Source organism: Priestia sp. ABM2_011 (assembly GCF_056158845.1).
In genome coordinates this window covers 1,796,547-1,911,889 of sequence record NZ_JBSWUB010000001.1, presented here as the reverse complement: position 1 = coordinate 1,911,889, position 115,343 = coordinate 1,796,547, and the positions used below count along the sequence as shown (strand labels likewise).

Sequence of the window (115,343 nt, the reverse complement as noted above, 5' to 3'; positions counted from 1 at the left end):
TGTATCTTAATTGGCTTTTCATGCTATTTTCTCTACCGATTTATCGGGAATCTGCGCATGTACTTTTAATGTTTCTACATATTTTATGATTTACTATATCCCCTCTTTATCTAGTATAGAGAGGGAATTTTTATAATCTATCAGGGACTATCAGACAAAAAGTTCACAATTTCGTCACATTTCTATTGATTTTTTTCTCTTTTTATACGAAAATATAAAAAAGGGAGGAAATATCATGAAAATCAAAAAAGCACTTCGCATCTTTATTGGATCAAACGTCCTTGTATTATTAACATTTGGCCTTCTTCCAGCACTGTTAGTTAACCCTGATATTGACCTAATTCAATCATTTATTAATTATATAGGCAAGGATTAATTCCACTCAAAATAGTCAAAATTTTCAATCTATTATTTTTATAAAAAAAGACAGCGCAGGCTGTCTTTTTTAGTAGGTTTTTTATTTAGTTGAAAACAGCTTTTTAACATCTACTTTTTGATCTTTAACAATCGTATACGTCGCCTGTTTTTTATCTTCAAAGTTAAACGCTTTTATGTAGTCATTATCGTAAATCGTTAATCCGTACGCATCTTTTCCGTTTTCAACGATTTTTACCCAGTAAGACTGGTCAAACTTTGGATCGAGTTCCTTGCTTTTTTTCACTTCTACTTTTGCCAAAGAATGTACGATTTGCTTTATCTCTTTTTTATCATCTACTACACGTTTTCCTTCGTCCGTATCTATTTCAATACGCGTAACGTTTGCTTCCTCTACTTTTATGACGTCTTTTAACTGATAGGCTTTCCCGGTATATGTAAAATAAAATACGATGATAAATAAAAGTGCAGCTATAATAATCGTTCTTTTTTTCAAAAGGAACCTCCTTTTCCGCATCACGCTGCATTCAGGTGATACACCTTTTTATTCCTCCTGTTCCGCATCCTTTTAGTACAATGCTGCTTCCTACAAGCAGACTGTAGATTAATCCCGGAACAGGAAGTATTAACGTTATCATCAACAGTAACATGCCCGTACTTGTAAGAGCTACTCGTGCAGCTCGATTTTTCATTCATTTCACCGCCATCTCTTGGTGAATTTTTTATATGAAGCAATAGAAATAGTATTAATCTTCTACCTACTTATGTATTGTTCGCTTATAGGTCAGAATCGTCAACACGCCTACTAGGAAGATCGTTGCTTCACATTACCTTTTTTTACTAACTTATGATTTATGAAATAAAAACAGCTCATCTACTGTTGCTCCCAGTTCTTGGGCCAGCTGGAAAGCCAGCGCTAAGCTTGGATCATACTTATTGTTTTCAATTGCATTAATCGTTTGTCTCGATACTCCGCATACTTTCGCCAATTCATCTTGAGACATCCGCTTGACTTTACGCAGTTCTTTAATTAGATTTTCCACCATTCATCACTCATCTCTAAAATGTAAAAAACTTTTTACACCCATATCTTATATTATCTTCCTTGTTACTGTCAAATATGTTTGACAAATTAATGTCTCTTACCTACCTAAAAAAGAGATTGAGATATAACAAAATTAATTCAATCTAAAGACGAGCAAACGGGATAGATTAAGCACATGTTCACCATCACAATAAAAAAACCCGAACAAATTTGATTCTTCATTAAGAATCTCAATTCATCGTTCGGAATCTCCTTCAACTAAAATACTTTTGTCCTGTCCATTTTCCCCTTATTGTTATACATTTATTAAAATTAGTTAAAAACCCCTCACTTCTTACTTTTCTATAATGCCTACAACGAACAAAAACACTGCTAATGAAAGCATCCAAAAGTTTAAAACAACTCCGCCAATAATTGAATACCATTTTTTCGACACAGACGCAAAAACAATGCCCACCAGCGAAAGAATCCCTAGCACTGCAATATCGACATACATATTCACACCGGGACCTCTTCTTACCATAAAAAATGAAAAGCTGATGATTACTAGTATAAAAGAAAGCACGCCGTACTTATTCATGTAAACACCCTCACTTTTACATATTTACAATAATTATACATAATAAAGAGTAAAAAAAGCACAAATTCATTAAAAGAGAACTTGTGCTTTTTTTATATCATTTTATTTTTCGTAAAAATTAAAGCTCCTTACTCATATTAAACCACTGCACGCCTGCATGCTGGGACTGCGCAACTCCTTGATTCACATATCCGTTTTTTTCATAAAACGGAATCAATTCTTCTTTACATGTTAAAGTCACCGTTACGCGCTGTTTGTTCCGCGCTTGTTTTTCAAACTCTTTTAGCAGCATACTGGCAATTCCTTTATGATGATGCTTGGGGTTTACAACGATACCTAAAATACTTTGATGACCACCTGTTTCAGGGTTCGAAATCGTTTTTTCAAACAAATCATCCGTAATAAACGGAGCTGAAATGACGGGTCCGTTCACATATCCAATTATTTCGTCATTTTCTTCAGCGATGATAAACGTATCAGTAATGGTTTTGATCCGCGTGATAAATGCATCTTTTGAGGCAGCTTCATCAGGTGTAAACCCTTTGTTTTCTAACGTAATTAATTGGTTTAAATCTTTTTCATCCACTTGTCTTATAATCATTGAAACGTTTCCTTTCATTAAAAGCTACTATTCTCTTTCTCTCTTTCTACTATATATAAAAACGCACAAACAAAAAAGGATTGACCTCTGCATCATACAGAATTCAACCCTACTTCGCTGTTTAATGAACGTCTTGATTATTTAATAAATGCACCAAATGGCTTGCCCACTGGAAGCACAACTCGACCATAGTGAGTATTTAATACAGCCGCTGCAGATCCATAGAATGAAAACAGAGCAATTAATAGCTCTGAGACTGCTGCTAGTAAGTGCGTGTATTCATATGCCACACCAAATGTACTTAGCGATAATCCAATAAATAAAAAATCAATTAACACAAAAATAATAAATAATACTTTATGAGTGCCCATTGCTCCAATCGTCATAAAAACGCTGAAAATTAAGTAGCCGACAAAAGCAAATGCTAGCTGCTTCGGATCCGCTTCTTTTGCGAGCGCTTCTCCAAATGCTCCAAGCTGAATAAGCCATGTCATAGCTACACCTAGCCAAAATAAACCGAAGGCACCAAAAGCCGTTGCGCCGAAGGTATTATTATGTTTGAAATCTTGCATAGACGCGATTAGCTGCCCTATTCCGCCTAAAAAAATCGCCCATGGCAATACCAATGAAACACCATCGGTTACCCCAAGCTTTTGAAACGATGCAACAAGTGTCACCATGGCAAGTCCGAATAGGCCTAGCGCTGATGGATCAGCTGTTACAATTTTAACGTGCTGCGTGCTGTTGTTACTCATGTTGTACCTCCCTGATTTTAAAAACACCTTTAAAAAGATACAAAAATCTAAGGGAAGTGTCAATGGATATTTTTGGCCTTTAAAAACCCATAAGACCAAGCAATGTAGCGTTTACACTGCTTGGCCTTTACTTTCTTGTTATTAAGCGTTTTGTAATAAATTTTTTCTTGTTTGTTTTGCAGACTCAACCATCACTTTTAAAGCTTCCACCGTCTCGCTGATTCCTCTTGTTTTAAGACCGCAGTCGGGATTAATCCAAAACAATGCAGGATCAAGCACTTTTAGAGCGCGGTCAATGTTTCGTGTCAGCTCTTCAAGCTTCGGTACGCGCGGGCTGTGGATATCATATACGCCAAGTCCAATTCCCTGGTTATACGTATGTTTTTCAAACGCATAAATTAATTCACCATGGCTTTTGGACGTTTCAATGGAAATCACGTCGGCATCAAGCGCTTTGATCGCATCAATAATCTCTTCGAATTCCGAATAGCACATATGCGTGTGAATTTGCGTCTCGTTTTGCACCGATACTGTGGCTAATTTGAACGCGTACACCGCGGCGTTCAAGTAGCTTTCCCAGTTTTCTCGTTTTAACGGCAGTCCTTCACGCAGCGCCGGTTCATCTACTTGAATCATTGAGATGCCCTGACTTTCAAGTGCTTCCACTTCTTTTCTAAGAGCAAGCGCAATTTGATTTGCCACGTCGTAGCGCGGGATATCATCACGCACAAATGACCAGTTTAAAATCGTAATCGGCCCCGTCAGCATTCCTTTAACAGGCTTATTGGTTAGAGACTGTGCGTAGACCGTTTCTTTGATCGTCATCGCCTGCTCGTACGAGACATCTCCGTAAATAAGCGGCGGCTTCACGCAGCGAGAACCGTATGATTGCACCCAGCCAAACTTCGTAAACTGAAAACCTCCTAATTTTTCACCGAAGTATTCAACCATGTCCGTGCGCTCAAACTCTCCGTGCACAAGGACATCTAAGCCGATGTCTTCTTGAATTTCAATCCATTTTTTGATTTCAGCGTTAATGTACGCTTCATATGCTTCATCGCTTAACTCTCCTTTACGCCACTTCAGACGCTCTTTTCGCACTTCGTTTGTTTGCGGAAAGCTTCCAATTGTTGTCGTTGGAAGAAGCGGCAGTTGAAACGCTTCTTGCTGAACGCGTTGACGTACGTCAAACGACGCTTGGCGCTGTGCTTTATAGCTGTGCAGCTGCTTCAGCTCTTTTTGCACGTCTTGATGGTTTCGAAAAGATGATCCATTTAATGCTTGAATCGCCTGTTTACTTTCACTTATTTCTTTTTCTATTGCTTCTTTTCCTTGCTGCACCGCTTTTGTTAAAAGCGTGATTTCCTTTAGCTTTTCATCTGCAAAAGACAGCGCGTTTTTTAGAATTGGCTCAATGGTTTTTTCGCTTTTCACCGTGACAGGAACATGTAATAAACTTGATGAAGGCTGCAGAATCAAACGGTCTTTTGATACGGCTTCTTCAATTTCACTGATTGTTAAAAGCTGTTCGTCCAAGTTTTCACGCCAAATGTTTCGTCCGTCAATCACTCCTGCTGCCAGCACTTTATCAGTTGGAAAACCATATTTATTAAGCGCCGTGAGATTTTCGCCTCGGTCATGTACAAAATCCAATCCAATTCCGTGAACAGGAAGAGCAACTACTTCTTTATAGTAATCTACGCTGTCAAAATACGTCTGCAAAATGACTTTTACATTCGGTGCCGCTTTTTTCAAAGCTTCATAGACTTCTTTATACAGTGCCAGGTCTTCTTTTGATAGCGTTGTAGCTAAAATCGGCTCATCTATTTGTACCCACTCGACCCCTTCTGCCTCCAGCTCCGCTAAGATTGTTGCATAAAGAGGAACAAACTGTTCAACTACTTTTTTAAACTCACTTTTTTTATATCCTTTTGACAGCTTCACAAATGTTACTGGACCTAAAATAACGGGTTTGCCTTTGATATTCAGCTTTTGTTTTGCTTCTTTGTAAAATTGAAGCGGACGATTTTCTACAAGGGCAGGCGTACATTCGTCAAGCTCTGGTACGATATAGTGATAATTTGTGTTAAACCATTTTGTCATCGTAGAGGCTACCGCACCTTTTGTTCCTCGGGCGATGTCAAAATACGTTTCAAGGGATACCGGGCCTCCGTTATATTCAAAGCGCTTTGGCACCAAACCAAACATAGCGGCTGTATCTAACACGTGATCGTATAAGCTAAAATCGCCGACTGGAATTAATTCAATTCCTGCGTCACGCTGTTTTTTCAGATGCCCAAGACGAAGAGCTTCAATTTCCTGAAGAAAGATATCTTTCTCTATCTTTCCTGCCCAAAACTGCTCAAGCGCTTTTTTCCATTCTCGTTTTTCACCAATTCTTGGATAACCTACATTTGAACTTTTTACACTGCTCATTTTTTCCACTCCCTATATATTTTTTTATCGCTAAACTAAAAAATCTCCCTTTTCGAAATGAAAAGAGAGATGATACGCATACTTAACTAAAGTTGAGATAGCCTGTTTTTCTCAACACGTATTCCTCACTCCTCTCTATATCCCGTAGAGCTTAAGTGCATACAACAGGCAGGTCTCCTGACTTAGGTTCATCGCTTCCTATCCCTTCCCATTTCAACATGAAACAGTGGTTAATAAGTTGCTCCCCATTACAGTGGCGGGACCGCGCCGGCTTTTCACCGGTCTTCCCTTTTAAGCTGCGTACATTCGTTACACAGCACCTGATGCATTTCTATGAAATTGTTCATTCAAAACATATTCACATAAAATAAAAAGCCTCTCTATCATGAATAGAGAGGCATAGTATCTATGAAATCCTCTCTTATTTTTCAAAGCTGTACGCTTTGCAGGATGTAGCACCTTTTTAACAAGATTGTTAAATGGTTGCCGGGCTTCACAGGGCCAGTCCCTCCGCCTCTCTCAATAAGAGTTTTAATTGTTTATAATATTTTGAATGTAGAGTCATCTTAACACCTTACATTTATGTTGTCAAAAGAAATTTCAAAAAAATTAGTTTTCAGGAGGCGTTGACGCTAATTTTTGCCTTAATAATTTGTAATCATCTTTTCGATGTGTTTCAATCAAGTCTTTTGCTCCTTGATGATACCCTGAAGAATAGATGTACTCTACCGCCGTTTCGATAAGCATTCTCTTTTCTTCCGCACATTCTCGGTCCATTAGGGGGAACAGTCTACCTAAAAGGTCATTTAAATCTTCCTTAATAAAACGATTGAGTCCTTCTTGCATCTTTTCGTTTGCCATGATAGCTCCTCCATTTGCTGTGTATGTTTTAAGCCTCTATAAACACGCATTTCACTGTGAATGTTAAGATAAAGTTAAGTCATTAAACAGTATATCAAGTGAATGTTTTTCTTCAATTACATATGTAATACAAATATATGACAAATATAGAGAATATATCATCATTCATTATCTATTATAACGTTTGACTGAGCCTTCTGCTACAAGGTTTCGTACGGTTTTCCAAAAGAGGTTGAGACATAACCAAGTGAATCCAATCTAAAGGCAAATGGGATACATGAGCTGAATCGCTTGTGACACCGCAGTTGATTTCCGTACAAGACTTCGCTTTCCGCGGGCGGTCGCTGAGCCTCCTCGTCGCATACGCTCCTGTGGGGTCTCACGTGTTCCGCTTTTCCCGCAGGAGTCTTCGTCTTGTCCTCCAATCACCTGCTAGAAAGACCTATACACATGAAATCTACGTTTACCCTAATAAAAAAATGAACCACTAATCAAGATGCTTGATTAGTGGTTCATTTTTCATTTCGCCTAAAACCCTTTTGTCCCAGCCTCTTTTTTTTGAACCTAGCTTTCTACTTTCTTGTTTTTACAAACAACTTCTTCGAGGTCGTCCAAAATCCTTCCAAAGAAGAGGTCCTAAAATGTCGTACCTGCTAACAAAAAACTCCGTAAAATTATAATTATTTAAAATTAAAGGCGGTTCAAAATCAAGGGGAGCACCCGCGCCTCCTGATAATACAAAATCAGTACCTCTTCCAAGCGTAAACGACCCGTTTCTGTTTTTTCTAATAAACTGCTCGTCATACGCATGCACGTGGCTGACTAACACTTTTTTCACGCGATGTTCTTGAATTAAATCAAAAAATTCTTGACTTTGAGGAGTCGTTACAGGAAAACCTCCCAGGTCTGACCACCGGCCAATATTTGGCTGCGCATGCATGGCTACAACGGTATTACGAGGAGCATCCTCTAGCTGCTGCTCTAAATAATTCAGCTCTCTATCTGTAAATCCATATATTTTATTCTTGGGGCTGATGATATTATTTAATGCGATGCACCGGAAGTTAAAGACAGGAATATCAATGACCCAGTGCACTTTTCCGATAGTGGCTCTGAAGTTTTCGAGGTTGCTTTCTTCAAGGTTTAATTCATCGTGATTCCCTACGCATACAAACACGGGAATGTTTGGTGCTATTTTTTCGACAACTTTAACAAAGTGCTCCAAATACCTCTTTTCTCCTGTATACACGGTGTCTCCCCCATGAATAATAAACAGCGGATTCAATTCCACCGCCTTTTTTAACACAAGCTCAAATTCACCGCTCATCGTGTAACAATTATCGTTTGGTCCGTCACCTCTGCTGTCGCCCATAAAAACAAAGTTGAATGGATCTCTCGGATTTAATTGTTTAATTCTTTGCTTTAATAACTTTTCAGAACGTTCATGAAGCGTCAAATTCATCAACTAGTTAATCCTCCTATTACTAAATAAAATTGGTTAAAAGTAAACAAGCTTACTTATTTATATGGAAATTTGCTGATGAAGGTCACTATCTTCTTGTAAGAAGAACGCACATTTAAATTAGTTTCCATAGCCTATCTATTCTTTCATTTTGTTAAGCACGGATAGGACAACATAAAAGCTAGAATCTCAGTATCTATTAATACGAGCTGGAGCATAATCCAAAAATGAACAAAGGAATACATGAGCTGAACCGCTTGTGACACCGCAGTTGATTTCCGTGCAAGGCTTCGCTTTCCGCGGGCGGCCGATGAGCCTCCTCGTCGCTTGTGCGCCTGCGGGGTCTCACCTGTTCCTCTTTTCCCGCAGGAGTCTGCGTCTTTCCCTCCAATCAACTGCTAAAAGAAACTCAACAGATGAAACCTGCAGTCACCATAAAAAAACGAACCACTAATCAAACACTTTGATTAGTGGTTCGTTTTTCACTTCAGCTAAAATATTTTTATCTCAGCACCTTACATTTAAAACATTTACGACAATTAAACATATTTATTACGCTCAACTGGACTTAACGAATTTCTTTCAGAACGAGCTGCCATGTCTGTTTCAATTTGCTCTAGGCTGCGCCCTTTAGTTTCGACAACTACAAAGCGTATGAAGAATAATCCGAGAATACAAATGATCCCAAACGTTGAAAAGATCACACCTAAGCTAAACTGATCGGCTAAAATAGGAAACACAAGCCCTACTGCAAGCGATCCTGTCCAGTTAAAGGCAGATGAAATACCAGCACCGATTCCGCGCACAGAAAGCGGGAAAATTTCTCCTACAATGATCCACGTAAGCGGCGCCCAAGAAAACGCATAGCACAGGATAAAGCAGCAAAGTGCAATTAACGTAACCCAGTTAACAACGGATTCATTAACGCCTACTGCTCCAAGAATAGCCGGTGTAAAAAAGGAAAGAGCCATTCCCGCTCCGCCAACCGTAAGAATGGTACGGCGGTTGAATTTATCAACAAACTGCAGAAAAATAAGTGTTGTCACAACGAAGATTACCCCAACAATAACCGTAAAACCAGCAGCTACCTGCGGCGCTAAACCAACTTGACGGGCAATGCTTGTTGCATAATAAACAATTGAGTTGGAGCCTTGAATCTGCTGAAAAGTTGCCATTCCGACACCGATAATTAAAGCTAAACGAAACTTTTTCTGAAACAGCTGTTTAATGCCTGATTGTTCATGCACAGCTACGCTTTGAATTTCAGATACTTCAGCTTCGACTTCCGCTGCTGAGGAACGAAGCGTGCGCAGTACTTCACGCGCTTTATCTGCCATTCCGTTTTTAATTAAGTAGCGAGGTGACTCTGGAAGCTTGATCATACCGATGCATAAGACGATTGCAAAAATACCGGCGCTGCCAAGCATTAATCGCCAGCTGTTTGGAACCGGCTCAAAAATAAAGGCTATTATATAGCTTAATAATAATCCAATTACAATCATTAGCTGATTTAAACCTGAAAGCTTCCCGCGAATATGAGCAGGTGCAATTTCTGACATATAGGCAGGAACTAGCGAAGAAGCCGTTCCCACTGCTGTACCTAAAAAGACGCGCGCAATCGTTAACGTAATTTCCTCTGGTGCAATCGCTGAACCTATGGAGCCTAACAGAAAAATGATAGAGGAAATTAAAATTAACTTTCTTCGTCCAAACTTATCACCTAATAATCCGCTTAAAATAGAACCGATAATGGCTCCACCCATTAGCGATGAAACTACAATCCCCAGCCACAGCGGACTTAAATGAAACGCTTCACGGATATGACCTTCTGCACCAGCAATAATCCCAATATCATAACCGAATAAAATACCGGCAAATGAGCCGAAGAAGAAGATAAACTTACTTGATACTTTACTCATGATTATATCCCCTTTGTATTGTCTTAGTTTTTCTTCCTGCCACACTTATTTAAAACGCTTTCATTTATTTCTAAACACGGCGTTCTTTTACTGACGCTATATTTTCACTTCCAAGGAAGCAGCGCTCCCTTGGAAGTAATGATGCTTACTTAATAATGACGTACTCTAAATTCACAAGCTTTGCATAGCTCACAATTTGATCCGTAGTTAAATTTAATGAAAGAACCGTATGATGGCCTCCTCCGTTTTCAATCCACGCTTTAACGCCGTCTTGAAAGTTCGGCTTAATGTTCCAAAGCACGCGTGCTACCGGAAGGTTTGGGGCTGGAACTTCCGGCTCAAATGCCGATACTTCGTTAATTAACAGCTTGTAATGCGTGCCGAAGTCAGCCATAGAAACGACTACGCCTTCTCCTTGTTTACCGTCAAACACTAAGCGGGCCGGATCTTCGCGGTTACCGATACCTAGCGGAGAAACGATTAGTTTTGGCTTGTTTACTGCTAGCGTCGGGTCTACTTCAAGCATGTGTGATTGAAGCACTGACTCACGTCCGGGAGCCAATTCATACGTGTAGTCTTCCATAAAGCCCGTTGACTGATTATGGCTCATCACTTTGAGCAAGCGGTCAAGCGCCGCTGTTTTCCAGTCTCCTTCACCAGCAAAGCCGTATCCCTGTGCCATCAAGCGCTGTACCGCTAGACCAGGAAGCTGCTTCATGCCGTATAGATCTTCAAAGTTAGTCGTAAAAGCGCTGTAGCCGCCTTCGTCTAGAAAACGTTTAATCGCAATTTCATAGCTTGCCTGTACTTTTACGCTAGATTCCCAGTCTTCTGCAGAATAATCGCCGTAAACAAATTCATACGCGTCGGCATATTCAGCAAATAAATCATTGATTTCTTCTTCCGTAACGGCATCTACATATTGAACAAGGTCACCGATTCCAAAGTAGTCAACCGTCCATCCAAATTGAATTTGCGCTTCGATTTTGTCTCCTTCCGTTACGCCGACGTTGCGCATATTGTCACCGAAACGCGCGACTTTAATGTTGAAGCTTTCGTTATAAGCAGCGGCTACGTCCATCCACTGTGCAATTTGCTGCTGTACGTCGGGGCGCTCCCAGTAGCCTACTACAATTTTATTTTGCTTGTTCAAACGCGCGTTGATAAAGCCGTATTCACGATCACCGTGAGCGGACTGATTCAAGTTCATAAAATCCATATCAATTGTTTCCCAAGGAATACTTTCGTTAAATTGTGTTGCCAAATGAAGCAGCGGTTTTTGCAGTAACTTGGTACCGCGAATCCACATTTTTGCAGGCGAGAACGTATGCATCCACGTGATTACACCGGCAACTTCATCTCGGTAATTCACTTCTTTCATCATGCTTGTAATCGTATCAGCACTCACAGCTAAATCTTGCAGCACAAGCGGATAAGGTAAGATACCGCTTTCATTTAAAGTATCAGTCATACTTTGCGCGTGTGCTTTTACTTCTGCTAGCGCTTCTTTTCCGTAAAGATGCTGTGAACCAACAATAAACCAAAATTCTTTTTGAGTCGTTTTTAACATGATAATCCCCTTTTCTGTATGTAAGTCTTTTAATTCCCTTGCCCGTAATACGCATTTTGTCCGTGTTTTCGTAAATAATGTTTGTCTAATATACGCTGCGGCAGCTCTTCAGCCAGCCCGTTTAATTTTTGGGTAAAGAAATTCATTTTGGATACTTCGTCTAATACGACGCTGTTCATTACCGCCGTTTTGGCGTCTTTTCCCCACGTAAACGGCCCGTGTCCTTGAAGTAAAATTCCAGGAACTGCTAGCACATCTAAACCGCGCTTTTCAAACGTTTCAATAATCACCTTGCCCGTTTCCACTTCATATCCGTCATTTACTTCTTTTTCTGTCAAAAAGCGCGCGCACGGTACGGAACCATAAAAGGTATCGGCATGAGTCGTTCCCATTGCCTGCACATCGAGCCCTGCTTGAGCCCAAATGGTCGCCCACGTTGAATGCGTATGAGCAATACCGCCAATTTCGGGATAGTGTTTATATAGTACGGCATGTGTCAGCGTATCAGAGGACGGATTAAGCTCACCTTCTACCACGCGGCCATCTAAATCGACGACGACCATGTCTTGTGCCGTCATTTTTTCATACGTCACGCCGCTTGGTTTAATCACAAACAAACCGCTGTCTCGATCAACTGCACTTACATTTCCCCACGTGTACTTGACCAGTCCGTGTTTTGGCAAATCGAGGTTTGCTTGAAATACTTCTTCTTTTAATTTATCTAGCACAGTAACTCCTCCCGTTCTTCGCTGTGATGCTCGGCAGCTGCTTTTTCAATTACTAGCCCTTTTTTATATCTTTTAATAAATGCTTCAAACCCTTTTACATCGAGTTCGTCAGGGTAGATTTCCTGTGCGGTCACTTCTTTAAAAACTTTATCATCCAAGAAATCTTCTAAACTTTCATTCTCACTTTTATTGAGCATATAAGAAGAAAGAATAGCCATGCCCCACGCGCCGCCTTCTCCTGCTGTGTCCATGACGGAAACCGGGGTATTAATTGCCGCTGCCATCATTTTTTGACCCACTACCGGCGTTTTAAATAATCCTCCGTGCGCTAAAATGCTGTGAATCTTTACGTTTTCTTCTTTTACTAAAAGATCCATTCCTATTTTTAAAGCGCCAAAAGCTGTAAAAAGATGCGTTCGCATAAAGTTTGCTAGATTAAAATTGCTTTTTGCTGACCGGACAAATAGCGGACGTCCACTTTCTACTCCGGTAATATTTTCACCTGAGAAATAGCCGTAGCTAAGCAAGCCCCCTGCATCTGGATCAGCTTCTAACGCTTTATTTAACATCACTTCAAACAATTTATCCGACTCTACTTTTTGCCCCATCGCCTCCGAAAATTCACGAAACAATCCGAGCCAAGCGTTCAAGTCGCTTGAACAGTTATTCGCATGAACCATGGCAACTGGACTGCCGTTGGGCGTGGTAACCAAATCAATTTCCGGATAGACTTTTGAAAGCTTTTTATCTAGTACAATCATCGCAAAAACGGACGTTCCTACTGAAACATTTCCCGTGCGTTTTCTTACGCTATTTGTCGCCACCATTCCCGTTCCTGCATCTCCTTCTGGAGGACAAAACGGAATGCCCGGCTGCAAATTTTTTGATTGATCTAAAATGCTAGCTCCTATCGCTGTTAACGTGCCTGCTTGCTCGCCTGAAGTATGAACTGCAGGCAGAATATCTGATAGTTGCCACGAATATCCTTTGTAAGAAATGAGCTCGTCAAACTGCTTCATCATCGCTTCGCTGTAATTTTGCGTGCGTTCATCAATTGGAAACACTCCTGAAGCATCTCCAATGCCAAGCGCCTTACTGCCTGTTAGCAGCCAGTGAATATAGCCGGCTAGTGTTGTCATGTAATGGATACGCGGCAGATGTTTTTCTTGATTGATGATTGCCTGATACAGATGCGCAATGCTCCATCGTTCAGGAATATTAAAGTTAAAATGTTCAGTTAATTCTTTTGCTGCTTCGCTTGTTGTTGCATTACGCCACGTTCGAAACGGAACAAGCAGCTCACCCGTTTTATCAAACGCCATATATCCGTGCATCATAGCTGAAACGCCGATAGAGCCAACTGTTCGAATGGTGATTCCGTAGCTTCGTTCCACTTCTTGCTTCATTTCACGGTAAGCACTTTGCAAACCTGTAATAATATCAAGTAAGTTGTACGTCCAAAAACCGTCTTCCAAGAGATTTTCCCATTCATAACTGCCTGATGCGATCGTTTCAAAATTTTCGTCAATCAGCACCGCTTTAATACGAGTAGATCCAAGTTCAATTCCAAGGGACGTTTTTCCTTTAGCAATTGCTTGTTTTATGGTTTCTTGAGTTGTTTTCACGTTTAATCTCCTTTCTGATAGCTATAAAGATACCTATAGCAGTAAGGAAGCGCTTTCCGTTTTATGTAACGCTGTTTGAATTTGTTAACAACTTAAGTATATTTATTTGTACGTACATTTGTCAATAATAAAATTATATATGCACACAAATATTCAAAACACCCTACTATTCTCTTCTTAAACTTTTAAAAAATCGGTATTCAACCCTTAAATTATTTTCCTTTTGATTAAAAATTACGGAAATCTTTTCATTTATTCACGTTCATGATAAAATATGTCCATACAAATTTTATACATAAAAAAAGTTGAATGTATACAACTACGAAAGAAGTGAAAACATGAAGCCAAAATATCAGGTGATTATTGAAGATATAAAAAGCAAAATTCTTTCAGGCGATTACAGCATTGGCGAGCAAATCCCGACTGAATCGGTCATGCAAGAAACGTATGGTGTCAGCAGACATACGGTTCGAAAAGCGATTTTAGAGCTGTCGAATGAAGGATTTTTAAGAAGCGAAAAAGGGTCTGGCACCTATGTAAGCAACCAGTATCAATCCAAAGCGAGCGGGGCTTCTGCCAACAAAACGATCGGCGTAATTACTACCTATATTTCCGACTATATTTTCCCTTCGATCATTCGCGGAATTGAAAGCAGGTTAAATAAAGATAATTATTCCCTGCTGCTGGCGAGCACGAATAATGATGTAGAACAAGAAAAAAAAGCCCTGGAAATGATGCTTTCCTACGGAGTAGACGGCTTAATTGTTGAACCTACAAAAAGTAATTTGTACAATCCAAACATCTCTTATTATTTATCATTCAAAGAACAAGACGTTCCGTTTACGATGATTAACGCCTACTACGAAGAATTAGAGGTTCCGTTTTTTTGTTTAGATGACGTTCAGTCAAGCTACCTTGCCACAAATGAATTAATTTCAAAAGGACATACACAAATTGGACTTATTGCCAAAATGGATGACCTGCAAGGAAAATACCGAATGAAAGGCTACATAAAAGCGCTCGGTGATGCAAAACTACGCTTTCAGCCTGCGCATATTTTGTCTTTTAACACCGAAACAAAGCTCGATTTGTACGCTAATTTAAAAGAGTTTCTCACTGAAAATCAAGACGAAATGACCGCTCTTGTCTGCTATAACGATGAAGTCGGATTAGAAGTTGTAAATGTATGCAGACAGCTTGGCATTTCCATTCCGGACAAGTTGTCAATTATTGGTCAAGATAATTCGTACATTGCTAAAAATGCAACGATTAATTTAACAACGTTAACCCATCCGCAGGAACAAATGGGACACGACGCGGCTGATTGGATCATTAAAAAGCTGCAGGGCAAAAAAGAGTTACCAAACGAAACTTACTATCAGCCGGTGTTAGTTGAAGGCGAAACGATTAAAGAACTAACTGCAAAGCGTGATGAAGTTCGTTAAGAGAAGGCTTCTTTAGAGGTCTATAAAACTTCTTATAAGATAAGGGGATGCACATTATTGCATCCCCTTTTTTATGTAACGATTCATTTTATAACGGAGCCTGAACGATGATATATACTCCTTTTTCTATCCTTTGTTTCGCTTGCTCTATTGCTCTTTTAGCGGTAAATGATAACTGAGATACAGGAGCCGCCCCCTCTGAACCAATAACAAGAGGATCAACCCAGCGCATTTTTGTCGTTTGGTAAACATCATAACAAGACGCCGTTCCTGTTTCTGCTTTGCTGTTAAAAAGAGCAGATAGCATCCCTTCAATGCTGCTATCTCCAGCGTTTTTCAGCAACCGAACCACATCGTCATCCTGCTTTAAAAAATCTTCCATAGACACTATATCTTTCTGCAAAGCAAGCTTGATAATTTCCGTCAGCTGATAGTTTCCAAACATATTAAGCGGATTCATAAAAAAGCCAATCACTTCTTTGTAGTAAGCATCCACAAACCACTCTGCCGCTGATAAATTGCTACATGCCATTTGTCCATTAAATACGACAAGGTGATCTAAAAACGCATGCACTTCTTCTAAAGTAATCTCCCCGAATACGTACAAATCCCGCAGCGTATAATCCACGCGGTCGGCGCATAAGTGCGGAGCGCTCTGTTCGAGCAGCGTCCACTGGCTTTCATCAAGTAAGATATCTCGCCAGTTTAAACCGGCGCTCGTTAAAATATGAGGAATAGATGACTGGGTCACAATTTGTTCGTAAATCATTTCATGATAATTTTCTTCTTTTTGTTCCAAAACATAGTCAATTACATGAGAAAATGCCGTATGTGAAACGTCATGTAATAAAGCCGTTATTTGCTCTTCCAAAGAGCCTCCTAGCCTATGTACAAGCATCATCGCACCAACGGAATGATCATATCGAGTAGTATTCCATTTTTCATTTACAAACCGGCTCGCTCCGCCTTGGTAAATTCCTTTTAAACGCTGTACGGGGTCACTTTGAATCAGTTCTAAAAGAACGCCTTCTGCTTCAAAATTTCCGTACAGCTCATCATAAAGTGTAAGCATATCCTTCTCTCCCTTTCCTAGCTTATTATGTTTAATCCTAAGGTCAAGACACAATGCTGTAAAGCCGCGTTGCGATAGTAACCTATTTTTTGTAACAAAATGTTCAATTTTCTTGCCGTCACACTCATAAAAAATCACTCATTGGGATGATTTTATTTTATAACTTAAGTGATAAAGTTTTATGGAGAAATTTATTTACTAGTAGAAAGTAAGATAAAAAGGAGATATTTATGAAAAAGCTTAGTATGCTGCTGCTCATTTTAGTCATTGCCGTAGTCGGCTGTTCAAAAGGAAACGAGCAAAAATCACAGGAAGTAAAAGGAACAATTGAAGTCCCTCAAACCATTAAAGCAAATGAACAAACATCTATTAACGTGCTCGTTACACAAGGAGACAAAAAGATAAAAAATGCAGACGCTGTACAAATTCAAGTTGAAAAAGAAGGCTATATTAATCAGGAGATGATTGACGCCAAACATCAGGGTAACGGCACATACAGCACCGACTATACGTTTAAAGACGACGGCGAATATACGATTACCGCTCACGTTACGATAAAAGGCGACATGAAAATGTTTACAAAAAAAGTGACGGTTGGCGAGAAAGAATAAATAGCCTATCAAAAAGCGACCTCTGCTTGTCAAAGGTCGCTTTTATTATTTCTTTGATTCTTTAATACGGTCAAGATACTGCTTCGCATGAAGCAAACCAAGATTTTTTTCTTTGCGTATGTATTTAATAGCCTGCACATCACTTCGTCCATTCATCATCATCAAATTGACTCTGTTTTCAAAAGCCTCGTCTTTCTCTATTTCTAGCTGCTTCCACTCTTCATCTAAATCACGTTTAGGTGTTTTGAGCAGGAATACCACTAGTATAACAAGGACGCTACTTGTGGTGATATAAAGCCACAGCCAATCGAGAAACCAGCTGTTAATCACATTGATTATGATGAGAACAGTGAAGCAAGAATACAGCCTTGTTTGATACTTACTCCTCTTGTTTGAATCTATTTTATTAAAAAATATCCCCACCGTCAGCCTCCTTTTAGCATTTCATTGGCGCTTTTTTCTATTAATCTCTTTTGCGCATTAAGCAAATCTATATCATACAAATTACCATTTAACCTAACAAATAGCAATCAAGTTCACCCTATCATACTCTTTATCTCATTGACTACTCATAAAAAATACAGGACTTTTCGCAAAGCCCTGCACGTTTATTTCATATTTAAATAAGGTTAAACGCTTTTACCACTTGAGCAACCGCAAACGTAACACCAATCGCAATCACTGTTGGAATCGCAAAAGCAAGAAACGTCCACTTAACATTCTTTGGTTTCTTTATAAATGTTCACAAGCGTTGTTCCGCATGGATAATGTAGAAGCGAAAACAGCATCATGTTAAGAGCCGTTAGCCACGTCCAGTGGTGATCCAGAAAAATTTGCTTGAGTCTTGTTGCATCTTCAATTTCAATTAATGATCCCGTTGATAAATACGCCATTAGTAAAACTGGTACAACAATTTCATTAGCGGGCAAACCAATAATAAAAGCAGCTAGTATGTACCCGTCTAGTCCCTAGCGTCTTGGCAAACGGATCAAGAAACTGAACGAAGTGCATTAAAATACTCGTGTCGCCGACATAGATGTTAGCCAGTACCCACGTTAGACACCGCTGCGGGTGCTGCAACAATAATCGCGCGTTTTAACACGAACAGCGATTTATCCAGCGTCGCACGCACAATGGTATCTACAAATTTTGGCTTACGGTAAGGCGGGAGCTCTAGCGTATAGTGGGTTGGAACTCCGCGCAGCGCCGTTTTAGACAGTGCCCACGATACAAACAGCGTCACCACAATTCCAAATAACACGGTTCCCACTACCACAAGCGCCGTTACGAATGTTTTAGCGCTTCCTGTAAAGCCTGTTGCCATAAATAAAGAAGCTAACAAAATCAGCGTAGGCCATCTGCCGTTACATGGAACAAAGTTATTTGTTAAAATCGCCATCATACGTTCACGCGGCGATTCAATAATACGCGTTGACATAATCGCTGCGGCGTTACATCCAAACCCCATCGCCATCGTCAGCGACTGCTTACCGTGTGCCCCTGCTCGTTTGAACAAACGATCCATATTAAACGCGACGCGAGGCAAGTAGCCGTAGTTTTCTAAAAGCGCAAAAACAGGGAAAAAGATGGCCATCGGAGGCAGCATGACGCTAATGACCCACCCTGTGCCTCGAAACAGTCCTAATACAAGAATTCCGTGCAGCCATTCTGGCGCATGCATCGCTTGAAAGAAAGCAGTTAAATATCCTTCCGCCCAGCCAAAACCTTGTGCGATTAATCCTGAAGGAACGTTTGCTCCGGCTATGGTGATATAAAAGATCACCGATAAAATACCAAGCATAATCGGAAAGCCCCAAATTGGCGAAGTGAAGACTTTATCCAATTTCTCCGTGCGCTGAAGCTTTGAGCGGTCTTGGTACACAACTGCTTTTTTACATATTTGCTGTGACGACTGATAAATGCTTGCGACCATATTTGAACGATGGTCTTTTTCTTTTGCCTGCTGGGCATAGCACGTTAGCTGTTCCATCGCTAATGAGTTTTCAGGAGTTAACGGATTTCCCATATGCGCTGTTCCTCCTTTCTGTGTGGCTGATATCTTGCTGCTGATGCTGCTGAATCGTTTCTAAAAACGACGTGTCTCCATCAAGAACTCGTAAAGCAATCCAGCGGAGAGGAAATTGATTTCCTACAATAGAAGCAACTTGAGGTTCTAGCTCCTTTAGTGACGCTTCAATTTCTTTTGTATACTGCACCTGGTAAGGAGTAAGCTTTACTTCCCCGCGCACGACTCCTTCAATCGCATCCAGCAAATTCGTAATTCCTTTTTTATTGCGAGCTGATATAGGCACAACCGGTACCCCTAACGATTCAGCCAGCTTTTTTTCGTTAATCACAATTCCTTTTTTCTTTGCTTCATCCATTAAGTTCACACAAATCACGACGTTTTCCGTCATTTCCATTACCTGCAGAGCTAGATTAAGATTTCGTTCCATCGCCGTTGCATCGACCACAACAACCGTAACGTCAGGTCTTTCAAATAAAATATAATCGCGCGCTACTTCTTCGTCCGCCGAGTTTGAATAAAGTGAATACGTTCCAGGCAGATCGACGATTGTGTAGAGCTGCTCGTGATGTTCAAACGTCCCTTCTGCTTTGGCTACGGTTTTTCCCGTCCAGTTTCCCGTGTGCTGCTTAAGACCGGTTAATCCGTTAAATAACGTACTTTTTCCCGTGTTCGGATTTCCTGCTAGTGCAATGCGATACTCACTCACCGTCGTCACCTACTTTTTTCACATAAATTTTTGAGCTTTCTTCTTTTCTGAGACCAATCGTTGTATGACTGACTTGATAAGCAACAGGATCTCCTAACGGGCTTTTTTGAAGCACTTTGATGATGGCTCCTGGAATAAACCCTAAATCTAACAAGCGGCGCTTTAAGGAACCTTCAACTTCAATTCGCTCTAGCTGCACCGTTTCACCTGTCGTAAATGTAGACAGCGGAGAATTTTTTACACTAGCCATCTATTTTTCACCCCTTCTTGTTTTTTATACAAGGTTATATTTTTTTCGTTAGACCAACTTTTAAGGTAAAAAAATATACTCGTTGATTTGTAATAGGCTATTCTGCTTAAGCAGAATAGTGAACCTGTCTGCATCAATTATTTAAAAATTTTAGTTTTCACTTATAATAATACCGAAAGTTTACCACAGGAAACTTTTTTAGTCCAGGGTAAATAATTGACTTTTTTCTTCTTTCTACTGAAGGCATAAAGTGGTAAGTGCTGGTCTATTTTTTCTAATAAAAGTAAGTCGAAAAATAATTACGTAAAAAGGAATTAACGAAAGTAAAAAAATGTAAATTTGTGCTATACTAGTGAATGAGCTTTTTGGAAAATAAAGTATGTATTAGTTTTAAAACCTACAAAAATCACTTTAGGGGGCTTTTATGAAAAGGTTCAAAAGGGTTAGCGCAGTTATTTTAGGTTTTGCTTTATTATTCTCACCGCTTGCTCCGCAAACAGTTGCAGAAGCAAAAGTCGCGTGGGGGAATCAGGAACTGGTTAAAGGGCAAATAGGACGCGTTACCGTTTTAAAGAACACGAATCTTTACAACATTAAAAACAACAAGTTAGTAGCGGCTAGAAAAGTGACAAAAGGGCAAGTATTCCGCGTGTATTCTGAATCTAGTAAATTTGGTGGTCTTTACGGGGTATCAAAGGGTACCTATGCTCAAAAGTCATCAAGTATTAAGTATGAAAAAGCCCCTAGTGACAAAATTCAAGCCTTAGGGGTAACAGTTACGAAGAAATCTTTAGCAAGCAACATTAGTTACCCTCAGGTATCTGGTCTTATCAATAAACCATTTGAGGCTAGCTATAATCGAAAGTTCTTAAATATTGCGAAAGAAGCACAAAAAGAACATAACGAGCTAAAAGAACAAGAGAAGGAAGACCGCAAAAACGGCTGGGCGCCAGGTCCTTATTCTCGTAATATGACATACTCTGTACCTTACAATCAAGATAATATTTTAAGTGTTGCTGTTACGAATGATGCGTACGCTGGCGGCGTTCACGGCAACGCTTGGATTGATACTTACAATTACGATTTGTTAAAAGCTCGACAAATTAGCTTAAAAGATATTATTAACACCAACACTAAGTTAAACAAGGTTAATAACTATATCCGGAATGAAATGATTGCGCGTAATAAAAAAGGTGCTCAGTTCTGGGTTAATGAATTTAAGTCTGTAAATTTAAAAGACGATCAGTTTTACTATACAAGTAGCGGCATTGCCATTATATTTGGTGAGTATGAGTACGGCCCGTATTCTAACGGCATTCATACGTTTAAAATTCCGTCCACCATTTATAAATAAGATAGTCGTACAAAAAAACATAAAAAAAGAAGCATGCGAACCATCAGTTCACATGCTTCTTTTTCTTTTTTTCTGCAGAATAAGCGGAGCAAAAAAGAAAGGTGAGCCCTATTCCGCCTCCAACCATCATTGAATAGGAAAACGTATCTCTTAACGCTAGACCGCCTATCATTGACAATACAAACAGAAAATAAAACAGTAATGTGTAGTTCCTCTTCACAATCTCTACTCTCCCCTTCCCCATCATTTTCCGAAAACCAAATCATACAATACAATCACGAAAGAACTCAGGGCCGCATGTATTACGCTTCTTGTAGCAGACGGAAAACCGCTTTTCAAGGTATTTTTATAGCGTTTGAAAAAGTGAAATGGTCAGAGCTAACGTCAGCAAGGAGCCTGCGGATGTTAACATCATTATTTTTCGGTTACTCTGATTCTTTTCGGGTTTCAAAAACTCTTGAATGGCTACAAACCAGATAACAAAAGTGATTAAAGAAAGAATCCCCATAGACATACGAGCATCTCCATTCTTATATGTATTTAAATTTTCAGTATATCTACTCAACAAACTTTCCCCACCGAGTTGCGAAAATAAATGTTACTCTCCACTTAATATTAACATAAAATTCCATATTTTTTTTAATGTGTGATGTAAAAACCGCAGCATTTTAGAAAATAAGCTATTTATAAAACGCTCATTTGAACTAAAAATGAACATAAAGCTGTCTCTGGCTATTCTCCACTTTACAAATGATATACTTATTTATAGAAAAACCTCTCAGATCTCACCCAGTACTTACCCTACCGTCAGAAGAAAAAAGTGTACCTTGTTAGGAGGAAACGAAATGATTAAAAAACTAGACCATTTTGTGTTAACAGTAAAAGACGTTGAAAAAACCATTCACTTTTATACGGTTATCTTAGGCATGCAAAAAGAAACTTTCGGAGAAGGAAGAGTAGCGCTTCGTTTTGGTGAACAAAAAATAAACTTACATCAAGCAGGGCATGAATTTGAGCCTAAAGCAAATCACCCTCTTCCGGGTTCCGCTGATTTATGTTTTATTACAGAGGAAAAAATTGAAAGCGTCATTAGTCACTTACAAAAACATAATGTAAACATTGAAGAAGAGCCGGTCAAACGTACAGGTGCTGTAGGGCCTATTGTTTCTGTTTACATAAGAGATCCTGATTACAATTTGATTGAGCTGTCGAACTACGTAGATTAAAGTGTCCTTATGAAAAAAGAGAATGCACAAGGCATTCTCTTTTTAAATGGCTATATAAGGTACTACTCTTTAGACTTACCTACTTCTACTTTTTTCGTAAACATTTTCATGTCACCATCTACCGTAACATGAGCGGTAATCATGTACTCGCCGTCTTCTTTAAACGTATAGTCCGTGCTGTATACACCTTTTCCTTCGTGCGGTGCTTTTGTCATTTCTTGATTGATGTAGCCTTCTTTTTCAACTTGGAACTGTACGTCATCTGCGTTTTCTACTTTTTTATCTCCTTGCGTCACAAGGACTTTAAGCTTGACTTGTTCATTTGCTTGAATTGATTCCGGTACTTCAATCGTTCCTTTTACTTCTTTTGAACGTGAATCATTTGCCTTTGAACAGCCTACTATAGCTATCATTAAAACGAATAATACGATGCTGAGTTTTTTCATTATGTTGTTCTCCTTTGTTATGTAAATGTGAAGTCTTCCTGCAATTTCATATTATACTCATTTATCCGGTAAAAAGAGAAAAATTGCTTATTGTCCACATAAAGTTCTTATTTCTACAGTAGCTTTTACATCTTTTCATTTCTCTAATCGTCATTTCCTTCACAAAAAAGCTGAAGAAGCGTATTGCCTTCTCCAGCTTTACCTTTATCTCTGCGGTTCTTCTAGCGTATAAGCAGACAGTGCGTTTTCGACCCATCGTACAAAATCTTTGCTTGCTCCCCAGTCAATATTTAATACCCCTTCTGCGCTTCCTGAAGGAATACACTTAACTTTGTTTGGACCCGACACATTTTCTAGAATAATGGTTAGTGATCCTCTGCCGCCGGTGCGGAAAAAATAGCGTTCAAACACAAGCGTGCACAGCTGCTTGCCGTCTCCAAGGTCATAATATTCTTTGTATAGTAAGTCACTTTCCGAATTATTTGCGTTCACAAGCTTTTTTGCTCCATCAAAAGGAAGCAGCGTCGTTTTAAATTCAATTACCTTTCCCATCACTCAAGCCCCTTTCTATCGCAACAGATACCTACTACTTCTCTTTTTCCCTCTAAAAAACCTGCCGCTTCTCTTTATGTACAATATGGTACAATAGAAAAGAAAAAGAATTGTTTGAACGGAAAAAGGAGCATACAACCTCTATGAATACACGAGATCAACTTATCCAAAATGTGGTTTCCACGATGCGAAACCAAACGAAAAAAATGCAGCTGTCGGTTATCCCCACTTTAAAATCATATATTCCTTTAAATGAATTTTTAGCGCTTCGCCTGCTGTATAAAGAAGGCAATCATATCGTTTCTGAGATTGCCGAGCACATGCACATCTCGAACAGCAGCATGACGTGCGTCAGCGACCGTCTCATGGAAAGAGAATTTGTCACGCGCGTACGCAGTCAAAAAGACCGCCGCGTTGTCTACTTATCGATTACGGATAAAGGAAAAGCGTTTGCAGAAGAAATGGAAAAAGTACTCACCCAAGAATATGGTGAAAAGCTTAGCCATTTTACGGATGAAGAATTACAGACGTTTCTTCGCTTGTTAAATAAAATGGATATTTAATAAAAAACCAGATGCCCGCTAAGCAGGTCTCTGGTTTTTATTTTGGTTAGTTGTTGTTTACCTTCAAATTAAAGGCGTCCGAGGTTAAATCTTTTGAACTGTCGTTTTCGTAATCACTTACATACGGAACAAATCGAAGCATAACCACTCCTTTGTCGTTTCTGTACTCATCGTCCCTCTCTAGCACTGTGTCTGTTCCTCCTCCACTGCCGCTTTCAGAAAGATCTCTTCCATTTTGGTCTTTTATTTTTACACCAATGTCCGTTCCGCCTCGGATGCTTCCGTTTGATGATGTAAACGTATAGTGCATTTTAATCGAAACAGGCGATACGCGAACTTCTTTAATAGACAATACGCCTTCTATTCCCTTTTCGTTAATCGGAATTTCCTTGTTTAACGGATACACTTTAGTATCAGCGATGATTTTCGAGCCATTTACGCTAGTGTGTACGGTCCAATTCCCTTTAATTTCTCCGTACGAATCCCGGTAGTTCCCGCTTTTCGTCTGACCAGGATTCTTTTCAAATTCAAGGCTTGTGAACTGCGCGCTGATTTGATAGTTTTTGCTTGGATCAATGTGATCTAGCACGCTGTAGCCTTCAACATCAATTTCCCCGTCTCCGTCCGTGTCCGCTTGCGTTAGTTTTAAAGCGTACAGATAGTCCCAGCTTCCGTCTTTGTTTTTGATTGGTTCCTCTCTAATGCTTGAAGCGGAATCAAAAAACGACATATTGCCAATTTTCACGCGCAGCTCTCCTGGTCGAATTGGCGCGTCTCGGTTAAGTCCTAGTGCGGTTCTTCTAAATTCATCTGCGCTAATCGTCAGCCCAAGCAGCACCTGTCCGTCATCAAGCATTAGTTCATTTACTTTTACTTCAATACCTTGGTCCGTTGCCGTTTCATTTACCGCTTTTTTATAGCTGCTCAAACTGCCTTCAGGCTTGTTCATAAGCAGCTCGATTTGCTGGCCAAGCTGCTGACTGATTCGCACAGCCGATGCCCATACCGTTTCGTTTTGCATCATCACAGGTGTTACAGCAAGCAGCAGCACCGCAGCGGCAATCAGCGGACGCGCTTTTTTCCGCACCAGCTTTATTTCACGTTTTAAACGTTTTTTCATTCGCTTTTTCTCGCTTTCCGTTAGCTCGATTTCTTCATATTCATCAACGTCTACAGAAGATCCGTTTAATAAGTCGTACTCATTTTTCATCTTTGTCCCTCCTTATTTCTTATTTAAAAATGGCTTTTAATTTTTTTCGTCCGCGCGACAGCCGGTTGTATAAATTGCTGATGGTGGTCTCTTGTTTTTTCGCAATTTGCTTCAGCTCGACTTCTTGTAAGTAATACGCTTTAAACAGCTCGCGGTCTCCTTCACTTAAGTGACCTAAAAGTTCTTCCAAGTCGTCCCTTTGAACGTTATGAACTCCTGGTGTTTCACCAAACTCCGCTTCGCTAAGCGATTCATGCTGCGTTTTTATGTATTTGCGCTGATAGTCGATGGCTTTGTACTTAGCAACAGCCGCAACCCAGTTTTTAAACGTATTTTTTTCCGAATCAAAGCGGTGAATATGATGCCACACGGCTAACAATACGTCGTTTACACACTCTTCTTCATAACCTTTCAGCGTGCCTAGATGCTTACGTACAATGGCCGTAATTAACCCTCCGTACTGATCGATTAACAGCTCTAATCCTTTTTCTTTTTTCCGTGTTATACACACAACAATCCAGTCATCTTCCATGACATTGCTCCTTTCTCCTTGCTTTTACATCTATTAATACGGATTCTTTTTACAAAACCTATCAATCTTCCTACATTAAATTAAAAATAAGCTTGTTCAGTATTTCTCTCGCTGGTAAAATAAGCTAAAACCTTTGAAGGAGGCCGCTATGATTACCTATCCTTTTCTGACATCCAACCCAACTATCGGCGTAACCGCACCTTCTTCTGGTGTACCTCAAGCTCTTCATTCCATGTTTTCTTTATCGTGTGAACGAATGAAAGAAAAAGGCTTTTCTGTTATACCGGGTGAAACCGTTTGGACGCAGCATAAAGCAAAATCTGCTTCTCCTAAAAAACGTGCAAATGAGCTTCAAGGCATGATTGCTGATGAAAACGTTGATATCCTTATCCCGCCTTGGGGAGGCGAGCTGCTCATTGAAATACTTGAACATCTTGACTTTACAAAATGGAAAACAAAATGGGTGCTTGGCTATTCTGACACCAGCGTTCTTTTGCTGGCTATTACACTTAATACCGGGATTGCAACGGCTCATGGAACCAACTTTGTGGATTTACGCGGAGAATACTGGGATCCAACGACTGCGATGTGGCAGCAGGTGCTGACGACCAAAGAAGGCGAAAGCGTAGCTCAAGTTTCTTCTGATTCCTATCAAACAGAATGGCAGCACGATAACCCGTCACCATGCGTGTTTCATTTAACGGAACAAACGGCTTGGAAACATACAGAGTCAAGCGACGTTCATATCGAAGGGCGCCTGCTCGGGGGATGTATAGACGTAATCAGACACTTAGCCGGCACTTCTTTTGGAGACGTCAAAGCTTTTCGAGAAAAACATATTCCTTCAGAACCGGTCATTTGGTATTTTGACAACTGTGAACTGACGACTGTAGACCTTCGCCGTTCGCTTCTTCAGCTTAAGCTAGCGGGCTGGTTTGATAACTGCTCGGGCATTTTATTCGGTAGAAGCAGCGCTAATGAGCCCGTTGATTTCTACACTGCTGAAGATGTGTATCATGATCTTGCCTCCGACTTACATATTCCCGTTGTCTATGACATCGACTGCGGCCACCTCCCTCCTCAGCTCACGCTTATTAACGGCGCGTATGCGAGTGTTAACGTAGAGAAGAATAAAGGCACAGTTGTTCAATACTTTGCGTAAAAAAAGAGGCTTGTATATAAGTAGTTTATTTAATTGAAGAAAAATTCGAACGAACTTGATTCCTGATGGAGAATCCAATTCGTTCGGATTTTTTTATGGATATGGTGCAAGTAGGTTTGTTTCATATATGTAGGTGCTTCTAATGGTTGATTGGAGGGCAGGACGAAGACTCCTGCGGGAAAAACGGAACAAGTGAGACCCCGCAGGAGCGTTCGCGACGAGGAGGCTCACCGGCCGCCCGCGGAAAGCGAAGTCTTGCACGGAAATCAACCGCGGTTCATTTCGTCGTTTCACAATTTTGTTTTACATATCTGTCATCAGTAATATAAACGTCCCAAACAGGAAAAAAGTTGCACCAAACCACGAATGGTAGTGCTCTTTTTGTTTTCTTTCAAACTTCCATTCTTCAAATCCTCGAATTACGTACAGGAAAAAAAAGAAAAGAAACATAAAAACGGAGGTATAGGCTGGAGGTATAACAAAGATCAGCACTAAAAACGCAGCAAGCATCACCATTTCAAGTGTGATAAACAGCGGACGCCTTCCCTTAAAGCTTCTCCAATAGCTTTTTTTCATCTTTGTATTCAGCTTCTTTCGCATGGCAAGATCCAGAAAGATATAAACGACTGCCAGAATCAGCAAATACACAAGCGTCATTTCCGTCCCTCCTTCCGACTTAAAATATCCTTATACTTCCATTTTAAAGGACTTTCCATAAATTTCAAGTCTCTAAAAAACTTTATCCAACTTATTAGTGCAAGCATTCATATATTTAAAAATCGCTAATATATTGACTAATGTACAGGTTGAATTCTCTGTATAAACTCACCTAGAGGGGGACATCAAGTTATGAGAATAAAAGAAGTGAAGCAAGGTGCACTCACAGCGCTGAAAAACCGCTGGGGATTCGCCGTACTGCTTACGTTCGTTACGTATCTAATTGCTGCCGGTATTCCAGGACTTATTGACTTTCTTGTTAACGGATTTCCAAGCGGGTCTGAAACCGAATACTCACAGTCTACCTTAGCTAATATTGTATCCCTGCTGCTCGTACCGCTCTTTTTTTCTTACTACTGGGTACTGCTGCGTTTAGTAAGAGGAGAAAACGTCTGCGTTAAAAGTGTGTTTGATTCGTTTTCATCTGCAGGCTTATACTTTAGAACACTCGGACTTTACTTGCTAACGATTATTTATACCGTGCTATGGAGCATTTTATTAATCATTCCTGGCATCATCAAAAGTCTTGCCTATTCACAGGCTTACTACGTATTCCGCGATAACCCAGATTATTCGGTGAACCAGTCTATTACTGAAAGCAGACGGTTAATGAACGGCTACAAGTGGACCTACTTTTTACTCCTTTTAAGCTTTATCGGCTGGGGAATTTTAAGTATGATCACGCTTGGCATCGGGTTATTATGGCTCGTTCCGTATGTAACGACTTCGCTTGGCGTATTTTATGAAAAGCTAAAAGCAAATGAAACAGAAGTTGCTGAATAGAAGAAAAACCGTATTCGAGTTGCGAATACGGTTTTTTTTATGGATAGCTTTACGCTGCCTGATCTCCTCCATCAGAGGGCTTTAACTTTTGATTCTTCGCTTTTTTATTCACTAAATAAATACTGATAATAATAAGCACTAGCCCTACAAGAAGTGACGATGTAAAAGGTTCGTCTAAAAAGAGCGTGCCAATGACAATTGAAATAATGGGAACAAGAAAATTAAAGGACGCCACTTTGCTGGCCTCTCCTTTACTGATCAAATAAAAATAAATGAGCCACGCAACGGCAACAGAAAACAGTGCTAAAAATAAAAGCAGCAGTATAGATGATGAATTCCACACTATATGAGACCATCCTTCCACTCCGCTGCCGGTCGCTGTCATAACGACTCCGCCGACAAGACTTTGAATGGTAATAAGCCAAATGCCATCTACACTGTCACTAATACGTTTGATATAGACAGTTCCAATCGCCCAGCTCAGTGCCGTAAGCACAGCAAGAATAATTCCAACGGCTGAAGCATTAGCAGATAATTCTCCCATGCTGATGGTAGCTACACCTACAAAACCAAGAAGCAAGCCACCTATCTTCACAGCGTTCATGCTTTCTCCAATCCACATCCATGCAATGATGCCGATGAGCACCGGCTGCAAATAGACAATCACGCTGAAGACCCCTGCTGGCATAAACATAAGTCCAATCGTTTGCAGACCGTAGAATAAGATTGAATTAAATAGACCTGACACCATATATTTACGCCAGTTCTGCTTCCAGTGAAGCTGTTTAGCTCTTGGCAGTGCGACTGCTAATAAGATGATTCCCGCACTTAATGACCGCAGTCCAGATAACAAAATAGGCGATGAATAGCCAAGCGCAAGCTTCGACATCGGCCATGTTAATCCCCAAATCAGTACAAGAGCAGCTAAAAGAATCCCATTAATAAAAGATGATGACTGTTTCATACAACAACCACTCCTACATATATGAATGTAAATGATTCACGCGTTCATTCCTCCTTGTATACTACGCTTCTTTTTCACTCGCTTCAACTGGATGCTTTTGATGTAATTTATGTATAGCAGTTATAGTAACTGAGTTTCTTTTATGACAGCGTATCTTTCTTCTCTATGTGCTCATTTAGAAAAAAATAAAGTGTATCGCTAGTGGCGATATCACTTTTTACCTATAGCTTTTATACATCCTAAAAGCCTTGAAGCCATTCAGCTGCTGGGTTTCTGCTCCCCTTTTTCATTTAGCTGACATATTTTCTAATAAATCTATGAATCTCCTAAACATTTCTACCTAGATGAATTGTCAGAATTATTACAGAGATGGTGACAATTCTACTTATATCGCCCTTTAATATTAAAACTATGTTACAAAATGTCGTAATTTGGAATTAGATGTTTACTTTTCCTGTCAGGATTGATAGACTCACAGTTGTGAATAAAACAAGTTATGGAAAGGGAGAAAGAACATGCTAAAGAAAGCAAATCGTACAGTTATGAATATGGGGTTAGCAGCATTACTTGTTCCCGCTGCCCTAACATTTAGCACAACTTCAGCAAGTGCAAATGACGGAGGCGCTGCACCAGCACCCGTACAAGAAAAGGTAACGCCAAGCGTACCTCAACAACAAGCAACTACTACTAATCAAAAAGTCATCGTAAACGTGAGTGCGTTAAATATTCGTCAAGGAGCTAGCTTTTCATCTCCAGTTGTTGGAACTGCAACACAAGGTCAAGAGTTTGCTATTTTAAAAGAAGCAAACGGCTTAGTTGAAATTGCACCAAACAAATGGATTTCAAAAAGCTCAAGCTACGTAACAATTGCATCAGGTAAACCAAGCGCAAGCCAAGTAAAAGGTGTAAGCACATCAACTCCTTCTACTTCTACAGCATCTGCATCTACATCTGCAGCAAAAGAAACTAGCACACCAGCACCTGCTCCAACAACAAGCACGGCTTCTGGAAGCACAGTAAATGTTGCACGTAGTTTAGTAGGATCACCTTACCAATGGGCAGGAAACACACCAAGTGGATTTGACTGCTCAGGCTTTATCGCATACGTGTTCAACCATAGCGGTCACAGCATTTCACGTACAAGCGTAGCCAACTACTGGAACATGGCTACAAAAATTTCGTCTCCACAACCAGGCGATCTAGTATTCTTCCAAAACACATACACAAGCGGCCCATCTCACATGGGAATCTACATCGGAAACGGCCAAATGATTCATGCTGGTTCACACGGTGTAGCAGTAGCTGACCTAGATGTTTCTTACTATCAAGATCATTTCTTAGGATACGGACGCTTCTAAGAAAAAAATGCCCTCCAATCGTTAGATACGTTCTAACGATTGGAGGGCATTTACTTTTTATCGCTGCGCGACAGAAAGCGCCTTTTCAATCCGCGTTTGAAATTTATTTTTCCAGTCTTCCGCAAGTTCAGAAACTTCTAACGCCCGCTTCATCCCTTCTACATCTTTTGAATGATGGAAATATAAATCAAGCGTGAACCAAACGGATACTTGATCTGGATGAGCTTGAATTAATTTCACTTCCGCGTCTTTCGTAATTGTGCCTTCTTTCAGCACGCGGCAAAGGTAGCCGGTATAGCTTGTCTCAATCATTCGTTTTAAAAGACCTTTAACGCCCGTTCTCTTTGTAATCGTGTCGCATGGATTTCGACCTTGCGTCACTTGAATAACAGCGTCCCCCACTTGATAAATGTCTCCAATGCATACGTCTTTTTCAACCATGCCCGCTAAGACAAGATTTTCTCCAAACGCAGACATCGGCAGCTCCGTATCAAATTCTTCGTTCCATTTTTTATAGTGCTCATACGGATACACGCACACCGCACGATCCGGTCCGCCGTGATACTTTAAGTTCGCTACGCCGTCGCCTTGAAACCCTTCTTTTGCTAAAAAGGTCTCGTCTACTTGCTTTTTGCATATACCTGTCCGCATTTCTTTGTCAGAGCCGTATGCCATTTGTTCAGGCATGCCGGTTGCTAAATGAATCAGCTTTCTCTCGGGTGTTGTCATTATGTTTACACCTCTTTTATCATTTTTACTAGTTTACCACACTTATAGAGCATTTTATTTACTTGTTAGCTCTCTCAGCGGCTTCCACTTAAGTCCTAATGCATAATTAATAGCGGTAGCTGCGACAAATCCAATCAGCACTCCTGGAACGGTCGGCATAAACAAAGATGGAAACATCGCTACGCACACCAGTGTTACCACAAAATTTCCGGTATACGACCATTTGGGATGCTTTGAAAAAAATGTTTGAATACTATTCATTGCTAACGCCTTTATACAACTACTTTGTCATTCCTCATGAATATTCTACCATTAAAAAGGAAACATTTCTCTCAAACGACGTATTATAGGTCATTTTGTCTCTTTTTTACTTCTCATATTAGAATTCCAAGAACCGGAAGTATCATAAATTTTTAAAAATATTTCACAATTATATTAAAAATATCTTCATTTCCCCTTTTTCTTTTGTTCAAAATGATTTAAGATAGTAGAGGCTGTCGAAATATAAGTTATTATGTCAGTTTTGCATGTTTTTTTACATATTAGCACATAGTAAATATTATTTTACAATTACGTCATTTTTTATAATGGCCTAAAAAATTTTGCCCATTTTTAACAAAATTGGCGTAGAAGTTCCGTTTTTGTATAAAATAGAGGCCGATTTACATAGTCATTTCTATGCACGTCCCTCTTTTATAAATATAGGATACATGTAAGGAGAAAAGTAAATGTCAATTTTAATGGGAATTATCGGGATTGTAATTATCTTAGCAGTTGCATTCCTCATGTCAAACGACAGGAAACTTATCAACTATAAAGGCATCGCAGTTATGCTTGTCATCCAGCTTGCTATCTCTGCTTTTATGATGAATACATCGATTGGTCGCAAGGTGCTTGACTTTATCACAAGTGTATTTACAAAGATCTTATCATTTGGTAACGACGGAATTTCGTTCGTGTTTGGAGATCTTGCAGGAAAAGGCATTTTCTTTATCCAAACGTTAGTTATGATTGTATTCGTTTCAGCATTATTAAGTATTTTAAACTACTCTCGTATTTTACCCTTTGGGATCAAATATATCGGAGGACTTGTTTCAAAAATTACCGGACTTCCCCAAATTGAAAGCTTCACAGCCGTGAACGCGATGATTTTTGGTGATACAACGGCGCTAATTGCGGTAAAAAACCACATCGGAGGTTTAACGCCAAACCGTTTATTTATCGTTACAACAACATCTTTAGTATCCGTTTCTTGTTCGATTCTAGGCGCATACATGCAGATGATCCCGGCTGAATACGTATTAATTGCCCTTCCGCTAAACGTATTCTCTGGTTTAATCGTTTCTTCTATCGTTGCACCAGTAAAAGTAGAAGATGAAAATGAAGTCGATATCAAAGCGCCTGCTAAGCAAGGCACGCTGTTTGAAGCAATCGGTGACGGAGCCCTAGACGGCGGACGCGTTGCGTTAATCGTAGCAGCTATGCTTGTTACATACGTTGGTCTTTTAGCATTAGTGAACTACGTATTAAACGGTGTCATCGGATTAACGGTTCAAGACATTTTAGGCTATATCTTCTACCCAATTGCCTTTATCATGGGTATCCCGGCAGATGAACTGATGAGAGCCGGCGGCGTAATGGGAACAAAAGTAGTAGCAAACGAATTCGTTGCCATGCTTGACTTCCAAAAAATGATGCCTCACCTTTCTGAAAAAACGATTGGTATCGTATCAGCTTACTTAATCTCATTTGCAAACTTCAGCTCAATCGGTATCGTTCTTGGTACGATCCAAGCAATCAACGGCGAACAAGCTTCACGCGTTGCAAAGTTTGGTTTGAAAATGCTGTTAGTCGCTACAATGGGATCGATTTTAACAGGTATTATGGTTGGATTGTTTATTTAATGAAAAAGCACTCACTTGTGGTGAGTGCTTTTTTAGCTTTTCTATCTGTTTTTAATTCATATCAACAATAGAAGTAACGCGATAGTTATCATTATAGCTGACGTTTACTACGTATTGCTTCGATTCGCCTTCTTTCACCTTTCCCGTTACCTCTATATACTCAAAACCACGGTCCGCAAAATCTGCTTTTTCCACCACTAAGTCTTTATGTCTTTTTTCTTTAAAATATGTAATAGCTGCCTGCTCCGCCTTATGGAACATTTGATCATTTTGTTTTTGCTCCATTTGTTTTTCTTTAGAATGGTTCATGTACATTCCTGCGCCTACGACTAGGAGTATAAGAGCTGCACAAAAAATGAGAGCTTTTTTCATTGCTTTTCTCCTTTTTAGCAATACTGCAAGCTTTCTGTTGGATTTATTCTGTAATCTGTCTCAACCTTTTAATTCTGCTTTACTTACTTTCATTAATAGTAGAGATATTAATAGAAAACTCCTCAAAACTTACTTGTCCCAAGGCAAGCTTCATACTTTCAACAAATATACGTTCATTTTTAGTTAGTTCACGCTTTGCGTCCTTTTCAATCCATTCATTCTCAACGTCCAAAACATCTAAAACATGCTTTTGTTTTGAAAAAGCCTCATAGTATCTTAATCCAAACTTTCTTTGAGAGACGGCATCAATATGAATGCCATCTGGATTTGCTGTTAAGCCTTTTGATGTTACAAAATAACAATTTTTTTCAGCATGGGCAACTTTAGATAATATCTGATTTATTTGTTTATATTCTACAGCGCTTTTTCCAAATCCGACTTCTCCAAGGTAATGTCCCAACTCACCGATAACAATCGGGATATCTGGTGCATTCAATTCTTCTCTCAAGTGTTTAAATAATGAGAGCAATTTATCTCCATACGTCTTATAACGTTCTCCGTAACTGTCGCTTTCTCCTTGATGCCATAGAATTCCCACTAACTCACTTGTTTCCATTGCGAATTTTGCTTCAGAAATCGCGTGTCTGGTTAATAGTCCGTCAATTGTCCACTCATCAATTGAGCTTCCTCCCTCGGCACATGGTATTAACCCAATGGACTCGCCCGGATGATCCTCTGTCCAAGCTTGAGCAAAAGAAGGTGCCGGCCCAACGCCAGATATGTGACGATCAAAATTAAGTGGTTCTGCCATCGTTTGCCATCTACCGTTTCGTAACATATGTATATGCTCATTATAAATCGGCGGTACATCCTCAATAAACCCTCTGCCTGCCATATTTGATTGTCCAATTAATAAGATAGATTTCATCGAAATACCTTCTTTCTCTTCCATGTTGATCACGTTTTTAAAATTTGCTCGTGGTTATACTTATAGAATTAGTTACACTCTGATATATAGCTTAATTAATGGCTTCAAGAGCTTGTTTCAAATAATCCATTTCAGAGGTGATATCATCTATCTGTTGGTTTAACTGACTTACTTTATTAAGAGTATTCTGTGCATCCAATAAATTAATTTCTAACATCAAACGGCTTGCTTCACTCTCAAGTTCCAATCTCTTTGCAAATAATACCTCGTGCTTTTTTATAATTTCAGATTTTAAATTCTTACTATTGGTTTCTTCCATACTTCTACCTCACTAACTTGTAATAACAGTATTTTATTGAAATGTAAATTCCCCTATATAATTTAATAATTACCTACAGGGAGGTTTATGACATAGTTAAAGTTGCCCTTTTCACTTACAGGAAAACCGCATTTACATAAGATAAATAATAAGAACCAATTAAAATAAAGTCTATTATTCACTTTCCTCGGATGGTGTTTATAAGTTCTTGGTGTTGACATTCAGATACATACTGAACGCTCAAAAGCTTCTCTAACTGTTAAAAACAAATACAACATTCCAAAATAAGGGAAAATTGAAATCATTTTGTTTTTTTTGCAGGAAAAAAAAGCAAAGTATATAAAGATAACAGTATGCATCAAAAAGTGTTGAGAATATTTTATGATCATTTTCTATCAGCACGAGAGCAATAATTTGAGAAAAGAGCTTATATCAGTCCGTGTCTTAAGTATGCCTATTATATAGAATAGGGTACTTAGTAAATAAGGGAAGGTGATTTATATGTTAGGGGAAGAAGATTTAAAAGTAAATTGTATATCAGCTGCTATAGGTTTACTCATCCAACATAATATCATCACTCACCAGGAACTGGACAAACTAACTAAAACAAATTATCACGTTTTTTATCATTTTCTCATGGATAAGCTAATTGAAGAAGAGTTTAGTAAGGATAGGGTTGTACAAACATAAGTGCTTCAACAAAAAAGAAGCGCAAGATCCAAAGCAGGAATCTCCTATTTCAAATGTAATTCGTATAGGGCTCCTTACATATTAGACATATATAATATGTAAGGGCTTTCTTATTCAGCAAATCCTCCTATAGTTTAAATGTATTTCTTCACAATCTATCATTTTAAAAGTCTTTTTATCAAAGGAAGCCTGCCAATATTGTTACAAAAAAGTCCTCTTCTCGTTTCAGGAAAAGAACGTATATTCAGTGAATTTTATAAGCTACTTCCAAGTCTGATCCAGTTTATCTGAATAGAAATGTAAGGCTTTTTTATAACTTAGTATTTCATTGTCATTTGTTGTATTTAGTAAGCATTTCAGTAGCAGTTCCATCGCTTTGCTATGCTCTTTTAAATTGTATAAGGTCATAGAATAAAACACTTTAATTACATGATTATCTGGGAATAATTCTATTCCTTTTAAAAATGTCTCTTTTGACTTTTCATACTCCCCCAAGGCTCTATACGTGCTGCCCAATCCCAATACTGCACCTTCCATATCCTTAGAAGGTAATCCTATCTTTATGGCATTTTCGTAAAAGGGCACTGCCTTTTCTTCTTCTCCTAATAGGTCGAAGCTCCAAGCACATTGATAGTTATATAAAGCATCGTCTGGACATTCCTTAACTAATTCACTTAGCAATTCGTTAGATTCTTTGTGATTTCCATTCTTTCGTAACGCTAATGCTTTATCTAGTTTGTTATTCATTACTTAAATCTCCCCTCCTTCTTTTTCCCACTACTTATTTATCTCTTAATATCCTTCCATATCCGGAAATTCAGCGTATTCGTACACTTTATCCAGATTTATTTCTTGCTTTAACTATCCTTAATGTTTAATTTTTAAAGGCTAACCCATTGGTCTGCAAAGCTGCTTTAAGTTTAGGTAAAGAAGCCGGCCCCATGCCATGAAATTGTAATATCTCTTTTTCACTAAATGTTGATAGCTGCTGCAAAGAAGTTATCCCGTTGTTTTCCAATGCTCGTCTTGCTGGTGCTGATAGCACGGAAAGAAATCCATTGTCAGGTTTTCGTTCTTGCTCACAGGCTGGGCAGGTCGGACAGTTACTGCTTTTATAATATTTGTGTCCTTTATGACAGATTCTTAGATTTCCCTTTTGGATTTTCATTTTTATTCTCTCCTTTTCACAAGAGTTTTTTAGCTTTTATCCCCTGCCACTTCTTCAATGGATGGTTTGTGAAGGAACAAAACATCCTACGTATAGTAAGCTAATTATTAGTCTCGTTTCAGATAGTGTAGCTCCATTACAAATCATGCTAACACCTTACATGTTTACGTTTGAAACCAATCCGGCCTCTATCTATATCCTTTTGAATGTTTTCGAAAGCAAGAAGAATACTACTTTTTTTCTTATCCTTCTTAACTTCGACTGGACCTACTGCCTTTGCAGTTTCAAGGGCCTTTTCATGAAGTGGCAAATATGAAACACCGACTGTATAGATAAAATTATTCATAGCCGATTTCGTTCGATCTGGAGAATCGTGAATCGTATTTTCCACTTGATTAAGCATATCGGCAATCTTGCTTGTGCTAAATTCATCGTCAGGACGATTACCTAAAAGCCAGCAGTAGCAACTCCAACCTGCCGACATTTTAAGTTCTTCACCGCTTGCCACCCATCTATCAGCAACAGCTTGCGCAAAATCGGTTTCTGACAAAGTGACTGCAACTACATAATCGGATAGCATGTAAAAATACGCTTTATCGATCCAACGCTCAAAATCCTCCGCAGTCATCTCTGTTGGGTCTGCAATGATACCGGCAAAATACATAGCATCATAATTGCCAGACGCATAAAGCTGCTCAGCCAAAGCCTGATTTTTCTTGATTTTCTTTGCAATCGGCTTCATTTTTCCTGTTGCCACTCCAAAAAGCGGATCGTGTGCACCATTATTTATGTAAGTCTTTTTAATTCGTTCCGTACCAAGCGCTTCAAGTTCTTTCATAACCATTTCAAAGTCCACCGTTCTGTACCCTCCTTCTTCTCCGTTCATAATCTGCTTTTTATTTACGCCAAAAAGTTGAACAGTCTTTTTTATCTAACATATTAAACTCGATTATTTTCTTAAGTAATTCATAGTTTACTGGCTCAGTCCATAGAATTCGAAACAGGCCTTTGGTAGCGCTGTATCCAGCCTGGGCGATGTCATGATTAAAGTGCGCAATCCCTATGTCTTCAGGTGAAACGCTCAAATGATGTTTTGCTGAGGCAAAGCCGATGATAAATGTTCCATGATTAGTAAACATTGGCGTATTCCATTTAATTTGTGGTTCCAAATTTGGGAAAGTATTAGCAACCCAAGCCAAAACCTCCTCTGTTCGGTCACGGTGGTCAGGGCTATCTATACGCGCTAAATATTCTGCAAAAACTTCCATAGCATCTTCTCCTCAAATGAATTTTTTTAATCTACTCTACTTTTACACAAATGGAACATCAGTCAGTTCACTTCACCTTATTTCATTTTCAACTCAAATACATTAACAACTTATATTCGCCATGTTTTAAATAAAATGTACTAATCATTTAATCCTTTTCCATTAAGAATGTTCGGAATGCATTTTTCAACCCTTGATTCTCGAGTCTTAGATTGTTTGGCCGCAGAAAAATAAAGAATATATGCTCTTTGCCGTCCTGGAGTCAATGTAGTAAAAGCCGTTTTTAAAGCAGGTATTTCATCAAATTTGTGCTGTAGCTCTTCAGCAATAATGAGTTCTTCAGGCTTTTTAACTTTGACTTTCAATCCCGCTTTTTCCACCTCGATGGCCTCATAAATATAAGCTTTTAAGCTGGCTTCCTTTTCAGCTATTTCTTGCACATTGGTAAACCGAATTTGTCGTGCCCCTTGTACATTCTCCGTTTGTTGAATTAGAATACCATGAGAATCTTGTAACAGAGAACCTTTAGGAAACAGCAACGCACAGTATTCTTTAAATCCATGTATTAAAACAATGTTTTTTTTCTCAAACGTATAACAAGGATTCATCCACTTAAAATCTTCGGTCAACTCACAATCAAGAACAATCTTTCTCAACGTCTCATATTCTTCTTTCCACTTTTTAGCTTTAGTTAAAAATTCATCAACCTTAGGATTCATTTTGCTATTTGTCATCAAGGAACACTCCTATTCAATTTTTTAATCTGTCGCTCTCGCAATGATATAGTCAACCTTCAATTCATTTAATGGTGTTACTATTCTTCAAATGCAAGAAATGCCCTTCTTCAATTGACTTGATAGTTATAAAAATTATAAACATTTTAAGTATGTTTGCTCATTATACAAAGCGAACATCGATTAGTTCACTTAACTGCATGTGATCCATGAAAATAAATAAATTACTAAGAGCATCAACAAACTGAATGAATCCTGTCTCTGTTATACATTGACTTCTCTTATAGTACGTAAAGTACACTTGTTTATTTGTATGTAAGGCTTTAATCATTGCGACTCTCGAAGTATAGCTTTAATAATTTTTGATGGAGCAAATTATTCGTATAGTTCGTCTCAACAAAATATTCTAATTGCCATTTCTGTGTTTCCATAGCTTGTTTGCTAGTTGGTGTATCCCATATCGGGTACACTCTAATTGCCATCTTGCCTTTTGTGGTAGCCGTTTTAAGAATTTTTTGTTTTAAAAGAACTTCTTTTGGAAAAATGAATTGTCCAAATCTATTTGTACTAGTGAAGGTATTAATAACTAATAGATCGGTAGCTTGTTCATACGAAAAGGCTTGGTTTTTATGAGTCGCATCTTTTTCCCAAAAGGATACAAACTGCCCTACCTTGTTAGGGATAGTTTTCGCCACCCTAAATCGTACATATTGACCTTGTTTGTTAAACACAATACCCTCTAATTAATCACAGTATGGTTATACCGGCTGATCCAGTCCATGTTGCTGGCTCTTCTCTAAAGGTGAAATTAGCCCTCTTCCCACCAATCATTTTCAATAGCATTGTTAATCTCTTCTAATAAATATTCATAAAAGTTGTCTGCAACTAGATAAACACCCTTTTCAAAGGCGCTCCAATTTACAACAGGACATTCATTGTTAATCATTTTTTCTGTATCTAAGCAATAAGAATATTCATCACAGTGTTGAATAATAATGTATGCTTTAGGGAGGTCAGAGGATTTAAAACGGTTATGATAATACAAAATATCTTTGCAACCATTAACTTCAAGTCCATCGCCTCCACTACCATACTCTTTTAGAAACCAGCGATAGCTCTCTGGAAATTTCACATTCAGCTTTTCTTCGGTATCTTGAATTATTTCCTCATTTTCTTTATAGAAATTATCTTCTTGACTATATTGTTCAATTAATTCTCTGATTTTTTTACGATACAATTCCATTTGCACTTCTCCCTTTTTATTACTGGACTTGAGTCAATAAATGTATGTTAGCCTTACACGATTCTTACATCAGCAAGTTCACTTAAACTCATTTTATTTTTCAATTCAAATACTCCATTGATAAAAATAAATCGACCCCCTAAGGAATCCATAAACTGCATGAATCCTGCCTCTGTTACGCATTGATCCTGCTTATAATATGTAAGGTACACTTGTTAATTCGTATGTAGGGCTTCGATCGTTACCCTTCTAGGAGTATAGCTTTAATAATTTTTGGCGGGGCAAATTGTTCGCATCATTTATCTCAACAAAATATTCTAATTGCCATTTCTGTGTTTCCATAGCTTGTTTGCTAGTTGGTGTATCCCATATCGGGTACACTCTAATTGCCATCTTACCTTTTGTGGTAGCCGTTTTAAGGATTTTTTGTTTTAAAAGAATTTCTTTTGGAAAAATGAACTGTCCAAATCTATTTGTACTAGTGAAGGTATTAATAACTAATAGATCGGTAGCTTTTCCATCCGAAAAGGCCTGGTTTTTATGAGTCGCATCTTTTTCCCAAAAGGATACAAACTGTCCTACCTTATTAGGTGTAGTTTTCGCCACCCTAAATCGTACAGATTTTGAATTTAACTGAAAGATACCAGCGCCATAATCTGAATTCTGAGCTTCTTCTCGAATAGCTTTTATAGCGAAGTGATTGGGTTTATAAAAATTCTCATTTACATAGGTTAACGCCTCATAAAATTTCATTGTTTTTACCTCTTATGTTTATAGGCTTCTTCAATTAATAGTAAGTGGTTTGTATGTCTTTCCTCGAAATTGCGTCTAAATATCTTAAATATTCCAAAATGTTATAGCGAAGCTATTCTCTTCTTATAACACCTCTTGATTCCTTAAGCATTGCTACCCTCTTAATATAGTTAATGTGCTACATATTAACCTCATTTTTTCACTTTGGTTCGTGATCTCTTTGTATTACTGAAATACTTGGAGGTTCAGTTGAAACCACATCAATTATATGGTTTAAAGCATGTATTCCATAGTGTTTAAACGGGCCAGGGTGTATATCGTCAGCTATGGTACCAATTTCGATAAAATCTAGATATCTGGACTTTGAATAAACTGCAAAAGCGCTTCCTGTATACATTTCATACTCATCTATTACAGTAAAACTTTCGTTTCTAACAGAGTATGCAATGTACCAATCAAATGTAAGTCGAATTATAGGGAGGAAGTTAGGATTTATTTTATCTTGAATATGATCTTTCTATGATCCTGCTTTATACGTTTCAAGCGCAGCTCTATTTTTCTATCTAACATTTTATGTGCAGTTTGGAAAGTTACACAGATGAACAGTAAGATAACAGTAATAATTATAGCGTCTGGCACTTGGAAGCAAAAACATAATACTGCTAAAAGAAAAGATATAGCACAAGTAAAGTTGATTATCCATTTTTTATTTCTATGAGCTTGAAGACTTTTTTCAAGCAGCTGCTTTTGTCCTTCTTCCCTTTTTATATCTTCTGAATTATTGAGTGTAGAGTTCAATGTTATTTCTCCTTAGAAACTAATTTTATATAATTTTTATCTTGGTTATCTTTTCCCTTTAAGATGATAGTATAATTGGATGTTCTTAAAGAGAAAGGCAAATTTAATTAATCGTCTTGGCAAGCGCGTAGGCTTCTTTCGCGCTGATTATAATATCCTCCAACAAGCTCATCTTCTCCTCTTCTTCAACGTTTGCGTTTAATAGAAAAAAATAAAGCACGGAATACCTTCATGTCGGTGCATATGACGACTCTATTTGGTAGCTATTCTTAATCGATCCAAAGAAACTATGAAAAAAGAACATTCGTTCTCTACATCATACAAGAACAAACGTTCCCTTTTCAATAAAAACTCTAAACTTTTCCCGAATTATTCCTATGAATAACGTCAAATTTATTATTTTATAAAAAAAGAAATATTTTATATACCTAGAGAAAGATATCGAGATAACGAAAAAAACATGAGAAAATGTTCTACAAAGTAAAATTTCGGAGTGAAATAATCAACAAAATTTGCCATAATAAGTGAAGTAAGGAGGTGTATTATGTTTCGATTGTATGGAGCCTTAATTGGGCTTAGTTTCATTTGGGGTTTATCTTTTGTATTTATGAAGTGGCTGCTTCCCTCAGCTGGTATATGGGGAATTGTATTTTTTCGTTGTCTAGCAGGTGCAATCATCTTGCTCCCTTTTCTATGGTGGAAGCGTAGAAAAGTTAAAGAGAAACTACCCTGGAAGGCATTAATTGTTGTTGGTATATTTAACTGTGGTTTGGCGTGGGGATTAATTTCCTTAAGCGAAACTGAGATAAACAGTACAACCGCCTCCATTCTAAATGCGACCACTCCAATCTGGACAGGTCTTATCGGATTTATTCTTTTTTCTTATCGACTTACCGGACGTCAGTGGATCGGTATTCTTATCGGTTTTTTCGGGATACTCGTCCTTATGGATTTTCAATTTGGTCAGATTTTCGGGAAAGGGTTTGTCGGAATTGGAACAATGCTTGTTGCTTGTATCTGCTATGGGCTTGCTGGGCAGTTAACAAAGCGGTTTTTGTCTGGGGTGAGCGTATTAACTATAACAACCTTCACCCTACTAACAGGTGCTATCATCGGTTTAATTGGAATGTTGTTTACTGAACCATTCAAATCAGATTTGTTGATTCATCCACTTCCGCTTCTGGCAATTGTGGGTCTCGGCTGTTTTGGCTCAGGATTGGGTCAGTTAATCTATTTTTATATCAATAAAAATGGTGGCCCTGAATTAGCAGCGACGGTTACTTACCTGATCCCTGCCTCGGCCATGGTCTGGGGTTATTTACTACTGGGAGAGACAATTACTCCAAATGTCATTGTTGGACTACTTATTATCTTTGCTGGCGTTTATCTTTCATCTAGGAAATCAAAAGGTAAAACTCCGCATGTCACTCTCGTTAGCAATAAACAAAATTAAGTAAGTAGATTTTATAATGTGAGTCTTTAAAGTTATCTATGAGAGAAGAATTAAGAAACTGAAGGACTACAGAATATGATATATTTCAAATGAAATTCATCATATGTAGTGATAAAACGTAATTCTAGTTGTTCAATCTTGTTTAAAAGGCAGCCAAACAGAGGGCTGCCTTTTTTTATTTCAACGCAGAAAATAATTTTAAAATTCAGTGCTAGTTATCCCATACAACATAACATCACACAAAAACGCTGAATTTATATATGAAGCAAATTCGAGAGATTTCCACCTAACACTCTGTCTGCAACTTCTCCGCTAGATGTATGACGCTTAACGGCCTGTAGATTTAAATATGGATCTCCATATGGAAAATCTGAACTAAATAACGTTCTTTCAGGTATCTCTTTTATAGCCAACGACAAGGCATATGTTGTATAAAATGCAGATATATCTAAGTAAGCGTTTTTAGTGTCTTTTATCATTTCTATCGTTTGTAGCCAATGAATTCCTCCCATATGCCCGTATATAACCGGCACATTTTCATATTTTTGAGTGAGAAGAAATAACTCTTGAATATCCTTTAAGTTCAAAGGATGAAAAGTATGTACCCAGATCGGCAAAGACATATAGTCACTTGCTGCTTTAAATATAGGTTCTAACAATGGAATTTGACCTGGGCCAAGAGTAAATTCTCCAAGACCTTTCATCTTTTGCTCTTTGACAAGTTTCTCTACCCAGTCTTTTAGGGTGACATCACTAGAAGAAAAAGAAAGTGGAACTGAACCAAACCCTACAAACCTATTTGGATATTGCTTAATCGCAACGCTTACTTCTTCTAGCGCATTTATGCGTGCTTGTAGAGGATTCACCTCGTTGTTTAGAATTTGATTTAACCTGTTCATTTCGGTTGTAAATTCTTTAACGTTGCTGCTTTTTTCTGGATGAACAAGAGTAGAAAACAATACGGTTTTATCTATTCCACTGTCATCCATCATTTTAATATGTTTCTCTATAGGCAAAACCACATGTGCGTGACTATCAATAATCATTTTGTTTCTCCTTTTCATTTCTTTCGTAAAAGACTTCATTGGCAACTGTTAAAATCGTATTTAAAGCTACAGGGAATCCAGCATAAATGACCATTTGTAACATTGCTTCTAAAATTTCTTCCTGTGTCCACCCAACATTCAAAGCCCCGTTTAGATAAAATTTTAGCTGTTCCGTATTGCCTAATGCAGTTAAGCCAGCCACTGCAGCAAGAAGGCGTGACTTTAAATCTAAGCCTGGTCTCGAGAAAATTTGTCCGTAATTAAACTCTACAGCTAGCATTCCTAAATCAGGGAGAGCTGACTGTTCAAAACCTGCCATTATATCCTCATAATTCTCTGGATCAATCTTAGCTAATATATCTAATCCTCGTTGAAAGTTATCTGTACGTGTTCTCATTACATATTACTTCCTTTCTTATTCATTAAGTTCCCTATCGTTTTTTTAGAGATGTTCATCGGAATTAAAGAACAAAAGCTAATGGCTATCATCATTATGGCTATGGCACACACTCCATGCCACTCCCATTTACTCCATGCAAGTAAACCCACATAAGATCCTAGGGACCCGCCTAAAAATGTGGAAACCATATATAACCCATTTAATCGACTTCTTTTTCCTTCTCCTAATTGGAAAATAGTAAACTGACAGGCAACTTGGTTCGCTTGCGTTCCTATCGTTATGAGAAGAGCTCCTAAAATTAACCCAGGCAACCAGTACCCTCCCCTTATAAGACCTATAAAAGCAAGTAAGGATATGGACATACACAAAAGACTTGCAAACTTTGCCCCTTTTATATCAATTAAACGTCCGATAACGGGCGTAGCAAACGCTCCCGCTATCCCGACTAACCCTATTACCCCTACCATGTCACTTCTATACGAATAGGGATGTGTATGTAATAAAAAGACAAGCGTGGTCCAAAATGCGCTAAAAGAACAAAACATCATTCCCTGACTTACACATGCTTTTTGCAGGGCTCTTTCTTTTATAAATAATGGACCTAACGACATGAGTAAGTGTTTATAACTGGTCGCATTCTCCCCTTTACTTCTTGGAAAATAGATATAAACTAACAAAATCATAAAAAGTGTAGCTACAGCGGACGTCCAATACACCATTCGCCATCCGAAATGAACATCAATAAAACCACTAATAAGCCGGGCGCCTAAAATACCACAAACTAATCCAATGGCGACATTTCCTAAAACTTTTCCTCTATTATGATTTGAAGCGATATTCGCAGCCAGCGGAACAATAATTTGAGGAACAACCGTTACAATTCCCAATGCTAAACTTGTAGCCATCATCCACGTTTTGTTGATAGATAAAGCGTTTAAAGCGAGAACAATACATATAGCGAATAATAAAATCAAAATCAGTTTTTTTCGTTCGAAGATGTCTCCTAACGGTACTAAAAGGAGATTTCCTAGTGCATATCCAATTTGAGCTAAAGTAGCTATAATGCCTATGCTGGCCGCTGAAACATGAAAACTGACGGACATGCTTACTAAAACAGTTTGATTCAAGTAGACGTTAGCCACTGTAAACCCGCAAACTGTAGCCATTAAAAGAACTAATCCTTTTGATAGATCAGACGTCTTTTTGCTATCTTTTACTATCATCTGTTTCACCTCCCTTACCTAGATCATAAAATAAGGATTATAATGGTAATAGGAGTCTAGTTATACTAGTAGTAAAAGTACTACCTATACGAAGGAGTAAAATCATGGTAAGCGATAAAGAAAGAAGAAAAGAACTAGGGGATTTTCTAAAAATAAGACGAGAGCGATTGTCTCCAAAAGATTTTAACTTGCCTATTGGACCGAGAAGAAGAGCTAAAGGATTACGTAGAGAAGAAGTGTCTCAACTAGCAGGACTCGGAATAACTTGGTATACGTGGCTGGAACAAGGACGAGATATACAAGTATCTTCCGAAGTATTAGAAGCCATATCCCGTATTTTTAAATTAAACAAAGAAGAAATGGAGCATTTATTCTTACTAGGCAATCAGCCCCTTCCATCTGCAACCATGCAGAATGAAAGAGAAAATATAGATCGTGTCGTAAAAAATCTATTAAGCCAATTAGCTCATTGCCCTGCCTACGTAACAGATGAAAAACTTAATATCGTAGACTGGAATAAAGCTGCTGTAAAGGTATTTGGGGACTTTAACGAGATGGACGAGCGAAACCGCAATGCAGTGTGGCGCTGCTTCACTTCCCAAGAATATCAAAACCTTTTTCAAAATTGGGAAGATCATGCTCAACGACTAATCGCCCAATTCCGCCTAGCTTACACACGTTTTGTCGGAGATGAGTGGTTTAAAACCATTATCAGTGAACTTAGTGAAGAAAGCCCTCAGTTTTACGAGTGGTGGTCTAATCATGAAGTTTTAGGTACACCGTGTGGAAAAAAGACCATTATTCACCCTGTGGCAGGAAAAATGATTATGGACCATATTACGCTTCAAGTGTATGATGCACCTGAATTAAAGGTAACTGTTTATCAGCCTCGTCGGGAGAATGAGACAGAAGAGAAGATGAAGCGGTTATTGGGGTAATAGTAGTGTACATATTAATAGCTTTGATTACTAGAAGCCTGTGTACTCCTGACAAGTATATAGGTTTTTTCTGTTTGAGTTGAGATAGGTTTGATTAGAGGAAGCAACTCAAAAAAGTAAAATTAAAGTAATAAGTATTTAAAAACCTAGATTTAAATAGAAAGTTTTTAATGATTTCAAAAGAAGTCTTGGGTATTTTTCTATTTTGCCTATAAAATTTTTTGGGACTTTAACAAAGACCGTTCATTAGTGCGGAGCACAATGAACGGTCTTTTATTGCTTTTATTTAACTTTTCCTAACAAAAAGTTATAGATTACTTATTATTTTTTTTGAAGTTTGCTACTCTCAAAAAAAAGTTTGCGTCTCTTTTAGACATCTTGTCATTATTACTTATATATTGAGCAAGTGAAAGTACGATTAAAATCATACTGAGTAATACTTGAAGAACATGAGCCAAAGTCCAAATCAAATAATGGTAAGATGTAAATGAAAAGTTAAAGCTAGACATTGAGATGCTGTACAATACGAAACTATAAAAATCTACAGATTGTGTCTTATCAAGAATATCCGGTAGACAGTCTATACATTCACCAATTATTCTCCAATAAGTTAAATAATAGAATAAGGAAAACACCAACACAATTTCTACTAAGGTATGTATAGCTAAAGACACCCTAGCTGTTTTTCTCAAGCTAGAAGATTTCCAATTATTTATATATTTACTCTTATTGGATTCATTTGTAAAAATAATTGAATCTACTTTTACGACGTCTTTAAAGTAAGCATATAAAATCTCAATTGAACGTGAAATTATTCTATAACACAATAAACAATAAATAATATCTACTAAGAAGCCTCGATTATCTCCAACAAAAACAACTATAATGAAAGTACATACTATAGTAACTATTACATTTAACCAATTAGAAAATTCAATAAAAAATCTTCTTGCATTCTTTATACTATCCCAGTTACAAAAACGGATCTCCTCATGTCCATTTTTACTAGAGGGGCAATTTGCTTTGCATTGGCAATCTTTATTACTATAAAAATCATTTATAAAATTTTTAAATGTTTTTGCAAAAAAATAATCTGGTGAAATTATTAATAAAAAAAAGTTTGTTCCCTTTAAATTTATTTTTCTGATATTAATGGGCTTCGCACCTATATCTGAAGATGTTAAATAAGGGTCTTCTATGTATTTAAAAGCAAAATAATGCGTATAAAAAGAAATAAATATGTAAAAGAAAAATGCTATAAGTATGGAGTAACCAATATTAAATGAGTAATAAAACCATTCTGGTCTTCGATAATATGGATTTAATGCGATACTGAGAATGAATAATACTATAGCCATCCCTAAACTAAAATTTTTAATTTTACTGATTTTCCCCTCTACTTTTAAAAGTAATTTGTACCGGCCTACCTCCTCTTCGTGAATATTTTTCAAAAAAATTTTTTTCATCTAAACACTTCCCTAACTTATTAATCTTTATCTATTGGAAATAAATTTCCTACAATATTGAATAAGCTGCTTAAATATCTTTTTTAAAGGTATTTATAGAGGATTAATATTACTTGGTATCTTCAAGAGCCATCTTCTGAACTGACAGGTGTAAATGCCTTCATCCAATTATAGATTGTTACTTCTGATACGCCATATTCGCTGCTTAATTCTTTAACCAAGTTTCCTGTATGATATAAATCTACAATCGTTTTCTTAAACTCATCATTGTATGTTTTCTCTGCACGTTTATGTTACATTTCGGACACATCCTCTCAAAAATAATTGTAAGGACTTAATTAAATTGTGTCCGTGAATCTACACTAACTCCACCTACTTTTTTTCTGTTAAACAATTGCGCTTTCCACTTTATAAAAATAATCTAATGTTATCCATTAAATATGACAGTATAATTCCCTTGTGAAGTAGTATCAAAGTAATAAATATTTAAGTTTTACGAAAGAGCAACTCTAATGGCTGCCCTTTCCTAATTCAATACTATATTCTTATACACGATTATACTTCCACCTCATCATTTTGTTGCTCCTCAAGTTCCTTTTGTTTAATTAAACCTAAAAATAAATCCTCGTAATCTTGTTGATCGTTAATCTTTGAAAATCCAAAGCCTAACTCTGTTTTACTATCGCGTTTAACAATATAATTAAATAGTTTTTCAACTTCTTTTTGAGCAGCAATCAAAGAGGGGTCATTAGTTAATTCATGAATAATATCATATATGACCTGCGTTTTCTTATGACTAGATAGAGAACCTATTCCTAATGCTACTTCAAAAGTTGATATTGAAGCATATATCTCTATGCTATCTTTTGTCTTTAAATTTAAGATGTTCTTACAATTTGTCAATTGAGCTTTTAATGTTTTTAAATTATAATTGTTGTCATTGTCTACGTCATGCAACACATAATATTCTGTATTGAATTGATTAAGTATTTTCATAAGAGTACAAATTGTTGCTTTACCTCTAGCCCTAATAATGTGTATATTTTCATTATTTTTTTTAGCTAAGTGTTTGAAGGCAATGTACTCAGTATCGCCCTCTACAATAATAATTTTCTTGGCAAAGAAAAACTCATTTACATATGAATCTACATAGTTGAGTATTTTCATATTCTTTCTGTCATCTTCGGTAAATTGATTAGTCTTTGATTTATATAGTTGAATTGCTTCCTCATTCACAACACGTAATACTTGGATAGACGTGTGCTTTTCTGAGAGATCAATAAGTATTGGTGAATGAGTCGATATCATAAGGGGCATTTGAATACCAATCTTGTATAACGAACGACTTAATGCACGAACTGCCTCAGGATGCAAGAAGGCTTCGGGCTCATCAATTAATAATAATTTATTATCCGTCTCACCCATTATTTTATTTTGTATCATATTTTGAATGAGGTAAATTAAGCTCATTCTTTGTAACCCAGTTCCTTGATTAGATAAAGGCATTTCTTTGTTTCTTTGACTATCAATGTAAACACTAGAGTTTGTGGACTTTATAATGTCATTAGTTGAGAAGCCATCACTTTCTCCTCCTATTACTCTAAGTGATAACTCTTTATTGGAAAAAAGATCTTGCAAGTCCTTAGAGACATCTTGGCTTACTTGGTTCAGTAGATTATCTGTACTACTTTTAAGTTTTCTTAAGAAGGCTGGTAAAGCACTTTTTATTTGTGCATATTCTTCTCTAATCTCATTTCTACTTTCACTAACTTTCTCTTCTTCGTGCTCTTGATCAAGTTCTTCCTCAAGTTTTTGTAAATCACTTTTTATTATCTGCGAATATATTGTTTGAATTAAATTATTTATATCGTCCGAGGACATATATGGAGTTATATAATAAGGCTTATTATCTATGATTTCATCAAATTTTTCTTTCAAAGGATGATTTGCTTTAATTTCTTTGTTATCAGCATAGTACTTGGGAGCTTGTCCATCTTGATAATACTTAGTGAAGACTAATAATTTGCCATTGATTTCGAATTGTGCTTCCAAAACTATTTTGAAATTACGATTAGAGTAGCAATCACTAGGAATTGTAGTCGCTTTAGTTTCTTTTGTGAAAAAACAATTAATTGCTTCTAAGATTGTCGATTTTCCGGTATTATTTCTTCCTGTCAAAATGACAATTGAATCGGTAGCAAAATCCACACTAAACCTCTCATTAAACACCTTATAGTTTGTTACACTGAATTTTTTTAACCTCATTTTCTAGTCTCCTAACCCTCATTGAATTTGTATAAATAAACCTAATTTTACAACAAAAAAATACATTAATATACATATATTTCTTTTTAGTGAGTCTTTTATCCCTCAATAAGCTTATATATACCGTATGAAATGCACTTAACAAGCCATGAAATGTTAAAGATTAATATTGCAAAATTATACATTTTTGAAAGAGAGCAAATAATCAGGAAAACTTTAGAGTTTTTATCAAACAGAGAACCATCTTTTTTTATTTAAGGAATACTTTCGATGAGGGACAGCTACCAAGCAGCATCATTATTCGCATCAACCTAAAGACATTTTATACTTTGTTTTCTCTATGAAGGTTAGACCTTTTGAAAAGGAGACTTGCTAGGAGATATTAAACGTTTGAAATCAGTTATGTTATGGAGTATACCCCTATTAAAGAAAGAAGGGATTAAAACAGGAAATGTCCTTTTTGAAATTCTTAAAAGGAAATATATTTATGTCGTGAATCCATACATTGATATATATATCAAAGCTTCGAATCATATTTTTAGCTTGTTATTATAGTGTGTGACTCCCGAGGATTTTCATGGGTATAGGTTTGATGGTTATGCCGTAAAAGAAGAAGGTTTTTATCCGATATTATTCCTTACAGATAGAAGTCAAAAAAAGAGAACTTGCTATGATGTCCTTGCGGGTCTACTTGGAGCGGTTTTTTTTATATAAAATAGAATGTGTTCATATCTATATACACATGTTCCCCTACTCCGCTTTGGTTATAGTTGATTTATAAAAGAGTAGTATCACTTTCATTATTTTATCTACAATATAAGGGGTAATCATGAGTTAGTATAGTTTCATGCATACTACTTAATTAAGCCCTTACAATAATCTTTGAAAGGGTGTTTCTGAAATTTAACGTAAACGTGCAGGCAAAAGGTAACATATCTCAGTTTATAGAAGGATTGTATAACCGAAACTGCCCCCACAGCAGCCTCGGCTATCCCCTCCTACCTCCCCCCTTTTAATTATTATAAGCATTCATCTGCTCATTGTACTCATACTGAACCATCTCAAAGTCATAGCCCCATCTGCTTAATGCGTTTTCCATTTGCGTTTGTTTCACTTCACTATCAACCGCTACGTTCTTCAATTGATTATAAGCTGAAGTTTGTTGCTGTACCTCATAGTCTTGCATTTGATAATCATCTTTCCATCTCTCTTCTGCATTTGATTTAATTGTACTAGCTACATTGCTTGAATCAAAATCCAGAACGGGATTATGAAAGCTACCTGGTGTTGCAGTTTCTTTTTTAGGTTCTTCTTTTACTGGCTCTTCTTTAGCAGGTGTTTCTTTTACTTTGGCCAATGCCTTTTCAGTTTCTGCTTTTGCCTCTTCCGCTTTCGCATTCGCCGTTTTCACTTCATCTTTGGCTTTCGCGACTTGATCGTTAGCTTCCTTTAATTGTTTTGTTAACTCAGTTACCTTAGCATTCGCACTATCTAATTTATCCTTAGTCTCTTTTAAGTCCTCTTTCGTTTCTTTTAAGCTGCTTTCACTTTTAGCTAATTTGTTTTGGAGTGCTTTCGAATCTTTTTTACCAGCTTCTTTTTTATCTTTTGATGCAGACTCTGCTTTCTTCAGCTTTGCTTCGCTATCCGCTAGCTTGGCTTGAGCGTCTTTAAGAGAAGATTTTGTTTGTTCCAGTGAAGATTCTACTTTTTCTCGTCTTGCTTCACTCTTATCTAGTTTTTCTTGAATCTCTACCTTTTGCGAGGTCACTTCTTCTACTGATTCTGGTGTAATCCCAATGCTGATAATTAGAGCAGTAAAAATAAGAGCAATACATGCCACAGGCACTAACGCCCATGCCCACCACTTACTAAATAACGTCTTAAAGAACCCTTTTTGCTCCTGTTGTCTCGACATTCTCTTTCCCCCATTATTTTTAATTTAATCGATACGCACTTCCAAGCTATTTAACTTACTTGCCAGTTCGTTATCTTTTTCATTTGTGATTTGAGAATAAGTCTGATAAGAACCGGAAGGGTTTACGTAAGTATTCATATCTTTAACAGCCGTATAAGCATCAAGAGCGACGGTATATTCATCTTTAAACTTAGCCGGAGGATTCTTTAACTCATCCATTGTCTGGTCTAACGAAGTCATGGTAGCTTCTACCGTGGCTAAGTCTCCATTCATATCATAAGATGCCATTTGAGCGGCTAATGCCATGTTAAAATCTGTATAGTGTTGACCATCGATCGTAGCTCCATCATTCCATATAGCTGCATGCCAAACTTCTGTATAACCATTAATGATGTCTTCCATCATTGAGCCAGCAGCTACCATTTGGTCATAGGCTGAGGACAAATTCTCTTTATATTTTTGCTCGGCCTTTTTCTTTTGCTCGGCTGCTACGCGTTCTTGGTGCTTATGATAAGCACCAATTGAAGCAAATGCTGCAATAATGAGCACAAATGTCAAAACAATAAGCATCAGTTTTCTTTTCTTTTTTTCTTTTTCTCTGTCTTCCTGTGCTAAATTACTCACATTCATTCCCCCTCTTAACAACATCATATTACGATTGGAATATTTTTAACTCATAATATAAAAAAAGAAGCAGGGAACTTTCCCTGCTTCTTCTCACTTCACTCTTATTTTCAAATATGAAATTGATGCTAGTGAAATATGAACAAAATAAAAGGTATAAAGTATTTATGCTCCTCTCTTATAAGGTATACTTCTAAAGAGAGGAGTAGTGATTAATATGCATTATAGTAAAAGAAATCAAGAACCTCCGATTCAAGAGGAAACAGAAATTTGGGAATGTACGAGTAGAAGAGTGTAAAGGCTGGATGAGGAAAGACTTCTCTTACGATAGTCATCAGAAATGTCCCTTGTGTAAAAGTCAGATGGAAGCTAAAAAACGCCTTATTGATAAAATCCCCCGTAATCCGCATAAAAAATAATACAAACCTATGCTTTCTAAACAGATTAAACATTACTTATATGTAAAAACTTCATTTATATATCCATATTTACTTTCTATTTGAAGTAATAGATAGTAGGTAAATCATATTTTTTATTTACAAGAATGTAAAAAAAGACTCCTTTACAGGAGTCTTCTTTATCTTTACCTTTATTTATGCTTTGTGAACGTTAGCAGCTTGTGCTCCGCGTTGACCTTGCTCGATATCAAAAGTAACTTTTTGACCTTCTTCTAATGATTTGAAACCTTCACCTTGAATAGCACTGAAATGAACGAATACATCTTCTCCGCCTTCAACTTCGATGAAACCGAAACCTTTGTCTGCATTAAACCATTTTACTGTACCTTCTGTCATAATTGTTGCCTCCTGCTGTGGAATACTCCACAAATGTATTACCATTCTTGCCAAACATACTCTTTAAAGAGAAAAAACTTCTTATTAAGCTTTTCTCTTCTCAATACACCGAACAAAAATAAGTTATGTGGAGTGTACCATATAGTAAGATTAATAGTAAATAAAAAAATACCAGTTTTAACAAATTTCATCTATTCACCATAAGACTTCATTGTTTAACCTGCTTTATAAATAAGGGTACATTCAATCCAAAAAAACCTTTTACTTTACTGAATTACAAATAAGTCCTTGGGATATTCTATATAGCGAAGAAGGAAAACAAGTGATTGATTACAACTAATCATTACAAAGCTTCTTACATTTGGGATGAGGTGTCTACAGCAGGCATATTTCAGAAAACCTTATTGTAAATCGATGTATGTTTGATTCATAAGGGGATGGTAGTCATGAACGTAGTAAGAATATATATAATGGGTAGACAATAATATTCATTTATAACTACACAAATGAGGTGTTTGTCCCAGACCAAGAACGATTTCGTTCATATTATATATTTTTTAACTCAATGCTTAAATGAGGTGTTTGTTAAAGAGAATATACTTTTTCAAGTGATTGTTTCATTAGGCAATGCAATTACGTAAATGCGGTGTTCCTTAAAGATCATACACTGCATTAAAAGCTGATTTTCCTTCTTCACATGGCGGGGTGTATAATCGTTTGCATCTCGTTTTTGTTATACATACTATCTAAGGTATACTTGTTTATTTGTATGTAAGGCTCCCATTAAGGTGTACAGAGTTTTCTTTAATTGTATCCATTTTAATGGATGGTTTATGAAGGAACAAAATGAGGTTAAGCGGTTTAATCGATGCTCGCTTTGTATAGTGATTCAAAACAAAAAAATAGCCAACGTAAAAAGCCACTTGTATAAAACAAGTGGCCTTTTGCTACGTTAAATATAAGACTTTTATTTTTCTATACAAAGATTGCTCTGAGTTTGTTTGGTCTGTTTTCGTTTAGATAGAACGTTGTCGGCAACAATTACTACGACAGAAACGGCAAGAGCAAAAGCACCAATCCAAGGAATATAATTCAACAAGCCATTTTTGACAGCAACACCGCCGATACCAGCTCCAGCTGCCATTCCAAGTTGTCCAAAAGCACTGTGTAAACTAAGTACAATGCTTGCTGCAGCAGGAGCAAGGCTTATAAGCTGAAATTGTATTGGCGCACCGTAAGACCAAGCTGAAAGCGCCCAGAAAATAAGCAATACATAGAAAAGAAAAGCAAATTGACCGATAAACGGGAATAACAATAGTGCAATAGCATGGAGTAATATTCCTCCAGTTAATGTACGAAATGATCCCCACTTATCTGTACTAAAACCTCCTAATTTGGATCCAATAGCGCTAGCAATACCAAATATAAAGAGAGCTGTAGTTACCCCTTGATTGCTCATTCCGAATGTATTTAAGAAATACGGTGAAATGTACGTAAATACAATGGAATATGAACCTAACCATAGAAACGTGATGAGCAAGTATGCTGAGATACGTGGTTTCATAAGAAATTTAAACTGCTCACGCAAAGGTACAGGTTCTTCAGCAACTGTTTTCGGTATAGTAAACGACGCTAAGGCGGTGAAAAGTAAGCCTACTACACCAAGCCCAATGAATATTACATTCCAATCATAATGCGAAGCCACAACTCTTCCTATAGGTACACCTACAACCAAAGCAGTACTTTGCCCCGTAACAACTGTAGCAATCGCACCTCCCTGCTTTCCTGGAGCTGCTAAAACTGCAGCAAGGGTTAGAAGCGTAACTTGAATAACGCCGGCACTAAGCGCAGAGATGATTCTAGCTGCCATTAGCATTTCATAACCTGTTATAATCGCAATAAGAATATTGATGACAGAGAAAACGGTTAAAGCATAGACAAGAAGTTTTTTTCGTTCCAGTCGCGCAGTCATAGCAATTAGAAAAGGTGTCCCTGCTCCAAAAGCTATTGAGAACACAGTAATTAGCTGTCCTGCAGATGAAACTGAAATGTTATTGGCCTCAGCAATTCTGTCTAAGATTCCGGCAATAACATATTCTGATGTGCCATTAAGAAAACTAATGGCAGCTAATAAATAAATTTTCCATATATTTGACAAAATAAATCACACCTTTTGTTTTTATATTTCGGTATTTCTAGAAATACAGATTTAAGTTCGTAAATTAACCGAGTGTTTGAAAAGTTAACTGTAAAGAGCTGATCTTTGCGCGTAGACAAAGTGACCTTTACAGTTTCTTAAAAAATGTTTTATAAAGGTGACACACCATGAATTTAACGCGCTTATGATAACGATAAGTGATTTGCTTTAGCCTTTTTATCTAAAGTACCAGTAATGGATATACTCAGAATTTAGATGAGGATACCTATTAAGCACTTTAGCCATAATCCAGACAAGAAAAATCATACCTCTTATTTCTATATTTCCTTAAGTATAGAAATAAGAGAAATTACTCCATCACATATGGAGCATACTTTCCAATTAACTCACGGTCTAGGCTGTAATATATATATGTTCCTTCTTTGTAAGTACTCAGAAGTCCGCAATCAGTTAATTGTTTTAAGTGATGGGATAAAGTTGATCCAGCAATTGATTCAAGTTTTGTCCCAATATCCGAACAACATAAATTTGCTTCATTAGCAAGCAAACGAGCAATTTTTAATCGTGTTGGTTCACCGAGTGCTTTATATATTTTTATCGCCTGCTGTAACTTCGAGTTATTCTCCATTTGTTAGCACCCCGCTTTCCTAAATCAATTAGATACATCATATGAGTACAAGCTAACATTACAGTAGCAAATACACTATTGAGATCTCATTTACTAAAGCCAAATGCACTTTAAAAATAAAATCCTCAAAACAGTACTATAAGCACAAATGAAAATAATTTATTACAATCGCTAATCCTAATTATCTTCGGTTAATTTCTTGAAGTTTAATTCTCTTTCATGATACATTGGATTCTAATACAAATGAAATGCATATTAATTATACAGGAGATAACAAAATTGATATGAACAAATCACAAATTGAACTTATTGTCCGGATATCAGAAACAGGAAGTTTTACAAAAGCCGGTGAAGAGCTACATATGACACAACCTGCGGTAAGTCGCGCTGTAGCAACAATTGAATCGCAACTAGGAACGAAGTTAATCAAGAGAGATAAGAAGAATGGATTATCTTTTACAGATGTAGGAGAGCGCATATTAATTACTTTTAGAACAATCCTGAGTGAATTACAAAAAGTAGATGAATTAATTGTGGCTGAACAGGGGTTAGAAATTGGGAAGGTACACATTGGCGCTTACCGAACTGCTTGTACGAGGTTTATTCCTAAAATCATACGTACAATGGAAAGTCAGTATCCTGGTATAGAAATCAAGCTTTCGGAAGGTAGTGTAGATCAAGTAAAAGAGTGGTTACGTTCCAAATGCATTGATGTAGGAATTATTATTCCTCCTGATAAAGATTTTGACACCGTACCTTTGATAAAAGATCAACTGATTGTACTTATGCACTCAAGCCATCCTTTATCTCAGAAAGAAACAATAAGTATCCCTGACCTACAAGGTGAAGATATACTAATTGGAAAATGCGGTTATGAGGTACAAATTCATGCTTTATTCAACGAGTATAACTTGACTCCTAAAGTACGGTTTGAAATGGATTATATAGAGACAGGATTAAGTATGATACAAGAAGGATTAGGAATTACCATTACAACGAAACAAAATATTTGGTGGTTGCCAGACCAAGTCGTTTTTCGTGAATTAAAACCAGATACGTTTAGAGATATCAATATAGCAGTGCTAGATAGTAAAGATACATCCAAAGCAACAGATGCCTTTATTCAAACAGCTCTCACTCTTTTTGCTCAAGAAGATGCTTAAATAGCACTTAAAGAAACATGTGTTGCTATTTAGTGCATATAAAAAAGACAGCCGGTTGATTCAAAAAGTGGCTGTCTTTTTTCTTTCTACTATTTTTAATCGTTGTTGATCAAACAAAAGGATGATGGAAGAATCCGTATACGATCCTGATTAGAGAAAGGAATATTCAGTAACACGGCTTATTGTATACCGTTATATACTTTGTTTAACAATGTCTTTAGTTGAGTATTTTCTTCATCACTTAATTGACGCGTGACGAAGAGGTGAACGTCTTTAACTAAAGGTGAAAGAGTTTCCTTTAACTCTTCTCCCCTTTCTGTAAGAAATAGATAGTGTAAGCGACGATCTCGTTCACTGTACATTCTTTTTATGAGTCCTTTTTCCTCCATCGCATAAATCATTTCTACAATAGTTGTTTGTTTCTTATCAATTGCTTCTGCTAGTTCTGTTTGGGTTATCCCTTTTTGAGAGTCTAGAACACTAATGATGCTCCATCGTACTGGAGTCATGCCATAAGGCTTGAGCTTTTTCTTGAAATAGTTCATTGCTCTTACATCTGTACGATGAATAAGATGGCTTGTTAAATCATGTAAATCCATAACTTCACCTCAGAAAGATAGAAAAATATGTATTAAGAATTGAGTCAGATAAGTCTTTATTAGTAGGCGATACCCACACGTGATTCTATATAATCGCTACTATTTATCTGACCAAATGTATTCATGGGACCCCCCTCTTGCACACAGTAATATCACTCTATACTTTAAAAGTTGTTATATAGGCTTTCTCAAAAGTTAAAATAAAAACCACGATTTACTTCGTGGTTTTTATTTCACAGGTAGACCCTCAGCTTTACCCCTAGCTGGTTTTGTGATTTTCCATCCTAATAAGATGGCAATGAATCCTAAAATTATAAGAAGATATAACGTCGGAACGAAACTTCCTAGATAATCACGCAGAAATCCAATTATGAACGGGCCGACTGCACCGATCATATATCCAATTGCTTGAGTCATTGCTGACCAAGTACTTGCTTCCATAGGGGAAGATGCCATATCTAATGGTAACAACAAAGTTAGCGACACAAGACCACCGGCACCAACTCCTAAACATATACTTGAAACAATAGGTGTTACGTTTGTAAAACATAAAAGAGATAAACCAATTATTATACTTAAGGTAAAGGCTGTAATCCAAAACCTTCTGCTCGGTAGCACTTTTAAAAGATTAGGTAATAAAAAAGTAGCTGGTAGCTGTGCAATCATAGCGATTGTCCCTACAAGACCACCAAATGCTGGTGTCCACCCTTTTTCCTCTACAATGGCTGGTAGCCATGCTGAAAAACAATAAAACAACAGAGTTACAATCCCAACAAAAGAAGTTAATAGCCAGGCTTTTTTATTTTTTAACGGTAAAGAAACCTTCGTCTTTTGTGAAAAATTACTCGCAGGAATACGAGATGGTTTTATTACCATAAGCCAAAGTGGAATAGCGAGTAGCGCAAGAATACTCCAGAATGCTAATCCATTTTTCCATGAGTTATTGAACCAGTGTTGAAGTGGTGTTGTTAACCCAATAGAAATAGATGCACCCACTACCATTGAAGTAGAGTATATGCCTATCACCGATGCTGCCTTGTCAGGAAAATGACTTTTAATGAAACCAGAAAGCAAAGGGCTTACAACACCAATTCCTGCACCAATTAATAAAGCCGTTATTAACAGGTAAATTGAGGAATTTGTAAAGGCTCTTAGAAACGTGGCAATACCTATGCAAGTTATAGCCAAAGTAATCATCTTCTCTGGTTGATAGCGATTTGCTAAACGACCAGCAAATAACGAACAAAAACCAAAACATACCAAAGGAATGGAAGTGAGCAAACTAGCTAAAGTTGAACTCATACCTAGATCCTTCGTTATTCCATGCAATACTGGGCTAACTGAAGTTAGACCCGGCCTAAGGTTAAATGCAGCTAGTATAAGTGCAAATAGAAACAATTTATTACGATTGACCATACTAATTACCTCCGGTTGATTTCTTGAAGTTTAATTCTCTTTTATGGTACATTAGGTTCCGACATAAATAAAATGCATATTAATTATGTGGAATATAACAAAATTGATATGACAAAATCACAAATTCAACTTATTGTTCAGATATCGAAAACCGGAAGTTTTACAAAAGGCGGTGAAGAACTACATATGACACAGCCTTAAGTATGGTACAAGAAGGATTAGGAATTACGATTACAACGAAAAGAAACTACTTGTCACTGCCAGAACAAGTAGTTTCTCGAGAGTTAAAGCCCAACACGTTCAGAAAAATTAATATAGCAGTGCTAGGAAAGGTACATCAAAAGAAACAGATGCCTTTACCCAAACGGCTCGTGCCCTGTGTACTGATGAAGATGCTTAGATATTTTTATCACTTACCCAATAAAGGAATGCTCCTATTAATGCTCCCCATTATCCGGCTTTACCTCTAGTTTCTTCGACATTATAAACTCACTCATATGTTGAAAACCATATAACAGAAGTTGTCTAACAGTCAAAATGGTTACGTACTGAAAAGGATTAATTTTCTTAAGCTTAAAGATGCTGCCCTTTTTTAATTTAGGTACAACTACAAATGTAAATGTAGTATGAATCATAAAGTTTACAGCTATATACAGAGGCAATTTACGGTATGTGGATTTAAGCACCCACATAGATACAGTAAAAAAGGGCCCCCATGTCCACACATCTTCACCAGGAATTTTCGGATGTATACTTTGTTTAAAAGACCAAAAATTCTTTCTCTTAGCATAAGAATTAAGGTATTTAGTTACCATACAAATAGCAATGGACGCTGGAAGAAAACGTTTAAAATCTTTGCCTTTCATAAATGAAAAGCTGGACCAACAAGTGATAACTAACAGTATTAAAAATAGTCTATTCTTTTTCATGATTTTATACACCTCTCTATTTTAAGGTGTACATCTATTCTAAAATTACACAACGAATTATCTTAAGAGCATGCTGCCTAAGGATTATAATATATAATCGGTAAAAATTTGAACAACCTATTGACGATGTTTTCTTGTACATGTTGCCTCATAGTAATGTGCCCAATTTGTACTGAGATTTTCTATGTTTTTCTTACCAAGTACTTTTAAGGATACTGCCCTTCCACTTGGATATATTAATTCTTGTGGAGGTGATAGTAATGGAAAACAAATATTCTAACACGACAGCTTCAGGAACAGATGTACAACACGTGAAGCAAAAAAATGCTCAAGCATCTTCTGGCAAATACGGTACAGAATTTGCTAGCGAGACTGACGTACAACACGTTAAACGTCAAAATGCTCAAGCTAACAAAAACCAAAAATTAATGTTAAAAGGGTTCTTTCATGCTCGTTGAAAGAACCCTTTGTGATACAAAGTTATTCTTGGGGAAGTAATAAAATCTTCCCTAACTTCCCTTTATTTTTAAAATACACTTGGGCTTCTCTTGCTTTGTCTAAAGGGAAAATTTTATCAATAACTGGTTTAATTTTCCCCTCAGAAATGGCCTTAAGCATATCTTTAAACTCTGCTCTCGTTCCCAACACAGATCCATACATTGTAATATGTTTTAGATACAATGTTCTAAAATCAAAATTTGTATGCTGACCACCAGCAGAGCCTGAAATGCAAAATTTCCCTCCGTTTTTTAAAACTTGAAGAGATATGGAAAACAAAGCATCTCCTACAACATCTAGAACGGAATCGACCGGACCTCCGTTCAGTTCTAAAATGTCTTCTGAAAGAGTATCAGATTTATATGATAATACGTGTGTGGCTCCCAATTCCTTAATTCTTTCTTGATTCTCTAAGTCCCCCGTGATTGCAATAACTTTAGCACCAAAGACTTTAGAGGCAATCTGTACATTTAATGATCCCACACCACCATTTGCTCCAGTTACTATAACTGTCTCACCTGGTTGAGCTTGAATTTGGTTGACCATGTGCCAAGCAGTTAACCCACTTACCGAAAAAACAGCACTTTCTGAATAGCTTGATAGGGGCATGTCAAAGCAAAGTTCAGCAGGCCAAACCACATATTCAGCATAACCACCATCGTATTCTGAACCTATAAAAGACATATCATCAGAAATATGTTCGTACCCTTCTTCGCCACTAGATATAAAAGGGAATAACACAACATCTTTTCCCACTATAGACGCCTCTACTAATTTTCCTGCTTTTACTACTTTTCCCGTTATATCAGATCCTGGTGTACGTGGAAACTGGACTCCTTCCGGTCGCCATCCAGATTTTGAGTCAGTACCGTAAGCACCCTCTCTCATCCAAATTTCTGTATTGTTAATAGCACAGGCCTTCACTTTTATAAGAACTTCATTTTCTTTCGGTTCAGGTATAGGAATTTCTACTAGGCTTAATTTACTTACGTCTCCATAACCTGTTACTTGTACAGCTTTCATAGAACAGTCCCCTTCTTTTTTTACAAATATAGTTTTTAATATATTTCATACGGCTGCTTATAGTTTAGAAAAAAACATGCATATTTCATTATGCACTCTTCTTTCTATTATCATCAAGTTTGGAGTCAGTATACTTTTACGGCCTTTTCTTTTTACTTCTGTTTCGCAGTGTCAAAAACCATTGGATCATTAAATTTAGAAATATTAATAAACTCTCTTTTTTATTGTTTTGTAACATGGCGCTACCATATAATAAAAAACACCAGCAAAAGATTTTGCTGGTGGAAAGAGATTATTTATTAGTAAGCGCCTTGTGAATAAGTTAACTCATAGCTATGCGTATAAATTTCAAAAATATTTCCAAATGGATCTTCTACATAAACCATTTTATATGGTTTTTCTCCTGGGTAATATTCTCTGATAGGCATACGTTGTTTACCACCATGTTGCTTAATTTTCTCTACAAGACCTTCAATATCTGGATCCTGAATGCAGAAATGGAAAATGCCTGTTTTCCAATACTCAAAGTTATTTTCAGGTGTGTCATTTTCAGGGAACTCAAACATTTCTACGCCAATTTTATCTCCCGTAGCTAAATGTGCAATTCTGAATTTATCCCAGTCATTCCCAAATACATCTCGACACATTTGACCGATAGGTGTGTCATCATTTTCCACATCTGAAGGTTCCATAATAACGTACCAACCGAACACATCAGTATAGAATTTAATTGCCTCATCTAGGTTAGGTACTGAAAGACCGATATGAGAAAATGTTTTAGGATATGTGAACATAATTTATATTCCTCCAATTTTTTTAATGATTTTAGTGTTTGCTGTCGAACACATAAATAGTGTATTTCACAATTTTAAATTATGGAAGAACGCACTTTTTTGTAAGAAACTAACCTAAAGGTAAGAAAGGACTGAAGAATGAAATGAGCACTCCGATAGACGATACAGGAAAATTAAAATGTTCTATTGAATATACATTAGGAAAAATAGGTAACAAATGGAAAACGGTGATCCTATGGCATTTAGGCGTAGACGGGACATTAAGGTATAGTGAATTACGTCATTTGTTACCTGGTGTGAGCCATAAAGTAATGACGAAACAATTAAAAGAACTTGAGCAAGATAACTTAATTAATAGGACTCAGTACAATACCGTACCACCTAAAGTGGACTATTCCTTAACCAGCAAGGGAAAAACGTTAATGCCCATCTTAGACCTGATGCATACATGGGGGAAAGAACATGGAGAAGGTTTTTGATTGGAGAGCTTTGACAAAAATATTTGCCTATCGTAAAATACTCTAAATCTTGGTAATCAATTAAGAACTGGTATATAGGAAGCAATACCGTTAGAAGGTAATTTTGTACATATTAAATTAAGTGGTACTAAGGGTTATACAGTATTAGGAAATCTAACTCACCCTTAAAAGTGGTTAAGAGCATCAGAAAATGACATGGTCGAAAGCTTTGAGTGAAGATTAGAACTTGAATAACGTTATAAAAAAGCAACCTCGGCATTGGCCAATGAACGAAGTTGCTTTTTTATAAGGGTTTGTTCATACGTATCCGAAGTATTGAAATATAAGAATATTACCATTTTATGTAATTAAAGGATATTTTTAATATGTCTATGCATATGAATAAAAGGTGCGCTTTTTATGCATCATCTCTTCAACTACTTGTAAGGAGAAATTCGTCATATCAAGGATGTATAAAAATCTGAATATTCTATAAAATTGACCCTTGTAGAACCCTTACTCCCATAAGGGTTCTCTTTTTTCGTGTCTTCTGGAAAGAGACATTATGTTAACTAATAATGTATAGATTATACATCTTGAAAACAGAAAAAACTATCTGTTGTCCGGTTAGAAAGGTGGCTAGATAGTTTTTTTCTGTAACGCAATCATATTTTTTTGATGATTCAATTCATCTTGAGTAGTTTGCTCATAATATTATGTTTTATTTGTATGTAGAGAAAAAACTAATATTATGAAACAGGTTTTTCTGTTTTTGAAGGGTTCTCATACCATTTTTGAAACCCGTAAATAACTAATGAGGTGGAAAGCATTAGGCTTAGAATAGATGTTCTTGAAATATGACTCTTTCCAACTCCGATTTTCTCTGCAAAAGGTACGAATACATATGTGAAAAATGAATCAATAAGAGCATTCGTAAGTAGATACGGAAGGAATCCAATTTTATAGACCAATTTAAATATCCAGATTGTCCCTATAAAAAAAGGACCAAATACATAGAACATGTTGATGGATTTAAGTCCTGGTATAATAGGTTTTTTTAACTTCCACCAACCAAAATCAGTAGCAATAACAAATATTAGTGAAACAATAAGAGAAGTAAAAATAGATACAGGAGTATATTTTTTCACTTCCTTTTTAGGAATAAATATTAGACTTATCCAAGATATAATTAAAGTAAGAAATGCAAAGAGTTTTGGATTCAAGATATAGTCAACCCCTTATGGTTATAAGGCTAGTATGAGATTAAAATGATTTTGTTATTCAAGTTAAAAAAAGCCCATGTTTAAACATTTCTGTCTCTCTTTGCTTCTCATAAATAGTTTTATGTTAACTAGAAAGAAATAGCTGCTGCCATAACATCAAATGCTGTTCGATTTCTAAAGTATTAAAAATTAAAAAAACTGTTAAAGTTACAGGTGGTGCAACTAAATTTGCTAACAAACGTGCTAAATCTTATGATTACTATTCAAGAATTAAAAAGCCTGGTAGCAGAGTTGCTAAATACTCCAAAACAAAAGCTATGAAATTAGCGTTGAAAAAGACAGCTAGAGCTACACCAGGTGCTTTTGACGCATTATAAGCACCTCTAGGAATAGATACGTTTATTAATGGTTTTCTAAAGTAAGTTTCACTACACCTTTGGAGTAGCTTATTCAGGTAAAGGGGATTGTTTTTTATGTTTAGTAAAAAAAGAACCTATCAAATATTAATAGCAATTGTTTCGATTGGACTTGTTGTTTACAACTACACATTAAAATCTAGTGTGAGTGAAGCGACAGATTCCTACGTTATTTTCCCTATTAGTATTGTGTTACTTTTATTATTTGCCTTTATGTACGTAAAAATAGATAAAAAAAATGATTAAAAACAGATTTTGTCTACCTTCCTTAAACCCCAGATAATCAAAATATCTGGGGTTTTTTATTATAAAGGTTTTAATATTTACATTAGATAACGACAAATACATAGCTTTTCTACAAATTGCCTATATCTTAGATTACTAAATATTAATGGATTTAATACTAATTCTGTTTATCTAGATGAATTAAGGAGATACTTTTTCCTCAGGTTCATTAAAAGAAATATTTTTCATCCACTCTTTTTTTAATAATGCATACTGAAGAGTATTTTCATACTTAGGTGTTCCATCTTCGTATTTAGTAAACGAAATAAACTCAACAAAACGTCCTTCTTTACGCATTCCTAATTTTTCACATAGTTTTTGTGATTTGTAGTTATCCTCCTCAACGTATGCATAGACTCTTCTTGCGCCCTTTTGAGTAAACAGATACCTAAAGAACTCCTTCACACTCTCGCTTGCGTACCCTTTCCCCTCATATTGAGCATTAAAGTGCCAACCAATGGAATAAGTATCTGGATCTTCCTTTAAGTAGAATATTTCTCCTATTAGATAATCACTGCCTTTTAAGCAGACTGCAACAAAAGAGTCATCTTTTTTTCTTTTTTGAGCTTTTAAAGTAGCTTCCTCTATTGTGTGAACTTTGTCTTCAAGAAAGCAGTTTACCCTTGGATTAGCCAAGTATTCCAAAAGAGCTTGAGAGTCTGCTTTAGAAAAGTTTCTCAATAGTAATCGATCAGTTTCAATCTTTTTCATTAAAAATCCTCCTAGTCTATAGTTATGAGCTTATTTCTCTGAAAAGACAACAACAATAATTTAGGGGATAAAATAGCAATAATGGTTAGCTAAGCTTTTGTGGCTTTAGCTGTTAACGTCTTCAGCAACACGTTCACCAATATCAAGTACACGCGAAATATTTTGCACAATTTCAGGAAGACCAACTACTGCCTCTTGAAACATCCAAATATAAGCTAGAACTGCATAAATAGCACCAGGCGTAGTACCCTGAACACCTGTAAGTCTAAGTAGTGTAGCTAGGGTTAAGAGAATGACGACAATCTCCATCATCCCCCATGTTTTAGCCTCAGCGTTAGAAATAGCAACACGCCACAAACGTAACCGTGCAAAATGTTTTTGAACAATGGTAAGTGGACGATGAACGACTATATCTGCCTCTTCTTCAATTCGGTTGTTAAGTGCGTGGTTCAAACGATAAGAACGTCGACCGAACCAATGATTTATGATTAGTATTGGAATTATTGCCAATAAACTTAAGAACCCAATAAACCGGTCATAAAGAAATAACATGATAATAGCGCCCAAAAATCGAATAACCGTTGTTACAACTGCCGGCAGCTCCATCTGAAAGAAATCTACTACCTCTCGAGACAATGAGACACGTCCTACAATTCGAGTTCCTTTTACTCCATCAGCACGCTGGCGCTCCACCATTTCTGCAGCAACATTAGAATAAATTCCAACGAATACTTTGGTATCGTAAACGTGCCTGAACAAGCCAACCCCTAGGTGAAGGATCCATAGTAGAGCAAGTGGTATAAGGCTAGCCGGATTCCCTTTAAGCAACCCATCGATTGCAAAACCAATTGTTGCAGCGTAAAGAAGATCGCAAACATTTTCAACAAGAGTGAGCATATAGGTAAGGCTAATTCCTTTACGATTTTTTGACCATATACCTTGAAGGAGTTGACCTACGGAGGATTTTTTCTTTTTTATCATTTGCATCTTATCTACTCTTTCTTTTCTCTAATTAAACAAACTTTAATTCTATTCATTGCTTTATCTTCAAATTCATCATCAATTTGCCTTTTCACTTACTTTAATGAAATAAAGGACTCGTCATTGCTGTTTATATCCCCTTTCCAGTACAATGAACATCATAAAGTATATGGTTACCGTATAGTCAAGGAGGATTTTATGAGTGAAGAGTTGGAAAAGTACTTTAGTACTGGTGAATTCGCGAATCTCTGTCGTGTAAAGAAGCAAACTCTATTTCATTATGACGAGATAGGGTTACTTTCACCTCAAATAAAAAGAGAGAATGGATATAGGTACTATTCGTATGAACAATTTGAAGTCTTTCAAGTGATTGCCTTATTTAAAGAATTCGGTGTTCCATTAAAAGAGATAAAAGTTCTTTTAAAAGATAAAAAACCAATAAATATGATTACTCTTTTAAAGGAAAAATCTCTTGAAATTGAAGAAAAAATTAAGAGCCTTAATCATTTACAAGCAATTATTCAAACGCGTTTACAGCTAGCAGAACATGCTTTAAAAACTGATTTTTCTTCTATTTCATTGCAATATTTAGATGAAGAAACCTTTATGATTAGTGAAAATATTTTAGAAGAAGCCGAACAAAAATATACTACAGTTATTCCGGAGCTCATTCATTATACTCAACTTCATAAATTAGACCGAGGATATCCAATTGGAGCAATGCTTGCGAGAGACCAAATCCAAAAAAAAGAGTTTTACAATTACGAACATTTGTATATCAAAATCCCAGAAGAGATAGAAAAAATTCATTGTCATACACGTCCCCAGGGACTATATGTTGTTGGGTATCAAAAAGGTGCCGAAACCGAACATGCTTACGATCGAATTATTCAATTCGTTAGAGAAAAAGGGTTAAAAATAGCGGAGTATGCATATGAGGAATACGTGATTGATGAGGTAATGGCGGATGGAATAGAGAATTCAATTACAAGAATTCAACTTCAAATTCAAAGCCAATAACGTTTTTTAGTTTGTATTGCAAAGAGGTACTATATTTACTAAACATATGTGGCGTATACAGGCTAAAAATAGAAAAACCAACCTATGAGCTCTAAAGGTTGGGTTTTCTGTTTTTGTAAACGGAGTATAGGAGAATTGCTTATTGCTTTTTTCTAAATGGAAATAATGAGGAAACTTGACTCTTCATTACGACGAATTGCTTCTTTTAGCGCAATCACGTCTTTCTCATTAATCCTCAACCTCAATTCCAGCTTCCTTGAATGGTTCTAATACTTCTAGATCGCACATGGAAATATAGTCCACTGCTTTTAGATTCTTTAAGTTCTGAAACCCTTCAACAGATAGTACGTCAAATAAACTGTCTTCACCGTCCCAATCTGGCTTTAGAATATGATAAATTTCATTACCTCCATCAAAGCAAAGGGATTCAACCTTTTCCAAATCACTCTTTTCCAGAGTTAACTCTTCTAAATAATCTTTGATTTCAACAATGGGTCCAGCTCCAGAATACCATTCGAAATTATTCGTATACTTATCTTTTAAATCGGTTAATTCTTTTAGAAATAATGGCTCTTGATCTAATAAAGCTTCAATAACCACTAATTTAAAATTAAAATCTTTAAACATTCCACTTTTCCCCATTTTGCTACCTCCGATTTTATCTCTGTATTAGGCTTGTAATCGCCCCTGCACTATTCGTATTATAACAATCATCTATAAATAAAACCTACTTATATTGTTGACTTTGACAGCCCCAAAAATAAGAGCCCCTGTAAATGAAGGTCCGCTCTTATTTACTTAGTTTAATTACTACTGCAAGCTGCTAATGCTAGCAATAATACAGCAGAAGTTGCTAAAACCTTTTTCATACATGCACCTTCAACTCTCTAATAACCATTCTCCACCTATTATTTATTGTTAATAAAAGGTAGAAACTTTGTATATTTTATCATGTTTTTTGTATTCATGAACATCACTACTACCTAACCTAATAATCTTATTTTTGTACGGACTGAAGTTCTTCTTTATAGGTAACAAAAAAGCATAAACCCGTTGGTCTCCAACAAAATTTATGCTTCTTCTTTAATAAATCTTTTACGAATTCTCTTTTAATCCCGCCACAAATAATTCCAGATGTATGATTCCTAAAAAACTATAAGATTATAAACAGCCTTACACAATATCTCGATTCAATTTTTCATCTTTAACCACTTTAATTCTTTCCACTTTTCCTACAAGGAAGATATACGAAAGTGCTCCTAAAAGGGCCAATGCCGCTATGAATACTAGCGCTGGAGCAAAGTTGCCTCCTTTAGCTAAGAAACCAATAACAATTGGAACGATGATAGAAGCTAAACCTCCGATAAAGTTAAAAACTCCCCCTGTCAAACCCACTAAATGTTTAGGTGCTAGCGTCGAGACAAACACCCACGTAATAGAAGCCAGACCATTTCCAAAAAACGCAATAGCCATAAACATGATAATGAGAGATGTGCTATTTACATAATTGGCTCCGATAATTGAAGTTGATAAAAGCAGACCTACGATAATTGGTGTTTTTCTTGCAATACCTAGTGATACTCCTTTTTTCACTAAGGCGTCCGATACAAAACCAGATAGTAATACTCCTACAAACGCTGCTAAAAACGGAGCTGATGCTAAGAATCCTGATTTTAAGAAATCTAACCCTCTGTATTCCACAAGGTACGTTGGAAACCAGGTAAGGAAGAACCATAAAGTAGAGTTGACGGCAAACTGTCCTAAGTAGATGCCCCATAGCTTTCTGTGAGAAAAGGCTTCTTTAAGATTTCCCCATTCGAACTTTGCTCTTTCTCCTTTCGTATCAGCAGCTTTAACTAAGCCTCCACCTTCTTCGATATGCTGCAATTCTGCTTTATTTACTTTGCTATGTTGAGAAGGATCACGATAAAAGATGTACCATATAATACCCCATGCTATACCAATAACCCCTGTAGTAACAAACAGACCTCTCCACCCTAAAAAGTGCTGAATGGTCACCAATGTAGGTGTTAAAAATGCTAGCCCTGCAAACTGTCCTGAAGTATAAAAAGCAATTGCTGATGCTCTTTCCTGATTTGGAAACCAGCTGGTAACTACTTTATTATTGGTCGGAAAAGCCGGTGCTTCGAACGCTCCTGTCGCTAGACGCAGACCAAAAAGACTCACAAATCCCTTGGTAAATCCTTGTAATAATGTAACAATAGACCAGGTGATTAAGCTAACGGCATACGTAACACGAGCACCAAAACGGTCAGCCATTACCCCCCCTGGTATTTGTAAAGCGGCATAAGCCCATCCAAAGGCTGAAAATATAAGGCCCAGTTCTACTGATGATAGCTTTAAATCCTTGGACATGGCCGTGGCGGCTACAGAAATATTACTTCGATCCATATAGTTGATGATAACGCTTACGAAAATAAATGCTAAAACACGAAATCTAACGCGAGTCGGCTTTTCGCTATACCCCTTCATTCCCTTATCCCCCTGTATATGACTAGTTTAAAAAGAAGATCTGACTGATGGTCATTTATCAATCAGATCTCCCGTACTAAAATGGTTTCCCCTTTACCATTCCGCTACAGAACCATCTTTATGACGCCATACTGGATTACGCCAGTTATGACCGATATCAGCCATTTTTCTAACATGGTCTTCATTAATTTCAATACCTAAGCCAGGTCCATCAGGAATTTTCACGAATCCTTCTTCATATTTAAATACGTGGTTATCAACAATATAATCTAGTAAATCACTGCCTTGGTTATAGTGAATGCCTAAGCTTTGTTCTTGAATAAATGCGTTGTGGCACGTTGCATCTACTTGAAGACAAGCGGCTAATGCAATAGGTCCTAACGGGCAATGAGGCGCAGCTGCTACATCAAAGGCTTCAGCCATTGAAATAATTTTCTTACATTCTGTAATTCCTCCTGCATGTGATAAATCAGGCTGAATAATATCAACGTAGCCGTCTGTTAAGAGCTTTTTAAACTCCCATTTTGAAAACATTCTTTCTCCCGTCGCAATAGGAATGGATACATGGTTGGCAATTTCTCTTAATGCCTCATTGTTTTCCGGCAAAACCGGCTCCTCGATAAACATTGGACGATAGACCTCTAGTTCTTTAGCTAAAATTTTTGCCATTGGCTTATGTACTCGTCCGTGAAAATCAATACCTATTCCTACATAAGGTCCCACTGCTTCTCTGACAGCAGCGATACGTTCCACTACTTGATCAATTTTTTCATATGAATCTACGTATTGAAGCTCTTCTGTCCCATTCATTTTTACTGCTGTAAACCCTTTTGAAACAACTTCTCTTGCTGCTTCGCCTACATCTGAAGGGCGGTCTCCTCCAATCCACGAATATACTTTAATAGATTCTCTTGCTTTTCCGCCTAACAGTTGATGTACAGGAGCATCGTAATATTTTCCTTTTATGTCCCACAATGCTTGATCAATTCCTGATATCGCGCTCATTAAAATAGGTCCGCCTCGATAGAAGCCGCCTCGGTACATAACGTTCCAATGATCTTCAATATTTAGTGGATCTTTGCCAATAAGATACTCCATCAGCTCATCTACTGCAGCTTTAACGGTAGAGGCTCTTCCTTCGATAACAGGTTCTCCCCACCCAACAATTCCTTCGTCTGTTTCTATTTTTAAAAATAACCAGCGTGGCGGCACTTGAAACAATTCATAATTAGTAATTTTCATGTACTTTTTCCCCTTTCGTTATACCATTCACTGCGGCTACGTATGCTTTAGCCTTTTGTGTTAGCTCCTGCAGGTATGCATGAGTAATTTCACGATTTGTATCTACTAAAGAACTTCCAATCCCAAACCCTACAGCACCTGCTTCTTCAAATTCTTGAATATTATCTAAGCTCACTCCTCCTGTTGGAAGAAGTGGAATATGAGGAAGCGGCCCTCGAATATCTTTAATATAGCTAGCCCCCAGCCTAGCAGGAAAGACTTTGATAATATCTCCGCCGTTTTCATATGCCGTTAGAATTTCAGTAGGTGAAAAAGCCCCTGGAATACTCACCGCACCGTATCTTTTTGTTAGTTTAATCGTTTCAATATTAACCGTTGGAGAAAGGATAAACTTTGCACCTGCTAAAATAGCTGAACGTGCTGTTTCAGGGTCAAGCACTGTACCTGCTCCTACTAGCACTTGATCACCCAGCTCTGTAGAAACCTCTTTAATGGCTGAAAGTGCGTCCGGAGAATTTAGAGTAATTTCGATATTTTTCACACCGCCGTCATTAAGCGCAGAGGCAATCTTCACTACGTCCTGCGGTTTGGCTCCTCTAATAATCGCAACGATTTTATGCTCTAATAAATGTGATAAACTATCCGTCATGGGTAAGCCCCTTTCTTTTATCGTATAACGTCTTCTTTTGTAATCGCATTCATAAATTCGTAAAGCTCTTTCTTATCAGGCAAGCCTTCAATATCACCCTCTACGGTTACAACCATAGCTCCTATAGCACACCCTCTTCTAACCGTTTCTTTTAAAAAAGATTTATCTATTAATCCCGATAGTATCCCAGCGGCAAAACCGTCACCAGCTCCTACTGGATCTATCACTCTAGCAACTTTAAAACCTCCCACGTAAGCGGATTCATTTTTAGTCGAATAATAAGCTCCTTCCTCACCTAGCTTAATAACAACTAGTTCTGCACCTAATTGATGAAACGCTGCTGCAACATCTTCAGGGTTATCCTTCTCAAATAAAAACTGACCTTCGTTCATTCCTGGTAAGATAATATCCGCATATGTAGCCATTTTAATGAGTGTTTGACGCGCAGTTGATTCATCCCAAAGCGTCTTGCGTAAATTTGGATCAAACACTATTTTTACACCATTTTTTTTAGCTGCTTTCATTGCTTGAAAAACAGCTTCATGGCAGGAGTCGCTCAGCGCAGGTGTTATTCCTGTCACGTATAAATATTTGGCAGAAGAGATATACTCTTCATTCATATCATGCGGATTCATAAAGCTTGCTGCTGACCCTTGTCTGTAATAAAAGACTTTACTGTTCATTTCATTTGTCTTTTGCTTTAAAAAAAGACCTGTAGGAGCATGATCATCAAATATCACATGTCTTACATCTATTCCTTCTCCTTTTATACTTGAAAGAATACGCTCTCCTAGCTCATCTTTTCCTAATCGGCTAATCCATCCCGTTTGATAACCTAGTTTTGACAGAGCAATTAACGTATTGCTTTCTGCCCCAGCAATTTTCGAAGAAAAACCTTTAGCGTATCGCATCTTTCCATTCGAGTGTGGGGTAAACAGAATCATTGTTTCCCCCATGCTTATCACATCCATTTTACCCCTCTTTTCATTTAGCTCTTCGCCTCTTCATATCCAGCAATAAAAGATATATTAGTCGCTGTTTGAAGCAGCCTTTCTACAATAAAGTCTTTATGCTTCAGCATTCTTTCCTTAGGACCAGCTACACTAATAGCAGCTTGAATGCTTCCCTTCGCTCCAAATACAGGTGCAGCAAGGCAAAATAATCCTTCTTCATTTTCTTCATCATCAATTGCATAGCCCATTTGAATAAAAGAGTCTAAATTGTCGTTAAGAACTGTTTTATCTGTAATCGTATAGTCCGTAATAGGCAGCAGCTCCGTGTGTTCAAGCAGCTGTTCTCGCTGATCTTTAGGAAGAAAAGCTAAAAAAGTTTTTCCTAATCCGGTACAATAAAGCGGCTTTCGGTTACCAGGCTGAGCGGTTGTTCTAATAGAGCGATTATTATCAATCTTAACAACATAGACCAATTCTCCATCTGACAGCAAGGCCATAAACACAGTTTCTTGAACATCCTCCATCAGCTTCTTTAAATACGGTTTTCCCTCTGAAGAAATATCCAATGATTCCATAGCCGCTGTTCCAATTTGAATTAGCTTTGGCCCTAGCTTGTACTTCTTTAATGAGTCCTGATTCAAATACCCTTCATTATGAAGTGTTCCCACAAGATTAAACGTACTGCTTTGCGGAAACGAAAGTAAATCGCTAACTTCTTTTACTGTTAACCCCTCGGGATGTTGAGCAATCAATTCAAATACCCTTAATACACGTTCTGCTGATTTTACTGACATGAATAAACCCTCTCTAAATCACATATGTGATTTTAAATTTTATATATGATTTACTGATTTAAATATTATCATAGACAGATCATTAATTCAAAATATTTTTACAAATAAAACAAAAATACTTATGACAGAAACTGAAAAATGATTAATAAATACCAATATAAAAAAGCTTCTATGATGAAATCATAGAAACTAGAAAAAATTGTAATGGAAGTTAGTTATGAAAAATAGAGATTTTTTATTATCGATTTTTTTTAATGTATTTTTAGCTTATCTATGGGTCTTTCTCCTTTATTTAATTTTTGATTTTGTTCAGTTAGCTGTATAAACGATAAACTCAAAAGGTGAACAAGCCCTTGAGTACCAAGGGTTTGTTTTTTGCATGAGTTCCGGAAAGAGGCATTACGACAACTAGAAGTAATCCCTGTTTTATGCTATCAATACTTTACATTAAAATTCCGATGATTCCATATACGTTTGGTAGCTTGCTCAGTTTATAAAATTCACCCTAATTTGCGTTTGAATTCTTTACTAGCGAACAAGTAAGCGATGACCATGATACCTAGGCACCAGGCAAGGGCACTCCAGATATCGTTGCCAACAGATCCTTCATACAAGAGTGCACGAATCGTATTCACGATTGAAGTCACGGGCTGGTTCTCGGCGAATGCCCGAACAGCTTTAGGCATCGTTTCAGTGGGAACAAAGGCGGAACTAATAAAAGGTAGGAAAATCAGTGGGTACGAGTAGCCTGTGGCTCCTTCCATAGATTTCGCTGTCAGTCCTGGAATAATGGCCAACCATGTCAGGGCTAGCGTAAACAGCCCGAGTATCCCGGCTACCGCGAACCAATCTAGGATATCAGCGCTGGAACGGAAACCCATCAAGAGCGCGACGAAGATAACTATCACGATAGTAAGGGCATTGGAAACAAAAGATGTCAACACGTGAGCCCATAATACCGAAGAACGTTTAATGGGCATGGTGATGAAACGGGCCATCAGTCCACTTTTTACATCATTAAATAGCCGAACGGAAGTGTAAGCGACGCCGGATGCGATAGCCATCAGCAGGATTCCCGGTAATAGATAATTGACGTAATTGGCTGTTCCTGTATTTATAGCGCCACCAAATACGTAGACAAACAGTAGCATCATCATAATTGGCGTAATCGCCACCGTAATAATCGTATCCGGGCTGCGCATAATCGTGCGCATCAAACGTCCTAGTAATACAACTGTATTGTTTTTCATTTACATTTCCTCCTTTTTGCCGATGATTGCGAGGAAGATTTCCTCTAATGTTGGCTGTTTCTCAATGTATTCCACTTTTGCTGGGGGGAACATCTCTTTAAGTTCGGTAAGGGTACCGGTTTTGATGATTTTTCCGCCATGTAGGATGGCTATACGATCTGCCAGTTGTTCAGCTTCTTCCAGATACTGAGTCGTGAGCAAGATGGTCGTACCACCGCCAGCAAGCTCTTTGATAGTGTTCCAGACTTCAATCCGGGCTTCCGGATCAAGTCCGGTCGTCGGTTCGTCGAGAAAAATAACAGCTGGCGCCCCAATCAGACTCATAGCTATATCAAGTCGGCGCTTCATTCCACCGGAATATTGATCCGCCCGGCGATTGGCTGCATCGGTCAAGCTGAATCTTGCAAGGAGATTGTCAGCTACTTCATTAGGATTAAATACCCCTCGCAATTTGGCGATCATTATCAGGTTTTCCTTCCCAGTAAGCATGCCGTCTAACGCTGCGAACTGCCCCGTTAGGCTGATGTTTTGGCGGACGTCAGCCGGTTGACGTTGGACGTCAAATCCGCAAATACTTACTTCGCCGCTATCAGCCTTCATCAGTGTTGAAAGAATGTTAACTGTCGTCGTCTTCCCTGCTCCATTTGAGCCCAGCAGTGCAAAAATTTCACCGCGCTGCACCTCAACATTCACCCCTTTTAAAACTTCTTTGTCTTTAAAGGACTTTTTTAATTCTTTTACAAAAATCGCTGTATTTCTCATACGTTTTTCCTCCTTTTAAAAAGCTCCACAAGCTTGCTTGCTAGAACTGTCATGATGTAACTAAACTGAGCGTCTCGTAGAGCTAGGTTTTTGATACCTTACTATTCAGTCTGACTGATATTCTGTATCACTTAGTACTGAGTTTAAAAAATGACTGAATAGCAAAAGCAACTAGCTATTCAGTCGATGTTATTGATTAAATTTATTTTTTCCTAATCGTTCCTTAATACTCTGGTTCAAATCTTCACGATACTTAACCATATAAGTTTTAGCATTTGCCACTAATTCGTCAGCAAAGGAAGCCACATCGTCTCCAGTAATTTCGAGCACCTGTCTACCTTCTGCAGCACCTGCTTCGAATAAATCAATTAATTCATACTGCATGTGTAGCATATCCATTCCGTTGCCCGATGAGAAATTCCACATGTAGTTTTGAATTTTTTTAAATACAAACTGATAGTCCTCTGGCAAGGCTTCAACCCGTGCCATCATCATTTTATACTCTTTTTTATCACCAATCATTTTTTTGAATATTTCCAACATGTCATTTTTCCTCCTTTTTATAAAGCTTCATAAGATGCTTTAAAACTATCCGACGGTCTATCCTATGAAGCTAGTTTGACTTCAAGACGTTGATTTTTGATGATACAAAATCCCACCTTTTCCAAAACAACTCAAGCTCCTTGTAGCCCGCCTCATTAAGCGAATAAAATTTGCGGGGTGGGCCCATATCTGATGGTTTTTTTTCTATATTCACAAGTTTTTTCTTTTCTAATCGTACGAGAATAGTGTAGACCGTTCCTTCCACGACCTCGATAAATCCAAGCTCGTTCAGACGGCGTGTAATCTCATAGCCATAGGTTTCATGGCGGCTGATAATTTCTAACACACAGCCTTCCAGCGAACCCTTCAGCATTTCAGTTAAATTTTCGATCTTCAGAACCTCCTCTATATTGTCTGACTTATATTCTGTATTACTTAGTACCAAGCCAATTTTTACTTAATAACTTTTAAAATTAAGCTATTAAGTAATACTTAGTATATGTAGATTGTAATACTTAGTACCGGGCATTTCAACTATTTTTTAAAATATTTTAAAAATTATTTATGCTTTTTATTATAGAAAAACCATTCTTTATCAAAATGAGTTACTTCTGTTAGTACATTGCCTTCCTTCTCCTTAATCCTCAATCTCAATTCCAGCTTGTTTAAATGGTTCTAATACTTCTGGATCGCACATGGAAATATAGTCCACTGCTTTTAGATTCTTTAAGTTCTGAAACCCTTCAACAGATAGTACGTCAAATAAACTATCTTCACCGTCCCAATCTGGCTTTAGAATATGATAAATTTCATTACCTCCATCAAAGCAAAGGCATTCAACCTTTTCCAAATCACTCTTTTCCAGAGTTAGCTCTTCTAAATAATCTTTGATTTCAACAATGGGTCCAGCTCCAGAATACCATTCGAAATTATTCGTATACTTATCTTTTAAATCGGTTAATTTCTTTTAAATCGGTTAATTCTTTTAGAAATAATGGCTCTTGATCTAATAAAGCTTCAATAACCACTAATTTAAAATTAAAATCTTTAAACATTCCACTTCTCCCCATTTTGCTACCTCCGATTTTATCTCTGTATTAGGCTTGCAATCGCCCCTGCGCTATTCGTATTATAACAATCACCTATAAACAAAACCTGGGTTTTCACGTATATTTTTCGTTTTTATTATTTTCTCGTTGACGGCACAACTGAACCAAACATTCAACCACAACTTAGTTGACTTTACTTTTATTACGTGTTAATTTGTATATGCAAATGAAGAAAAGGAATGATTACATGAATAATGAAGAAGAACAAATATTAATACACTGTCTTTACTTTACAGCTAGCCGATTTGCTCGTAACATTACAAAATTAGCTGAAAAAACATTTGATTTTGGTGACGTCGCTCCTTCCTATCTTTACATGATTATGATTGTAAAGTTTCATCCGGATATCACACAGAAAGAACTGTGCCACAAGTTATCGATTGCCCCTTCTACAAGTACGAGGTTTATTGATAAACTTGAAAAATTAAAGCTTGTCGTCAAAAAAATGGATGGAAAGCAGACGAGGATTTCGTTAACGGATGAAGGAGAAAAAGTGTATCATCAGTTTCGCGTTTCTTTAAAAGAATTGTTTACTAATTACTCAGAAATATTAGGAGATGAATTTAGTAAAGACTTAAGTAAAATGCTGCATGAAGCGAGCAATAAGTTAGAGAAAGAATCGTAATTTTTTTACCCCTTCATTTGCATATACAAATATAATAGGAGGATTCAATATGTCTGAAAAACTATTACTAATTGTTGGTTCTGGTCCAGGGATTAGCTTAAATACAGCAAGAAAATTTGGAAAAGAAGGATTTAAAGTGGCTATGATTTCCCGTAGTATGGACTCCTTACAGAGATATGAAGATGAGCTTAAAAACGACGGAATTATAGCAAAAGGATTTCCAGGTGATGTCTCTTCTGAAGAATCTTTAAGAAAAGCCATCGATAAAGTAATTAAAACCTATGGAAAAGTTGATGTTCTTTTATACAATGCTGCTTCAGGAAGACCTGGCAAACCAACAACATTGAGCGCTGATCAATTAGTAGAAGATTTTAAAATCAGTGTAGCTGGAGCTCTTACTGCTGTTAAAGAAACAGTTCCCCATATGCAAAACGGAGCCATTTTGTTAACAGGCGGCGGATTAGCTCTTCATCCATATGCTGACTATTCTTCATTAGCGATTGGAAAAGCAGGCATTCGTAATTTAGCATATAGCTTGAATCAAGAACTTGCTTCAAAAGGAATTTACGTTGGAACATTGACTATTAAGGGTTTTGTTGAAGAAGGAACTTACGTCTCACCTGCAAATATTGCTGAGACCTTCTATCACATGTTTGAAAACCGAAAAGACGTAGAGGTCACTTTTGAAGAAAAGTAAAAATTTTTAACACATCATTTGTATATACAAATATAAAAGGAGTTTATTTATGAAAAAAACATTAGTTATTGTTGCACATCCCAATTTAACCACTTCAACTATTAACAAAACATGGAAAGATCGCTTGAGTCAAGAGAGCGACATTACTGTTCATGATTTATATGCCACATATCCAAACGGTACTATTGATGTTGCTTACGAACAACAATTGCTGCTTGAACACGAACGGATTGTGTTTCAATTCCCGCTCTACTGGTACAGCAGTCCTTCTTTATTAAAGGAGTGGCAGGATGTTGTTCTTAGTTATGGTTGGGCATACGGATCTGAAGGCACAAAATTGCATGGAAAAGAGTTTATGTTAGCCATTTCAACAGGCGGACCTGAAGCAGCCTATCAAGCTGGTGGATCCAACCTTTTCAGCATGAGTGAACTAACCAAACCGTTCCAAGCAACAGCAAACTTGACCGGTATGCGGTTTTTGCCTTCTTTTATAAAACAAGGAGTACGTATCTTAACGAACGAACAAGTCCATGAAAGTACTGAGGAGCTGGTACATCACTTAAAACTTACTTTTTAAGTGATGAGAATTAAAAATTGTAAAGTAGAGGAAAAAATTAAAAAGACTAACATTAAAAACCTTAAAGCCGACACTTACTATCGTTACCATGGCGGGAAACTCAGTTTATCATGAAGGGTTAATCATGATCTCTCGAATGAGACAGCTTTCTTATTTATTCATCGATCATGCACAACATTTCGTATAAGCTGTTAGAGAAAATAAGCGTTACCCAAAAAAGAGCAACCCTTCACAGGTTTGCTCTTTTTTTGCTTGCATAAAATTCAATAAACTCTTCTTTTGATAATGGCTTTAATTCTTCCTGTTCAGCTCTCATTCTTTTTTCAAGTTCATCTACCGTTGTATCTGCAATATTTTCACCTTTATGCCAATACATATAACGGTTTCTCATCTCGATAAACCTACACTTAGCTGCAAAATTCTCCAGAGAAAAAATACCGTAACCTGTATTTTCTCTTTTAGTGTGTTCAAATACGTAGATCGTTTCTTCCCCGTCGTTCGATAATTCATCGTCCTCTATTACAAAATATTTTATCGTATCACCTTACTCTTAGATTTATAGGATAGTGTATAGAAACTGTTGTTCTCTTGCTATATACAGTTAGTTAGTATGATAAAATCATAGAAACTAGAAAAAATTGTAATGGGAGTTAATTATGAAAAATAAAGATTTTTTATTATCAATTGTTTTCAATGTATTTTTAGCTTATCTATGGATCTTTCTCATTTATTTAATTTTTGATTTTGTTCAGTTAAAGGAGAATGCTTTGTTGCTTGGACTAACACTCGCATCCATAGGCACTCTACTCTTCGCAGAGGTAATAAGAAGAGTTAATCCCTTTGTGACATATAAAATTACTCACCCTGTAAAAATCGCAGGATTTATATCTTTTGGGTTGATTGCTAGTACGAATCTATATTGGATAAGTTTTTGAAGGTTATGATAAAAATTAGAAAAAGGAGCTTAATTTAAGCTCCTTTTTCTAAAAAATGCCGGTAACATCGATTTTTTTTGCATATATAATCTGAACGTAAAAAAGCTATTTCGATGATATTGGCATCGCAGTGAAATAGCTTTTTTCTTTTACAGTTTTTCCGTATAACCTCTTAAATTTCGAATTAAAAAAGAGATCCCCGTCAGTAAGCAATTAAGAAACAAATATTTAGTCAGATAGTGTTGAAAACTGTATGTGAAGTAGAAGTATAAGAAGAACACAAAACTAAAATAGAAAATGAATTTTAAATATCTTTTTAAAACAGCGTTATGAGGAGAATTCACGTTGACTACTCCTTTTAAAGTCATATAATAAAATTATTTTTTCAACCTATATTGGAACGTTTTTCTGTGTCATTTTATAAAACAATTAGAAAAATGATAGGTAATGTAGCAAGGCTTAAGGAGGTACTAATTAACGTTGCACTTGACACAAATTCCGGCTCTGTATTAAATTGAAGCGCGTACATAGTTGTATTAGCAGCTGTGGGCATAGCAGCCATAATAATCATAATTTGTTTAACCATCTCATCCACAGGTAGCAGAAGAGTTAGTATATAAGCGATAAATGGTGAGATTACAAGCTTGATAGCTAATGACCATGAAACTTTGGCTTTGGCTAAATTTCTAATTGATATTTTAGCAAGCTGCATGCCAAGTACGATCATGATGGTAGGAATAGCTGCACCCGCTACTAAATCAACCGCTTCTTTTACAGAGTTGCTTAATGGAATATGAAGAAACTGAAATATAGCTCCTAAAAGTCCCCCATACACAATTGGTATCCGTCTAACTGAGTCAATGGCTGATTTTATACCATTTCCCTGTGGACTTCCTTTAGCTGCATAGTAAACTCCAACTGTACACATGACCAATTGCTGTATGACCATTAAAATAATGGCAGAGTCTAAGCCTGTCACGCCAAAAAGTAATAAAACAACGGGTGTACCGTAGTTTCCATTATTCATAAATGAAGACGCTAATATCATTCCACAGGTTTCTGAAGTAGAATATCGCTGAAAATAAGCAATAATATAGACGACAGCAATTAATGCAAAGCAAAGTGCAAATGTGTATAACGTAAGATATAAGTAATCAATCGTAAATTTGGTTGTGTAAAATGTTTTGAACACTAGAACTGGAGACATCAAATAAAGTGCCATTGTTGAAATCGTTTTGGTATCAAATCCTATTTTCTTTTGTCCAATAAATCCAAGTGCAAAAATCCCGAAAATAGGAAGAAGGATTGTTAGGAACTCCATGTTTGTTCACCTTCGTCATTTTTTCTTTGTTATTTTCCAAATGAAAGACCTAGAAAATTAAGAATCTAGGTCTTTCATTTAAACTAATACATTATAAATTTAGAACAATGATACGTTCTTCCGTCATTTCTTCAATTGCATATTTTGGACCTTCTTTTCCGTTACCGCTCTTTTTCACACCGCCATACGGCATATGATCGACACGATACGCTGAAGCATCATTTACAATTAATCCGCCTACTTCGATTTCACGAGCTGCCTTCATAGCAAACTGTAAGTCGTTCGTAAAAAGGCCTGCCTGTAACCCATAGTCAGAATCATTTACTTTTGAAATCACTTCATCAATCTCATCATATTGAGCAATAGCTACTACTGGCCCGAATACTTCTTGACGACAAACTTTCATCTCATCATTTACATTAGTCAAAATTGTAGGAAGATAAAAAGCACCGTCACGCTTTCCTCCAAGTTCAATTTTTGCCCCTTCTTCCACCGCTTCTTTTACCCATTCTTCCACTCTCTCTGCTTCTTTAAGACGAATCATAGGTCCAATATCGGTTTGCTCATCCATTGGATTACCGACTACTAACTTTTCTGTTTTTTCTTTTAGCTTATTAACAAAAGCAGTATAAATATTCGTATGAACATAAATTCGTTGAACGGAAATGCAAACTTGTCCTGCGTTATTAAAGCTTTTTTGAGAAATTAAAGATGCAGCTTTTTCTAAATCAGCGTCTTTATGTACGACAGTAGCCGAATTATTTCCTAGTTCAAGTGAAACTTTACGTAAACCTGCCTTAGATCGGATAAGTTCTCCTACTCTTGGGCTTCCTGTGAACGTAAACATATTAACATCTTGGTTTTCTAATAACCATTCACCAATTGCTGCCCCATCTCCAGTCAATACTTGAAGGCGCCCTTTTGGCAGCCCTGCTTCTTCCATTAACTCAGCTAGCTTGAGCGCACAAATTGGAGTGACTTCAGCAGGCTTTAATACTACACTGTTCCCAGCTGCGATTGCCGGTCCAAGTTTATGACAAACTAGATTGATAGGTACATTAAACGGTGTGATAGCTGCAACAACTCCAACCGGGACTTTTACTGTAAAAGCCATACGATTCTCCGAGCCTTGAGCCGATTCAACAGGCACACCTTCTCCATGAATACGTTTTGCCTCTTCCGCTGAAATTTGTAAAGTTGTAGCCGCGCGCTCAACTTCTCCGCGAGATTCACGAATAGACTTTCCAACTTCAGTAGCCAAAATTTCAGCAAATTCTTCTTGACGGCTTAGTAATAGCTCAGCTGCCTTCATTAATACCTCGTAGCGTTCGTACGGTGAAAAAGTGTTTTTTAACGCCTCTTTCGCGCTGGCCACAGCTTTATTTACATCGTCTTTTGTGGCCACCGAGATTTCAGCTGCAGGCTGCTGCGTATATTTATTTAAGACTTCCATTTTTTCTGCTGTTGTTTCCCATTCCCCGTTTACATATAAACCATATTGTTTGACTTGAGTTAAACTTGTCATTATCTCCACATCCCCAATTGTATTAGCGTTTTATCTTGTAAGCTCAATATTGTAATGATATTTATCACTGCGATATTTTGTTACCGTAAATTCGAGTGGCTTATCATCAAAACCATAACTTACTCGTGTCATTTCAAGTAAAGCTTCTCCGCCTCGTATGCCTAACAGATCGGCTTCATAAATCGTTGCATTAATCGCAGATATCTTCTCTTTAGCTCGTTTCAAGAAGATTTCATTCTCTTCTAGCACTTCGTAAAATTTTGCACGATTTAAATCTTGTTCAACTAGTGTTTTTCCAATATGCGTAGGCCAACAAGAACGTTCAATAGCGATAGGCACCTCATCGGCAAAACGAATTCGTTCAATAACTAAAACTTCTTCTCCAGCATCCAATTCCAGCATGGAAGTTTCATAATATAAATCTTTTTTAAAATCAGTACGAATGAGTTTTGAATTTGGTGTTAATCCTTTTTCTGCTACTTCTTCTGCTAGTCCTTTAAGCTTGCCTAAGCTGCCGCCGATAAGAGGCTGTGGTTTTACAATTGTTCCTCTGCCTTGTTTTTTTTCCAGCAGCCCGTCCTGTACTAACATGGAAATAGCTTGTCTTAAGGTAGTACGGCTTACATCGAATTCTTGCATTAATTCCTGTTCTGTTGGAATTAACGTATTGGGCTTCCAAACTTTCTCTTGTATACGTTTAATTAAGACATCTTTCACTTGAAGATAAAGCGCGATATTTTTATTAGAACCAATTGTATCTTTCATGTTCTCAAACTCCTTTTAAGTTAGCGTTTGGTATTATTATATAGTATTGGCTAACTTTTACTGTAGCAGAGAAGTACGATTTTCTTAGACATAGACCTTTGTTTCTAGATTAAGCATACGTCCTAGTTCAATTAGATGTTCTGTCACATCACCATACACTAGTGCAAAGTGAGGTTCATACCCCGCATGCATAAGTTCATAAAGGGTGTCTGATGCATTTGTCGCTAACTCAACTTCTACAGATGTGCCTGTAAAAGGCTGCTCTACATCTAAGGCATCTCCTTTCATCACTAGAAGGCGATACCCATCAGGCGTATGACTTACCCTGAAGATCGTTACTTCTCCTGCTTTTAATCCGAAATCCATTGCAAAACCAATTTTTCTGTTAGGATGCACCCCTGCTGTTGCTCCAGTAGAAGGATTCGCGAGCGAATATGCTCCTGCACCGCAATGCCAAAAAACAACTGAGTTTTTTTCTTCGTCTATGTGAACTAAATCTCCCAGGTAAGGTGCATTTCCTCCTGCTAACTCACGCAAGATGAACATGGAGATTGATCCATGAATATCCGACTCACAGGATGTCACCATTCCGTCTTCCGTAAACTGAGACAGAGTTGAACACGGAGCAGCTCCTAAATCATTAAAGAAATCTGGCCAACATCGCATAGCTAATGCATCTAACTTTTCACGTTGAATGTGCTTTTTAATATATGTGGAAAATTGAGCGAATTTAGTAACGGTTTCATCGTTTCGATTCAGACCAATCACCTGCTTTTCTGCCCGCTCAACTTCCCCTATCCATTCGTGTTCTGGAAGCTTTACGCACTCTTTAAACGCTTCTTGTAAATCCATCTTATGAAGAGTTACGCCAAGTGCGTTTTTTAATTCATCTTCGTTAGCTTGTGAAAAGAAGAATCCCGGCGGATAATCTCCCACTACCCCAATTTTTAATTCATTTAATGCTTTTAACACGCGCATAACGTTAATTTGTCTTAATAGACGATCCTGCAAGGCTTTCTCATCTGGATTTCCAAATACAAATGCAAACGGATGCTGATGATTACGCAGCACATTACTGGTGCTATTTCCGCCTGTTAGAGAGTTTAAACGTAAACGTCCCCCTACACTTGGCTCACGTACGGACCAAACAATTACAGGCTGTTTAAAATACTCCAATATCTTAACCATAAATTCACCGTCAGCAAACGTAACGCTTTGATATAAGACGGTATCAATCTTATTCCCTTTAATTGAATCAAGAAATCCCTGTAATTCTTCAACTGATGTTATAATTTGCTCCGGCGCGATAAGAGTACTACAGTTGCCGTTCAGCCACTCCATACTTTTTTGACGATACATTTCAGCTGCTTCAATATCAAATGTTTTTCTACCTATAGGCACATATAAAACTGTTGTATTTTGCATATAGAGTTCCCCTTGTCGTAAAACTATTTGTTATAACCATTTTAAAATACATCATTACCTTTATCAACACTATTTTCCGTTTGGATTTTTCCGTTTGACTACATTTCTTATATAAATAGCTCTTAAATTAGATGTGAAGTAGTTTAGAAAACAACTCACTCCATATAGATTTTTTACGGTAAAATACAGGTGGATAACCTAATGGCGCTTGAACAGTAACCGATCCTCCTGTGTGCTCTTCACCGCTCCATACATGGACCCACTGATCTTCTGGTAAATATACTTCCCACTCTGTTTGGTTTTCTTGATGAACCGGCGCAACAAGTACATCTTCACCAAATAAATATTGGTATTGAATATCATATGTTTTTTCGTCTTCTTCATAGTGCATAAACAAAGGTCGCTGAACAGGAATTCCGCGTCGCGCATTTTCTTCTACAAGTGATCTAATATAAGGTGCCATCGTTACATAAACATTAGACATTCTTGCTAAATGCTCTAGTGCTTCTTCATCACCGTCAAACTGAAAACAATCATCGGGACGATTTCCTTCATGTGTTCTCATCATAGGCGTGAAGGCTCCCATTTCTGCCCATCTCATCAGCAGCTCTTTTGAACGTTTATTACCATGTAGACTTGTGTACCCTCCAATATCGCTATGGTGTAAGCCGCAACCACTCATTCCTGATGATAAAGCTGCAGGAATAACGGAAGCTAAACCATCATCCAGCGACCAATCTACGCTTTGATCTCCGCCCCAAAGAAGTGTACAGTATTTTTGTATGCCCGTATATCCAGCACGCATAAAGTATACGATTTCACCAAGTTTTCCTGCTTCTGATACTGCTTCATAGTTCGCTTTTGCCCACATTGTCGGCCAAGCATTGTGCATAATCTTAGCGTCAACTCCATTTTTGAGCACAACGTCAGTAGGCAAGTATTCGCCAAAGTCGGCCATCCATCCGTCTAATCCAAAATCAATCATGTTCTCTTTAATAACTTGTTTATACCATTGGGTAGCCTCTTCGTTGGTAAAATCCACAACTCCGCAATAAAATTCACCGAAATCCACTAAATACGTATTTCCTTCCGTATTTAATGCTAAGTACCCTTTATCTTCAGCTTCCCTATATAAATCACCTTCTATTGCTACATATGGATTAATGTAACCTAGAAAACGAATATCATTTTCTTTCCACTCTGCAATTTTTTTATCTAGCTCCGGGTATTCATTCTCGTTCCATTTCCAATTCCACATTAAACGTTTGCCGAAAGAAGTAATACGTTTGCCCTGCCAATCTTGACACCATACTCCAGATACTTTCATGCCTTTTGCTAAAACTTTTTCTAATTTTTGTTCAACAACATCTGTACCACCTTGAATACCTAAAACCACGCCGTTATATACCCAGTCTGGTAGCTCGGGCTGTCTTCCGAATAAACCTGTAATTTTTTCAACTAATTCAAGGTACGTATCCGCCGTTTCAAACAGCATATATTCAGGTACTTCCCAAACCTGCAGTTCATGGAACGTCTCATTACGAAAATCAAAGTCCGCGTATGCCGTTGTTTCTACGTGACAATAGTACTTTTTACTAGATACATATGTAGGCTGAGGAAAGTTGGTATTATAGTAATCTCCTCCAGCTCTATCAACTACATCAGCTTGCCATGTTACATATGTTTGTTTGTTTCTTCCTACGCCCGGCTCAGATGTCCATAAAGGAAAGTTTTTCCCTCTCATATTAAAATGAGAAAGTTGTTCTCCGCATCCATAGACTTTTTCCTGTTCATCTGCAGCTACTCGTAACCAAAAGCGGTTAATGTTCGCATCGTGTTTTTGGTATTCTACTTTTAAGCGGTTGTCTTCTTCCTTAACTATAAGAGACAGGATATGATCTCCATTTTTATAGTTGGAGAAATCTATTTTATATGCCCCTTTTACTTCTTCAACAGTTGCGTAGCGAAGAGCTGTACGTTCAGTCACGTAATCTTTAATATCAAAGTTCCCTCTATACATTTCAATCGTTTCTTCTCCATAACCAACAAACAACATTGGCTTTTGTACTGTATGCTGAAGCAGAACTACACCGTTAAGAGCAACTTCAAATCCATCTTGTAAGATCTCCACATTTACCCCTTTAGTTACGTTTAAGGTACCTGACATTTTTCTCTCTCCCATCAATTAATAGAGCCTAGTCTTTTGTCTAACATTCATGCGCTCTATTGATAAACTTTAATATTTTCTCCTTTTATACCGGGATGTGCGCCTTTATTAATTAATTGCTCTCTTTCAGGATGAGCAATTAACCATTTATTTTTCATAAACAATAACTCATCTTCTTTTGTTCTTTTTTGAATATTAGTTGATAACGGATCATTTGTTCCTTTAGGTAAAATGACGACTGTTTTAAACCCTTCGTTATTGACCTTACAAGGAGCAAAATGTAATGTCGTACCATACAATTCAACTGCTGTTCCTTCAGGTACAAAGAAAGCGATTACATCACTTGAATTAAAAAAGTTATTTTCAACTTCCTGTACCTTACCTAATAAAAGAACCATATCCGTTATAGCGATATTAATTTCACTGCTTTTATGATACTCAAGACCATTTAAGGTTGAATTAGGACCATTACAATATCCAATTTGAATAGGCATCTCACCATAAAAAGCTTCTTGAAGCTGATTCTTAATAATGGTGTTTTCCATCTCAGTAACGGATGCTACGTATACATTCTGATCTTGAGGAATAGTTAAACTATCCATATATGTTTCTAGTTCACTGAAATCGTATTCATTAATTACCTTTCCATAAGGCTTAAATTTGCTGTCCTCTATATGATAAAAAGGTACATGTTTATTTAAGTCTTTCATGTATTGAAAGCTGCTCAACGTTTTCTTCTCTCCTTTTCTATGTAAAAAGCCCCTCCAAGAAGATAATAAGATTCTAAGAGGCGCCTTTTATAAAATACATATGTTTATTTTAAGACAGGAGCTTCTGTGACTGTATTATCCCAAGCGTTGCGAAATTTGTTTAAACCATAGTCTGTAAACGCATGCTGGAAGCTTTCTTTATATACATCAAATCCGCAAGTCACAATATGCGCACCAGCTTTTGCCGCATCTACAATTTGTTTACCATTACGTAAAGCAGCAACAATGATTTCTGTATTGTAATCGTAGTTTTTATAGATATTCACAATATCCTGAATGTATTGAGTTGTATCGTCCCCGCTATTTTCTTTCCAGCCGACAAATGGAGATACAAATTTAGCACCGATTCTTGCAGGCTGAAGTGCTTGTGATGGCGAGAAGACAAGAGTGACGTTAGTAGAAATACCTTGTTTTTCAAATTCCTTTGCTGCAATTAAGCCAGGCTCTGTGCATGGAATTTTAATAACAAAGTTTGACGACAGCTTAGCAATCTTTGTCCCTTCTTCTACCATATCTTTAGCATTATCCAAATGAGGATTAATTTCCACTGAAATTGGGAAGTTTTCGACTCCTTTAAATTCACTTGCAAATTCATCTAGAACCGTTAAAAATGGTTTACCGCTGTTCATAATGTGGCGAGGGTTTGTTGTAACTCCATCAATTGCCCAGTTTTCATACGCGTAACGAATTTCCTCTAAAATTGCACTATCTAAAAAATACTTCATCTTTATACCTCCAGTTAAGTGACTATTACCCCTAAAAGATAATGACCTTTATATAATTTGTAATAACCTTTGTATTTATAATATGAAAACGCCACCAATATTTCAAGTACTTTTTGCTAGATTATTAAATTAATTTTGTATTTCGTCCATTTTACCTATCATCTTACATTGGTATTCTATTTTTACTTTTAGCAAGATCGGCTACGATTTTATTGTATTTTTCATCTGAAAGTTTATAAAAGAAAAACATGACAATAATCGTTGCAATGGCTAATGCACTTGGATAAATAAACATTAACCCTCTGATTCCCTCCAGTACATTTGCACTTTGCACCGCGTTTGGAACGTAACCCACAACTCCTAACACAACGCCAGGAATAAAGCCTGCAAGCGCTTGAGAAAGTTTACGGAAGAACGTAAAGAAAGAATACACAACACCTTCAGATCGATTTCCAGTCTTCCATTCGCCATACTCTACAGCATCAGAAACTAATGCCCAGTTCAAACTGTTTACAAATGAGCTTCCGAAGAAAGCAAAGCAAGCTAATGTAATAAAAATCACTGCGTTATCTGCAAAAACATAAGCTAAAATATCTCCTACAGCCCAAATCGCGCACCCTAATATGTACGTAGATTTCTTTCCAATTTTTTTAACCATGAAAGGAACCATTGCTACGCCGATAAATACACAGCCGATACTAAAAAAGCCCATATAAGGAACGATTGCTACATTTTTTAAAACGTACTGACAAAAATAGACTTGTACAGCAAGCTTGACGTTAAAAGCTGAAAAGGTAAACAAATTAACTAAACAAAGAATGAGTAAAGGCGTATTCTTAAAAAGACCTTTATAGCTGTCAGTCAGCTTTACATTTGTGTTTTGGGGTTTTTCATACACATATCTTTCTTTTACATTGGCATAACAATAGACTTGTAATAAAACGCCCAAAAATGCAAAAATAGATACAGCCACTAAATAACCAGTAGATTGATTGTTAAACATTAAGACAATCGGCATAAACCCTACAGTTGTAATAAGAAGACCTAAATTTGAGCCTGCTTGTCTAAATGATGCCATTTCTGCTCGTTCAACGGGATCTTTTGTCATCGCAGGTACCATTGATCCATAAGGAATATTTGAAATGCTATAAATTGTTCCAAATGCCATATACGTTACATATGCCCATATAATCTTTCCGGTTATTGAAAAATCGGGATTAGTAAAGCTGACTATCGTTATCAAAGCAAGCGGTATTGCAGCATAAAGAAAGAATGGTCTAAATTTCCCTTTAGGACCTATCTTCTTTCGATTATCAATCCAAGTACCTACTGTAATATCAGCGAACGCATCCCATATTTTCGTAATTAAAAATACTAAACCTGCTGTTGCAGAAGGCAAGCCTAACGCGTCGGTATAAAACTTCAGCAAATAAATTTGACCCAAGTCTAACATAAAGTTATTTCCTACATCTCCCAATCCATAAGCAACCTTCTCTTTAAGTCTTAGTTTCTTAGGCGTATTAATTGAATGTTCTACATTTTGAACCAATGGCTGTTCCATAAGTTCTCCCCCTTTGATTAACACTTTTTAAGACTTCACATTAAAGATGCATCACATAGGAGATTACAATTTTGATAGACTTCAAAATTGTAATCTCCTCTAGGCCGATACTAAAATCACCTCCCTCTTCATAACATCACAACGTTTTTAAAAAAGTTATTACCTTTTTATTTATAATATGAAAACGCATACAAATTATCAAGTGTTTTTTTTATTTTATTTACAAAAGGCTGAATAATAATAGCAATAAATCTATAGATGTCCCTGGAGGAATAAGGATTCTTTTTGGGTTGTGTGTCGGAAAGAATGGTTATGTGCACTAGTTTTATACATGATATAAAGAACTTTCCAAAGAATAATTATGATAAAATGGGGTTAAAAGGAATTTAAAAATTAAAAGAGGTTAAATCAATTTGGGAAGAAATTTTGTTATAACGTTATTCATTTGTGTATTAAGTATTCTACTGAAAATTATAATGCTTGTTCTAAATTTGAATGGCATTTACGTGCAAGGCACCAACTTTTCTCAAGACACTATTAACCTCACTATAAATACCCTAATCTTATTATCCGTTACCAGGATTATTATGTATAAACTAAAAGAGAAAACGTTAAAAACCCTTACTGTTATATGTTCGACCTTTCTCATAGTAAGTAATTTTTGCTGGTGGCTGCTTATAGATAGTGATACTGCATACACTACTTTTTATTCTCCTAGCAGGAATGAAGCTTTTGTGGTTAAAGAAACGCGTCATAGTGAGGTCTATCAACTGTTGAAATTTAAATTATTATCAAAAAAACTTGTGGATATTCGTGGTGATGATGGTTACAGAATGTTTTACGAGAATAACTACAAATTAGAATGGATGAATCATAACAAATTAAAAATCCACTATCTATTCGACCCAATAAGCCCTAATGATTATAAGAATGTAACTGTTACATACAAGGAATATTAAATATCTAGATATACTAACAGCCTTTAGATTTAACAATCTAAAGGCTGTTTTGATTGTTGAAACAGGTATTATGTTAACTAACTTTGTATATGATATTCACGATTTTTTAACTCAGTTCTGATATATAATCAGATAGAAACAAAATTATAATTTAGTCTATCTGAATAGAGGTTAGAAATTGAAAAAACGGTATATAGTGTGTTTGGTTGCATTAAGCGCTCTTCTAGTTATAGGATTTGTTTGGTGGTTTCTTTTTGCACCTAGTTATCTACGATTTGCTCCAAAGGGAGAATATATTTCTCAAAGTACATCTCCTAACGGTGATTACATAGTAAAGATTTATCGTTCAAGTGGTGGAGCGACCACACCTTTTGCTATTAGAGGAGAAGTGACTTATACAAATAAAGTTTTTAATAAAAAGAAAAACATCTATTGGAATTACCCTCAGGAAACAGCCAAAGTTAAATGGGTAAATAACAAAACAGTTAACATTAGTGGTCACATATTGAACGTTACAAAAGATACGTTTGATGCTAATAATGTAGATAATTAAATTCTACTCTTAAGCAACAAAAAGCTCTTATGAAAGAGCTTTTTGTTGTTTAACTACCTATAGTCTTGATTATGGTAACTACAAATTTATGAAGTATAAGTCTTACTAAGCAAATTTTTTATTTATTGTTATATTGTTTTATAACTGTGACTATAACTGCCATTAACAGAACAATTGCGCTATTTATAAGTAAATAGTATCCAACTTGTAAACCATAAAATATGGCAAAAGCGTCTCTAATGATCAACAGTGCTAATATACCGCCTATTGCCCCAAATAAAGCCGCCAGTATCAATATTGTGAAAGCAGCAGCGTATAGACTTTTCTTTTTTTGGTAGGAGATAAATCCAACGATATTTGCAATGATAATAAAGAAGCCGATAAGTATTAAGAAGAAGTTAGCCATTTTCTTTAATTCTCCTCTACGGACTATTAATTGGTTAAAATACCCAATACCTAATATCACTTTAACATAACATTCTATGTGAAAATTTTGCTTCTTATAACATGTTTGATATTCATCCAAAAGAAGCTGACTTACATTTTAAGATCTTTCTTTATATTTTTCCTTATAGTTAAATTGGCTAAGCGTTTACGCGCTGATTCCATAGGACCCATTTTAAAATAACGAAGCCACAAAGTAGCAAATAACATTTGAAACAAACAGATTAATACCCAAACAAAAATGACGAAGAATGAACGAGGGTGTCCACCCAATCCAAGGCCCCATCCATAAAATAAAATTGAGCTTAAAACATTCTGTAACACGTAGCAACTTAAAGACATCTTACCTACTTTTTCTAAAACTCTCCATAATGAAAAGGCCTGAAATTTTTCAATTAGGAAACTAATAGCTCCCATGTATCCAATCGATAAAATAGGGGCAAACACATACCTTACTGGAAAATCAAAGTATCCTCCAGGAACAAATAATAATAGGTTTAGAGGTAGCCCAACTAAAAGTCCTGTCTTCATCATCCTCTTTCTGATATTAATACCATTGGAGTTATTGTCAAAAGCCCCTATTCTCACTAGTAAAACACCAATTAAAAACATACATATATTAAATGGAATGACGAAAATTGCTTCTGTGCGCAGCTCCCAAAAATGAAAAAGTCGATACTGAATTTGATTCATCCATGATCCATGTTGATAAAGGTTCATCACTTCTTTTGGCACAGCAACTAGCTCATCTCCTATTGAGTTAGTTAGCACACCTAAGAACACAAGTACTATAAAGAAAAGATGAATCGCTGCTGCACTAATCATTGTTATTCGTATCATTCTCTTTCGCATTTTTACGATAAGTGATACGACAATGGCAGTTACTGCATAAGACATTAAAATGTCGTACTCTAAGACAAAAATAAAGTGCAAAAGCCCTTCCATTAATAAAAGTAAAGACAGCCATATGTACCTTCCCGGCCAAGTCTGATTTAATCGTTTTGATTGCTGATATTTCAGTTCTAAACCAACACCAAACATAATAGCTAAGAGGCCAAGTAATTTTCCGTTAATTAAGGACAGAAAAAGGATTCTTAAAAAGTCATCTCCTGATAACCACCATTGATTATGGTTAAAAGTAAATATATAATTTATATCTCCCAGATAGGCAAACAGCCAAATATTTGTTCCTAATGTTCCCAGAATCGCTAGTCCTCTTAATATATCTAAAGAGCGAATTCGTTTTTTATTCTCCACTTCCCATGCCCCCATCCTTTACTTTCATTCTAATAACGTTCCGAATACATTTCTAAAAAGGATTGTTTATTTTCGTTACTCTCCTTCTTGATATGTCATAGTTCAACTATATTAGATTACGTCGCGTCACCTTCAACCCTTATTTTTAAATGAATGAATGAATTATTTTTAGTGCAATAAAGAGAGCGTAGATACGTTTTGAGAAGTGCGAAGGCTGCCTGCTTTGGAAACAGGTTTAGCCAAAATCCAAAAGATATACTGGCTTACGCAGAGTACTAATTACAAAAAAAGAAACCCTAGTATTTTTAAGGTTTCTTTCTTTCTGATATTCCACTCTAAGCGACAATTGAAGATAAATTAAAATGCTTTTACTGCAATATAACGTTTTCCAACGTTTTGTAATTCATATTCTAAAAGCTGGCATCTAGCTTTTAGAAAGTTCGTTTATCTCCCTTTCAATAAGAGCTACTGAAAGTTCGAATGCTTGTATCCTTCTTTTAGCTAAGGTTATTTGAGATTTATATCTATCGGCATTTTCTTTAGCTTCAAACGTTTTTACTGTCTGTCTGAGTTTATGTAAAGTTGAATCAATTTGACGTTTTGCTTCAACTAATTCAGGTACGTCAAATTTCATTGGAGTCCCTCCTTTTTATCATTTTTATCGATAAGATGGCTTTCTTTAAAAAGGTTGTTTATCGGCAGAGCTACTGTTATCTATATTTCCTGTACATGAGTAGCCATCCAAAAATGCTTATTATACCAAATATAGTGAACACAAACTTACCACTTAAAACTTCTCTTAACAATATACCTGATAAACTAGTGTTTGTTTATCTGTAGAAGTTGAAAGGTTCCTTTAAAAGAAGCAGGTTTTTTTGAGGTATTGAGAGGTGACGTCAATTTTTATTAAGATGCTCAGCTGTTCTAAAATAGCCTCTGCGTAAGGGCCACGCTAAATAACCCATTCAAAATCTCTCAACGCAATAAAATTTGTCATACAAATTTCGTTTTTCATCTTCACAACAAAAATAGTTTGTGATATACTTCACATGTAAGGATGTTCACATGAACTAACAAACTCTTGAATGTAAAGTAGAAAAAGCTATTTCACTCCGATGCCAATACGATTGAAATAGCTTTTTTTATGCTCTTATTTTGAGAACCCCCACCATTTCTACTGCTATGGCCTTCTGTACAGTTCTCTAGGAGAAGTAGTTACATCTATCTTACTCCCTTGCTTTTAGAGTTTGATGTTCCTAACCTATCACTCAAAAAATAGAGAGGGTTCTATTTTCCGCTTATTGCAGATCAACCCTTATTAATTGCCGCAATCGCTTTTGTAATACGAGCATCGTCACCTACTGCATCTAAGAGAGCTATTCCTTCAATTGTAACAAGAGCTAGTGCTGCTACTTGTTCTTTATCCTCTCCTTCGTCTACCTTAATGATATCTAGGTAGAACTGATAAAAGCTGTCGCAGATTTCCTTTGCTACAGAATGAAATGGGTCCCCTTCTTTTGATGCAACCGCAACTAATTCAAGCCACAGCTTAATGTATGGACGAACTTCAGGATCTCTCATCATGTTATACAAATGGGGAACTAGCGTCTGAAATGAATGCTTCTCCATTTCTGTATTGTGAAGCATGTAAATAAGCTTTTGAGAAATAAAGGATAGCACAACCGTAAATAATTCCTCTTTGTCATTAAAATAATGAAGTAGCATTCTATCGCTGGTTTCCGCTGCTTTCGCAAGATTTCGCAAACTGGAGGCCTGCAGACCATTTAATAAAATATAGTCAGCCGTTTTTTCTATAATTTCTTGTTTTTTCTTTTCACCTTTTTTCATATAAAGCTCCTTACTGTCTTTTTCTGTCGTATAGATACAATTATGAAGGAAACTTAGCTGCTTTGCATTATTCCCATTCATTTTTTTGTTGATAAAAAATGTAATGAGTGCTACATTTTAAGAAAGGGGGATGATTGAATTGATAAGTAAAAACCACAAAGCAATGGACAGCAACACACTTTCTAGAAATGATCGAATACCAAAAGCATTACTTATTTTAGTATTAGTATCTTTTTCTGTTTTAACAGGTTTGGCCGTATATCATTATGGCTTTCTTGGTATTTTTTCTCAGGCATTTAACAACTATGCTTCTATGCAAATATTCTTTGATTTATTGATAGCACTAATTCTAGTGCTTGTATGGATGTGGCATGATGCCAAAAAGACAAACCGTTCTTTTTGGCCATGGGCACTAGTCACGCTAATAATTGGCTCGTTCGGTCCCCTTTTGTATCTGTTGCTGCGCAAACGCATTTAGCAGATTAAAAGACTTTGTATTGCAAAAAGAAAGCCTTTTGCAAAATAAAACAAGGCTTTCTTTTTATCTAATTAAGTATTAATCAGCTGTTTCCTCTAGTACAACTTTAATAGCCTTTGCGAGCATCTTTGCTGTACGTGTTTCTTCCTTCGAGGAGTGGTTTAGAGATTTATATAAGGTTCCATCTTATAACACTATCATTTGGAAAGATAATAAAATAAAAAAGATTCTTTTAGATCCCCAAAAAGTAAAGATAATAAAGCAGGATCAAAATCATGCAATGAAGTTTATTGAACTTGTTAAAAAATCATCTAAGTAAACCTTTAATTGTTAAATTAAAGGTTTATTTCTATATATTGTGTTATACTCTTAAACATGTATTACGGTTGTAGAGGAGTTTTAAATTGAAACAGAAAGAGATTTTTTCGTGGATCAAATCCATCATTATTGCTTGTATCCTGGCTTTTGTGGTGAGAGAGTACATATTTACGCCTATAGTAGTAGACGGCGAATCGATGATGCCTACTTTAAAAGATAGTGAACATATTATTCTTAATGAAATGGGTAAAAATAACCCAGATAATATAAAAAGATTTGATATTATCGTTTTTCACGCTACAAAGGAAAAAGACTATATTAAAAGAGTAATTGGTTTACCGGGTGATCATATAGAATATCGCAATGACACGCTATATATAAACGGAAAAAAATATGAAGAGCCTTATTTGGATCAATACAAAAAAGAAATAGTAACAGGCCCGTTAACTGAGGATTTTAAACTTGAGGATTTTACAGGCAGCAAAACAGTTCCAGAAGGTCAATTGTTTGTCATGGGAGATAATAGAATGTATAGCTTAGATAGCAGATCACCTCAAGTAGGAACAATCTCCGTAGACAAAATCGTAGGAAAAGCAAAATTAGCTTATTGGCCTTTAAAAGAATTTCAATGGATTAAATAAAGTCTTTAAAAGCTCCCTTATTAAAGGGAGCTTTTTCTATTAAATACAAACTAAAAAATAACGATATTTATGTGCTTTACCTTTATTATTTCTCCGCTACTATATTCAGTACTGCAGCTGCTTTTGGCCACCCCACGTAAAAAGCCATATGAGTTATTAGTGCAATAATTTCTTTTTCAGTCATTCCATTCTTTTTTGCCAGCTGCAGATGAAAAGACATTTGTTCAGTGTTGCCAATACTGATTAAAGCAGAAAGTCACAAAGTTAGGAGCAAGATCTCTCATGTCGTTCAGCAGCTTAGAATTAATACCGTTATTCATATTTATTGTGCCTCCTTTTGATTAACCATTTGTGCGATTCCTTGCCCAAATGACCAGTTTTCAAGGGTTGTTTCGTTTACTGTAATAAAGATATTGTTTGTAGAAAGGTCTAAGTCAGTGTGAAGTCCCTCTGCAATGGACTGATGTAGCTTCTTTTTCTGCTCGATAGTTCTCCCCTGCCCACATGTAATAGAAGGAAACTTATTGAACGTAATGAATTTATCTATAAAAAAATCCTTTGCTTCCAGGGCAAAGAATTTTTTTGCAGTTATAGAGAGCTTTGTCCCTTTTACAGATTAATATAATACTCATCCACTATCTCTATCATGAGCATAGTTTTTTGATAAGCTGTCTTTAAAGTCTTGAGGAAGCTTCATATTTCTAAAATTTAAGCCAATTAAATCTTCAACATCTTCATTTAAATACGACCATTTAGATGGTGATGTCATTAAATGGTCTAACAAAACAGATTCATTAAAACCTATGACACATATATCTAAGCTCCTTTCTCCCCATATCGCCCACTGCTTAGAAGAAGAAAACCATACCACCTTCTCTGAATTATAGTAAGGGGCATCCGCAGGGTAATCCTCCGGTCCAATTTCTAAGGCATTCCTATACTCTTCACTTGATAAAGAAGTAGGAAGCTTCAAGTAATTAAAATAGCCAAACTCTTTATAAAAATAGTTTGTGGGGTGTGGATCTAAAACCGCAACTGTAACTTCCTTTTCACTAAAGATTTTTGTTAAATATTGTACGGTAGGCCAAAAATCATCACACATCACCCAATAGAACTCTTCAAATAAATAATAATCACACCTTTGGTTAAATACTTGGTCAGGCAATTCCTTATTTGTGTTAAAGATACTTTTTAAATTTTTATTAGTGGATTGAAATTCTTGGATATCTTTAATGAAGAAATTTGTGGGCTTCACAGTTTAGCCTCCTTTTTTATTAACTGGGCGTATGTTTGAACGGCGTGATGTTATCAACCTCGCACCTTAGTTCATAAAATTGCATGATTAAGGGGGGGACATTAGAATCATATCTTAAAGCTTCCAATGTCCTCTTGCCTAACCTTCTATCTACTAATGCAAGAGCTTGAAGAATAATATTCTCAGAATTTAATGCTCGATGAATGGTCAGCTGAGGATACTGGATAAAAGCGCCATAAACATGTTCAGCGTTAAAAACGCCTCTATGTTTTAGAATACTTGCAGTGTAGTCCATATCATCTACCTGGCCAATGAATTCTGGGAAACATTCATATAAACACTCGGGAAAAGGTTTGCTTGTTTTTCTCTTCACTTCCTCCCAGAGGTTATCATGTTCCATTAAATATTCTGCTGAAGAAGCATTAAAAACTTCCTTTTTATCTAAAGTAATCCAAATACGCGTCTGCTCTCCACGAGAAACGTTATATTTAGTTAGATGAATACTCAATCCATGCTTCAATTTACCACAGATTAAATTCCCCATATCTTTCTTTACTTTTGTCCATTTCATACTATCCTTGTACCCCTATTCTTTCCTAAAACTATACGCTTCAGCTTATAGAAACATTATATTATATAAGATATTTGTTTTTCCTAATGTATTCAGCATATCCATATACCTTATCAAGATCTATTTCTTGCTGCTCTTTCTCTTCTAAGTCAAGCACTCTTTTCTATCTGCGTACGAGTTATGCTAAACCGAATATTCAAACCCCATCAACGCAATAAAGAAGCAGCCTCTCGCAAATAATGAGATTGCTTCTTGTACCTTAAAATTTGTCATACAAATTTCGTTTGCTACCTTCACAACAAAAATAGTTTGTGATATACTTCACATATAAGGATCTTCATATGAACTAACAAACTCTTGAATGTAAAATAGAAAAAGCTATTTCACTCCGATGCCAATACGATTGAAATAGCTTTTTTTATGCTCTTATTTCCATCACCCCATCCTTTCTTAGCTGTACGTTGTTTGAGTCTGTTTCCACTTGCTTCTGTATGTGAAGCGCGATCTTTTCAAAATCTATTTCATCATACTTGTTCATAGTCATACTCCTTTTAAATAAAAAACGTAAAAGCCGCCTCGGTTTGTCAGATAAGGCAGCTTTCACGAGAAATTTAATATAGAATCTGTTTTACTATAAATTATAGTATACTTTTCCGGTAAACACTATATTTTCCTGTAGAGACACACTCGTCTAGGTAGAGAATATAGTTAACTATAAATTTAATGATAAATATGATTTAGTTATTGATCATCATCTATTTCATTTTATAAAACGTAACCGATGGTCTACTATAATTGAATGTCTGAAATGTTGAGCACTAAAGAAAGAGAATGAATGATGGTTGGTCTATAGAAATGTATCAATCTTATTCGTTTAAAGACGACCATAAAAATAAGAGTAGGATTGTCATGAAGTTAATAAGGTTGTTGTAAGAAAATTATAGTTAAAACACTAAAGCCAAAGAAATGTATAGCCTTCTATGGCTTTTTTACTGCTGGCAAATCTGCGTCATTCTCTAGTTTAAAAAATCCCTTTTATATCGAACAGCAAGATATATACCTGTAGCAAATGAATGCAAGGGAGTATTTAAATAAGAAGAAGATTTGCCACATATATTCTTTCGGGAAGATCAGGTCGACACAAGATGACTCCATACAGTACAACGAGGGCACTTTTTAGACCGATTTGGCTTGTTCTTTCGTCAGACACACTCATGCCCATTTTCTTTTGAAAAACATATATTAAAACTGCATCGCTACTATAAGCGATATAAAGTCCAATACAAATAAGCATATTCCAGTTACTATTTGATTGTTCTGTCCAGGTTCTCAAAGGAGTTAAAAATGGCATTTTCTATTTTGTCAGTTATCATTTCAGTCACGTCCTCCCACATAATTAAAAATATCGTTCACATCTACGTTGAAAGAAACTCAGCTATTCGAAAAGCTAAAACAAGAGAAGGCGAATAATTGTTCTTCTCCATCACATATATAGTTTGTTTAGATACTCCAACTGCGTCAGCCAGTTCTTTTTGAGACATCCTGTTTAAAACCCGATGTTCATACACTTTATTTTCAACGTAGTCACCATTTTTTTCTTTCAATGTAATCACCTTCCTTTTTTGGACTACAAACACATCATACATCAAACTTATAAAAAGGTAAAGTAAACTTATACAAAAGATAAATATTATTATACATTCTAGGGAAACAAAAAGAGTTAGACTCTTAGCGAGAAGTCTAACTCTTTTTCTATTTCAACATCAAAAAATAAAGTACTCATTTCCTTTTACTGTTTAAAAACGGTTCATTTTCGTTTCTTCGCTAAAAACAATATTCGTTGATTAGTTAAATCCCATTAAGTTTTTCACCTGTTGAACATTTTCTATAGAAGTTAATTTCTCTAATAGTAAAAAGGCCACATCAAACCCGGTGCTGGGGTTTGACGAAGTAATTATATTGTGGTCTACGACAATATAATCGTCTTGAACAAGTACACCAAATTCTCTTAACTGTGCTCTTCTTATACTTGTGGGGTGATTATAGGTAGTAGCTTTTTTACCTTCCAGAATTCCACTTTTTCCAAGTGAAAGAGCGGCAACACAGACACTGGCTATAGGTTTTCCTGCTGAGTGAAATTCTCGAATAACCTGCAAGAATCTCTCATCGTAAGCATCTTCGTAAAAATTTGCTTCTTCAAAGCCACCTGGTATAGCAAGCGCATCAAATTCTTTTACATTAATATCTGATACTAGCATTTCTGGAATTACAGTAAAGTTCCATGTACATGTTAGTTTTGGATGTAAGCCCGCTGTTATTAGTTCAGTCGTGCCGTCTCCCTCAAATTTATTCCATCCAAACACATCTGTAAAAACGCTTGCTTCTACAGCTTCAAATCCATTTGCTAAAAGTAATAATATTTTCTTCATAGAATCATCTCCTTTCAGTAAATTTTATGAAATATTCATGCAATGTTATATACAAATAATTAGGTTATTTCTAAAGATATCTTTACTAAATTAGGTAATTACTTGATAATAATTAATAAAAAAAGGTTGACGATAAAATGGGCGTAATAGATAGAAAAATACTTCATGAACTGCAGCCAAATGCTAAGATTTCAATGAAAGAATTAGCTCAAAAAGTTTACTTATCTTCTCCTTCTACCATTGAACGAGTGAGAAGGTTAGAGGAAAACGGGATTATAAAAGGCTATAAAACAATTGTTGATGCAGAAAAATTGAATAGAAACATAACTGCGTTTGTTTTATTTGAAACGACAAAATGTAAGGATCATGCCGCGTTTTGTAGCGTTCATCCTGATGTAATGGAATGTTATCGTGTGGCAGGAAAAATAAGTTACATAGCAAAAATATGTACAGAGTCCGTACATACTTTAGAAGAATTTATTCATAAAGCTATGGAGTTTGGTACACCTTCAACAAACATCGTTTTATCATCACATACGAATATGGAACTTAAATTATTTCAAGATACTAGCAGTGGATAACTTTAAAAAAGCATGTTTATATATTTGTTAGTTAACAGTATCCAAATTGATTTTCCAAGAGAGCTAAATCAATCAAATTTCATATATGAGCCTGTTGTAATAGGGATCTTTAAAAACAAGGAGGAGGATATACGTGCAAATAAAAAAGGATGAAAGACAGTCATTTTATGCCGGATGTCAATTCGTAGATATAGAAGATCAAGGAAATGAACACGGCTTTCCTTTACTTATTATGTATCCTACATATAAAGAAGAAAAAGTTGAAAAGATGGGACCTTACACGATAAGCGCTGCGCAAGATGCTCCACTTTCAGACGGATTATTTCCTTTGGTCATTATTTCTCATGGAGATGGAAGCACGCCTCTTGCTTATCGAACCATTGCCCAGTTTTTAGCACGTAATGGTTTTATTGTAGGGGTACCTCAGCATCCATTTAATAATCGAGAAAATAATACGCTATCTGGAACAATAGATAACCTAAAAAATCGACCTACTCATATACGTACTGTAATTGATTGGTTTTTAAAAGAAAGTCCCTTTTCTCCGTCCATTCATTCAAATAACATTTCTCTTATTGGCCATTCAATGGGAGGATATACGGCTCTTGCCGTAGCAGGTGGAGTTCCCACTTCTTTTCCTTCTGAATCTCCTGATCAAAAGCCTTATTGTTTATCTGTTGATCATGATAAGCGGGTTCAATCACTTATTCTTTTAGCGCCAGCCGCCGGATGGTTTAGAGAAAGAGGAGCTCTTGAAGACGTGAATATACCTATTTTAATGATTACAGGAGAAAAGGATACGATTACTCCTTCTTTTCACGGGGAATTTGTGTTAAATGGGGTTTCTGATGCGGAAAAAGTTCAGTATATCGTTGTAGAAAATGGAGGACATTTTTCATTTCTCAGTCCATTTCCGGACTTTATGAAATCTCCTACCTTCCTCCCTTCTCAGGATCCGGAAGGCTTTAATCGCAAAGAGTTTCATGAAAACCTGCAAAACACTATATTGAATTTTTTATTACATTCTTTTTAACAGATTAGTCAGTTGTACCACCTTTTCTTTTGAAGCAATTATATCTAGAAAAGAGCAGTTAAAATCCCTTAGAAACTGATGAGCTTCTAAGGGATTTTATTTGTAACCTTATGCTTACGAATCAGATGCGTCACCCTAAAGAATCCTTGAAGCGGTCAGAATGCCTTTGTTAATTGCATGAACTGATAATGAATGGATTGACGATACTACTTCAAGCTCTTGTCTATCATTTTTTATTTCTCAACTTTTTTGTAAGGCACTGCATGACTTTCTTGCTTGCGTATACTGGCCAAGATCATTATCAGTAACACTAAACCAATACCAACCATAATGGTAGTTTTTCCACCGAAATGAGCTAGCCCACTCAAGAATAGTCCCACTATACCGAAGTCTGAATCTGAAAATGTAGCATTTGATAGACCCAAATCTCCCAACACGGGTATTAATAGAATTGGCATGAAACTGATTAAAAGGCCGTTCACAAATGAGCCTAAAATCGCACCGCGTACACCACCCATTGCATTTCCAAACACCCCTGCAGCTGCACCCGTAAAGAAGTGAGGTACTACACCTGGTAAAATAATGATTCCTCCTGATAAAACTAGTATTAACATACTAACAATGCCGCCTAAAAAACTTGAAAAGAAACCAATTAATACAGCATTTGGTGCATAAGTATATATAATTGGAACATCTAATGCTGGCTTTGAATTTGGCACAATTTTAGAAGATATTCCTTTAAATGCTGGTACAATTTCAGCTAATACCAATCGTACACCAGCTAAAATGACGAAAACGCCGGCAGAAAACATTCCTGCTTGAAGTACCGCAAATAAAATATAGTTTTTTCCGTCACTTAATTTACCTTCGACATAACCAGGCCCCGCAAAAAGAGCGACAATAACGTAGAAAATCGCCATAGTTAATGCAATACTAACCGTACTGTCTCGTAAGAAGCCGAGACCTTTTGGAAAGTTAATTTTTTCTGTTGATACAATCTCTTTCTTTCCCTTTACAGCCATCCCCACGAGACCACCAACTGCAAAACCAACTGCTCCAGAATGTCCTAATGCCACATTATCATTACCTGTTAGTTTACGGATAAAAGGCTGAACGAGGGCTGGAGAAAGCGTCATGAAAATTCCCACCGTTAAAGCACCAAAGAGAATTAATGAAAACGATGTAAAACCACTTACGGATAAAATGATGGCAATCATACATGACATGTACAAAGTGATATGTCCTGTCAGAAAAATATATTTAAATCGTGTAAAACGAGCAATCAGCAGGTTTACAATCATACCAAAAAACATAATTAATGCGGTCGAAGAACCATATTTACTCAGTGCAATCGCAACGATGGCTTCATTATTTGGAACGACACCGTTTACGTTAAATGCTGCTTTGAACATTTCTCCAAATGGAGCAAGGGCTTGTTGAAGAATCCCTGCACCTGCTGTAATAACCAGGAACCCAACAAACGTTTTTGTTGTTCCTTTTAGTGTATCTGAAAGATTTTTCTTTTGTGCAAGTAGACCTACTAGAGCAATTATGGCTACTAAAACTGAGGGTTCACTCAGAACGTTAACTAATACATTTAACACCTGATTCATCGCTATCACCTCTCAATTTCTTTACAGTAGATTTTTTTCTTGCAGAACCCCTGTTAATTTAGCGCGTAATTCTTCTAAATCAATAATATTATCCAAAATTACGACGTTTCCTAAGCTTGCCCCGCCTTCTGCAATATCTTTTGCAAGAAAGAACACGTCTGCATCCTCTGGTGTTGCAGAACCTAAATCAGAATGATTTACTTCTACGCCGCTTACTCCCATCTCATTCAACAACTGTTGAATATTCATTTCCACCATAAAACTTGTTCCTAATCCTGATCCACATACTGTTAAAATTTTCATTATTCATCTTCTCCTTTTTTTCGCATCATAGCTATAATTTCAGCTGAAGTTTCAGCTTCTTTTAAACGTTTTAATGAGTCTTCATTTACTAAAAATGAGGTCAATTCTGACAGTGCTTTTAAATGTAATTTGTTATCAATGGCTGCTAGACAGATAAACAAGTCAATTGCATGTTCTTCTTGGTTCAGTAACAAAACTGGTTTCTTCATTCGTAGAAGGGACATACCAAGCTCTTGTACACCTTGTTCTGGCCGGGCATGAGGAATAGCAATTCCTTTCCCTATATGAATAAAAGCTCCCATTTCTAAAATTCTATCAATCATTGCTTGAGTATAGGCTGAGGTAATATAATGCTGTTCCTCCAAAGGTTTTGCTGCCAATTGGATTGCTTCTTCCCACTCTAGAGAATCGTCAGAGAATTGAATCTTATCCTCTGTTAAAAGTTCAGAAAGCATAGGGGCGTAACTCCTTTCACGTGTATGGCTTTGTCTTAAATGTTTCGTTAAATCTTCATAAAGCGCTTTTTCATTTTTAATAGTTGCATATTTTCGTATGGTCGCCATTAACTTATCCATTGGGATAGTCGATTGAACCGGCAAATTGAAATCAGCTGCCACGGCCTGCTGCAAATAGTTTTCCTCTAGCGCTGTTAATAGTGGACGTGTTAAATAAACAGGCTTGGATGATTCCAAATAAATAGTTGAAAAAATCATATCGTAACTGTCTGGTGACAGTTTTTCGATTTCTGCAGCCGAATATGATTCTGTAAAATGCAATTTTGGAAACAGTTGTCGTAATTGCGTTCGTAGCATCATAGAGGAACTAATCCCGTTTGGGCAAACGATTGTGGCTTTATACACTTTAGGTTTAGCCTCCAGTTTTCGAACATGCCCACCGAATAAAATCGTAAAATACCCTATCTCTTCATCTGAAATACATTTTCCCGTATATTCAGAAAGCGGCTTCAACGCCTGTTTAACAAATTCAAAGAGTACACCGTGCTCTGTTTTAATTGTGTCAATTAACGGATTTGATAATGGCACTTCACAGATGATTCTAAAATAGGCTGGTACCAAATGTTTATATAAGAGCGATTTTAAAATATGCCTTTCCTTAAATGGTACTAATATTAAGCGCTCTACTTCTGAAATAATAGTACTCGATACAAGGTCAAGCTTTTCATCAATATGGAGCTCGTCTATATTCTGCATAGCAGATAACAATTGAACCGTTAGATAGATAACCTCTGCTTCAGCCACTTCATCAAATAAATAAGCTGATAGCTCTTCCCCCATTTTTAGTAAGGGCTGTTCTTTCATTAATTTAATTTGCTTGATTGGTAGAATCAGTTTATGATGCCCAGACCTGCACTGTAGAAATAAGAGTTCATAAACTAGCTGATCTAGCCGGTTACTAACAAAATCAATCCGATATTTTTTAGCTAAATCATTTACGTTCTCTCTAATTACTGAACCCGTATTTTCATAATTCCAACTATTAAGAACCTGCTTCATCCCTGAAATGCCCATTGGCAATTGCAAAAGTGTTCCAATACAAATAGTTGCAAATCGACGCTTAAGCCTCTCTTCTCCCTCTAGATGAAAGCCATCTGTCCGGTTATAAGATAACTGAATGCCTTCTTTCTCACAATACGAACGAAGCTTTTTAATATCCGCTAGTGCTGTATTCCTGCTTACCTGCAGAAAAGACTGATAATGTATATTTGCTATAGGCTCTTTTCTTATATACGTGTATAAATAAATTAAGTATATCCGCTCAGTCTCTTGAAAAACTGACTGCTGACGGTTAAGCGATGTTCCTTCTAGTTTCCAATAATTTTTAATTCTTTCATCAACCTTAAATTCTATATCAATCACTTGAATTTTCGGTAAATCTAAATTGCTTAATGCATTGTTCAACTTATCAAGCGTATAGGCAAATTGTCGAGGTGATAAATTTATTTGAAGTCTCAACTCCGGAATTGATAACTTCGGGTAATTAATCATCTGCTCAAGCAGCTGCAATGATTTATGATCAAACATCTTATTATCCTCCTCATGTTTATTATAAAATAGAAGTGTTAGCGATTACATAACTGTTCAATCCAATCTTTGTTGTCATTTTAGAATAGCTGTTGGACTGAAGGTTATATTTCCCATTTAAAAGTTTAACATAAGCTCTCGCACCACAGAATGGCAAACGTTTATTATTTGATTTTTATCTTTTAAAGCTATAGTAAAGCAATTTAAATGGCCTCCCTTACTATAGTAAGCTTTTCTACCGGCGTAAAAAAACAAAAAAGAAGTGACCCTTTGGTCACTTCTTCTGTTCATTAACTATTTTCCGAGCTGTTTTTACTTATCAAACATTCACTTATATTCAGTCTCTTAAAAACGAAAGCAGCGCTTCGTTAAATTCATGTGCATGCGTTGCATTTAAGCCGTGAGGACCACCTTTTATTAAAGCTAATTTCGAATCAGAAATGGCTTCATGCGTTCGCTTTCCGCTATATTCAAATGGAACGATCTCGTCTGCATCACCGTGAATAATAAGAGTCGGTATTGTAAACTTAGCTAAATCGTCTCTGAAATCCGTTTTGCTGAAAGCAGCTATACAGTCTAGCGTCCCTTTAGGTGATGCAGCAGCTGCAATATCCCGGTTGTACAGTCGAAATGGTTCGCTGACTAAGCCCTTTCCGTCTTTAGCTCCAAAAAATGTTTTTGTAAAATCATCAAGAAAAGCTAAACGATCATTTTTTACGCCGTTTTCAAATTCTTGGATTCCTGCATCATCCAATGCTCCTTCAGGATGATCCTCTGACTTGTAAAGAAATGGTGGTACGGCTCCTGCAAATACGGCTTTTTCTACTCTATCTGTGCCGTATGTTCCTACATAACGGGCTACTTCTCCGCCACCCATTGAAAACCCAACTAGTGTCACATTTTTTAAATCCAAATGTTCTAGCAGCTGATGTAGATCAGCAGCAAATGTATCATAATCGTATCCGTCCCATGGCTGAGAAGACTTGCCGAATCCTCGGCGGTCATACGTGATGACTCTGTGTCCAGCCTCAATAAGAGCCGGAACTTGATATTCCCAAGACCGTCCGCTTAGTGGCCAGCCATGGATTAAGACGACCGGCTTTCCTGTCCCGTGATCCTCGTAGTATAGTTCAATAGGTGCTTCATTTTCTGTTCCTACCGTAATTTTTGCCATTTCGCTACCTCCATTATATAGTCATTCTTTATTTGGTTAAGTGGTCGTAAACCTAGCGTAGATCATAAAAAAGATCGCTAATTCTCCTATGACGACAGTGCTGGGAACAATAAGTATTAAGTTAACAATAAAAAATACCGCTAAAATTCCTAAAAACATTCCCAAGTGATACACTTTCAAACGATGTTGTTCAAATCTATATTGGTGAAAAACAAGAGTGGTTGCCATGAAATAAAGCAGCACGGATCCGAATACAAAATATAAGCTGAATGTGTACTGAACTTCATGTAAAAACATGAGCTTAATCGATGCTGCAATCATGCTTAGAGACATGAGGATAAGTAAGTGTCCGTAAATAATCGTTTGTCCGGCTCTTTGAATAGACTTGTTTACTTTCTTTTCTACATTCTCAAAGTACTGCCACCACATGGCAATAATCAGGACAAATGAAATAACCGAAAATAAAATGGCATTCCAGTCCCCTTTTTGTGGCTGTATCACAGCAAGAATGCTGACAACGGATTCTCCGAACAGGATTAATGTTAACAAAGCAAAACGCTCTAATAAATGAGCGGTGTTGGTCGGTAATTTTGCCAGTCTATTATGCCCTAAAACAGGTAAAATCATATCAACTGCAATTCCCGTATACAACACGGCGTAGCGAATCCACGAATCAAAAAGAAGCGAAAGAAGTGAGATGAAAATCCCAATTCCAAAGCATGTGCCTAAAAACACAGCAACTTTTTTTCGTTCATCTCGTTCAAATTTTTGAACAATAAGATACTGAAGAGCGGTTAACGCTCTTAGTCCAATATAGCCAATCAAAAAAGATACGTAATATTGATCAAAATCTACGGACAGGCTTGAGATCATGATAAGAACAAACAGCATTTGAAGAATCATAAAGATGCGCTGATGCAAAAAATCTTGTCCAAACCGATTGATAAACATCGTTTGTCCGGTCCACGCCCACCATATAGGAATAAAGATTAGTACAAACTTTAACAAATACTCTCCATGAATATACCCTTGTTCAACGTGAAGCAAAACATGCGTAGCAGTAGCAACGGCTGCCACAAATAACAAATCATAAAAAAGCTCCAGCCACGTAACTTTTTTTTCTTCCACTACTCCGCATCCCTTCCTATCATTTACCAGGCTGTCGTGAATGTACTTTATTTTATATATAAGAGACGCATACTTCATGAAAGGCAGCTTAGTAAAAGATAGGTGAGCCAACGGTTCATTAGTCGGCTCACCTATCTAACAATTACTTTTATGTTGTTACATTTTCTCCGTCACATAAATGATCCATGGATGCCATTCTACTTTCGTGTTTTATATGTAAAGAGAACGACCGATGCCAAACTTAAGCTCCGCTACGTTAGACGCTCTGCTTGCTGAAATCGCGCTGAGCTCCTCTATAGCTGCCCATCAAGTTTTGATAACCAGGAAGATGACTAGAAATTAAATTGCCAAAACCTTCAACGTCGTTGCGCCAGTCACGCTGCAGCTCGCACGCTACGCTAAACCAGTTCATAAGCTGCGCGCCGCCGTGAGCCATACGCGTTAATGCTGCATCTGCGACTTGCTTATTGAACGTCCCGGAAGCGTCTGTCACAACAAACACTTCATAGCCTGCTTTAATGGCAGAAAGCGCAGGAAAAGCAACGCAGACGTCTGTCACTACACCCGCGATAATCAGCTGTTTTTTCCCGGTCGCTTTAATGGCTTTAACAAAGTCTTCATTGTCCCACGCGTTAATTTGTCCAGGACGAGCTATTTTTGGCGCGTCAGGAAACAAATCAACGAGTTCCCCCATTAGCGGGCCATTGGGTCCATTTTCAAAGCTAGTTGTTAAAATAACCGGTAAATCAAAGAATTTAGCCGTATCACCAAGCGCCAAGACGTTGTTTTTAAATTCATCAACACCATAGTCACGTACAAGGCCGGAAATAAGCCCCGTTTGGTGGTCAACTAAAAGCACGGCAGCATCATCTTTTGAAAGGCGAGAGTAAAGATCAGACATTTTATCATCCTCCTTAAATTAAGGCAAGTAAGGACACGTACCTTTTCCGTTCCTTACAAGCGGTCTATCATTTGAACGGTTTTTTGGATTTCATTTATGATCTGTTGAGTAAAACATCTATAGAAAGAAAAGCTATTTCTGAGGTGAAGGTTCATGAGGTGTGTTCTCTTTCTTAATCTAGAACAGGAACAGGCGCTTGATCAATCCAATGAATGAACTGCTGTAAGTAGCGCTGAAGATAGCGTTTCGTTGACTCATCAGTTAGTACCTTTTGTTGAGCATCAACTTTTTCATGAACTTGCGAAATCAGCATTTTTTGAAATGGTAAAACATGAACTTGCATAGCTTCCAGTACTTCTCTCGTTTGTTTTTGAGCAAAAGCGGTACCGAAGCCTCCTGGAGTTGCTCCAATGAGACCAACTGGTTTTCTGTTTAAAACAGAAGAAGTCCGAGGTCTTGATGCCCAGTCCAAAGCATTTTTTAATACCCCTGTAATTCCGGAATTGTACTCTGGACTTACAATGATAACACCGTCAACATCTTGAATCGCAGCTCTAAAGGATGCGACAGATTCTGGTGATCCGTCAGCTTCTAAGTCTTCATTAAAAAAAGGCAGGCTGCTTATTTCGATCCAGCGATATTGAGCTGAGTCATCTAATGTAGTCAATGACTCAGCAATCATTCGGTTATACGAATTCTTTCGTAAACTTCCACAAATAAGACCAATGGTTTTTGTCATCTATTCACCTCCTCACTTGGAATTAATTTCATATTACCATGGTGTTTCAAATATAGATATTAGTTTTATATATAGATAAATTAATTCCTTCTTTGTACCTAATTTAGGGTTAAACTAGCGTTTTACCATTACTAAAGGAATTATTTTAGTAAAATTCAGTCTAATTCTCTCACTTCAAAAGGAATCAAAGCTCTTTCAATTTGATCTCGATGGGTTTCGTACTGTTCAGGAAGCATGAGCTTTTCTCCCATTGTTTCAAGTGACTCATCATGTGCAAAGCCTGGAGGGTCTGTTGCAATTTCAAATAGAATGTCTCCGTGTTCTTTAAAGTAAATCGCATTAAAGTAATTTCGATCTCGGACAGCCGTCACTCCGTATCCGCTATCGGCTACGTATTTCTGCCATTCTAATTGATCTTCATCATCTTTTGCTCGCCATGCAATATGGTGAACCGTTCCAACGCCCATTTGCCCGCGTCCAATAGTTGTTAATTTTAAATCGATCATATTTCCAATGTCAGCTGATGATTGAAACCGTATAAAATCTCCTTCTTGCCCTACTTTTTGTAGACCCATTACGTCTTCTAATAATTGAGCTGTTTCATCAGGTCGAACCGATAATAACGTAGCGCCTCCGAATCCTTTAATAGCAACATCCGAATTAATTTCACCAGCTTGCCACGTATTCTTTTCACCTTCTTCTCTTTCCACAATCTCTAGATGCAAACCATGAGGATCGTCAAACTCTAAATACTGCTCTCCAAATCGCTCCATCTTTGCAGCTGGAACTCCAAACTTAGCTAATCGCTGTTCCCAAAAGCTCATCGCACCTTTTGGAACCACATAGGAAGTTACCCCAACTTGCCCGTCACCTATTTTTCCTTGTCGTGCATTTGCCCACGGAAAGAATGTGATAATCGTTCCAGGTTTTCCGCCTTCATTCCCAAAGTAAAGGTGATACGTTCCTGGATCATCAAAGTTTACTGTTTGTTTGACCAAACGTAATCCTAACACGCCCGCATAGAAATCAACATTTTCCTGAGGATGACCTACAATCGCCGTGATATGATGAATACCCGCTGTTTTTTTACTCATTACTACCATCTCCTTCGATACATTTTTCGTCATATGTTTCGTTATCCCTCTTAAAATTACAACTATTTATCGTAAATATCTCGAATTCGAGATATTAGTCAAAAAATAAAAGCACTTTTCTTATTCCAACCCATTCTCTCTTTTAAAAAATAAACGTATCGAGTGCGTAATAACCTGGTCCTGCAATTGCTACACCGATCGCTACAACTAAAAGCGTAAGGTTATATTCATACCCATTTTGTGTTGCCCAGTATCCATTTGGACCGTGTACTTTCACAATCGCCATGATCATTGTTCCGGCAATCAAAAGTGCTCCAAGCGGTGTAAGAAGTCCTGCAGCAAATAAAGCTCCACCTACTAGCTCTGATAAACCAGCCATTAAAGCCATTCTAACACCCGGCTTCATTCCGATGGATTCAAACCAGCCGCCCGTTCCTTTTAAGCCGTGACCGCCAAACCATCCAAATAACTTCTGAGTTCCATGAGCCATAAAAGATAATCCAATGACTAAACGTATTAACAATAAACCAATGCTCACCATTTTTTATTCCTCCTGTTTTTCATCACTTTAAAATCTCGAATTAAAATATCTTGAATTAAGGATAATTATAAAATCATATGCTCCTACTGTCAACATAAATTTTTATATTTTTTTGTAGCTAGTTGAAACACTTAGCGACGTATTAAAAACATATTCTAGATTTTATATGGATATGAGCACTGGAGCGGAAAATATAAAAGCTAAATTGTATTATTTATTCAATAAAAAAAAGAAGTCACCCCTTGGTAACTTCTTTCCCTCTTCTACTGTGCATGTATAGTTCAATAACTGGATACTGAAGTTATCACCCCACTTATAAAAGGGATATCTGGATCACTTGAATTAGTATCATTTTGCTTTTAATTTATCAATTAATTTAAGCGTATCATTATATAGACTTAATTGATATCTCTGGGACTCTAGTTCAGGTGGGATACGGATTTGTAAAGGTATCGAAGAAAGATCGAGTACATCCAAAGATGATTTCTTTATAGAGTAATTTTCTACGTTTTTATTAGCTTGTTCTGTTATGTATTCTCCTAATACCTGTAGTTGAACAGCCCATTTTTGTCCATCAACTGTGGGTAGAGAATTCGTTTTGGACCAGTCGTTAAATGTAGTGAGTACACTCGAAATATAGGTATACCCATGCTTCAGTTGAAAAAGGAATTGTTCATTTTGTTTTAACTGCTGCTTTTTATTTCTGCCAAATGGGTTCAACCTTAAACTCTTTTCTGCTTTCCTTAATTCCTTTTCGACCTGGTGAAGTTCCTGAAGCAAGTTGGTTGTATCATCTATTAAATTTTCTCCTTCAACAAATGTACAGTTATTATTTACCCAGTAAGCCACCTTTTCAAATAATTGTCCAAGGTCTATTCCAAATTGAGTTAAAGTTCTACGAGCTTCTTTTACGTAATTTGGTGGAACAATTATGATATGAACAATAATAGCGACAAGAGCTCCTATGATCGTGTCTCTTATTCGATCAGAGACATAATAATTTGTTTTATGAACAAATACAAAAACTAATAAAATAGTAAGCGCAATTTGATGAATGATCGTCTTATGTAGCCTTAATACAACAGGAAGCACCATTCCCATTGTTAATAATAACCCTATCGTCCATCCGTTCACTTCTACATGTTTAATGATAAAAATCGTAGCAGCAATTCCAAAAAGAGTGCCGATAATTCGATAAAAAGCATACACAGCAGAATGCTGGATGGTTTCTTGAATAGAAAGAATCACAGTTAAAGGCGCCAAATAAGGATGCTTAGAGCCTAACATTTTTGCCAGTTCCCACGATACACCAGAAGCTATAGATATTTTGGCTATAAGTAGTAATCCTTTTATTAGTTCGAGCTTTTGCTTTCCCTTATTTATATCCATAAAAACTCCTTTATTTAAACACCTATGTATGTAAGTCGACTTACAGTCACTTCCTGTCGTTACTTACTATTAACTGGAGAACGTAACTTTATTACAAACAAAGCTGTTTTCATATATAAGAGTTGATTGGATAAAACTCTTCTCTTAAAACACATACTAGCTGTTTAGCTATCCTTCAATCCATCTATTTATCCCGCAATTTGTGTACTACGCTTTCTATATGCTTCACCGCTTGGTATACACCATTTTCCGATTGAATGATGCTTTTTATTTGTTGAGCATTTTCAATATACTCTTTATTTTCTACTTGTTCTAACGCGTGAACCAATTCGAATACTTGGAGATTTTTTTCTTGTAACGGCTTTAGTGAATACCCTTTTTTATAGAGAAGATTTGCCCAAAACGGTTGATCCACTGTAAACGGAATGATAATTTGTGGTACGCCACTCAGTAAAGCTTCAGACATTGTTCCAACACCTCCATGATGAATAATGCCTTTAGCACGTTTAAATAAAAGTCTATGGGATGCACCTTTAACGGCGAGTATATTCTCTTGTTGATTAAACTTCATACCGCTTGTTCCTGTTAGCACTATTGCGCGATTGTCCGTCTCCTTTAATGCCTGAATTAACTTTTGTTTAAAAATTGATGGACTCTTTAAAGGCATAGAACTAAATGATACTACAATAGGCTTCTTTCCTTTTTCTAGAAAGTTTTCTATTTCATTGGGTAGCACCTCTTCCTCTACTTCTAAAAAGAAAAAACCTGGTAGACATACAGAACCTTTCCAACTCTCTACTTCTTTGAAAAGAAAAGGACTAATAGGATAAATTATAGGAATAGGTGCACCGTTTACGTCATATGTGTAAAGTCCGGCTTTTCTCTTCGGGAA

At 36.8% G+C, this 115,343-nt stretch carries 125 protein-coding genes, 8 pseudogenes and 2 riboswitches (2 of these 135 cut by a window edge); of the genes and pseudogenes, 30 read left to right on the top strand and 103 right to left on the bottom strand.

The features are described 5' to 3' along the window. Together ACXAE4_RS10165 and ACXAE4_RS10160 are read left to right on the top strand one after the other, a co-directional pair. Positions 1-69 carry the end of a LysE family translocator gene (locus ACXAE4_RS10165; protein ID WP_028414714.1) on the top strand. The gene continues 564 nt to the left of window position 1, outside the view, so only the last 69 of its 633 coding nucleotides appear in the window; its start codon lies beyond the left edge, outside the window; the stop codon is at positions 67-69. Between the two features lie 166 nt (positions 70-235). Further along, complete coding sequence (locus ACXAE4_RS10160) at positions 236-376, top strand: hypothetical protein (RefSeq protein WP_013058226.1); 141 nt, start codon at positions 236-238, stop codon at positions 374-376. Positions 377-457: 81 nt separating this feature from the next. Here ACXAE4_RS10160 and ACXAE4_RS10155 read toward each other — a convergent pair whose 3' ends face one another. The 15 genes from ACXAE4_RS10155 to ACXAE4_RS10085 form a co-directional block, all read right to left on the bottom strand. Beyond that, positions 458-871 (bottom strand): DUF5301 domain-containing protein, encoded by a 414-nt coding sequence (locus ACXAE4_RS10155; RefSeq protein WP_154973920.1) that lies wholly within the window; start codon positions 869-871, stop codon positions 458-460. Between the two features lie 31 nt (positions 872-902). Further along, complete coding sequence (locus ACXAE4_RS10150; RefSeq protein WP_165573570.1) at positions 903-1,067, bottom strand: hypothetical protein; 165 nt, start codon at positions 1,065-1,067, stop codon at positions 903-905. A gap of 153 nt (positions 1,068-1,220) precedes the next feature. Continuing rightward, positions 1,221-1,421, bottom strand: a complete 201-nt coding sequence (locus ACXAE4_RS10145; RefSeq protein ID WP_034328143.1) for a helix-turn-helix transcriptional regulator — start codon at positions 1,419-1,421, stop codon at positions 1,221-1,223. Between the two features lie 333 nt (positions 1,422-1,754). After that, complete coding sequence (locus ACXAE4_RS10140) at positions 1,755-2,000, bottom strand: hypothetical protein (protein WP_028414718.1); 246 nt, start codon at positions 1,998-2,000, stop codon at positions 1,755-1,757. A gap of 118 nt (positions 2,001-2,118) precedes the next feature. Continuing rightward, positions 2,119-2,619, bottom strand: coding sequence for a GNAT family N-acetyltransferase (locus ACXAE4_RS10135; protein ID WP_165636348.1), 501 nt, complete (start codon positions 2,617-2,619; stop codon positions 2,119-2,121). Between the two features lie 119 nt (positions 2,620-2,738). Further along, positions 2,739-3,356, bottom strand: coding sequence for an acetate uptake transporter (locus ACXAE4_RS10130; protein WP_048019411.1), 618 nt, complete (start codon positions 3,354-3,356; stop codon positions 2,739-2,741). A gap of 141 nt (positions 3,357-3,497) precedes the next feature. Further along, positions 3,498-5,792 carry a 5-methyltetrahydropteroyltriglutamate--homocysteine S-methyltransferase gene (metE, locus tag ACXAE4_RS10125; protein WP_289578166.1) on the bottom strand — a complete coding sequence of 765 codons (2,295 nt, stop codon included), beginning with the start codon at positions 5,790-5,792 and terminating at the stop codon, positions 3,498-3,500. Positions 5,793-5,942: 150 nt separating this feature from the next. After that, a riboswitch (cobalamin riboswitch) is annotated at positions 5,943-6,131 on the bottom strand. A gap of 79 nt (positions 6,132-6,210) precedes the next feature. After that, positions 6,211-6,321, bottom strand: a riboswitch (SAM riboswitch). An 80-nt stretch (positions 6,322-6,401) separates the two neighbouring features. Beyond that, positions 6,402-6,653: a hypothetical protein gene (locus tag ACXAE4_RS10120; protein ID WP_028414722.1), complete on the bottom strand. Its 252-nt coding sequence runs from the start codon at positions 6,651-6,653 to the stop codon at positions 6,402-6,404. 258 nt (positions 6,654-6,911) lie between these two features. Beyond that, positions 6,912-7,082, bottom strand: coding sequence for a hypothetical protein (locus tag ACXAE4_RS10115; protein WP_186806743.1), 171 nt, complete (start codon positions 7,080-7,082; stop codon positions 6,912-6,914). A gap of 157 nt (positions 7,083-7,239) precedes the next feature. Continuing rightward, positions 7,240-8,115, bottom strand: a complete 876-nt coding sequence (locus ACXAE4_RS10110; RefSeq protein WP_223546690.1) for a metallophosphoesterase family protein — start codon at positions 8,113-8,115, stop codon at positions 7,240-7,242. Positions 8,116-8,261: 146 nt separating this feature from the next. Then, a complete protein-coding gene (locus ACXAE4_RS10105; protein WP_261763712.1) occupies positions 8,262-8,510 on the bottom strand; it encodes a hypothetical protein in 249 nt (82 codons plus the stop codon). A 144-nt stretch (positions 8,511-8,654) separates the two neighbouring features. Continuing rightward, positions 8,655-10,034, bottom strand: coding sequence for a sugar porter family MFS transporter (locus ACXAE4_RS10100; protein ID WP_154990053.1), 1,380 nt, complete (start codon positions 10,032-10,034; stop codon positions 8,655-8,657). 145 nt (positions 10,035-10,179) lie between these two features. Beyond that, entirely contained in the window at positions 10,180-11,604 is a 1,425-nt protein-coding gene (gene araA, locus ACXAE4_RS10095; protein ID WP_098999160.1) for an L-arabinose isomerase, read from the bottom strand. Positions 11,605-11,633: 29 nt separating this feature from the next. After that, positions 11,634-12,332: an L-ribulose-5-phosphate 4-epimerase gene (locus ACXAE4_RS10090; RefSeq protein WP_098999159.1), complete on the bottom strand. Its 699-nt coding sequence runs from the start codon at positions 12,330-12,332 to the stop codon at positions 11,634-11,636. Then, positions 12,326-13,957, bottom strand: coding sequence for a xylulokinase (locus tag ACXAE4_RS10085; RefSeq protein WP_098999158.1), 1,632 nt, complete (start codon positions 13,955-13,957; stop codon positions 12,326-12,328). The genes ACXAE4_RS10090 and ACXAE4_RS10085 overlap by 7 nt, the downstream gene beginning before the upstream one ends. Positions 13,958-14,295: 338 nt before the next feature. On the opposite strand from ACXAE4_RS10085, the gene ACXAE4_RS10080 reads away from it, so the two are divergent. Continuing rightward, positions 14,296-15,402: a GntR family transcriptional regulator gene (locus ACXAE4_RS10080; protein WP_154990051.1), complete on the top strand. Its 1,107-nt coding sequence runs from the start codon at positions 14,296-14,298 to the stop codon at positions 15,400-15,402. Positions 15,403-15,490: 88 nt separating this feature from the next. On the opposite strand, the gene ACXAE4_RS10075 is transcribed toward ACXAE4_RS10080, so the two are convergent. Next, positions 15,491-16,474: an HD domain-containing protein gene (locus tag ACXAE4_RS10075; RefSeq protein WP_154990049.1), complete on the bottom strand. Its 984-nt coding sequence runs from the start codon at positions 16,472-16,474 to the stop codon at positions 15,491-15,493. 230 nt (positions 16,475-16,704) lie between these two features. Here ACXAE4_RS10075 and ACXAE4_RS10070 point away from each other — a divergent pair, with 230 nt between their 5' ends. Then, the gene (locus ACXAE4_RS10070; protein ID WP_154973933.1) at positions 16,705-17,085 is read left to right on the top strand and encodes a FixH family protein; all 381 of its coding nucleotides are present in this window, start codon (positions 16,705-16,707) and stop codon (positions 17,083-17,085) included. 45 nt (positions 17,086-17,130) lie between these two features. On the opposite strand, the gene ACXAE4_RS10065 is transcribed toward ACXAE4_RS10070, so the two are convergent. The 4 genes and pseudogenes from ACXAE4_RS10065 to ACXAE4_RS10050 form a co-directional block, all read right to left on the bottom strand. After that, positions 17,131-17,508, bottom strand: coding sequence for a hypothetical protein (locus ACXAE4_RS10065; RefSeq protein WP_154973935.1), 378 nt, complete (start codon positions 17,506-17,508; stop codon positions 17,131-17,133). 196 nt (positions 17,509-17,704) lie between these two features. After that, positions 17,705-19,075, bottom strand: a pseudogene (locus tag ACXAE4_RS10060) (nucleoside recognition domain-containing protein). A 13-nt stretch (positions 19,076-19,088) separates the two neighbouring features. Next, on the bottom strand, positions 19,089-19,820 hold the full coding sequence (locus ACXAE4_RS10055) for a FeoB small GTPase domain-containing protein (RefSeq protein ID WP_034267073.1): 732 nt from the start codon (positions 19,818-19,820) through the stop codon (positions 19,089-19,091). Next, positions 19,813-20,070: a FeoA family protein gene (locus ACXAE4_RS10050; protein WP_475235949.1), complete on the bottom strand. Its 258-nt coding sequence runs from the start codon at positions 20,068-20,070 to the stop codon at positions 19,813-19,815. Before ACXAE4_RS10050 ends, ACXAE4_RS10055 begins: the two co-directional genes overlap by 8 nt. Before the next feature lie 424 nt (positions 20,071-20,494). Here ACXAE4_RS10050 and ACXAE4_RS10045 point away from each other — a divergent pair, with 424 nt between their 5' ends. Further along, positions 20,495-21,424 carry a DUF3298 and DUF4163 domain-containing protein gene (locus ACXAE4_RS10045; protein ID WP_154973939.1) on the top strand — a complete coding sequence of 310 codons (930 nt, stop codon included), beginning with the start codon at positions 20,495-20,497 and terminating at the stop codon, positions 21,422-21,424. 346 nt (positions 21,425-21,770) lie between these two features. On the opposite strand, the gene ACXAE4_RS10040 is transcribed toward ACXAE4_RS10045, so the two are convergent. Continuing rightward, on the bottom strand, positions 21,771-21,938 hold the full coding sequence (locus ACXAE4_RS10040) for a hypothetical protein (protein WP_176343650.1): 168 nt from the start codon (positions 21,936-21,938) through the stop codon (positions 21,771-21,773). A gap of 331 nt (positions 21,939-22,269) precedes the next feature. Here ACXAE4_RS10040 and ACXAE4_RS10035 point away from each other — a divergent pair, with 331 nt between their 5' ends. Continuing rightward, positions 22,270-22,650: a VOC family protein gene (locus ACXAE4_RS10035; protein ID WP_154973940.1), complete on the top strand. Its 381-nt coding sequence runs from the start codon at positions 22,270-22,272 to the stop codon at positions 22,648-22,650. 62 nt (positions 22,651-22,712) lie between these two features. Here ACXAE4_RS10035 and ACXAE4_RS10030 read toward each other — a convergent pair whose 3' ends face one another. Continuing rightward, a complete protein-coding gene (locus tag ACXAE4_RS10030; protein ID WP_028414740.1) occupies positions 22,713-23,096 on the bottom strand; it encodes a FixH family protein in 384 nt (127 codons plus the stop codon). Positions 23,097-23,300: 204 nt separating this feature from the next. Then, complete coding sequence (locus ACXAE4_RS10025; RefSeq protein WP_028414741.1) at positions 23,301-23,648, bottom strand: DUF6054 family protein; 348 nt, start codon at positions 23,646-23,648, stop codon at positions 23,301-23,303. Positions 23,649-23,791: 143 nt separating this feature from the next. On the opposite strand from ACXAE4_RS10025, the gene ACXAE4_RS10020 reads away from it, so the two are divergent. Continuing rightward, positions 23,792-24,211, top strand: coding sequence for a MarR family winged helix-turn-helix transcriptional regulator (locus ACXAE4_RS10020; protein WP_154990043.1), 420 nt, complete (start codon positions 23,792-23,794; stop codon positions 24,209-24,211). Between the two features lie 46 nt (positions 24,212-24,257). Here the strand turns inward: ACXAE4_RS10020 and ACXAE4_RS10015 are convergent, their stop codons facing one another. Next, complete coding sequence (locus ACXAE4_RS10015; RefSeq protein WP_154990041.1) at positions 24,258-25,421, bottom strand: DUF4179 domain-containing protein; 1,164 nt, start codon at positions 25,419-25,421, stop codon at positions 24,258-24,260. Positions 25,422-25,440: 19 nt separating this feature from the next. Next, positions 25,441-25,953 carry a sigma-70 family RNA polymerase sigma factor gene (locus ACXAE4_RS10010; RefSeq protein ID WP_154990039.1) on the bottom strand — a complete coding sequence of 171 codons (513 nt, stop codon included), beginning with the start codon at positions 25,951-25,953 and terminating at the stop codon, positions 25,441-25,443. A gap of 148 nt (positions 25,954-26,101) precedes the next feature. On the opposite strand from ACXAE4_RS10010, the gene ACXAE4_RS10005 reads away from it, so the two are divergent. Together ACXAE4_RS10005 and ACXAE4_RS10000 are read left to right on the top strand one after the other, a co-directional pair. Then, positions 26,102-27,115 carry a S66 family peptidase gene (locus ACXAE4_RS10005; RefSeq protein WP_154990037.1) on the top strand — a complete coding sequence of 338 codons (1,014 nt, stop codon included), beginning with the start codon at positions 26,102-26,104 and terminating at the stop codon, positions 27,113-27,115. Positions 27,116-27,261: 146 nt separating this feature from the next. After that, positions 27,262-27,444 (top strand): hypothetical protein, encoded by a 183-nt coding sequence (locus ACXAE4_RS10000; protein WP_108674812.1) that lies wholly within the window; start codon positions 27,262-27,264, stop codon positions 27,442-27,444. Here ACXAE4_RS10000 and ACXAE4_RS09995 read toward each other — a convergent pair. Continuing rightward, positions 27,419-27,772: a DUF4181 domain-containing protein gene (locus ACXAE4_RS09995; protein ID WP_047750252.1), complete on the bottom strand. Its 354-nt coding sequence runs from the start codon at positions 27,770-27,772 to the stop codon at positions 27,419-27,421. The two genes, ACXAE4_RS10000 and ACXAE4_RS09995, sit on opposite strands and share 26 nt — an antisense overlap. A gap of 192 nt (positions 27,773-27,964) precedes the next feature. Between ACXAE4_RS09995 and ACXAE4_RS09990 the strand changes: the two genes are divergently transcribed. Next, positions 27,965-28,615 carry a DUF975 family protein gene (locus ACXAE4_RS09990; RefSeq protein ID WP_098999716.1) on the top strand — a complete coding sequence of 217 codons (651 nt, stop codon included), beginning with the start codon at positions 27,965-27,967 and terminating at the stop codon, positions 28,613-28,615. Between the two features lie 49 nt (positions 28,616-28,664). Here ACXAE4_RS09990 and ACXAE4_RS09985 read toward each other — a convergent pair whose 3' ends face one another. Continuing rightward, on the bottom strand, positions 28,665-29,579 hold the full coding sequence (locus tag ACXAE4_RS09985) for a DMT family transporter (protein ID WP_098113252.1): 915 nt from the start codon (positions 29,577-29,579) through the stop codon (positions 28,665-28,667). A gap of 515 nt (positions 29,580-30,094) precedes the next feature. On the opposite strand from ACXAE4_RS09985, the gene ACXAE4_RS09980 reads away from it, so the two are divergent. Beyond that, positions 30,095-30,937, top strand: coding sequence for a C40 family peptidase (locus ACXAE4_RS09980; protein WP_034267107.1), 843 nt, complete (start codon positions 30,095-30,097; stop codon positions 30,935-30,937). A gap of 57 nt (positions 30,938-30,994) precedes the next feature. Here the strand turns inward: ACXAE4_RS09980 and ACXAE4_RS09975 are convergent, their stop codons facing one another. Then, a complete protein-coding gene (locus ACXAE4_RS09975; RefSeq protein WP_154973952.1) occupies positions 30,995-31,666 on the bottom strand; it encodes an MOSC domain-containing protein in 672 nt (223 codons plus the stop codon). A gap of 54 nt (positions 31,667-31,720) precedes the next feature. Continuing rightward, on the bottom strand, positions 31,721-31,927 hold the full coding sequence (locus ACXAE4_RS09970; RefSeq protein WP_154973955.1) for a hypothetical protein: 207 nt from the start codon (positions 31,925-31,927) through the stop codon (positions 31,721-31,723). Between the two features lie 467 nt (positions 31,928-32,394). Between ACXAE4_RS09970 and ACXAE4_RS09965 the strand changes: the two genes are divergently transcribed. Beyond that, the gene (locus ACXAE4_RS09965) at positions 32,395-33,570 is read left to right on the top strand and encodes a NupC/NupG family nucleoside CNT transporter (protein WP_098113255.1); all 1,176 of its coding nucleotides are present in this window, start codon (positions 32,395-32,397) and stop codon (positions 33,568-33,570) included. 51 nt (positions 33,571-33,621) lie between these two features. On the opposite strand, the gene ACXAE4_RS09960 is transcribed toward ACXAE4_RS09965, so the two are convergent. The 3 genes from ACXAE4_RS09960 to ACXAE4_RS09950 form a co-directional block, all read right to left on the bottom strand. Beyond that, positions 33,622-33,942, bottom strand: a complete 321-nt coding sequence (locus tag ACXAE4_RS09960; RefSeq protein WP_289578175.1) for a hypothetical protein — start codon at positions 33,940-33,942, stop codon at positions 33,622-33,624. 79 nt (positions 33,943-34,021) lie between these two features. Next, positions 34,022-34,870: a sialate O-acetylesterase gene (locus ACXAE4_RS09955; protein ID WP_165636323.1), complete on the bottom strand. Its 849-nt coding sequence runs from the start codon at positions 34,868-34,870 to the stop codon at positions 34,022-34,024. Positions 34,871-34,961: 91 nt separating this feature from the next. Next, positions 34,962-35,189 (bottom strand): hypothetical protein, encoded by a 228-nt coding sequence (locus tag ACXAE4_RS09950; protein WP_098626338.1) that lies wholly within the window; start codon positions 35,187-35,189, stop codon positions 34,962-34,964. 501 nt (positions 35,190-35,690) lie between these two features. Between ACXAE4_RS09950 and ACXAE4_RS09945 the strand changes: the two genes are divergently transcribed. Beyond that, positions 35,691-35,879, top strand: a complete 189-nt coding sequence (locus ACXAE4_RS09945) for a hypothetical protein (RefSeq protein WP_014458940.1) — start codon at positions 35,691-35,693, stop codon at positions 35,877-35,879. A 261-nt stretch (positions 35,880-36,140) separates the two neighbouring features. Here ACXAE4_RS09945 and ACXAE4_RS09940 read toward each other — a convergent pair whose 3' ends face one another. The 10 genes from ACXAE4_RS09940 to ACXAE4_RS09895 form a co-directional block, all read right to left on the bottom strand. Beyond that, positions 36,141-36,626 carry a tetratricopeptide repeat protein gene (locus ACXAE4_RS09940; protein ID WP_165636322.1) on the bottom strand — a complete coding sequence of 162 codons (486 nt, stop codon included), beginning with the start codon at positions 36,624-36,626 and terminating at the stop codon, positions 36,141-36,143. 127 nt (positions 36,627-36,753) lie between these two features. Further along, positions 36,754-37,047 (bottom strand): RNA polymerase alpha subunit C-terminal domain-containing protein, encoded by a 294-nt coding sequence (locus ACXAE4_RS09935; RefSeq protein WP_165636321.1) that lies wholly within the window; start codon positions 37,045-37,047, stop codon positions 36,754-36,756. A 148-nt stretch (positions 37,048-37,195) separates the two neighbouring features. Next, a complete protein-coding gene (locus tag ACXAE4_RS09930; RefSeq protein WP_165636320.1) occupies positions 37,196-37,903 on the bottom strand; it encodes a DNA alkylation repair protein in 708 nt (235 codons plus the stop codon). Positions 37,904-37,943: 40 nt separating this feature from the next. After that, positions 37,944-38,315, bottom strand: a complete 372-nt coding sequence (locus tag ACXAE4_RS09925; protein WP_165636319.1) for an iron chaperone — start codon at positions 38,313-38,315, stop codon at positions 37,944-37,946. 140 nt (positions 38,316-38,455) lie between these two features. Then, on the bottom strand, positions 38,456-39,049 hold the full coding sequence (locus ACXAE4_RS09920; protein WP_289578179.1) for a YdeI/OmpD-associated family protein: 594 nt from the start codon (positions 39,047-39,049) through the stop codon (positions 38,456-38,458). A gap of 163 nt (positions 39,050-39,212) precedes the next feature. Further along, a complete protein-coding gene (locus tag ACXAE4_RS09915) occupies positions 39,213-39,380 on the bottom strand; it encodes a hypothetical protein (protein WP_226313303.1) in 168 nt (55 codons plus the stop codon). Beyond that, a complete protein-coding gene (locus ACXAE4_RS09910; RefSeq protein WP_289578181.1) occupies positions 39,373-39,780 on the bottom strand; it encodes a MepB family protein in 408 nt (135 codons plus the stop codon). The genes ACXAE4_RS09915 and ACXAE4_RS09910 overlap by 8 nt, the downstream gene beginning before the upstream one ends. Positions 39,781-39,857: 77 nt before the next feature. Next, positions 39,858-40,292 (bottom strand): SMI1/KNR4 family protein, encoded by a 435-nt coding sequence (locus tag ACXAE4_RS09905; RefSeq protein ID WP_108674819.1) that lies wholly within the window; start codon positions 40,290-40,292, stop codon positions 39,858-39,860. 249 nt (positions 40,293-40,541) lie between these two features. Further along, the gene (locus ACXAE4_RS09900; RefSeq protein ID WP_108674820.1) at positions 40,542-41,045 is read right to left on the bottom strand and encodes a MepB family protein; all 504 of its coding nucleotides are present in this window, start codon (positions 41,043-41,045) and stop codon (positions 40,542-40,544) included. Positions 41,046-41,537: 492 nt separating this feature from the next. After that, complete coding sequence (locus tag ACXAE4_RS09895; RefSeq protein WP_165636314.1) at positions 41,538-41,843, bottom strand: hypothetical protein; 306 nt, start codon at positions 41,841-41,843, stop codon at positions 41,538-41,540. Positions 41,844-42,387: 544 nt separating this feature from the next. Here ACXAE4_RS09895 and ACXAE4_RS09890 point away from each other — a divergent pair. After that, positions 42,388-43,296: a DMT family transporter gene (locus ACXAE4_RS09890; RefSeq protein ID WP_048019380.1), complete on the top strand. Its 909-nt coding sequence runs from the start codon at positions 42,388-42,390 to the stop codon at positions 43,294-43,296. A 254-nt stretch (positions 43,297-43,550) separates the two neighbouring features. On the opposite strand, the gene ACXAE4_RS09885 is transcribed toward ACXAE4_RS09890, so the two are convergent. Genes ACXAE4_RS09885 through ACXAE4_RS09875 form a run of 3 tightly spaced genes read right to left on the bottom strand, consistent with a single transcriptional unit; the run spans position 43,551 to position 45,965 of the window. Next, positions 43,551-44,342 carry an amidohydrolase family protein gene (locus ACXAE4_RS09885; protein WP_289578185.1) on the bottom strand — a complete coding sequence of 264 codons (792 nt, stop codon included), beginning with the start codon at positions 44,340-44,342 and terminating at the stop codon, positions 43,551-43,553. Continuing rightward, positions 44,332-44,739 (bottom strand): carboxymuconolactone decarboxylase family protein, encoded by a 408-nt coding sequence (locus tag ACXAE4_RS09880; protein ID WP_475235940.1) that lies wholly within the window; start codon positions 44,737-44,739, stop codon positions 44,332-44,334. Before ACXAE4_RS09880 ends, ACXAE4_RS09885 begins: the two co-directional genes overlap by 11 nt. After that, positions 44,739-45,965: an MFS transporter gene (locus ACXAE4_RS09875; protein WP_475235938.1), complete on the bottom strand. Its 1,227-nt coding sequence runs from the start codon at positions 45,963-45,965 to the stop codon at positions 44,739-44,741. Before ACXAE4_RS09875 ends, ACXAE4_RS09880 begins: the two co-directional genes overlap by 1 nt. A 104-nt stretch (positions 45,966-46,069) precedes the next feature. Here ACXAE4_RS09875 and ACXAE4_RS09870 point away from each other — a divergent pair, with 104 nt between their 5' ends. Then, positions 46,070-46,903, top strand: coding sequence for a helix-turn-helix transcriptional regulator (locus ACXAE4_RS09870; RefSeq protein ID WP_289578188.1), 834 nt, complete (start codon positions 46,070-46,072; stop codon positions 46,901-46,903). A gap of 314 nt (positions 46,904-47,217) precedes the next feature. Here ACXAE4_RS09870 and ACXAE4_RS09865 read toward each other — a convergent pair whose 3' ends face one another. The 5 genes and pseudogenes from ACXAE4_RS09865 to ACXAE4_RS09845 all read right to left on the bottom strand — a co-directional run bounded on the left by ACXAE4_RS09865 (position 47,218) and on the right by ACXAE4_RS09845 (position 53,176). Next, on the bottom strand, positions 47,218-48,369 hold the full coding sequence (locus ACXAE4_RS09865) for a hypothetical protein (RefSeq protein ID WP_289578189.1): 1,152 nt from the start codon (positions 48,367-48,369) through the stop codon (positions 47,218-47,220). Between the two features lie 131 nt (positions 48,370-48,500). Next, positions 48,501-48,653, bottom strand: a pseudogene (locus ACXAE4_RS09860) (transposase); the annotation flags it as partial. Between the two features lie 271 nt (positions 48,654-48,924). Beyond that, complete coding sequence (locus ACXAE4_RS09855) at positions 48,925-50,634, bottom strand: ATP-dependent nuclease (protein WP_289578190.1); 1,710 nt, start codon at positions 50,632-50,634, stop codon at positions 48,925-48,927. Between the two features lie 1,012 nt (positions 50,635-51,646). Further along, positions 51,647-52,552, bottom strand: coding sequence for a zinc ribbon domain-containing protein (locus ACXAE4_RS09850; protein ID WP_475235936.1), 906 nt, complete (start codon positions 52,550-52,552; stop codon positions 51,647-51,649). 24 nt (positions 52,553-52,576) lie between these two features. Beyond that, complete coding sequence (locus ACXAE4_RS09845; RefSeq protein WP_047750204.1) at positions 52,577-53,176, bottom strand: hypothetical protein; 600 nt, start codon at positions 53,174-53,176, stop codon at positions 52,577-52,579. A gap of 217 nt (positions 53,177-53,393) precedes the next feature. Here ACXAE4_RS09845 and ACXAE4_RS09840 point away from each other — a divergent pair. Next, positions 53,394-53,595: pseudogene (locus tag ACXAE4_RS09840) on the top strand (cold-inducible protein YdjO-related protein). Between the two features lie 174 nt (positions 53,596-53,769). Here ACXAE4_RS09840 and ACXAE4_RS09835 read toward each other — a convergent pair. The 3 genes from ACXAE4_RS09835 to ACXAE4_RS09825 form a co-directional block, all read right to left on the bottom strand. Beyond that, the gene (locus tag ACXAE4_RS09835) at positions 53,770-53,970 is read right to left on the bottom strand and encodes a cold-shock protein (protein ID WP_475235933.1); all 201 of its coding nucleotides are present in this window, start codon (positions 53,968-53,970) and stop codon (positions 53,770-53,772) included. 967 nt (positions 53,971-54,937) lie between these two features. Continuing rightward, positions 54,938-56,128 (bottom strand): MFS transporter, encoded by a 1,191-nt coding sequence (locus tag ACXAE4_RS09830; RefSeq protein WP_475235932.1) that lies wholly within the window; start codon positions 56,126-56,128, stop codon positions 54,938-54,940. Between the two features lie 349 nt (positions 56,129-56,477). Continuing rightward, a complete protein-coding gene (locus tag ACXAE4_RS09825; RefSeq protein ID WP_034267237.1) occupies positions 56,478-56,756 on the bottom strand; it encodes an ArsR/SmtB family transcription factor in 279 nt (92 codons plus the stop codon). A gap of 284 nt (positions 56,757-57,040) precedes the next feature. Here ACXAE4_RS09825 and ACXAE4_RS09820 point away from each other — a divergent pair, with 284 nt between their 5' ends. Further along, entirely contained in the window at positions 57,041-57,919 is an 879-nt protein-coding gene (locus tag ACXAE4_RS09820) for a LysR family transcriptional regulator (RefSeq protein ID WP_165636282.1), read from the top strand. 179 nt (positions 57,920-58,098) lie between these two features. Here ACXAE4_RS09820 and ACXAE4_RS09815 read toward each other — a convergent pair whose 3' ends face one another. From ACXAE4_RS09815 to ACXAE4_RS09805, 3 genes are all read right to left on the bottom strand, one after another. Next, positions 58,099-58,518 carry a MarR family winged helix-turn-helix transcriptional regulator gene (locus ACXAE4_RS09815; RefSeq protein ID WP_165636281.1) on the bottom strand — a complete coding sequence of 140 codons (420 nt, stop codon included), beginning with the start codon at positions 58,516-58,518 and terminating at the stop codon, positions 58,099-58,101. 228 nt (positions 58,519-58,746) lie between these two features. Continuing rightward, positions 58,747-59,934 (bottom strand): MFS transporter, encoded by a 1,188-nt coding sequence (locus tag ACXAE4_RS09810; protein ID WP_289578194.1) that lies wholly within the window; start codon positions 59,932-59,934, stop codon positions 58,747-58,749. Positions 59,935-60,371: 437 nt separating this feature from the next. After that, positions 60,372-60,863, bottom strand: a complete 492-nt coding sequence (locus ACXAE4_RS09805) for a hypothetical protein (protein ID WP_154973988.1) — start codon at positions 60,861-60,863, stop codon at positions 60,372-60,374. A 260-nt stretch (positions 60,864-61,123) separates the two neighbouring features. Here ACXAE4_RS09805 and ACXAE4_RS09800 point away from each other — a divergent pair, with 260 nt between their 5' ends. Beyond that, a complete protein-coding gene (locus tag ACXAE4_RS09800; RefSeq protein WP_475235929.1) occupies positions 61,124-61,321 on the top strand; it encodes a gamma-type small acid-soluble spore protein in 198 nt (65 codons plus the stop codon). 22 nt (positions 61,322-61,343) lie between these two features. Here ACXAE4_RS09800 and ACXAE4_RS09795 read toward each other — a convergent pair whose 3' ends face one another. Both ACXAE4_RS09795 and ACXAE4_RS09790 read right to left on the bottom strand, forming a co-directional pair. Next, entirely contained in the window at positions 61,344-62,384 is a 1,041-nt protein-coding gene (locus tag ACXAE4_RS09795; RefSeq protein WP_154973992.1) for a zinc-binding dehydrogenase, read from the bottom strand. A gap of 299 nt (positions 62,385-62,683) precedes the next feature. Beyond that, positions 62,684-63,178 (bottom strand): lactoylglutathione lyase family protein, encoded by a 495-nt coding sequence (locus tag ACXAE4_RS09790; RefSeq protein ID WP_289578198.1) that lies wholly within the window; start codon positions 63,176-63,178, stop codon positions 62,684-62,686. 143 nt (positions 63,179-63,321) lie between these two features. Between ACXAE4_RS09790 and ACXAE4_RS09785 the strand changes: the two genes are divergently transcribed. Continuing rightward, entirely contained in the window at positions 63,322-63,657 is a 336-nt protein-coding gene (locus ACXAE4_RS09785; protein ID WP_098999701.1) for a winged helix-turn-helix transcriptional regulator, read from the top strand. Between the two features lie 728 nt (positions 63,658-64,385). On the opposite strand, the gene ACXAE4_RS09780 is transcribed toward ACXAE4_RS09785, so the two are convergent. Next, positions 64,386-64,859 (bottom strand): hypothetical protein, encoded by a 474-nt coding sequence (locus tag ACXAE4_RS09780; protein ID WP_098112499.1) that lies wholly within the window; start codon positions 64,857-64,859, stop codon positions 64,386-64,388. 473 nt (positions 64,860-65,332) lie between these two features. Between ACXAE4_RS09780 and ACXAE4_RS09775 the strand changes: the two genes are divergently transcribed. Continuing rightward, positions 65,333-65,521, top strand: a complete 189-nt coding sequence (locus ACXAE4_RS09775; protein ID WP_098112498.1) for a hypothetical protein — start codon at positions 65,333-65,335, stop codon at positions 65,519-65,521. Between the two features lie 180 nt (positions 65,522-65,701). Here the strand turns inward: ACXAE4_RS09775 and ACXAE4_RS09770 are convergent, their stop codons facing one another. Then, positions 65,702-66,271: a GNAT family N-acetyltransferase gene (locus ACXAE4_RS09770; protein WP_098112497.1), complete on the bottom strand. Its 570-nt coding sequence runs from the start codon at positions 66,269-66,271 to the stop codon at positions 65,702-65,704. 105 nt (positions 66,272-66,376) lie between these two features. After that, positions 66,377-67,252 (bottom strand): ABC transporter six-transmembrane domain-containing protein, encoded by an 876-nt coding sequence (locus ACXAE4_RS09765; protein WP_223546694.1) that lies wholly within the window; start codon positions 67,250-67,252, stop codon positions 66,377-66,379. A 198-nt stretch (positions 67,253-67,450) separates the two neighbouring features. Between ACXAE4_RS09765 and ACXAE4_RS09760 the strand changes: the two genes are divergently transcribed. Then, positions 67,451-68,272, top strand: coding sequence for a MerR family transcriptional regulator (locus ACXAE4_RS09760; RefSeq protein WP_098999700.1), 822 nt, complete (start codon positions 67,451-67,453; stop codon positions 68,270-68,272). A 228-nt stretch (positions 68,273-68,500) separates the two neighbouring features. On the opposite strand, the gene ACXAE4_RS09755 is transcribed toward ACXAE4_RS09760, so the two are convergent. The 11 genes and pseudogenes from ACXAE4_RS09755 to ACXAE4_RS09705 form a co-directional block, all read right to left on the bottom strand. Beyond that, positions 68,501-68,914, bottom strand: a complete 414-nt coding sequence (locus tag ACXAE4_RS09755; RefSeq protein WP_154973994.1) for a DUF6892 domain-containing protein — start codon at positions 68,912-68,914, stop codon at positions 68,501-68,503. A 531-nt stretch (positions 68,915-69,445) separates the two neighbouring features. Beyond that, complete coding sequence (locus ACXAE4_RS09750) at positions 69,446-70,765, bottom strand: MFS transporter (protein ID WP_289578200.1); 1,320 nt, start codon at positions 70,763-70,765, stop codon at positions 69,446-69,448. A 93-nt stretch (positions 70,766-70,858) separates the two neighbouring features. Then, a complete protein-coding gene (gene dgoD, locus ACXAE4_RS09745) occupies positions 70,859-72,007 on the bottom strand; it encodes a galactonate dehydratase (protein WP_013058319.1) in 1,149 nt (382 codons plus the stop codon). Continuing rightward, a complete protein-coding gene (locus tag ACXAE4_RS09740; RefSeq protein ID WP_154973998.1) occupies positions 71,994-72,656 on the bottom strand; it encodes a bifunctional 4-hydroxy-2-oxoglutarate aldolase/2-dehydro-3-deoxy-phosphogluconate aldolase in 663 nt (220 codons plus the stop codon). The genes dgoD and ACXAE4_RS09740 overlap by 14 nt, the downstream gene beginning before the upstream one ends. A 17-nt stretch (positions 72,657-72,673) precedes the next feature. Continuing rightward, a complete protein-coding gene (locus tag ACXAE4_RS09735) occupies positions 72,674-73,627 on the bottom strand; it encodes a sugar kinase (protein ID WP_289578202.1) in 954 nt (317 codons plus the stop codon). Positions 73,628-73,644: 17 nt separating this feature from the next. Beyond that, positions 73,645-74,403 carry an IclR family transcriptional regulator gene (locus ACXAE4_RS09730; RefSeq protein WP_154974002.1) on the bottom strand — a complete coding sequence of 253 codons (759 nt, stop codon included), beginning with the start codon at positions 74,401-74,403 and terminating at the stop codon, positions 73,645-73,647. A 500-nt stretch (positions 74,404-74,903) separates the two neighbouring features. Beyond that, positions 74,904-75,653 (bottom strand): ABC transporter permease, encoded by a 750-nt coding sequence (locus ACXAE4_RS09725; RefSeq protein WP_098112488.1) that lies wholly within the window; start codon positions 75,651-75,653, stop codon positions 74,904-74,906. Further along, positions 75,654-76,415 (bottom strand): ABC transporter ATP-binding protein, encoded by a 762-nt coding sequence (locus tag ACXAE4_RS09720; protein WP_028414816.1) that lies wholly within the window; start codon positions 76,413-76,415, stop codon positions 75,654-75,656. A gap of 189 nt (positions 76,416-76,604) precedes the next feature. Then, entirely contained in the window at positions 76,605-76,958 is a 354-nt protein-coding gene (locus ACXAE4_RS09715) for a DUF1048 domain-containing protein (RefSeq protein ID WP_013058327.1), read from the bottom strand. Between the two features lie 70 nt (positions 76,959-77,028). Then, positions 77,029-77,349, bottom strand: a complete 321-nt coding sequence (locus ACXAE4_RS09710; RefSeq protein ID WP_028414817.1) for a PadR family transcriptional regulator — start codon at positions 77,347-77,349, stop codon at positions 77,029-77,031. Positions 77,350-77,595: 246 nt separating this feature from the next. Beyond that, positions 77,596-78,028 (bottom strand): annotated as a pseudogene (locus ACXAE4_RS09705) (DUF6892 domain-containing protein). Positions 78,029-78,254: 226 nt separating this feature from the next. Here ACXAE4_RS09705 and ACXAE4_RS09700 point away from each other — a divergent pair. The 3 genes from ACXAE4_RS09700 to ACXAE4_RS09690 are packed head-to-tail and all read left to right on the top strand — an operon-like array spanning position 78,255 to position 79,966. Continuing rightward, positions 78,255-78,692, top strand: a complete 438-nt coding sequence (locus ACXAE4_RS09700) for a MarR family winged helix-turn-helix transcriptional regulator (protein WP_014458900.1) — start codon at positions 78,255-78,257, stop codon at positions 78,690-78,692. A gap of 49 nt (positions 78,693-78,741) precedes the next feature. Further along, complete coding sequence (locus ACXAE4_RS09695; protein WP_028414818.1) at positions 78,742-79,389, top strand: SDR family NAD(P)-dependent oxidoreductase; 648 nt, start codon at positions 78,742-78,744, stop codon at positions 79,387-79,389. Positions 79,390-79,438: 49 nt separating this feature from the next. Further along, positions 79,439-79,966 (top strand): NAD(P)H-dependent oxidoreductase, encoded by a 528-nt coding sequence (locus ACXAE4_RS09690; RefSeq protein ID WP_028414819.1) that lies wholly within the window; start codon positions 79,439-79,441, stop codon positions 79,964-79,966. Positions 79,967-80,195: 229 nt separating this feature from the next. On the opposite strand, the gene ACXAE4_RS09685 is transcribed toward ACXAE4_RS09690, so the two are convergent. Then, positions 80,196-80,357 carry a hypothetical protein gene (locus ACXAE4_RS09685; protein WP_186806750.1) on the bottom strand — a complete coding sequence of 54 codons (162 nt, stop codon included), beginning with the start codon at positions 80,355-80,357 and terminating at the stop codon, positions 80,196-80,198. A gap of 265 nt (positions 80,358-80,622) precedes the next feature. Here ACXAE4_RS09685 and ACXAE4_RS09680 point away from each other — a divergent pair, with 265 nt between their 5' ends. Further along, positions 80,623-80,901, top strand: a complete 279-nt coding sequence (locus ACXAE4_RS09680) for a hypothetical protein (RefSeq protein ID WP_028414820.1) — start codon at positions 80,623-80,625, stop codon at positions 80,899-80,901. 418 nt (positions 80,902-81,319) lie between these two features. Here ACXAE4_RS09680 and ACXAE4_RS09675 read toward each other — a convergent pair whose 3' ends face one another. The 8 genes from ACXAE4_RS09675 to ACXAE4_RS09640 all read right to left on the bottom strand — a co-directional run bounded on the left by ACXAE4_RS09675 (position 81,320) and on the right by ACXAE4_RS09640 (position 91,160). Continuing rightward, on the bottom strand, positions 81,320-82,222 hold the full coding sequence (locus ACXAE4_RS09675) for an AEC family transporter (RefSeq protein WP_098626300.1): 903 nt from the start codon (positions 82,220-82,222) through the stop codon (positions 81,320-81,322). 91 nt (positions 82,223-82,313) lie between these two features. Continuing rightward, a complete protein-coding gene (locus ACXAE4_RS09670; RefSeq protein WP_108674843.1) occupies positions 82,314-83,747 on the bottom strand; it encodes an aldehyde dehydrogenase family protein in 1,434 nt (477 codons plus the stop codon). Positions 83,748-83,777: 30 nt separating this feature from the next. Continuing rightward, the gene (locus ACXAE4_RS09665; RefSeq protein ID WP_049165930.1) at positions 83,778-84,512 is read right to left on the bottom strand and encodes a GntR family transcriptional regulator; all 735 of its coding nucleotides are present in this window, start codon (positions 84,510-84,512) and stop codon (positions 83,778-83,780) included. A gap of 84 nt (positions 84,513-84,596) precedes the next feature. Then, positions 84,597-85,937: a sulfoquinovose isomerase gene (sftI, locus tag ACXAE4_RS09660; RefSeq protein ID WP_154974150.1), complete on the bottom strand. Its 1,341-nt coding sequence runs from the start codon at positions 85,935-85,937 to the stop codon at positions 84,597-84,599. A gap of 127 nt (positions 85,938-86,064) precedes the next feature. Beyond that, entirely contained in the window at positions 86,065-88,104 is a 2,040-nt protein-coding gene (locus tag ACXAE4_RS09655) for an alpha-glucosidase (RefSeq protein WP_289578206.1), read from the bottom strand. Positions 88,105-88,160: 56 nt separating this feature from the next. Continuing rightward, complete coding sequence (locus ACXAE4_RS09650) at positions 88,161-88,832, bottom strand: DUF4867 family protein (protein WP_098112483.1); 672 nt, start codon at positions 88,830-88,832, stop codon at positions 88,161-88,163. A gap of 86 nt (positions 88,833-88,918) precedes the next feature. Next, positions 88,919-89,599 (bottom strand): transaldolase family protein, encoded by a 681-nt coding sequence (locus ACXAE4_RS09645; protein ID WP_014458886.1) that lies wholly within the window; start codon positions 89,597-89,599, stop codon positions 88,919-88,921. A gap of 163 nt (positions 89,600-89,762) precedes the next feature. Then, entirely contained in the window at positions 89,763-91,160 is a 1,398-nt protein-coding gene (locus ACXAE4_RS09640) for a glycoside-pentoside-hexuronide (GPH):cation symporter (RefSeq protein ID WP_028414827.1), read from the bottom strand. Positions 91,161-92,297: 1,137 nt separating this feature from the next. Here ACXAE4_RS09640 and ACXAE4_RS09635 point away from each other — a divergent pair. Continuing rightward, positions 92,298-92,672: a DUF5412 family protein gene (locus ACXAE4_RS09635; protein ID WP_475235919.1), complete on the top strand. Its 375-nt coding sequence runs from the start codon at positions 92,298-92,300 to the stop codon at positions 92,670-92,672. A 118-nt stretch (positions 92,673-92,790) separates the two neighbouring features. Here the strand turns inward: ACXAE4_RS09635 and ACXAE4_RS09630 are convergent, their stop codons facing one another. The 4 genes from ACXAE4_RS09630 to ACXAE4_RS09615 form a co-directional block, all read right to left on the bottom strand. Beyond that, entirely contained in the window at positions 92,791-93,078 is a 288-nt protein-coding gene (locus ACXAE4_RS09630) for a hypothetical protein (RefSeq protein WP_028414830.1), read from the bottom strand. Between the two features lie 131 nt (positions 93,079-93,209). After that, the gene (locus ACXAE4_RS09625) at positions 93,210-94,388 is read right to left on the bottom strand and encodes a DUF418 domain-containing protein (RefSeq protein ID WP_098112481.1); all 1,179 of its coding nucleotides are present in this window, start codon (positions 94,386-94,388) and stop codon (positions 93,210-93,212) included. Between the two features lie 409 nt (positions 94,389-94,797). Next, on the bottom strand, positions 94,798-95,007 hold the full coding sequence (locus ACXAE4_RS09620) for a hypothetical protein (RefSeq protein ID WP_028414832.1): 210 nt from the start codon (positions 95,005-95,007) through the stop codon (positions 94,798-94,800). A 674-nt stretch (positions 95,008-95,681) separates the two neighbouring features. Then, positions 95,682-96,221, bottom strand: coding sequence for a TetR/AcrR family transcriptional regulator (locus ACXAE4_RS09615; RefSeq protein WP_028414833.1), 540 nt, complete (start codon positions 96,219-96,221; stop codon positions 95,682-95,684). Positions 96,222-96,360: 139 nt separating this feature from the next. On the opposite strand from ACXAE4_RS09615, the gene ACXAE4_RS09610 reads away from it, so the two are divergent. Then, positions 96,361-96,699, top strand: coding sequence for a DUF2834 domain-containing protein (locus ACXAE4_RS09610; protein WP_051418592.1), 339 nt, complete (start codon positions 96,361-96,363; stop codon positions 96,697-96,699). 404 nt (positions 96,700-97,103) lie between these two features. After that, complete coding sequence (gene lepB, locus ACXAE4_RS09605; RefSeq protein WP_028414835.1) at positions 97,104-97,658, top strand: signal peptidase I; 555 nt, start codon at positions 97,104-97,106, stop codon at positions 97,656-97,658. Positions 97,659-97,743: 85 nt separating this feature from the next. Here the strand turns inward: lepB and ACXAE4_RS09600 are convergent. From ACXAE4_RS09600 to ACXAE4_RS09570, 7 genes and pseudogenes are all read right to left on the bottom strand, one after another. After that, a pseudogene (locus ACXAE4_RS09600) lies at positions 97,744-97,914 on the bottom strand (carboxymuconolactone decarboxylase family protein); the annotation flags it as partial. Between the two features lie 66 nt (positions 97,915-97,980). Then, positions 97,981-98,172, bottom strand: a pseudogene (locus ACXAE4_RS09595) (tautomerase family protein); the annotation flags it as partial. A gap of 114 nt (positions 98,173-98,286) precedes the next feature. Continuing rightward, positions 98,287-98,913: a hypothetical protein gene (locus tag ACXAE4_RS09590; protein WP_028414836.1), complete on the bottom strand. Its 627-nt coding sequence runs from the start codon at positions 98,911-98,913 to the stop codon at positions 98,287-98,289. Between the two features lie 19 nt (positions 98,914-98,932). Further along, the gene (locus ACXAE4_RS09585; protein ID WP_475235916.1) at positions 98,933-99,484 is read right to left on the bottom strand and encodes an SF0329 family protein; all 552 of its coding nucleotides are present in this window, start codon (positions 99,482-99,484) and stop codon (positions 98,933-98,935) included. Positions 99,485-100,500: 1,016 nt separating this feature from the next. Then, positions 100,501-100,857 (bottom strand): annotated as a pseudogene (locus ACXAE4_RS09580) (DUF2178 domain-containing protein). Position 100,858: 1 nt separating this feature from the next. Next, a pseudogene (locus ACXAE4_RS09575) lies at positions 100,859-101,130 on the bottom strand (helix-turn-helix transcriptional regulator). 198 nt (positions 101,131-101,328) lie between these two features. Beyond that, entirely contained in the window at positions 101,329-101,913 is a 585-nt protein-coding gene (locus ACXAE4_RS09570) for a DJ-1/PfpI family protein (RefSeq protein ID WP_098112479.1), read from the bottom strand. A gap of 137 nt (positions 101,914-102,050) precedes the next feature. Between ACXAE4_RS09570 and ACXAE4_RS09565 the strand changes: the two genes are divergently transcribed. Beyond that, complete coding sequence (locus ACXAE4_RS09565; RefSeq protein WP_098112478.1) at positions 102,051-102,494, top strand: Lrp/AsnC family transcriptional regulator; 444 nt, start codon at positions 102,051-102,053, stop codon at positions 102,492-102,494. A gap of 133 nt (positions 102,495-102,627) precedes the next feature. Then, entirely contained in the window at positions 102,628-103,527 is a 900-nt protein-coding gene (locus ACXAE4_RS09560) for an alpha/beta hydrolase family protein (RefSeq protein ID WP_098112477.1), read from the top strand. Between the two features lie 233 nt (positions 103,528-103,760). Here ACXAE4_RS09560 and ACXAE4_RS09555 read toward each other — a convergent pair whose 3' ends face one another. The 11 genes from ACXAE4_RS09555 to ACXAE4_RS09505 all read right to left on the bottom strand — a co-directional run. Next, a complete protein-coding gene (locus tag ACXAE4_RS09555; protein ID WP_028414843.1) occupies positions 103,761-105,140 on the bottom strand; it encodes a PTS ascorbate transporter subunit IIC in 1,380 nt (459 codons plus the stop codon). Between the two features lie 21 nt (positions 105,141-105,161). Next, positions 105,162-105,443: a PTS sugar transporter subunit IIB gene (locus ACXAE4_RS09550; protein WP_028414844.1), complete on the bottom strand. Its 282-nt coding sequence runs from the start codon at positions 105,441-105,443 to the stop codon at positions 105,162-105,164. Continuing rightward, complete coding sequence (locus ACXAE4_RS09545; RefSeq protein ID WP_289578217.1) at positions 105,443-107,485, bottom strand: BglG family transcription antiterminator; 2,043 nt, start codon at positions 107,483-107,485, stop codon at positions 105,443-105,445. Before ACXAE4_RS09545 ends, ACXAE4_RS09550 begins: the two co-directional genes overlap by 1 nt. Before the next feature lie 337 nt (positions 107,486-107,822). After that, positions 107,823-108,659, bottom strand: coding sequence for an alpha/beta fold hydrolase (locus tag ACXAE4_RS09540; protein WP_098999685.1), 837 nt, complete (start codon positions 108,657-108,659; stop codon positions 107,823-107,825). Positions 108,660-108,695: 36 nt separating this feature from the next. Continuing rightward, positions 108,696-109,787 (bottom strand): low temperature requirement protein A, encoded by a 1,092-nt coding sequence (locus tag ACXAE4_RS09535; RefSeq protein ID WP_154974163.1) that lies wholly within the window; start codon positions 109,785-109,787, stop codon positions 108,696-108,698. Positions 109,788-110,043: 256 nt separating this feature from the next. After that, a complete protein-coding gene (gene ycaC / locus ACXAE4_RS09530) occupies positions 110,044-110,688 on the bottom strand; it encodes an isochorismate family cysteine hydrolase YcaC (protein WP_098999684.1) in 645 nt (214 codons plus the stop codon). A 172-nt stretch (positions 110,689-110,860) separates the two neighbouring features. Then, entirely contained in the window at positions 110,861-111,427 is a 567-nt protein-coding gene (locus ACXAE4_RS09525; RefSeq protein WP_028414849.1) for an NADPH-dependent FMN reductase, read from the bottom strand. A 155-nt stretch (positions 111,428-111,582) separates the two neighbouring features. Then, the gene (locus ACXAE4_RS09520; protein ID WP_098112473.1) at positions 111,583-112,521 is read right to left on the bottom strand and encodes a ring-cleaving dioxygenase; all 939 of its coding nucleotides are present in this window, start codon (positions 112,519-112,521) and stop codon (positions 111,583-111,585) included. 142 nt (positions 112,522-112,663) lie between these two features. Continuing rightward, positions 112,664-113,062 (bottom strand): DoxX family protein, encoded by a 399-nt coding sequence (locus tag ACXAE4_RS09515; RefSeq protein WP_028414851.1) that lies wholly within the window; start codon positions 113,060-113,062, stop codon positions 112,664-112,666. Between the two features lie 348 nt (positions 113,063-113,410). Then, positions 113,411-114,451, bottom strand: a complete 1,041-nt coding sequence (locus tag ACXAE4_RS09510; protein ID WP_028414852.1) for an FUSC family protein — start codon at positions 114,449-114,451, stop codon at positions 113,411-113,413. A gap of 184 nt (positions 114,452-114,635) precedes the next feature. Then, on the bottom strand, positions 114,636-115,343 hold the 3' portion of the coding sequence (locus tag ACXAE4_RS09505) for a glycosyltransferase (protein ID WP_098112472.1). It continues 561 nt past the right edge of the window; 708 of the gene's 1,269 nt are visible here — the last part of the coding sequence; its start codon lies off the right edge, out of view — the gene reads right to left on this strand; it ends in the stop codon at positions 114,636-114,638.

Coding starts and splice junctions, on each gene's coding strand:
- ACXAE4_RS10110 (WP_223546690.1), bottom strand. CDS start 8,115: ATGAATTTGACGCTTCATGAACGTTCTGAAAAGTTATTAAAGCAAAGA.
- ACXAE4_RS09765 (WP_223546694.1), bottom strand. CDS start 67,252: ATGATAAAAAAGAAAAAATCCTCCGTAGGTCAACTCCTTCAAGGTATA.
- ACXAE4_RS09770 (WP_098112497.1), bottom strand. CDS start 66,271: ATGAAAAAGATTGAAACTGATCGATTACTATTGAGAAACTTTTCTAAA.
- ACXAE4_RS09700 (WP_014458900.1), top strand. CDS start 78,255: ATGAATAATGAAGAAGAACAAATATTAATACACTGTCTTTACTTTACA.
- ACXAE4_RS10035 (WP_154973940.1), top strand. CDS start 22,270: ATGATTAAAAAACTAGACCATTTTGTGTTAACAGTAAAAGACGTTGAA.
- ACXAE4_RS09960 (WP_289578175.1), bottom strand. CDS start 33,942: ATGAAAAAAGCTCTCATTTTTTGTGCAGCTCTTATACTCCTAGTCGTA.
- ACXAE4_RS09525 (WP_028414849.1), bottom strand. CDS start 111,427: ATGACAAAAACCATTGGTCTTATTTGTGGAAGTTTACGAAAGAATTCG.
- ACXAE4_RS09715 (WP_013058327.1), bottom strand. CDS start 76,958: ATGTTGGAAATATTCAAAAAAATGATTGGTGATAAAAAAGAGTATAAA.
- ACXAE4_RS09545 (WP_289578217.1), bottom strand. CDS start 107,485: ATGTTTGATCATAAATCATTGCAGCTGCTTGAGCAGATGATTAATTAC.
- ACXAE4_RS09515 (WP_028414851.1), bottom strand. CDS start 113,062: ATGGTGAGCATTGGTTTATTGTTAATACGTTTAGTCATTGGATTATCT.
- sftI (WP_154974150.1), bottom strand. CDS start 85,937: ATGCAAAATACAACAGTTTTATATGTGCCTATAGGTAGAAAAACATTT.
- ACXAE4_RS09945 (WP_014458940.1), top strand. CDS start 35,691: ATGTTAGGGGAAGAAGATTTAAAAGTAAATTGTATATCAGCTGCTATA.
- ACXAE4_RS10020 (WP_154990043.1), top strand. CDS start 23,792: ATGAATACACGAGATCAACTTATCCAAAATGTGGTTTCCACGATGCGA.
- ACXAE4_RS09620 (WP_028414832.1), bottom strand. CDS start 95,007: ATGAAATTTGACGTACCTGAATTAGTTGAAGCAAAACGTCAAATTGAT.
- ACXAE4_RS09900 (WP_108674820.1), bottom strand. CDS start 41,045: ATGAAATTTTATGAGGCGTTAACCTATGTAAATGAGAATTTTTATAAA.
- ACXAE4_RS10130 (WP_048019411.1), bottom strand. CDS start 3,356: ATGAGTAACAACAGCACGCAGCACGTTAAAATTGTAACAGCTGATCCA.
- ACXAE4_RS09795 (WP_154973992.1), bottom strand. CDS start 62,384: ATGAAAGCTGTACAAGTAACAGGTTATGGAGACGTAAGTAAATTAAGC.
- ACXAE4_RS09955 (WP_165636323.1), bottom strand. CDS start 34,870: ATGAAATCTATCTTATTAATTGGACAATCAAATATGGCAGGCAGAGGG.
- ACXAE4_RS09950 (WP_098626338.1), bottom strand. CDS start 35,189: ATGGAAGAAACCAATAGTAAGAATTTAAAATCTGAAATTATAAAAAAG.
- ACXAE4_RS09740 (WP_154973998.1), bottom strand. CDS start 72,656: ATGACGGATAGTTTATCACATTTATTAGAGCATAAAATCGTTGCGATT.
- ACXAE4_RS09615 (WP_028414833.1), bottom strand. CDS start 96,221: ATGAAAAAAGGTGAAAAGAAAAAACAAGAAATTATAGAAAAAACGGCT.
- ACXAE4_RS09805 (WP_154973988.1), bottom strand. CDS start 60,863: ATGAAAAAGAATAGACTATTTTTAATACTGTTAGTTATCACTTGTTGG.
- ACXAE4_RS10005 (WP_154990037.1), top strand. CDS start 26,102: ATGATTACCTATCCTTTTCTGACATCCAACCCAACTATCGGCGTAACC.
- ACXAE4_RS09965 (WP_098113255.1), top strand. CDS start 32,395: ATGTCAATTTTAATGGGAATTATCGGGATTGTAATTATCTTAGCAGTT.
- ACXAE4_RS10135 (WP_165636348.1), bottom strand. CDS start 2,619: ATGAAAGGAAACGTTTCAATGATTATAAGACAAGTGGATGAAAAAGAT.
- ACXAE4_RS09540 (WP_098999685.1), bottom strand. CDS start 108,659: ATGGCAAAAATTACGGTAGGAACAGAAAATGAAGCACCTATTGAACTA.
- ACXAE4_RS09800 (WP_475235929.1), top strand. CDS start 61,124: ATGGAAAACAAATATTCTAACACGACAGCTTCAGGAACAGATGTACAA.
- ACXAE4_RS09735 (WP_289578202.1), bottom strand. CDS start 73,627: ATGGATGTGATAAGCATGGGGGAAACAATGATTCTGTTTACCCCACAC.
- ACXAE4_RS09640 (WP_028414827.1), bottom strand. CDS start 91,160: ATGGAACAGCCATTGGTTCAAAATGTAGAACATTCAATTAATACGCCT.
- ACXAE4_RS09865 (WP_289578189.1), bottom strand. CDS start 48,369: ATGAAAAAAATTTTTTTGAAAAATATTCACGAAGAGGAGGTAGGCCGG.
- ACXAE4_RS09685 (WP_186806750.1), bottom strand. CDS start 80,357: ATGAGAAACCGTTATATGTATTGGCATAAAGGTGAAAATATTGCAGAT.
- ACXAE4_RS09885 (WP_289578185.1), bottom strand. CDS start 44,342: ATGATTATTGATAGTCACGCACATGTGGTTTTGCCTATAGAGAAACAT.
- ACXAE4_RS09555 (WP_028414843.1), bottom strand. CDS start 105,140: ATGAATCAGGTGTTAAATGTATTAGTTAACGTTCTGAGTGAACCCTCA.
- ACXAE4_RS10080 (WP_154990051.1), top strand. CDS start 14,296: ATGAAGCCAAAATATCAGGTGATTATTGAAGATATAAAAAGCAAAATT.
- ACXAE4_RS09680 (WP_028414820.1), top strand. CDS start 80,623: ATGAAAAATAAAGATTTTTTATTATCAATTGTTTTCAATGTATTTTTA.
- ACXAE4_RS09905 (WP_108674819.1), bottom strand. CDS start 40,292: ATGGAATTGTATCGTAAAAAAATCAGAGAATTAATTGAACAATATAGT.
- metE (WP_289578166.1), bottom strand. CDS start 5,792: ATGAGCAGTGTAAAAAGTTCAAATGTAGGTTATCCAAGAATTGGTGAA.
- ACXAE4_RS09835 (WP_475235933.1), bottom strand. CDS start 53,970: ATGACAGAAGGTACAGTAAAATGGTTTAATGCAGACAAAGGTTTCGGT.
- ACXAE4_RS09870 (WP_289578188.1), top strand. CDS start 46,070: ATGGTAAGCGATAAAGAAAGAAGAAAAGAACTAGGGGATTTTCTAAAA.
- ACXAE4_RS10120 (WP_028414722.1), bottom strand. CDS start 6,653: ATGGCAAACGAAAAGATGCAAGAAGGACTCAATCGTTTTATTAAGGAA.
- ACXAE4_RS09695 (WP_028414818.1), top strand. CDS start 78,742: ATGTCTGAAAAACTATTACTAATTGTTGGTTCTGGTCCAGGGATTAGC.
- ACXAE4_RS09565 (WP_098112478.1), top strand. CDS start 102,051: ATGGGCGTAATAGATAGAAAAATACTTCATGAACTGCAGCCAAATGCT.
- ACXAE4_RS10040 (WP_176343650.1), bottom strand. CDS start 21,938: ATGTCTATGGGGATTCTTTCTTTAATCACTTTTGTTATCTGGTTTGTA.
- ACXAE4_RS09585 (WP_475235916.1), bottom strand. CDS start 99,484: ATGAAATGGACAAAAGTAAAGAAAGATATGGGGAATTTAATCTGTGGT.
- ACXAE4_RS09755 (WP_154973994.1), bottom strand. CDS start 68,914: ATGGGGAAAAGTGGAATGTTTAAAGATTTTAATTTTAAATTAGTGGTT.
- ycaC (WP_098999684.1), bottom strand. CDS start 110,688: ATGTCTGATCTTTACTCTCGCCTTTCAAAAGATGATGCTGCCGTGCTT.
- ACXAE4_RS10050 (WP_475235949.1), bottom strand. CDS start 20,070: ATGGCTAGTGTAAAAAATTCTCCGCTGTCTACATTTACGACAGGTGAA.
- ACXAE4_RS09785 (WP_098999701.1), top strand. CDS start 63,322: ATGAGCACTCCGATAGACGATACAGGAAAATTAAAATGTTCTATTGAA.
- ACXAE4_RS09825 (WP_034267237.1), bottom strand. CDS start 56,756: ATGGAGAATAACTCGAAGTTACAGCAGGCGATAAAAATATATAAAGCA.
- ACXAE4_RS09550 (WP_028414844.1), bottom strand. CDS start 105,443: ATGAAAATTTTAACAGTATGTGGATCAGGATTAGGAACAAGTTTTATG.
- ACXAE4_RS09670 (WP_108674843.1), bottom strand. CDS start 83,747: ATGACAAGTTTAACTCAAGTCAAACAATATGGTTTATATGTAAACGGG.
- ACXAE4_RS09855 (WP_289578190.1), bottom strand. CDS start 50,634: ATGAGGTTAAAAAAATTCAGTGTAACAAACTATAAGGTGTTTAATGAG.
- ACXAE4_RS09985 (WP_098113252.1), bottom strand. CDS start 29,579: ATGAAACAGTCATCATCTTTTATTAATGGGATTCTTTTAGCTGCTCTT.
- ACXAE4_RS09720 (WP_028414816.1), bottom strand. CDS start 76,415: ATGAGAAATACAGCGATTTTTGTAAAAGAATTAAAAAAGTCCTTTAAA.
- ACXAE4_RS10025 (WP_028414741.1), bottom strand. CDS start 23,648: ATGGGAAAGGTAATTGAATTTAAAACGACGCTGCTTCCTTTTGATGGA.
- ACXAE4_RS10045 (WP_154973939.1), top strand. CDS start 20,495: ATGAAAAGGTTCAAAAGGGTTAGCGCAGTTATTTTAGGTTTTGCTTTA.
- araA (WP_098999160.1), bottom strand. CDS start 11,604: ATGTTAAAAACGACTCAAAAAGAATTTTGGTTTATTGTTGGTTCACAG.
- ACXAE4_RS10070 (WP_154973933.1), top strand. CDS start 16,705: ATGAAAAAGCTTAGTATGCTGCTGCTCATTTTAGTCATTGCCGTAGTC.
- ACXAE4_RS09850 (WP_475235936.1), bottom strand. CDS start 52,552: ATGTCGAGACAACAGGAGCAAAAAGGGTTCTTTAAGACGTTATTTAGT.
- ACXAE4_RS09875 (WP_475235938.1), bottom strand. CDS start 45,965: ATGATAGTAAAAGATAGCAAAAAGACGTCTGATCTATCAAAAGGATTA.
- ACXAE4_RS09760 (WP_098999700.1), top strand. CDS start 67,451: ATGAGTGAAGAGTTGGAAAAGTACTTTAGTACTGGTGAATTCGCGAAT.
- ACXAE4_RS09675 (WP_098626300.1), bottom strand. CDS start 82,222: ATGGAGTTCCTAACAATCCTTCTTCCTATTTTCGGGATTTTTGCACTT.
- ACXAE4_RS09935 (WP_165636321.1), bottom strand. CDS start 37,047: ATGAAAATCCAAAAGGGAAATCTAAGAATCTGTCATAAAGGACACAAA.
- ACXAE4_RS09820 (WP_165636282.1), top strand. CDS start 57,041: ATGAACAAATCACAAATTGAACTTATTGTCCGGATATCAGAAACAGGA.
- ACXAE4_RS10010 (WP_154990039.1), bottom strand. CDS start 25,953: ATGGAAGATGACTGGATTGTTGTGTGTATAACACGGAAAAAAGAAAAA.
- ACXAE4_RS10075 (WP_154990049.1), bottom strand. CDS start 16,474: ATGCTTACACTTTATGATGAGCTGTACGGAAATTTTGAAGCAGAAGGC.
- ACXAE4_RS09645 (WP_014458886.1), bottom strand. CDS start 89,599: ATGAAGTATTTTTTAGATAGTGCAATTTTAGAGGAAATTCGTTACGCG.
- ACXAE4_RS10150 (WP_165573570.1), bottom strand. CDS start 1,067: ATGAAAAATCGAGCTGCACGAGTAGCTCTTACAAGTACGGGCATGTTA.
- ACXAE4_RS09570 (WP_098112479.1), bottom strand. CDS start 101,913: ATGAAGAAAATATTATTACTTTTAGCAAATGGATTTGAAGCTGTAGAA.
- ACXAE4_RS09990 (WP_098999716.1), top strand. CDS start 27,965: ATGAGAATAAAAGAAGTGAAGCAAGGTGCACTCACAGCGCTGAAAAAC.
- ACXAE4_RS09625 (WP_098112481.1), bottom strand. CDS start 94,388: ATGGGGGCATGGGAAGTGGAGAATAAAAAACGAATTCGCTCTTTAGAT.
- ACXAE4_RS09750 (WP_289578200.1), bottom strand. CDS start 70,765: ATGAAGGGGTATAGCGAAAAGCCGACTCGCGTTAGATTTCGTGTTTTA.
- ACXAE4_RS09980 (WP_034267107.1), top strand. CDS start 30,095: ATGCTAAAGAAAGCAAATCGTACAGTTATGAATATGGGGTTAGCAGCA.
- ACXAE4_RS09520 (WP_098112473.1), bottom strand. CDS start 112,521: ATGAGTAAAAAAACAGCGGGTATTCATCATATCACGGCGATTGTAGGT.
- ACXAE4_RS09890 (WP_048019380.1), top strand. CDS start 42,388: ATGTTTCGATTGTATGGAGCCTTAATTGGGCTTAGTTTCATTTGGGGT.
- dgoD (WP_013058319.1), bottom strand. CDS start 72,007: ATGAAAATTACTAATTATGAATTGTTTCAAGTGCCGCCACGCTGGTTA.
- ACXAE4_RS10030 (WP_028414740.1), bottom strand. CDS start 23,096: ATGAAAAAACTCAGCATCGTATTATTCGTTTTAATGATAGCTATAGTA.
- ACXAE4_RS09655 (WP_289578206.1), bottom strand. CDS start 88,104: ATGTCAGGTACCTTAAACGTAACTAAAGGGGTAAATGTGGAGATCTTA.
- ACXAE4_RS09510 (WP_028414852.1), bottom strand. CDS start 114,451: ATGGATATAAATAAGGGAAAGCAAAAGCTCGAACTAATAAAAGGATTA.
- ACXAE4_RS10160 (WP_013058226.1), top strand. CDS start 236: ATGAAAATCAAAAAAGCACTTCGCATCTTTATTGGATCAAACGTCCTT.
- ACXAE4_RS09970 (WP_154973955.1), bottom strand. CDS start 31,927: ATGAATAGTATTCAAACATTTTTTTCAAAGCATCCCAAATGGTCGTAT.
- ACXAE4_RS10145 (WP_034328143.1), bottom strand. CDS start 1,421: ATGGTGGAAAATCTAATTAAAGAACTGCGTAAAGTCAAGCGGATGTCT.
- ACXAE4_RS09810 (WP_289578194.1), bottom strand. CDS start 59,934: ATGGTCAATCGTAATAAATTGTTTCTATTTGCACTTATACTAGCTGCA.
- ACXAE4_RS09630 (WP_028414830.1), bottom strand. CDS start 93,078: ATGGCTAACTTCTTCTTAATACTTATCGGCTTCTTTATTATCATTGCA.
- ACXAE4_RS09725 (WP_098112488.1), bottom strand. CDS start 75,653: ATGAAAAACAATACAGTTGTATTACTAGGACGTTTGATGCGCACGATT.
- ACXAE4_RS10015 (WP_154990041.1), bottom strand. CDS start 25,421: ATGAAAAATGAGTACGACTTATTAAACGGATCTTCTGTAGACGTTGAT.
- ACXAE4_RS09665 (WP_049165930.1), bottom strand. CDS start 84,512: ATGAAAGATACAATTGGTTCTAATAAAAATATCGCGCTTTATCTTCAA.
- ACXAE4_RS09995 (WP_047750252.1), bottom strand. CDS start 27,772: ATGACGCTTGTGTATTTGCTGATTCTGGCAGTCGTTTATATCTTTCTG.
- ACXAE4_RS09975 (WP_154973952.1), bottom strand. CDS start 31,666: ATGACAACACCCGAGAGAAAGCTGATTCATTTAGCAACCGGCATGCCT.
- ACXAE4_RS09925 (WP_165636319.1), bottom strand. CDS start 38,315: ATGGAAGTTTTTGCAGAATATTTAGCGCGTATAGATAGCCCTGACCAC.
- ACXAE4_RS09880 (WP_475235940.1), bottom strand. CDS start 44,739: ATGAGAACACGTACAGATAACTTTCAACGAGGATTAGATATATTAGCT.
- ACXAE4_RS09790 (WP_289578198.1), bottom strand. CDS start 63,178: ATGTTCACATATCCTAAAACATTTTCTCATATCGGTCTTTCAGTACCT.
- ACXAE4_RS10140 (WP_028414718.1), bottom strand. CDS start 2,000: ATGAATAAGTACGGCGTGCTTTCTTTTATACTAGTAATCATCAGCTTT.
- ACXAE4_RS09920 (WP_289578179.1), bottom strand. CDS start 39,049: ATGACAAATAGCAAAATGAATCCTAAGGTTGATGAATTTTTAACTAAA.
- ACXAE4_RS09915 (WP_226313303.1), bottom strand. CDS start 39,380: ATGATTAAAGCCTTACATACAAATAAACAAGTGTACTTTACGTACTAT.
- ACXAE4_RS09940 (WP_165636322.1), bottom strand. CDS start 36,626: ATGAATAACAAACTAGATAAAGCATTAGCGTTACGAAAGAATGGAAAT.
- ACXAE4_RS09730 (WP_154974002.1), bottom strand. CDS start 74,403: ATGTCAGTAAAATCAGCAGAACGTGTATTAAGGGTATTTGAATTGATT.
- ACXAE4_RS09815 (WP_165636281.1), bottom strand. CDS start 58,518: ATGGATTTACATGATTTAACAAGCCATCTTATTCATCGTACAGATGTA.
- ACXAE4_RS09690 (WP_028414819.1), top strand. CDS start 79,439: ATGAAAAAAACATTAGTTATTGTTGCACATCCCAATTTAACCACTTCA.
- ACXAE4_RS09775 (WP_098112498.1), top strand. CDS start 65,333: ATGTTTAGTAAAAAAAGAACCTATCAAATATTAATAGCAATTGTTTCG.
- ACXAE4_RS10100 (WP_154990053.1), bottom strand. CDS start 10,034: ATGAGTAAAGTATCAAGTAAGTTTATCTTCTTCTTCGGCTCATTTGCC.